Source organism: Pseudomonas fluorescens NCIMB 11764 (assembly GCF_000293885.2).
In the GTDB taxonomy this organism is placed as follows: domain Bacteria; phylum Pseudomonadota; class Gammaproteobacteria; order Pseudomonadales; family Pseudomonadaceae; genus Aquipseudomonas; species Aquipseudomonas fluorescens_B.
Window position 1 is genome coordinate 689,694 of record NZ_CP010945.1, and the last position, 114,497, is coordinate 804,190.

106 protein-coding genes, 1 other RNA gene and 2 pseudogenes (2 of these 109 cut by a window edge) are annotated in these 114,497 nt (G+C 59.8%); 41 read left to right on the forward strand and 68 right to left on the reverse strand.

All coding sequences use genetic code 11. The features are described from left to right. Both B723_RS03210 and B723_RS03215 read right to left on the reverse strand, forming a co-directional pair. On the reverse strand, positions 1-428 hold the start of the coding sequence (locus B723_RS03210) for a LysR family transcriptional regulator (protein ID WP_017341319.1). The gene continues 436 nt to the left of window position 1, outside the view; the window shows 428 of its 864 coding nt (coding positions 1-428); its start codon is at positions 426-428; the stop codon falls past the left edge of the window. 16 nt (positions 429-444) lie between these two features. Next, positions 445-2,730: a heavy metal translocating P-type ATPase gene (locus B723_RS03215; RefSeq protein ID WP_017341320.1), complete on the reverse strand. Its 2,286-nt coding sequence runs from the start codon at positions 2,728-2,730 to the stop codon at positions 445-447. Between the two features lie 84 nt (positions 2,731-2,814). On the opposite strand from B723_RS03215, the gene cadR reads away from it, so the two are divergent. Continuing rightward, on the forward strand, positions 2,815-3,264 hold the full coding sequence (gene cadR / locus B723_RS03220; protein ID WP_017341321.1) for a Cd(II)/Pb(II)-responsive transcriptional regulator: 450 nt from the start codon (positions 2,815-2,817) through the stop codon (positions 3,262-3,264). A gap of 69 nt (positions 3,265-3,333) precedes the next feature. On the opposite strand, the gene B723_RS03225 is transcribed toward cadR, so the two are convergent. The 3 genes from B723_RS03225 to B723_RS03235 form a co-directional block, all read right to left on the reverse strand. Continuing rightward, the gene (locus tag B723_RS03225; RefSeq protein WP_017341322.1) at positions 3,334-4,305 is read right to left on the reverse strand and encodes a thymidylate synthase; all 972 of its coding nucleotides are present in this window, start codon (positions 4,303-4,305) and stop codon (positions 3,334-3,336) included. 48 nt (positions 4,306-4,353) lie between these two features. After that, entirely contained in the window at positions 4,354-5,166 is an 813-nt protein-coding gene (lgt, locus tag B723_RS03230) for a prolipoprotein diacylglyceryl transferase (protein ID WP_017341323.1), read from the reverse strand. An 83-nt stretch (positions 5,167-5,249) separates the two neighbouring features. Next, positions 5,250-6,032: a sulfite exporter TauE/SafE family protein gene (locus B723_RS03235; protein ID WP_017341324.1), complete on the reverse strand. Its 783-nt coding sequence runs from the start codon at positions 6,030-6,032 to the stop codon at positions 5,250-5,252. A 132-nt stretch (positions 6,033-6,164) separates the two neighbouring features. On the opposite strand from B723_RS03235, the gene B723_RS03240 reads away from it, so the two are divergent. Then, complete coding sequence (locus B723_RS03240) at positions 6,165-6,911, forward strand: NRDE family protein (protein ID WP_017341325.1); 747 nt, start codon at positions 6,165-6,167, stop codon at positions 6,909-6,911. A gap of 140 nt (positions 6,912-7,051) precedes the next feature. Here B723_RS03240 and ptsP read toward each other — a convergent pair whose 3' ends face one another. Both ptsP and B723_RS03250 read right to left on the reverse strand, forming a co-directional pair. After that, positions 7,052-9,331 (reverse strand): phosphoenolpyruvate--protein phosphotransferase, encoded by a 2,280-nt coding sequence (gene ptsP / locus B723_RS03245; RefSeq protein ID WP_017341326.1) that lies wholly within the window; start codon positions 9,329-9,331, stop codon positions 7,052-7,054. Between the two features lie 22 nt (positions 9,332-9,353). Continuing rightward, positions 9,354-9,833, reverse strand: a complete 480-nt coding sequence (locus tag B723_RS03250) for an RNA pyrophosphohydrolase (protein ID WP_007897732.1) — start codon at positions 9,831-9,833, stop codon at positions 9,354-9,356. Between the two features lie 143 nt (positions 9,834-9,976). Between B723_RS03250 and B723_RS03255 the strand changes: the two genes are divergently transcribed. Beyond that, positions 9,977-10,633 carry an HAD family hydrolase gene (locus B723_RS03255; RefSeq protein ID WP_017341327.1) on the forward strand — a complete coding sequence of 219 codons (657 nt, stop codon included), beginning with the start codon at positions 9,977-9,979 and terminating at the stop codon, positions 10,631-10,633. A gap of 48 nt (positions 10,634-10,681) precedes the next feature. Here the strand turns inward: B723_RS03255 and B723_RS03260 are convergent, their stop codons facing one another. Together B723_RS03260 and ilvA are read right to left on the reverse strand one after the other, a co-directional pair. Next, positions 10,682-11,107, reverse strand: a complete 426-nt coding sequence (locus tag B723_RS03260; protein ID WP_017341328.1) for a DUF2269 domain-containing protein — start codon at positions 11,105-11,107, stop codon at positions 10,682-10,684. A 39-nt stretch (positions 11,108-11,146) separates the two neighbouring features. Continuing rightward, a complete protein-coding gene (gene ilvA / locus B723_RS03265) occupies positions 11,147-12,661 on the reverse strand; it encodes a threonine ammonia-lyase, biosynthetic (RefSeq protein WP_017341329.1) in 1,515 nt (504 codons plus the stop codon). Positions 12,662-13,002: 341 nt separating this feature from the next. Here ilvA and rpiA point away from each other — a divergent pair, with 341 nt between their 5' ends. Continuing rightward, on the forward strand, positions 13,003-13,677 hold the full coding sequence (gene rpiA, locus B723_RS03270; RefSeq protein ID WP_017341330.1) for a ribose-5-phosphate isomerase RpiA: 675 nt from the start codon (positions 13,003-13,005) through the stop codon (positions 13,675-13,677). Between the two features lie 128 nt (positions 13,678-13,805). Here rpiA and B723_RS03275 read toward each other — a convergent pair whose 3' ends face one another. The 4 genes from B723_RS03275 to B723_RS03290 all read right to left on the reverse strand — a co-directional run bounded on the left by B723_RS03275 (position 13,806) and on the right by B723_RS03290 (position 18,116). Further along, on the reverse strand, positions 13,806-14,723 hold the full coding sequence (locus B723_RS03275) for an SdiA-regulated domain-containing protein (RefSeq protein ID WP_017341331.1): 918 nt from the start codon (positions 14,721-14,723) through the stop codon (positions 13,806-13,808). 116 nt (positions 14,724-14,839) lie between these two features. After that, positions 14,840-15,769, reverse strand: coding sequence for an SdiA-regulated domain-containing protein (locus B723_RS03280; RefSeq protein WP_017341332.1), 930 nt, complete (start codon positions 15,767-15,769; stop codon positions 14,840-14,842). A 249-nt stretch (positions 15,770-16,018) separates the two neighbouring features. After that, positions 16,019-16,684 carry a fumarylacetoacetate hydrolase family protein gene (locus B723_RS03285; protein ID WP_017341333.1) on the reverse strand — a complete coding sequence of 222 codons (666 nt, stop codon included), beginning with the start codon at positions 16,682-16,684 and terminating at the stop codon, positions 16,019-16,021. 37 nt (positions 16,685-16,721) lie between these two features. Continuing rightward, complete coding sequence (locus B723_RS03290) at positions 16,722-18,116, reverse strand: FAD-binding oxidoreductase (RefSeq protein WP_031319170.1); 1,395 nt, start codon at positions 18,114-18,116, stop codon at positions 16,722-16,724. Positions 18,117-18,320: 204 nt separating this feature from the next. On the opposite strand from B723_RS03290, the gene serA reads away from it, so the two are divergent. Next, on the forward strand, positions 18,321-19,550 hold the full coding sequence (gene serA / locus B723_RS03295) for a phosphoglycerate dehydrogenase (RefSeq protein WP_017341335.1): 1,230 nt from the start codon (positions 18,321-18,323) through the stop codon (positions 19,548-19,550). Between the two features lie 273 nt (positions 19,551-19,823). Here the strand turns inward: serA and B723_RS03300 are convergent, their stop codons facing one another. Both B723_RS03300 and B723_RS03305 read right to left on the reverse strand, forming a co-directional pair. Further along, entirely contained in the window at positions 19,824-20,096 is a 273-nt protein-coding gene (locus tag B723_RS03300) for a hypothetical protein (protein WP_017341337.1), read from the reverse strand. Beyond that, positions 20,096-21,868 (reverse strand): S-type pyocin domain-containing protein, encoded by a 1,773-nt coding sequence (locus tag B723_RS03305; RefSeq protein WP_017341338.1) that lies wholly within the window; start codon positions 21,866-21,868, stop codon positions 20,096-20,098. Before B723_RS03305 ends, B723_RS03300 begins: the two co-directional genes overlap by 1 nt. Before the next feature lie 244 nt (positions 21,869-22,112). Here B723_RS03305 and B723_RS03310 point away from each other — a divergent pair. After that, positions 22,113-22,268: pseudogene (locus tag B723_RS03310) on the forward strand (phosphoglycerate dehydrogenase); the annotation flags it as partial. A 63-nt stretch (positions 22,269-22,331) separates the two neighbouring features. On the opposite strand, the gene B723_RS03315 reads toward B723_RS03310, so the two are convergent. Further along, on the reverse strand, positions 22,332-22,757 hold the full coding sequence (locus B723_RS03315; protein ID WP_017341341.1) for a DUF4399 domain-containing protein: 426 nt from the start codon (positions 22,755-22,757) through the stop codon (positions 22,332-22,334). A 136-nt stretch (positions 22,758-22,893) separates the two neighbouring features. Between B723_RS03315 and B723_RS03320 the strand changes: the two genes are divergently transcribed. Beyond that, positions 22,894-23,478, forward strand: coding sequence for a transporter substrate-binding domain-containing protein (locus B723_RS03320; protein WP_017341342.1), 585 nt, complete (start codon positions 22,894-22,896; stop codon positions 23,476-23,478). Between the two features lie 134 nt (positions 23,479-23,612). On the opposite strand, the gene B723_RS03325 is transcribed toward B723_RS03320, so the two are convergent. Together B723_RS03325 and B723_RS03330 are read right to left on the reverse strand one after the other, a co-directional pair. Further along, positions 23,613-24,098, reverse strand: coding sequence for a DUF523 domain-containing protein (locus tag B723_RS03325; protein ID WP_017341343.1), 486 nt, complete (start codon positions 24,096-24,098; stop codon positions 23,613-23,615). Between the two features lie 2 nt (positions 24,099-24,100). Beyond that, entirely contained in the window at positions 24,101-24,733 is a 633-nt protein-coding gene (locus tag B723_RS03330; RefSeq protein WP_017341344.1) for a 2OG-Fe(II) oxygenase, read from the reverse strand. Between the two features lie 108 nt (positions 24,734-24,841). Here B723_RS03330 and B723_RS03335 point away from each other — a divergent pair, with 108 nt between their 5' ends. Then, positions 24,842-25,594: a DUF2059 domain-containing protein gene (locus tag B723_RS03335; protein WP_017341345.1), complete on the forward strand. Its 753-nt coding sequence runs from the start codon at positions 24,842-24,844 to the stop codon at positions 25,592-25,594. Positions 25,595-25,694: 100 nt separating this feature from the next. On the opposite strand, the gene B723_RS03340 is transcribed toward B723_RS03335, so the two are convergent. Next, a complete protein-coding gene (locus B723_RS03340) occupies positions 25,695-26,642 on the reverse strand; it encodes an alpha/beta hydrolase (RefSeq protein WP_017341346.1) in 948 nt (315 codons plus the stop codon). A 97-nt stretch (positions 26,643-26,739) separates the two neighbouring features. Between B723_RS03340 and B723_RS03345 the strand changes: the two genes are divergently transcribed. Together B723_RS03345 and B723_RS03350 are read left to right on the forward strand one after the other, a co-directional pair. After that, a complete protein-coding gene (locus tag B723_RS03345) occupies positions 26,740-27,321 on the forward strand; it encodes a DUF6436 domain-containing protein (RefSeq protein ID WP_017341347.1) in 582 nt (193 codons plus the stop codon). Positions 27,322-27,435: 114 nt separating this feature from the next. Continuing rightward, positions 27,436-29,847 carry a penicillin acylase family protein gene (locus B723_RS03350; RefSeq protein WP_017341348.1) on the forward strand — a complete coding sequence of 804 codons (2,412 nt, stop codon included), beginning with the start codon at positions 27,436-27,438 and terminating at the stop codon, positions 29,845-29,847. A gap of 115 nt (positions 29,848-29,962) precedes the next feature. Here B723_RS03350 and B723_RS03355 read toward each other — a convergent pair whose 3' ends face one another. Beyond that, positions 29,963-30,928: a GlxA family transcriptional regulator gene (locus B723_RS03355; RefSeq protein WP_017341349.1), complete on the reverse strand. Its 966-nt coding sequence runs from the start codon at positions 30,926-30,928 to the stop codon at positions 29,963-29,965. Positions 30,929-31,267: 339 nt separating this feature from the next. On the opposite strand from B723_RS03355, the gene B723_RS03360 reads away from it, so the two are divergent. After that, positions 31,268-31,909 carry an HD domain-containing protein gene (locus B723_RS03360; RefSeq protein ID WP_017341350.1) on the forward strand — a complete coding sequence of 214 codons (642 nt, stop codon included), beginning with the start codon at positions 31,268-31,270 and terminating at the stop codon, positions 31,907-31,909. 81 nt (positions 31,910-31,990) lie between these two features. Here the strand turns inward: B723_RS03360 and B723_RS03365 are convergent, their stop codons facing one another. The 8 genes from B723_RS03365 to B723_RS31855 all read right to left on the reverse strand — a co-directional run bounded on the left by B723_RS03365 (position 31,991) and on the right by B723_RS31855 (position 40,781). Beyond that, positions 31,991-32,884, reverse strand: a complete 894-nt coding sequence (locus B723_RS03365) for an ABC transporter permease subunit (RefSeq protein WP_052909675.1) — start codon at positions 32,882-32,884, stop codon at positions 31,991-31,993. After that, the gene (locus tag B723_RS03370; protein ID WP_017341352.1) at positions 32,881-33,801 is read right to left on the reverse strand and encodes an ABC transporter permease subunit; all 921 of its coding nucleotides are present in this window, start codon (positions 33,799-33,801) and stop codon (positions 32,881-32,883) included. The genes B723_RS03365 and B723_RS03370 overlap by 4 nt, the downstream gene beginning before the upstream one ends. Next, positions 33,798-34,940 (reverse strand): ABC transporter ATP-binding protein, encoded by a 1,143-nt coding sequence (locus B723_RS03375; RefSeq protein ID WP_017341353.1) that lies wholly within the window; start codon positions 34,938-34,940, stop codon positions 33,798-33,800. Before B723_RS03375 ends, B723_RS03370 begins: the two co-directional genes overlap by 4 nt. Positions 34,941-35,013: 73 nt before the next feature. Further along, the gene (locus tag B723_RS03380; protein ID WP_031319171.1) at positions 35,014-36,111 is read right to left on the reverse strand and encodes a polyamine ABC transporter substrate-binding protein; all 1,098 of its coding nucleotides are present in this window, start codon (positions 36,109-36,111) and stop codon (positions 35,014-35,016) included. Positions 36,112-36,299: 188 nt separating this feature from the next. Beyond that, positions 36,300-37,412 carry a polyamine ABC transporter substrate-binding protein gene (locus tag B723_RS03385; protein WP_017341355.1) on the reverse strand — a complete coding sequence of 371 codons (1,113 nt, stop codon included), beginning with the start codon at positions 37,410-37,412 and terminating at the stop codon, positions 36,300-36,302. Positions 37,413-37,582: 170 nt separating this feature from the next. After that, positions 37,583-38,947: an aspartate aminotransferase family protein gene (locus tag B723_RS03390; protein ID WP_017341356.1), complete on the reverse strand. Its 1,365-nt coding sequence runs from the start codon at positions 38,945-38,947 to the stop codon at positions 37,583-37,585. A gap of 58 nt (positions 38,948-39,005) precedes the next feature. Continuing rightward, positions 39,006-40,364 carry a glutamine synthetase family protein gene (locus B723_RS03395; RefSeq protein WP_017341357.1) on the reverse strand — a complete coding sequence of 453 codons (1,359 nt, stop codon included), beginning with the start codon at positions 40,362-40,364 and terminating at the stop codon, positions 39,006-39,008. A gap of 30 nt (positions 40,365-40,394) precedes the next feature. Continuing rightward, a complete protein-coding gene (locus B723_RS31855; RefSeq protein ID WP_238588304.1) occupies positions 40,395-40,781 on the reverse strand; it encodes a gamma-glutamyl-gamma-aminobutyrate hydrolase family protein in 387 nt (128 codons plus the stop codon). A 278-nt stretch (positions 40,782-41,059) separates the two neighbouring features. Here B723_RS31855 and B723_RS03400 point away from each other — a divergent pair, with 278 nt between their 5' ends. Together B723_RS03400 and B723_RS03405 are read left to right on the forward strand one after the other, a co-directional pair. Beyond that, on the forward strand, positions 41,060-42,436 hold the full coding sequence (locus B723_RS03400) for a glutamine synthetase family protein (protein WP_017341358.1): 1,377 nt from the start codon (positions 41,060-41,062) through the stop codon (positions 42,434-42,436). A gap of 263 nt (positions 42,437-42,699) precedes the next feature. Beyond that, positions 42,700-43,338: a TetR/AcrR family transcriptional regulator gene (locus B723_RS03405; protein WP_017341359.1), complete on the forward strand. Its 639-nt coding sequence runs from the start codon at positions 42,700-42,702 to the stop codon at positions 43,336-43,338. A gap of 187 nt (positions 43,339-43,525) precedes the next feature. Here the strand turns inward: B723_RS03405 and B723_RS03410 are convergent, their stop codons facing one another. The 9 genes from B723_RS03410 to B723_RS03450 all read right to left on the reverse strand — a co-directional run bounded on the left by B723_RS03410 (position 43,526) and on the right by B723_RS03450 (position 52,420). After that, positions 43,526-43,741, reverse strand: a complete 216-nt coding sequence (locus tag B723_RS03410; protein WP_003229256.1) for a TOBE domain-containing protein — start codon at positions 43,739-43,741, stop codon at positions 43,526-43,528. 33 nt (positions 43,742-43,774) lie between these two features. Next, positions 43,775-44,581 carry an aliphatic sulfonates ABC transporter ATP-binding protein gene (gene ssuB / locus B723_RS03415; protein ID WP_017341360.1) on the reverse strand — a complete coding sequence of 269 codons (807 nt, stop codon included), beginning with the start codon at positions 44,579-44,581 and terminating at the stop codon, positions 43,775-43,777. Further along, positions 44,578-45,360: an aliphatic sulfonate ABC transporter permease SsuC gene (gene ssuC / locus B723_RS03420; RefSeq protein WP_017341361.1), complete on the reverse strand. Its 783-nt coding sequence runs from the start codon at positions 45,358-45,360 to the stop codon at positions 44,578-44,580. Before ssuC ends, ssuB begins: the two co-directional genes overlap by 4 nt. Before the next feature lie 8 nt (positions 45,361-45,368). After that, entirely contained in the window at positions 45,369-46,517 is a 1,149-nt protein-coding gene (ssuD, locus tag B723_RS03425) for an FMNH2-dependent alkanesulfonate monooxygenase (RefSeq protein WP_017341362.1), read from the reverse strand. 25 nt (positions 46,518-46,542) lie between these two features. Continuing rightward, positions 46,543-47,508, reverse strand: a complete 966-nt coding sequence (locus B723_RS03430; RefSeq protein WP_017341363.1) for a sulfonate ABC transporter substrate-binding protein — start codon at positions 47,506-47,508, stop codon at positions 46,543-46,545. Between the two features lie 102 nt (positions 47,509-47,610). Next, positions 47,611-48,204: an NADPH-dependent FMN reductase gene (ssuE, locus tag B723_RS03435; RefSeq protein ID WP_017341364.1), complete on the reverse strand. Its 594-nt coding sequence runs from the start codon at positions 48,202-48,204 to the stop codon at positions 47,611-47,613. A 216-nt stretch (positions 48,205-48,420) separates the two neighbouring features. Next, positions 48,421-49,059 carry a peroxiredoxin gene (locus tag B723_RS03440; RefSeq protein ID WP_017341365.1) on the reverse strand — a complete coding sequence of 213 codons (639 nt, stop codon included), beginning with the start codon at positions 49,057-49,059 and terminating at the stop codon, positions 48,421-48,423. 293 nt (positions 49,060-49,352) lie between these two features. Further along, positions 49,353-50,720 (reverse strand): OprD family porin, encoded by a 1,368-nt coding sequence (locus B723_RS03445; protein WP_017341366.1) that lies wholly within the window; start codon positions 50,718-50,720, stop codon positions 49,353-49,355. A 374-nt stretch (positions 50,721-51,094) separates the two neighbouring features. Next, positions 51,095-52,420: an OprD family outer membrane porin gene (locus tag B723_RS03450; RefSeq protein ID WP_017341367.1), complete on the reverse strand. Its 1,326-nt coding sequence runs from the start codon at positions 52,418-52,420 to the stop codon at positions 51,095-51,097. 413 nt (positions 52,421-52,833) lie between these two features. Between B723_RS03450 and tauA the strand changes: the two are divergent. Continuing rightward, positions 52,834-53,085: pseudogene (tauA, locus tag B723_RS03455) on the forward strand (taurine ABC transporter substrate-binding protein); the annotation flags it as partial. 154 nt (positions 53,086-53,239) lie between these two features. On the opposite strand, the gene argA reads toward tauA, so the two are convergent. Then, positions 53,240-54,538 carry an amino-acid N-acetyltransferase gene (argA, locus tag B723_RS03460; RefSeq protein WP_017341369.1) on the reverse strand — a complete coding sequence of 433 codons (1,299 nt, stop codon included), beginning with the start codon at positions 54,536-54,538 and terminating at the stop codon, positions 53,240-53,242. A gap of 182 nt (positions 54,539-54,720) precedes the next feature. Next, positions 54,721-55,884 carry an acetylornithine deacetylase gene (gene argE, locus B723_RS03465; protein WP_017341370.1) on the reverse strand — a complete coding sequence of 388 codons (1,164 nt, stop codon included), beginning with the start codon at positions 55,882-55,884 and terminating at the stop codon, positions 54,721-54,723. A gap of 156 nt (positions 55,885-56,040) precedes the next feature. Between argE and B723_RS03470 the strand changes: the two genes are divergently transcribed. Next, on the forward strand, positions 56,041-57,408 hold the full coding sequence (locus B723_RS03470) for an inorganic triphosphatase (RefSeq protein WP_017341371.1): 1,368 nt from the start codon (positions 56,041-56,043) through the stop codon (positions 57,406-57,408). A 113-nt stretch (positions 57,409-57,521) separates the two neighbouring features. On the opposite strand, the gene B723_RS03475 is transcribed toward B723_RS03470, so the two are convergent. Continuing rightward, positions 57,522-57,992 (reverse strand): Lrp/AsnC family transcriptional regulator, encoded by a 471-nt coding sequence (locus B723_RS03475; protein WP_017341372.1) that lies wholly within the window; start codon positions 57,990-57,992, stop codon positions 57,522-57,524. A 126-nt stretch (positions 57,993-58,118) separates the two neighbouring features. On the opposite strand from B723_RS03475, the gene B723_RS03480 reads away from it, so the two are divergent. The 5 genes from B723_RS03480 (at position 58,119) to B723_RS03500 (ending at position 62,205) form a co-directional block, all read left to right on the forward strand. Further along, on the forward strand, positions 58,119-58,457 hold the full coding sequence (locus tag B723_RS03480; protein WP_017341373.1) for a hypothetical protein: 339 nt from the start codon (positions 58,119-58,121) through the stop codon (positions 58,455-58,457). A 90-nt stretch (positions 58,458-58,547) separates the two neighbouring features. Then, positions 58,548-60,332, forward strand: a complete 1,785-nt coding sequence (locus B723_RS03485) for a GspE/PulE family protein (protein ID WP_017341374.1) — start codon at positions 58,548-58,550, stop codon at positions 60,330-60,332. A gap of 108 nt (positions 60,333-60,440) precedes the next feature. Beyond that, complete coding sequence (locus B723_RS03490; protein ID WP_008150402.1) at positions 60,441-61,361, forward strand: SPFH domain-containing protein; 921 nt, start codon at positions 60,441-60,443, stop codon at positions 61,359-61,361. Between the two features lie 8 nt (positions 61,362-61,369). Then, positions 61,370-61,819, forward strand: coding sequence for an NfeD family protein (locus B723_RS03495; protein ID WP_017341375.1), 450 nt, complete (start codon positions 61,370-61,372; stop codon positions 61,817-61,819). Between the two features lie 68 nt (positions 61,820-61,887). Then, positions 61,888-62,205 carry a DUF2388 domain-containing protein gene (locus B723_RS03500; protein ID WP_017341376.1) on the forward strand — a complete coding sequence of 106 codons (318 nt, stop codon included), beginning with the start codon at positions 61,888-61,890 and terminating at the stop codon, positions 62,203-62,205. Between the two features lie 78 nt (positions 62,206-62,283). Here B723_RS03500 and gcvP read toward each other — a convergent pair whose 3' ends face one another. The 10 genes from gcvP to B723_RS03550 form a co-directional block, all read right to left on the reverse strand. Beyond that, on the reverse strand, positions 62,284-65,157 hold the full coding sequence (gene gcvP, locus B723_RS03505; protein ID WP_017341377.1) for an aminomethyl-transferring glycine dehydrogenase: 2,874 nt from the start codon (positions 65,155-65,157) through the stop codon (positions 62,284-62,286). 226 nt (positions 65,158-65,383) lie between these two features. Next, positions 65,384-65,767 carry a glycine cleavage system protein GcvH gene (gcvH, locus tag B723_RS03510; RefSeq protein WP_017341378.1) on the reverse strand — a complete coding sequence of 128 codons (384 nt, stop codon included), beginning with the start codon at positions 65,765-65,767 and terminating at the stop codon, positions 65,384-65,386. A 50-nt stretch (positions 65,768-65,817) separates the two neighbouring features. Further along, positions 65,818-66,900, reverse strand: coding sequence for a glycine cleavage system aminomethyltransferase GcvT (gcvT, locus tag B723_RS03515; protein WP_017341379.1), 1,083 nt, complete (start codon positions 66,898-66,900; stop codon positions 65,818-65,820). Positions 66,901-67,056: 156 nt separating this feature from the next. Next, entirely contained in the window at positions 67,057-68,673 is a 1,617-nt protein-coding gene (locus B723_RS03520) for an ABC transporter permease (protein ID WP_017341380.1), read from the reverse strand. Between the two features lie 140 nt (positions 68,674-68,813). After that, positions 68,814-69,818: an extracellular solute-binding protein gene (locus B723_RS03525; RefSeq protein ID WP_017341381.1), complete on the reverse strand. Its 1,005-nt coding sequence runs from the start codon at positions 69,816-69,818 to the stop codon at positions 68,814-68,816. 176 nt (positions 69,819-69,994) lie between these two features. Next, positions 69,995-71,212 carry a 2-octaprenyl-3-methyl-6-methoxy-1,4-benzoquinol hydroxylase gene (locus B723_RS03530; RefSeq protein WP_193393011.1) on the reverse strand — a complete coding sequence of 406 codons (1,218 nt, stop codon included), beginning with the start codon at positions 71,210-71,212 and terminating at the stop codon, positions 69,995-69,997. Between the two features lie 9 nt (positions 71,213-71,221). After that, entirely contained in the window at positions 71,222-71,707 is a 486-nt protein-coding gene (locus tag B723_RS03535) for a DUF4442 domain-containing protein (RefSeq protein WP_017341383.1), read from the reverse strand. Next, a complete protein-coding gene (ubiH, locus tag B723_RS03540) occupies positions 71,700-72,887 on the reverse strand; it encodes a 2-octaprenyl-6-methoxyphenyl hydroxylase (protein WP_017341384.1) in 1,188 nt (395 codons plus the stop codon). Before ubiH ends, B723_RS03535 begins: the two co-directional genes overlap by 8 nt. Continuing rightward, positions 72,884-74,218 (reverse strand): Xaa-Pro aminopeptidase, encoded by a 1,335-nt coding sequence (gene pepP, locus B723_RS03545; RefSeq protein ID WP_017341385.1) that lies wholly within the window; start codon positions 74,216-74,218, stop codon positions 72,884-72,886. The genes ubiH and pepP overlap by 4 nt, the downstream gene beginning before the upstream one ends. A gap of 27 nt (positions 74,219-74,245) precedes the next feature. Beyond that, positions 74,246-74,806, reverse strand: coding sequence for a YecA family protein (locus B723_RS03550; RefSeq protein ID WP_017341386.1), 561 nt, complete (start codon positions 74,804-74,806; stop codon positions 74,246-74,248). A 127-nt stretch (positions 74,807-74,933) separates the two neighbouring features. Between B723_RS03550 and B723_RS03555 the strand changes: the two genes are divergently transcribed. The 4 genes from B723_RS03555 to B723_RS03565 all read left to right on the forward strand — a co-directional run bounded on the left by B723_RS03555 (position 74,934) and on the right by B723_RS03565 (position 76,357). Next, positions 74,934-75,143, forward strand: coding sequence for a TIGR02449 family protein (locus tag B723_RS03555; protein WP_007942437.1), 210 nt, complete (start codon positions 74,934-74,936; stop codon positions 75,141-75,143). Further along, positions 75,140-75,457: a cell division protein ZapA gene (locus B723_RS03560; protein ID WP_017341388.1), complete on the forward strand. Its 318-nt coding sequence runs from the start codon at positions 75,140-75,142 to the stop codon at positions 75,455-75,457. Before B723_RS03555 ends, B723_RS03560 begins: the two co-directional genes overlap by 4 nt. A gap of 30 nt (positions 75,458-75,487) precedes the next feature. Continuing rightward, positions 75,488-75,666: non-coding RNA, 6S RNA (ssrS, locus tag B723_RS31865), on the forward strand. Between the two features lie 85 nt (positions 75,667-75,751). After that, complete coding sequence (locus B723_RS03565) at positions 75,752-76,357, forward strand: 5-formyltetrahydrofolate cyclo-ligase (RefSeq protein ID WP_017341389.1); 606 nt, start codon at positions 75,752-75,754, stop codon at positions 76,355-76,357. A gap of 34 nt (positions 76,358-76,391) precedes the next feature. On the opposite strand, the gene B723_RS33420 is transcribed toward B723_RS03565, so the two are convergent. Next, positions 76,392-76,544: a hypothetical protein gene (locus tag B723_RS33420; RefSeq protein ID WP_017341390.1), complete on the reverse strand. Its 153-nt coding sequence runs from the start codon at positions 76,542-76,544 to the stop codon at positions 76,392-76,394. Between the two features lie 201 nt (positions 76,545-76,745). Between B723_RS33420 and B723_RS03570 the strand changes: the two genes are divergently transcribed. The 4 genes from B723_RS03570 (at position 76,746) to B723_RS03585 (ending at position 82,131) form a co-directional block, all read left to right on the forward strand. Further along, a complete protein-coding gene (locus tag B723_RS03570) occupies positions 76,746-77,195 on the forward strand; it encodes an EVE domain-containing protein (protein WP_017341391.1) in 450 nt (149 codons plus the stop codon). Positions 77,196-77,327: 132 nt separating this feature from the next. Beyond that, positions 77,328-78,293, forward strand: a complete 966-nt coding sequence (locus tag B723_RS03575) for an HlyD family secretion protein (protein ID WP_017341392.1) — start codon at positions 77,328-77,330, stop codon at positions 78,291-78,293. Further along, positions 78,290-81,013: a ribosome-associated ATPase/putative transporter RbbA gene (gene rbbA, locus B723_RS03580; RefSeq protein ID WP_017341393.1), complete on the forward strand. Its 2,724-nt coding sequence runs from the start codon at positions 78,290-78,292 to the stop codon at positions 81,011-81,013. The genes B723_RS03575 and rbbA overlap by 4 nt, the downstream gene beginning before the upstream one ends. Next, positions 81,013-82,131 carry an ABC transporter permease gene (locus tag B723_RS03585; protein ID WP_017341394.1) on the forward strand — a complete coding sequence of 373 codons (1,119 nt, stop codon included), beginning with the start codon at positions 81,013-81,015 and terminating at the stop codon, positions 82,129-82,131. Before rbbA ends, B723_RS03585 begins: the two co-directional genes overlap by 1 nt. A gap of 61 nt (positions 82,132-82,192) precedes the next feature. Here B723_RS03585 and B723_RS03590 read toward each other — a convergent pair whose 3' ends face one another. After that, positions 82,193-82,600 (reverse strand): flagellar basal body-associated protein FliL, encoded by a 408-nt coding sequence (locus B723_RS03590; protein ID WP_031319172.1) that lies wholly within the window; start codon positions 82,598-82,600, stop codon positions 82,193-82,195. Positions 82,601-82,750: 150 nt separating this feature from the next. Here B723_RS03590 and B723_RS03595 point away from each other — a divergent pair, with 150 nt between their 5' ends. Continuing rightward, positions 82,751-83,728, forward strand: a complete 978-nt coding sequence (locus tag B723_RS03595) for an NADPH:quinone oxidoreductase family protein (RefSeq protein ID WP_017341396.1) — start codon at positions 82,751-82,753, stop codon at positions 83,726-83,728. A gap of 96 nt (positions 83,729-83,824) precedes the next feature. Here the strand turns inward: B723_RS03595 and B723_RS03600 are convergent, their stop codons facing one another. Further along, positions 83,825-84,439, reverse strand: a complete 615-nt coding sequence (locus tag B723_RS03600) for an energy transducer TonB (RefSeq protein WP_031319173.1) — start codon at positions 84,437-84,439, stop codon at positions 83,825-83,827. A 329-nt stretch (positions 84,440-84,768) separates the two neighbouring features. On the opposite strand from B723_RS03600, the gene glpT reads away from it, so the two are divergent. After that, a complete protein-coding gene (glpT, locus tag B723_RS03605) occupies positions 84,769-86,118 on the forward strand; it encodes a glycerol-3-phosphate transporter (protein ID WP_017341398.1) in 1,350 nt (449 codons plus the stop codon). Here glpT and B723_RS03610 read toward each other — a convergent pair. The 7 genes from B723_RS03610 to B723_RS03640 form a co-directional block, all read right to left on the reverse strand. Beyond that, positions 86,094-86,762 carry a gamma-glutamylcyclotransferase gene (locus B723_RS03610; RefSeq protein ID WP_017341399.1) on the reverse strand — a complete coding sequence of 223 codons (669 nt, stop codon included), beginning with the start codon at positions 86,760-86,762 and terminating at the stop codon, positions 86,094-86,096. The two genes, glpT and B723_RS03610, sit on opposite strands and share 25 nt — an antisense overlap. Before the next feature lie 219 nt (positions 86,763-86,981). Then, positions 86,982-87,950: a CDP-6-deoxy-delta-3,4-glucoseen reductase gene (locus B723_RS03615; protein ID WP_017341400.1), complete on the reverse strand. Its 969-nt coding sequence runs from the start codon at positions 87,948-87,950 to the stop codon at positions 86,982-86,984. Further along, positions 87,950-89,416 (reverse strand): 4-hydroxy-3-polyprenylbenzoate decarboxylase, encoded by a 1,467-nt coding sequence (gene ubiD / locus B723_RS03620; protein ID WP_017341401.1) that lies wholly within the window; start codon positions 89,414-89,416, stop codon positions 87,950-87,952. The genes B723_RS03615 and ubiD overlap by 1 nt, the downstream gene beginning before the upstream one ends. Before the next feature lie 61 nt (positions 89,417-89,477). Next, a complete protein-coding gene (locus tag B723_RS03625) occupies positions 89,478-91,433 on the reverse strand; it encodes an acyltransferase family protein (RefSeq protein WP_017341402.1) in 1,956 nt (651 codons plus the stop codon). 142 nt (positions 91,434-91,575) lie between these two features. Next, on the reverse strand, positions 91,576-92,835 hold the full coding sequence (rho, locus tag B723_RS03630; protein ID WP_007942421.1) for a transcription termination factor Rho: 1,260 nt from the start codon (positions 92,833-92,835) through the stop codon (positions 91,576-91,578). Positions 92,836-93,084: 249 nt separating this feature from the next. Next, entirely contained in the window at positions 93,085-93,414 is a 330-nt protein-coding gene (trxA, locus tag B723_RS03635) for a thioredoxin TrxA (protein WP_003206727.1), read from the reverse strand. Between the two features lie 120 nt (positions 93,415-93,534). Further along, complete coding sequence (locus B723_RS03640; RefSeq protein ID WP_017341403.1) at positions 93,535-94,242, reverse strand: FadR/GntR family transcriptional regulator; 708 nt, start codon at positions 94,240-94,242, stop codon at positions 93,535-93,537. A 255-nt stretch (positions 94,243-94,497) separates the two neighbouring features. Here B723_RS03640 and B723_RS03645 point away from each other — a divergent pair, with 255 nt between their 5' ends. From B723_RS03645 to ppx, 5 genes are all read left to right on the forward strand, one after another. After that, positions 94,498-95,283, forward strand: a complete 786-nt coding sequence (locus tag B723_RS03645) for a transporter substrate-binding domain-containing protein (RefSeq protein WP_017341404.1) — start codon at positions 94,498-94,500, stop codon at positions 95,281-95,283. 21 nt (positions 95,284-95,304) lie between these two features. Then, positions 95,305-95,973, forward strand: coding sequence for an amino acid ABC transporter permease (locus B723_RS03650; RefSeq protein ID WP_017341405.1), 669 nt, complete (start codon positions 95,305-95,307; stop codon positions 95,971-95,973). Continuing rightward, the gene (locus B723_RS03655; protein WP_017341406.1) at positions 95,970-96,620 is read left to right on the forward strand and encodes an amino acid ABC transporter permease; all 651 of its coding nucleotides are present in this window, start codon (positions 95,970-95,972) and stop codon (positions 96,618-96,620) included. The genes B723_RS03650 and B723_RS03655 overlap by 4 nt, the downstream gene beginning before the upstream one ends. Beyond that, on the forward strand, positions 96,607-97,344 hold the full coding sequence (locus tag B723_RS03660) for an amino acid ABC transporter ATP-binding protein (RefSeq protein WP_017341407.1): 738 nt from the start codon (positions 96,607-96,609) through the stop codon (positions 97,342-97,344). The genes B723_RS03655 and B723_RS03660 overlap by 14 nt, the downstream gene beginning before the upstream one ends. Positions 97,345-97,508: 164 nt before the next feature. Next, entirely contained in the window at positions 97,509-99,011 is a 1,503-nt protein-coding gene (gene ppx / locus B723_RS03665) for an exopolyphosphatase (protein ID WP_017341408.1), read from the forward strand. A 180-nt stretch (positions 99,012-99,191) separates the two neighbouring features. On the opposite strand, the gene ppk1 is transcribed toward ppx, so the two are convergent. Next, the gene (ppk1, locus tag B723_RS03670; RefSeq protein WP_017341409.1) at positions 99,192-101,414 is read right to left on the reverse strand and encodes a polyphosphate kinase 1; all 2,223 of its coding nucleotides are present in this window, start codon (positions 101,412-101,414) and stop codon (positions 99,192-99,194) included. Between the two features lie 18 nt (positions 101,415-101,432). Then, entirely contained in the window at positions 101,433-102,446 is a 1,014-nt protein-coding gene (gene hemB, locus B723_RS03675) for a porphobilinogen synthase (protein WP_017341410.1), read from the reverse strand. Positions 102,447-102,654: 208 nt separating this feature from the next. Here hemB and B723_RS03680 point away from each other — a divergent pair, with 208 nt between their 5' ends. Further along, positions 102,655-103,287, forward strand: coding sequence for a DedA family protein (locus B723_RS03680; protein WP_017341411.1), 633 nt, complete (start codon positions 102,655-102,657; stop codon positions 103,285-103,287). On the opposite strand, the gene B723_RS03685 is transcribed toward B723_RS03680, so the two are convergent. After that, positions 103,268-104,503 carry a sterol desaturase family protein gene (locus B723_RS03685; RefSeq protein WP_017341412.1) on the reverse strand — a complete coding sequence of 412 codons (1,236 nt, stop codon included), beginning with the start codon at positions 104,501-104,503 and terminating at the stop codon, positions 103,268-103,270. The two genes, B723_RS03680 and B723_RS03685, sit on opposite strands and share 20 nt — an antisense overlap. A gap of 115 nt (positions 104,504-104,618) precedes the next feature. On the opposite strand from B723_RS03685, the gene elbB reads away from it, so the two are divergent. Beyond that, positions 104,619-105,287, forward strand: a complete 669-nt coding sequence (elbB, locus tag B723_RS03690) for an isoprenoid biosynthesis glyoxalase ElbB (protein WP_017341413.1) — start codon at positions 104,619-104,621, stop codon at positions 105,285-105,287. Between the two features lie 108 nt (positions 105,288-105,395). On the opposite strand, the gene B723_RS03695 is transcribed toward elbB, so the two are convergent. After that, on the reverse strand, positions 105,396-105,851 hold the full coding sequence (locus B723_RS03695) for a YaiI/YqxD family protein (RefSeq protein WP_017341414.1): 456 nt from the start codon (positions 105,849-105,851) through the stop codon (positions 105,396-105,398). A gap of 105 nt (positions 105,852-105,956) precedes the next feature. Next, a complete protein-coding gene (locus B723_RS03700; protein ID WP_017341415.1) occupies positions 105,957-107,855 on the reverse strand; it encodes an FTR1 family protein in 1,899 nt (632 codons plus the stop codon). Positions 107,856-108,168: 313 nt separating this feature from the next. Between B723_RS03700 and B723_RS03705 the strand changes: the two genes are divergently transcribed. Genes B723_RS03705 through B723_RS03720 form a run of 4 tightly spaced genes read left to right on the forward strand, consistent with a single transcriptional unit; the run spans position 108,169 to position 111,321 of the window. Beyond that, positions 108,169-109,566, forward strand: coding sequence for a COG3014 family protein (locus B723_RS03705; protein WP_017341416.1), 1,398 nt, complete (start codon positions 108,169-108,171; stop codon positions 109,564-109,566). Between the two features lie 15 nt (positions 109,567-109,581). Further along, positions 109,582-109,953: a YcfL family protein gene (locus B723_RS03710; protein WP_017341417.1), complete on the forward strand. Its 372-nt coding sequence runs from the start codon at positions 109,582-109,584 to the stop codon at positions 109,951-109,953. Positions 109,954-109,986: 33 nt separating this feature from the next. Then, positions 109,987-110,574: a penicillin-binding protein activator LpoB gene (gene lpoB, locus B723_RS03715; RefSeq protein ID WP_017341418.1), complete on the forward strand. Its 588-nt coding sequence runs from the start codon at positions 109,987-109,989 to the stop codon at positions 110,572-110,574. 3 nt (positions 110,575-110,577) lie between these two features. Continuing rightward, on the forward strand, positions 110,578-111,321 hold the full coding sequence (locus B723_RS03720) for a hypothetical protein (protein WP_017341419.1): 744 nt from the start codon (positions 110,578-110,580) through the stop codon (positions 111,319-111,321). A 172-nt stretch (positions 111,322-111,493) separates the two neighbouring features. On the opposite strand, the gene rhtB is transcribed toward B723_RS03720, so the two are convergent. The 3 genes from rhtB to B723_RS03735 form a co-directional block, all read right to left on the reverse strand. Next, entirely contained in the window at positions 111,494-112,126 is a 633-nt protein-coding gene (rhtB, locus tag B723_RS03725) for a homoserine/homoserine lactone efflux protein (protein WP_017341420.1), read from the reverse strand. Between the two features lie 143 nt (positions 112,127-112,269). Next, a complete protein-coding gene (locus tag B723_RS03730; RefSeq protein ID WP_017341421.1) occupies positions 112,270-112,851 on the reverse strand; it encodes a mechanosensitive ion channel family protein in 582 nt (193 codons plus the stop codon). Then, on the reverse strand, positions 112,851-114,497 hold the 3' portion of the coding sequence (locus tag B723_RS03735) for an ATP-binding cassette domain-containing protein (RefSeq protein WP_017341422.1). 264 nt of this gene lie beyond the right edge of the window; 1,647 of the gene's 1,911 nt are visible here — the last part of the coding sequence; the start codon falls outside the window, past its right edge; it ends in the stop codon at positions 112,851-112,853. The genes B723_RS03730 and B723_RS03735 overlap by 1 nt, the downstream gene beginning before the upstream one ends.

Sequence of the window (114,497 nt, forward strand, 5' to 3'; positions counted from 1 at the left end):
GAGGACGCGGCGACATCGACCCGGTAATCCTCCAAGGCTTCCAGCACCTGCTGCGAATTGCCGATTTCCACCGACACTTCCACTTGCGGCAAGCGCTCGCGAAAGGTCTTCACCAGATCGAGAATGTAATACGGAGCGGTGGCGGCGATGCGCAACGTGCCCTGGACCTGGCCGCTGTTGCGCAGGAAAAACTCGATGTCGGCTTCCTGCTGCAATAGCGCCTTGACCATCGGCAGCAACCGCGCACCTTCATCGCTGACGCTGAGGCGGCGGCCGCCACGGTAAAACAGCTCGACCGAGTACTGGCTTTCCAGATTGCGGATCTGCGTGGTGACCGTGGGCTGGCTCAGGCCGAGCTTTTTCGCCGCCAGGGTAATGCTGCCCAGGCGGGCCACCATGTAAAACGCCTTCAGCTCGGCACTCAGCACACCCGCTCCTCATCGATTATTTGCGCAACAGACGCAAACCGTTGAACACCACCAACAGGCTCACGCCCATGTCGGCGAACACCGCCATCCACATGGTGGCGATCCCGGCGAAGGTTACCCCAAGAAAGATAGCCTTGATGACCAAAGCGAGGGCGATGTTCTGTTTGAGGATGCTCGACGTCTGCCGCGACAAACGTATGAACGTGGGAATCTTGCGCAGATCGTCGTCCATCAGGGCGACATCGGCGGTTTCGATGGCAGTATCGGTGCCGGCCGCGGCCATCGCAAAACCGATTTCCGCCCGGGCCAGTGCCGGAGCATCATTGATGCCGTCGCCGACCATGCCAACGTTATGACCCTGTGCATAAAGGGCTTCGATGGCTTGCAGTTTGTCGGTCGGCAGCAGATCACCCCTGGCCTCGTCGATGCCGACTTGCGCAGCAATCGCCTGGGCGGTGTGGACGTTGTCGCCGGTGAGCATCAGGGTCTTGATGCCCAGATCGTGCAGCTGCTGGATCGCCTCGCGGCTGGATTCCTTGACCGTATCGGCCACGGCGAACAGCGCCAGCGGACCGGAGTTGTCGAGCAACAGCACCACGGACTTGCCCTGCTTCTCCAGTGCAAACAGCTTTTCTTCCAGCTCTGGCGAGCACAGGTTCAGCTCTTCCACCAGGCGGTGGTTGCCCAAGTGGTAAGTCTTCCCGTCGATCTCACCGCGTACCCCGCGACCGCCCAGTGCTTCGAAGTTATGCACAACGAGCGGCGCAGAGGTTTTATCCACTGCGGCGTTAGCAATCGCCAACGACACCGGGTGGTCCGAGCGTCCGGCCAACGCCGCTGCAATTGCCGGCGCCGAGGCATCGGCCGTGGGATCAAGCGACAGGTAATCCGTCTGAACCGGCTTGCCGTGGGTGATCGTGCCGGTCTTGTCCAGCGCCAGATAGTCGAGTTTGTAGCCACCCTCCAGGTACACGCCGCCCTTGACCAGAATCCCTTTGCGCGCCGCCGCCGCGAGGCCGCTGACGATGGTCACCGGGGTGGAAATCACCAGTGCGCAGGGGCATGCGACCACCAGCAATACCAGCGCGCGGTAGATCCAGTCGAACCAGACTGCGCCCATGAACAGCGGCGGAATCACTGCCACCGCGAGGGCAAAGATGAACACGGCGGGGGTGTAGATTTTCGAAAACTGGTCAACGAAGCGTTGGGTCGGTGCTCGTGCGCCTTGCGCCTGTTCCACGGCGTGGATGATCCGGGCCAGGGTCGAATGGTTTGCGGCGGCGGTTACGGAAAACTCCAGAGATCCCGCCTGGTTGATAGTGCCGGCGAACACCTTGTCGCCAATGGTTTTCTCAACCGGCAGGCTTTCCCCGGTGATCGGCGCCTGATTGATGGTCGAACTGCCCGATATGACTTCGCCGTCCAGACCAATCCGCTCACCGGGCCGCACCCGCACCCGGGCGCCCGGCTCGATGGATTTCACGTCTTGCAAGATCCAGCTGCCATCGGCCTGCAACACCGTGGCCTGTTCCGGGGTCATCTGCATCAAGCCGCTGATGGCGTTACGCGCGCGGTCCAGGGACTTGGCCTCGATCAACTCGGCCACGGTGAACAGGAACATCACCATCGCCGCTTCCGGCCACTGTCCGATCAGGATCGCGCCGGTCACCGCGATGCTCATCAATGCATTGATGTTCAGGTTGAGATTTTTCAGCGCGATCCAGCCCTTCTTGTAGGTGCTGAGACCGGCGCTGAGGATCGAGATCAACGCGATAACCGCCACGACCCAATTGGGCGCCGCGCTGGTGAAGTGAATCACTTCGGCGGCGAGCGCGGTCACGCCGGACAACGCCAATGGCCACCACGGCTTTTTCTCGGGCGCTGGAACTGGCGCTTCGACGCCCTGCTCCAGCGGCTCGGCCTGCATGCCGAGGGACTTGATTGCGTCGATGATCGGCGCGGTGCTCGGCAGGTCGTGGGTCACGCCCAGCACGCGGTTGATCAGGTTGAATTCGAGCTGCTGCACACCCGCGAGCTTGCCGAGTTTGTTCTGGATCAGCGTCTGCTCGGTCGGACAGTCCATCGCGTCGATGCGGAAACTGCTCAACCGCGCGTTGGCAGTTGAGTTTTCACTGAGCTTGATCAGCGACGGCGCCGCCGCTTTGGAAGAACAGCAGGAATCCCCGTGACCGCCATGGTCATGCTTCTGCACAGGCTGCAGCTTGTGGCTGTGATCGTGATCGTGATCGTGATCGTGATCGTGATCAGCCTCGGGTTTGTGGGTGTGAAGGGAATCGCTCATTGGTTGCGTCCATGAAGGTGCCTGTTGCCAAGTAAAGACCCTGTAGCCACTATAGGGTCAAGCACCCATTTGGAGATTGCCGTCATGAAGATCGGAGAACTGGCGAAACTCACCGACTGCGCCGTAGAAACCATCCGCTACTACGAGCGCGAAAACCTGCTGCCGGAGCCGGCCCGCAGTGACGGCAACTACCGCGTCTACACCCAGGCCCATGCCGAGCGCCTGACTTTCATCCGCAACTGCCGCACCCTCGACATGACGCTGGAGGAGATTCGCAGCCTGCTGGCCTTGCGCGACAGCCCGCAGGATCAATGTGAGAGCGTGAATGCGCTGATCGACGAACATATTCATCACGTCAAAGCACGGATCGACGGGCTGCTGGCGTTACAGGCGCAACTGCTCGACCTGCGCCAACGCTGTGGCGAAGGGCCGGATATTGATCAGTGCGGGATTTTGCAGCGGCTGGAAGTGAGTGGCGGTGTGGTGGCGACGGAGGTTGAACAGTCGCATGTGGGCCGAAGCCACGGCCACTAAGCACACCCCAAAACCCAATGTGGGAGCTAGCTGCCTGCTAGCTCCCACAGGGGTATGGCGTGCAGATTGTCAGACCGCCATCGGCGCGGTCATTGGGGCGTGATGCTCGTAACCCTCGAGCGAAAAATCACTCGGCTCGATCAACTCCAGCCATTCCGGCTGATAAACACCCGTCTTGGCGAAATCCGGCACACGATCACTGATCACCAGTTTCGGCATCGGGAACGGCTCGCGCTTGAGCTGTTCGTTCAGCATGTCCAGATGGTTTTCGTAGACGTGCGCATCACCGATGAAATAGGTGAACCAGCGCGGCGTGTAGCCGGTCAGGCGACCGATCAGGCTCAGCAGCGCGGCACCTTCGGTGAGGTTGAACGGCGTGCCCAGGCCCAGGTCGTTGGAGCGGATGTAGAGCGTCAGGGAGATTTCCCTGGTCTCGACATTCGGGTGGAACTGGTACAGCAAGTGGCACGGCGGCAGAGCCATTTCATCGAGTTGCGCAACGTTCCAGCCGTGGAACAGGATGCGGCGGCTGCCGGGGTCCTTGATGATGGTGTCGACGCACTGACGGATCTGGTCGATCGCCTTGTACAGCACCACGTAGGCCTGACCGTCTTCTTCACCTTCGGCAATCTGACGATAGCCCTGGCTCAGGGTCTGCTCGATAGCAGCCTTATTGCTGACCGGGATCTGCTTGTACGCCGGCCATTTGCGCCATTGCACGCCGTAGATCTCGCCGAGGTCGTCCTCACCCTGACGGAACGGGTTGGCCAGCCACTGCGCGTTTTCGTTGGCGTTCTGGTCCCAGACCTTGCAGCCCAACGCGCGAAATTCCGCAGCGTTGTTCACCCCACGCAGGAAGCCGCACATCTCGCCGATGGCCGATTTGAAGGCCATCTTGCGCGTGGTGATCGCCGGGAACCCTTCCTGCAGGTCATAACGCAGCATCGCGCCGGGAAAACTGATGGTGTTCACGCCAGTGCGGTTGGCTTGTTTGGTGCCGTTCTTGATGACGTGGGCGACCAGTTCGAGATATTGCTTCATGAGTTACCTGTGTCCTTGAAACCGGAGCCGTCGCTCCGGTATTCGAATTTATACGGCTGCCGCTGGAGTCGCCGGGGCGCGGTGATACGCCAGCCAGATCAGGAACAGACCGCCGACGATCATCGGCACGCAGAGCACCTGGCCCATGGTCAGCCAGTTCCAGGCCAGATAGCCCAGTTGCGCGTCCGGCACGCGGACGAATTCGACGATGAAGCGGAAAATGCCATAGAACAGCGCGAACATCCCGGACACCGCCATGGTCGGCCGCGGTTTACGCGAGAACAGCCACAGGATCAGGAACAGCGCCACGCCTTCCAGCGCGAACTGATACAGCTGCGACGGGTGACGCGGCAACTGCGCCGGGTCGCTGAACGGCGGGAAGATCATCGCCCACGGCACGTCGGTCGCCTTGCCCCACAATTCGGCATTGATGAAGTTGCCGATACGCCCGGCGCCCAGGCCGATCGGCACCATTGGCGCGACGAAGTCCATCAGTTGGAAGAACGACTTGTTGTTCTTTTTACCGAACCACAACGCCGCCAGCATCACGCCGATGAAACCGCCGTGGAACGACATGCCGCCCTTCCACACTTCGAAAATCAGCGTCGGGTTGGCCAGATAAGCACTCAGATCGTAGAACAGCACATAGCCCAGGCGACCGCCGACGATCACACCCATCGACATCCAGAAGACCATGTCGGAGAGTTTCTCCTTGGTCCAGGTCGGGTCGAAACGGTTGAGCCGGCGCGACGCCAGCAGCCACGCACCGCCGATGCCGATCAGGTACATCAGGCCGTACCAGTGGATTTTCAGCGGACCGATGGCCAGGGCCACCGGGTCGATCTGCGGGTAAGGCAGCATTGCGACTCCTCGTTAGAGTTGAAACCTTCAAAATTCCCGGGCGACGCTGCCACCTCAGGATTAAGCCAGGATTGTGCGGTGCGTCAGATCAGGAAACTCCAACCTACGCAGAACAGCAAAGCGGCGAACAGTCTTTTCAGCAACTTCGGCGACAGCCTGTGGGCCAATCGCGCACCGAGGCGGGCGAAAACCATGCTGGTCAGGGCGATCCCCAGCAGCGCCGGCAAATAAATAAAACCGAGACTATGGGCCGGCAGCAACGGATCGTGCCAGCCCAGAATCATGAAACTTAATGCACTGGCCAGCGCAATGGGCAGGCCGCACGCCGATGACGTCGCCACCGCTTGTTGCATCGGCACACTGCGCCAGGTCAGGAACGGCACGGTCAGCGAACCGCCGCCAATCCCGAAAATCGCCGAGGCCCAGCCAATCACGGTGCCGGCCAGGGTCAGACCGACTTTTCCCGGCACCGTTCGGCTCGCCTTGGGTTTGACGTCCAGCATAAGCTGCACGGCGATGATCAGGGCAAACACGCCGATGATTTTCTGCAGGTTGGGCCCGGAGATCGCTTCGGCGGTCAGCGCTCCGAAACCGGCACCCAGCAGAATGCCGACGGTCATCCAGGCAAAGATCGGCCAACGCACGGCACCGCGGCGATGGTGTTCGCGCACCGCGTTGACCGAGGTGAAAATGATCGTCGCCAGGGAGGTGCCGACCGCCAGGTGAGTCAGGATCGACGCATCGAAGCCCTGCAGGGTGAAACTGAACACCAGCACCGGAACGATGATGATCCCACCGCCCACGCCAAACAGCCCGGCGAGCACTCCGGCACAGGCGCCGAGCGCCAGATAGAGCAGAAATTCCATGCTGTTTCCCCACCCAACCCCAAAACCGGAGCGGCATGGTAACGGATGCATGGCCTTGGGCTCCACTGGATGGCGATGGATACCAGCACCATGACTGCGTAGAGTGGGCAAAAAACACACAAGGACCACCTTATGTGCCTGATTGTCTTTGCCTGGCGCCCGGGTCATGCCCAGCCGCTGATCGTGGCGGCCAACCGCGACGAATTCTATGCCCGGCCCAGCCTGCCCCTGGCGCAATGGCCCGAAGCACCGCAGGTCCACGCCGGTCGCGACCTGGAAGCCGGTGGCACCTGGCTTGGTGTCGGCGCTAACGGGCGCTTCGCCGCCCTGACCAATATCCGCGACCCTCATCAACCGCCCGCTCGGAAATCCCGGGGTGAGCTCGTCGCGCAATTTCTCAATGGCGAAATGCCGATTGATGATTACTTGGCCGACGTTGTCAGACGTTCGCTGGAATATGCCGGATTTAACCTGCTTATCGGCAACGCCAACGAGCTGTGGCATTACAACGCACAGGGAACTGAGGCAGTGATGCTGCAGCCGGGCGTTTACGGTTTATCGAATGCGGGACTGGATACGCCGTGGCCGAAGTTGCTCAAGGCGCGGGCAGCGTTGGAGATGGTTCTGGATAATCCGCAGCCTGAGGCGTTGTTGGCGTTGCTGAGTGATGCGCAGGTGGCGCCGTTTGCGGAGCTGCCCGACACCGGGGTGGGTTTGGCGACCGAGACGCTGTTATCGAGTGTGTTTATTGCCAGCCAGAGTTACGGGACGCGGGCGAGTACGGCGTTGATTGTTCATGCCGACGGGACGCGGCATCTGGTTGAACGGAGTTTCGGGCCGTATGGCGGGCATTTGGGGGAAGTTGAGGTCAGGATTTGACAATAAATTGTGGCGAGGGAGCTTGCTCCCGCTCGACTGCGTAGCAGTCGCAAAATGGCAGATGAAGTTTTCCGAAAGAAAACATTGGCCAGATTGGGAGCGCTTCGCACTCCAGCGGGGGAGCAAGGGTCCTCAGTATTTCAGAGCGGTTTGATCGCCGCCGGATTGATCATCCGCGCCAATCCGAGGTTCTTCAGCGCCAACTGCAGCGAACTGTGGATCACTTGCGGGTTGTCGATGGTCATCAGCTCCGCGAGCAGTTCCTTGGCCTTGCTCAGGTTGATCTGACGCAGCATCCACTTCACTTTCGGCAGGTTGGTGGCGTTCATCGACAGGCTGTCAAAGCCCATCGCCATCAACAACACCGCCGCCGCCGGATCACCGGCCATTTCACCGCAGATGCTCACCGGCTTGCCTTCGGCATGGGCGTCACGCACCACGCTTTGAAGGGCTTGCAGCACCGCCGGGTGCAGGTAGTCGTAGAGGTCGGCTACCCGCGGGTTGTTTCGGTCCACCGCCAGCAGGTACTGGGTCAGGTCGTTGGAGCCGACCGACAGGAAATCCACTTGCCGTGCCAGTTCCTTGGTCTGATACACCGCCGCCGGGATCTCGATCATCACGCCGATCGGCGGCATAGGTACGTCGCAGCCTTCATCGCGGACTTCACCCCAGGCCCGGTGAATCAGGTGCAGGGCTTCTTCGAGTTCATGGGTGCCGGAGATCATCGGCAACAGAATCCGCAGGTTGTTCAGGCCTTCGCTGGCCTTGAGCATCGCGCGGGTCTGCACCAGGAAGATTTCCGGGTGGTCGAGGGTGACGCGAATGCCGCGCCAGCCGAGGAACGGGTTGTCTTCCTTGATCGGGAAGTAAGAAAGCGATTTGTCACCGCCGATGTCCAGGCTGCGCATGGTCACCGGTTGCGGATGGAACGCGGCGAGTTGCTCGCGGTAGATCGCCAACTGCTCCTTTTCGCTCGGGAACCGCTGGTTGATCATGAACGGCACTTCGGTGCGGTATAGACCGACACCCTCGGCGCCGCGCTTCTGCGCCCGTGCCACGTCCGCCAGCAGGCCGGTGTTGACCCACAGCGGCATGCGGTGGCCATCGACGGTCACGCACGGCAAGTCGCGCAATGCATCCAGCCCGAGGGCCAGTTGTTTTTCTTCCTCGACCACTTCGGCGAACTGCTTTCGCAGTACTTCGCTGGGGTTGGTGTAGACCTCACCGTGATAGCCGTCGACGATCATCTGAATGCCGTCGACCTTGGAATACGGCAGGTCGACCAGGCCCATCACCGTCGGGATGCCCATGGCACGCGCGAGGATTGCCACGTGGGAGTTGCCGGAGCCAAGTACCGACACCAGGCCCGCCAGCTTGCCTTCCGGCACCTCGCCGAGCATCGCCGGCGTCAGCTCTTCGCTGATCAGAATGGTGTTGTCGGGGTAGACCAGGGTCTGCTGGCGCTCTTCCTGCAAGTAGGCAAGCAAGCGGCGGCCGAGGTCCTTGACGTCCGAGGCGCGTTCACGCAGGTAGGCGTCGTCCATCAATTCGAAACGATTGACATGATCGGTGACCACCTGGCGCAGCGCGCCCTGGGCCCACTGACCGGTCTTGATCACAGTGGTCACTTCGTTGCCCAGCGCGGCGTCGTCGAGCATCATCAGATACACGTCGAACAAGGCCCGCTCTTCGGGGCGCAGCTGCGTGGCCAATTTGGCCGACAACGCACGCATGTCGGCGCGCACGCCTTCGATGGCGGTCTTGAACAGCCCGAGTTCAGCTTCGATGTCGACGATGGTCTTGTCCGGCACCACATCCAGATCGGCCGGCGGCAACATGACCACCGCCGTACCGACCGCCGCACCCGGCGAGCCCGGCACACCGACGAACTTGGCTTCCTGAATCCCTTTGCCCTGACGGCCCAGCCCCCGAATCGAACCGGTGGCCTCGGCGTGGGCGATAACGCCGGCGAGCTGCGCGCTCATGGTCACGAGGAAGGCTTCTTCACCCTCATCGAACTGGCGGCGTTCTTTTTGCTGAATGACCAACACGCCGACGACGCGGCGGTGGTGAATGATCGGCGCCCCGAGGAATGAGGCATAGCGCTCTTCACCGGTCTCGGCGAAGTAGCGGTAGCGCGGGTGATCCGCGGCGTTTTCGAGGTTAAGGGGTTCTTCACGCGTGCCGACCAGGCCGACCAGACCTTCGTTGGGTGCCATGCTGACTTTGCCGATCGAGCGCTTGTTCAAGCCCTCGGTCGCCATCAGCACGAAGCGGTTGGTCTCGGGGTCAAGCAGGTAGACCGAGCAGACCTGGCTGCCCATGGCCTCTTTGACGCGCAACACAATAATCCCCAACGCCGCCTTGAGATCCTTGGCGGAGTTAACTTCCTGGACGATCTTGCGCAGCGTATTGAGCATGGCTCGGGGTCGAACTCCGTCGTCAGTCGCGCGCTAAAAGGCGCGGGGCAAGCTCTTTGAGAGCGCGTCGATACACCTCGCGCTTGAATGTCACCACCTGGCCCAACGGATACCAATAGCTGACCCAGCGCCAGCCATCGAATTCCGGTTTACCGGTCAAATCCATCCGCACCCGCTGCTCGTTGGAGATCAGGCGCAGGAGAAACCATTTCTGTTTCTGGCCGATGCACAGCGGTTGGCTGTGGGTACGGACCAGACGTTGCGGCAAACGATAGCGCAACCAGCCCCGGGTGCAGGCGAGAATTTCAACATCTTCACGCTCCAGACCCACTTCTTCGTTCAACTCGCGGTACAAGGCGTCTTCCGGCGTCTCCTGGGGGTTGATACCACCCTGTGGAAACTGCCAGGCATCTTGATTGATACGGCGAGCCCATAGCACCTGTCCGGCATCATTCGTGAGAATGATCCCGACATTGGGGCGGAAACCATCGGGGTCGATCACGGCAACAACCTCGCAAACGCATGTCGCCGCATTGTTCCACAAAGGTTGTGAAGGCAGCAACGAGCCGGCTTAGCTTATGTGCACTCTTGTGAAAAGTCCGTATTCTGGACACCTTTCTACAGACTTTTCAGCGAGTAACTGCAATGCGGCTGGCTTTATTCGACTTGGACAACACCCTTCTGGGCGGCGACAGTGACCACGCCTGGGGCGATTACCTGTGCGAACGCGGCTTCCTCGACGCCGTTGCCTACAAGGCACGCAACGATGAGTTCTATCAGGATTACCTGGCCGGCAAGCTGGATAACGACGCCTACCTGAACTTTTGCCTGGAAGTCCTTGGCCGCACCGAAATGGCCACGCTGGATCAATGGCACCTCGATTACATGCGCGACTGCATCGAGCCGATTGTGTTGCCCAAGGCGATCGATCTACTGGCCCAGCATCGTGAAGCGGGTGACAAGCTGGTGATCATCACCGCGACCAACCGCTTTGTAACCGGTCCGATTGCCGAGCGTTTGGGCGTTGAAACCCTGATCGCCACCGAATGTGAAATGGTCGATGGCCGTTATACAGGGCGCAGCACCGACATCCCGTGCTTCCGTGAAGGCAAAGTGACGCGGCTGAGTCGCTGGCTGGAAGAAACCGGGCATTCGCTGGAAGACAGTTACTTCTATAGCGACTCGATGAACGACTTGTCATTGCTGGAGCAGGTGGCGAATCCGGTGGCGGTTGATCCGGATCCGAACTTGCGAGCCGAGGCCGAGAAGCGTGGCTGGCCGGTGATCAGTCTGCGCGACTGAAATCGCCATCGCGGGCTTGCCCGCGATGGGGGTCGACTCGCCCAAGCCTTAAACCGGCTTCGCGCCCATCAATCCCGCAATCGCGACAAAACAAACAAAGCTGAACAGTGCCAGTGCAAAGGTGAACCTGCCGTTGCCTCCCGGCGCAGTGCGCAGCCTGTTCAGCCGCACCAGCAACCAGAACCAGCCCAACGCCGCCACGGTGTAGAGCACGCTGGACCCCAGCAACCACGTCTGCCCCAGCGGCCAGCCCACCAGGTGCACCATCCACCAGCCGGTAAACGGCATGCTCAGCAACGCCACGCCCATCAGTAGCCAGACGAACACTCGTGGCCGCTGGAGCGTGCGCGCCGCAGCAGTCGTATCGCCATTACGCCGCGTTCGCCAAACCCATATCCCCAGGCCCAGTGCACAGCCCAACAATATTGCCGTCGCCGCGGTGTGGGCCATTTTCAGGGCAGTTAACGTTTCCATTGTTCGATTTCCTTATGACCTGCCCATCAGCGTAGCCCCTCAGCCAAGAAACAGCTGATAGGCCGGGTTGTCGCTCTCGTCCCAGTACGGGTAGCCGATTTCTTCCAGCGCCGCCGGCACCAGATGACGTTCCTCGTGAGGCACTTGCAGGCCCGCGACCACACGACCATCCGCCGCGCCGTGGTTGCGGTAATGGAACATCGAAATGTTCCAGCGCCCGCCCAGCTTGCTGAGGAAGTTGAACAGCGCGCCCGGCCGCTCCGGAAATTCAAAACGCAGCACCACTTCATCGACCACCTGCGCCGCGCGGCCGCCAACCATGTGCCGGATGTGCAACTTGGCCAGTTCGTTGTCGGTCAGGTCCAGCACCGGAAAACCCTGCTCGGTCAGGCTGGCGAGCAACGCACTGCGCGGGTCGTTTTCCGGGTGCGTCTGCACGCCAACGAAGATGTGCGCTTCGCTGCCGGTGTTGTAGCGGTAGTTGAATTCGGTGATCTGGCGCTTGCCGATGGCTTCGCAGAACGCCTTGAAGCTGCCCGGCTTCTCGGGAATGGTCACGGCGATAATGGCCTCGCGGCCCTCACCCAGCTCGGCGCGTTCGGCGACGTGACGCAAGCGGTCGAAGTTGACGTTGGCGCCGGAGTCGATGGCCACGAAGGTGTGACCTGTGACGGCGCGCTGCTCGACGTACTTCTTGATCCCGGCCACGCCCAAAGCGCCGGCAGGTTCAGTGATCGAGCGGGTATCGTCGTAGATATCCTTGATGGCCGCGCAGATCTCGTCGGTGCTGACCGTGATCACTTCATCGACATAGTCTTTGCAGATATCGAAGGTGTGCTGACCGATCTGAGCGACCGCGACGCCATCGGCGAAGATGCCCACGGTCGGCAGCACCACGCGCTCGCCGGCGGCCATGGCCGCTTGCAGGCAATTGGAATCGTCCGGCTCGACGCCGATGATTTTGATTTCCGGGCGCAGGTATTTCACGTACGCCGCGATACCGGCGATCAGCCCGCCGCCGCCCACCGGAACGAAGATCGCGTCCAGACGCCCAGGGTGCTGGCGCAGAATCTCCATGGCCACCGTGCCCTGCCCGGCAATGGTGTGGGGATCGTCGTACGGGTGAATGTAGACGTAGCCTTTTTCGTCGACCAGTTTCAGCGAGTAGGCCAGGGCTTCCGGAAACGAATCCCCGTGCAGCACGACTTTGCCGCCTCGGGAACGCACACCTTCGACTTTGATCTCGGGAGTGGTTTTCGGCATGACGATGGTGGCTTTCACGCCCAGCACTTTCGCCGCCAGGGCCAGGCCCTGCGCGTGATTGCCCGCCGAAGCGGTCACTACGCCGCGAGCGCGCTCTTCATCGCTCAGCTGCGTGAGCTTGTTGTAGGCCCCGCGAATCTTGAACGAGAACACCGGCTGCAAGTCTTCACGCTTGAGCAAAATACTGTTGCCCAGCCGCTCGGAGAGCTGGCGGGCAGTCTGCAATGGGGTTTCTACGGCAACGTCATAAACGCGCGAGGTGAGGATCTTTTTGACGTACTGTTCGAGCATCGGAAAGCATCACTGAGCGGGTTGGGCAGGGCCATGGAGTCTAACCCGGCTTTCGGCCGGGCGACCACACTAAACCGGTGGTTTTAAGGCCAGGCACATACCTTGTGGCGAGGGAGCTTGCTCCCGCTCGGCTGCGCAGCAGTCGCAAACCCTGCTGGCGCGGTATGCCGGAAGGCATGCGAGAGGACCGCTTCGCGCTCCAGCGGGAGCAAGCTCCCTCGCCACAAGACTCTGCTCGCTCAGACATACCGTCGCACCCGCCAATCGGGCAATGACCTTCCCCGCCCCGAAGCCTATAATGCCCGCCTTTCGTTTCCCCTCTTCGGCACCTCGGAGCCCGCATGACCCAGGATCAACTCAAACAGGCAGTGGCCCAGGCCGCCGTCGACTTCATCCTCCCGAAACTCGACGACAAGAGCATCGTCGGGGTCGGCACCGGCTCCACTGCCAACTGCTTCATCGATGCTTTGGCCCAGCATAAAGGTGCATTCGACGGCGCCGTCGCCAGCTCCGAAGCCACCGCCGCGCGCCTCAAGGGCCATGGCATTCCGGTGTATGAGCTGAACACCGTCAGCGACCTGGAGTTCTACGTGGACGGCGCCGATGAAAGCGACGAGCACCTGAACCTGATCAAGGGCGGCGGCGCGGCCCTGACCCGCGAGAAGATCGTCGCGGCGGTGGCCAAGACCTTCATCTGCATCGCCGACGCCAGCAAACTGGTGCCGGTGCTCGGCGCGTTCCCGCTGCCGGTGGAAGTGATCCCGATGGCCCGCAGCCATGTGGCTCGCGAGCTCGTGAAGCTCGGCGGCGACCCGGTTTACCGTGAAGGCGTGTTGACCGACAACGGCAACATCATTCTGGATGTGTTCAACATGCAGATCACCAACCCGGTGGAGCTGGAGTCGCAGATCAATGCGATCGTCGGCGTGGTGACCAATGGGTTGTTCGCGGCGCGTCCGGCGGATTTGCTGTTGCTGGGCACCAGCGAAGGCGTGAAAACCCTCCGCGCCCAATAATCAGACACGCAGATAAACCCTGTGGGAGCGAGCCTGCTCGCGATAGCGGTCTTTCAGTCAACATCTCTATCGACTGACACGACCTCATCGCGAGCAGGCTCGCTCCCACATTGGTTTTGGGGTGTTGGTTAGTTTTGCGTTGGTTTTTTGAAGACGTAGAACAGGTTCGGCTCGCTCACCAGGTACATCGTGCCGTCGTCATCCATGGCGATCCCTTCCGCTTGCGGCACCGTCTTCTGCAACCCCTGACGCCCCTTGTTCAATGACATGGTGCTCAGTGGTCGCCCGTCCACGTCCAGCTCCAGAATCAGTCGCGACTCGTCGGACAGCGCCAGCAAATGGCCGCTGCGTTCGTCGTATTGCAGACTCGACAGGTCTCGGACAAACATCCCGGCATCGCGCTTGGGGTTGTTGACCACGTGCACCGCGTAAGATTTTTCCGGGTTGTAATGCGGGAAACCCTGCACTTCATAGATCAGCATCGGGTCGCGCTCCTTGGCGACAAACAGGCGTTTGCCCACCGAATCGTAGGCCAGGCCTTCGAAGCCCTTGTTGCCGCTCATGTGCACGCCCAAGGTCATTTGCTCGGCTTCCGCTGCGTCGAGGAACGTGGTGTCCTTTTCCAGATGAATCTTGATCAGCCGTTGCTGGCGCTCGTCAGTGATCACATACGTGTCGGCGCTGATGAACTCCACTGCCTCCGGATCACCGAAGCCGACCAGCGAGATACGCCGAATGATCCGGCCTTCCAGCGACAGCTCGATCAGTTCGGAGTTTTTGTTGGTGACGGTGAACAGGCTTTTGCGCACCGGATCAAAGGTCAGCGCCGACACATCGTCGTCCAGGCCTTCGATGACCCGACCCTCGACCGCGACCTGATAGTGACCCAGGCCGATGGACTGTTCGCTCTCAGCCTGCCAAAGCGTGTGCAGATTGAACCAGGTGCGCTCGAACAGCCGCAGGTACTGGCCGATCGCAACCAGCACGATCAGCGCAATTACCAGCACAATCAGCATCAGGGGTTTGGGACGGGCAAGTCGGCGCATTCAGGCAAGCTCGGAATCAGGACGGGTGGATGAAATACCACGGCAGTCTGAATTGAAGCTTAATGGCCATTAGCCTGGGCCTACAACTGAGCGTCGCGTTTCCTACAAAAATCGAATCAGTGCTGCTTTTCGAATCGATAGAACAGGTTAGGCTCGCTCACCATGTACAGCGTGCCATTGTCATCCATGGTCACGCCTTCGGCGCGAGGAATGGTCTTCTTCAGACCATTGAAGCCCCCCAGCAAGGTCATGAAACTGACCTGCTCGCCCTTCTCGTCCAGCTCCAGCAGCAAGTGGGAGTCAGCGGACAGCACCAGCGTGTGCCGGGTGCGCGGGTCAATGGCCAGGGCCGAGAGGTTGCGGATGTCCAGTTCGTCACTGGCAAGCTTCTGCTTGTCGCCGGTGAGTGTCTGACCGTCGGCGCTTTTCCAGGTGAACAGTGCCGGTGGCCGTTCCTCACCCAGCAGCATTTGTTGATTGCGTGCATCCCAGACCATCGCTTCGAAGGCTTTGTTCTGGTCTTTCGACGGACCGAGGTCGTACTTCGGGAAGTTGGCGATGTTCAACTCACGGGTATCGACGTCGACTTTGACGATGGTCAGCAAGTGCTCACGCTCATCGACGATGGCCAGCAGGCCGTTGCCCATGACCGTCACGGCTTCCGGATTGCTCCAGCCCACCAGCGGCATCTTGCGCAACACATCGCCTTGCAAAGTCAGCTCGACCAGGAACGGGTTTTTGCCCATCACCGAGAACAGGGTTTTGGTTTGAGGGTTGTAGGCCAGGTCGGACGCTTCGTCCTTTTCCATCCCCGGCAATGGCTTGGCATCGATTACCGCGCGGTATTCCGGGAGCCAGATACTTTCCTGGCGTTCGGTTTGGCTTTCGAAACGCTCCAGCACCCAGAGCACACCGCGGTCATCCCAATGCATCGCAAACGCAAGGCCATACGCGGCGGCCACGGCCAGCAACAGCCAGTAATACCAGCGCATGAAAAAGCGCGGGCGCCGGGCAGTTTTAAGCGTGGGCAGCGATTGGATGGCCATCAAGGGATGCGTTCCAGAAATTCAGGCTAAGGGTAATAGCACAATTGGGACCGGCTCAGACGCCGGATTCCGCGGAATTATCCAGACAAGATGTGAAAAAAACGGCAAATGGCGGGATTGCCCTTTTTCGGCCGACCACAAAAACCAATGCGGGAGCGAGCCTGCTCGCGATGAGGCCGTGTCAGTCGACAAAGATGTTGAATGACAGACCGCCATCGCGAGCAGGCTCGCTCCCACAGGGTGTTGCGGTTAGCGGACGCTGCTTGTGAAGCTGCTGGCGCCCGGCAATTCGATAACCAGCTCATCACCGACATTCAGCGGACCCACGCCAACCGGCGTGCCAGTCAGGATCACATCACCGGCCTGCAGCGAGAAGCAGCCGGCCATGTGCTGGATCATCGGCACGATCGGGTTGAGCATCGCGCTGCTGTTGCCATCCTGGCGGACTTCGCCGTTGATGGTCAGGCGAATGCCGATGTCAGTCAGGTCGGCAAAGGTGCTGCCGGACACGAACGGGGCAATCACTGCGGCACCGTCGAAAGACTTGGCGATTTCCCATGGCAGGCCCTTGGATTTCAGCTCGGCCTGCTTGTCGCGCAGGGTCAGGTCCAGCGCCGGGGCGAAACCTGAAATGGCATCCAGCACTTCTTCACGGCTTGGCTTCGTCGACAAAGGCTTGCCGATCAACACCGCGATTTCCGCTTCGTAATGCACCGAGCCACGCTCGGTTGGAATGGTAAAACCACCTTCCAGCGGCACCACGCAACTGCCCGGCTTGATGAACAGCAGCGGCTCTGTAGGCACCGGGTTGTCCAGTTCCTTGGCGTGTTCGGCGTAGTTGCGGCCGATGCACACCACTTTACCCAATGGAAAGTGGATACGCGTTCCATCGACATACTGGTGCTGATAGCTCATTGACCGACTCCTGGTTCGTAGCTCTTAAGTTCGAAAGTCAAACAGCGAAAATCTTGCCCGGGTTCATGATGCCGTTCGGGTCGAACACCGCTTTGACGGCTTTCATGTACTCGATCTCAACCGGCGAGCGGCTATAGGTCAAGTAATCACGCTTGGTCATGCCCACGCCGTGTTCGGCGGAAATCGAACCGTTGTACTTCTCGACGGTTTCGAATACCCACTTGTTGACGGTGGCGCACTTGGCGAAGAACTCGTCCTTGCTCAGGTTATCGGGCTTGAGGATGTTCAGGTGCAGGTTGCCATCGCCAATGTGACCGAACCAGACGATTTCGAAATCCGGGTAGTGTTCGCCGACGATCGCATCAATTTCCTTCAGGAACGCCGGGACTTTCGACACAGTGACCGAAATGTCGTTCTTGTACGGCGTCCAGTGGGAGATGGTTTCAGAGATGTATTCGCGCAGCTTCCACAGGTTCTGCAACTGGGTTTCACTTTGGCTCATCACGCCGTCCAGCACCCAGCCCTGCTCGACGCAGTGCTCGAAGGTTTCCAGGGCGTGGTTGGCCACTTCTTCGGTGGTCGCTTCGAATTCCAGCAGTGCATAGAACGGGCAATCGGTTTCGAACGGTGCTGGCACATCGCCGCGCCCCATGACTTTGGCCAGGGCCTTGTCGGAGAAGAACTCGAAGGCCGTCAGGTCGAGCTTGCTCTGGAAGGCGTGCAACACCGGCATGATCGAGTCGAAATCGGCGGTGCCGAGCACCATCGCAGTGAGGTTTTTCGGCGCACGGTCCAGACGCATGGTCGCTTCGACCACAAAACCGAGGGTGCCTTCCGCGCCAATGAACAGCTGACGCAGGTCGTAGCCGGTGGCGTTCTTGATCAGATCGCGGTTCAGTTCCAGCACATCGCCCTTGCCGGTGACGACTTTCATGCCGGCCACCCAGTTACGGGTCATGCCGTAGCGAATGACCTTGATCCCGCCGGCATTGGTGCCGATATTGCCGCCAATCTGGCTCGAACCTGCGGAAGCGAAATCCACTGGATAGTACAGGCCTTTGTCTTCGGCGACGTTCTGCAGGTGCTCGGTGACCACACCCGGCTGGCATACAGCGGTGCGGTCGGTCAGGTTCACGTCGAGAATCTGGTTCATGTAGTCGAACGACACAACCACTTCGCCATTGGCGGCCACCGCAGCGGCGGACAGCCCGGTACGTCCGCCGGACGGCACCAGCGCCACCTTGTGCTTATTGGCCCAAAGGACGATGGCCTGGACCTGTTCGGTGGTCTTGGGAAACACAATGGCGGTCGGGGCCGGGGCGAAGTGTTTGGTCCAATCCTTGCCGTAAGCATTCAGGGAGTCGGCATCGGTCAGCACCTTGCCAGGCTCAACCAAGGTCTTCAGCTCATCAATCAGGGCAGGATTGGTCATCGACGGAACTCTCGAACAATTCATGGTCATCCTGAGAACGCTTCACGTCGCAGGAATGAGTGTTTAGCGGGGTGCATATGCTAGCATACCGACCCCGCAGGATAGTGCCCAACGGCTATTCTGCGGCGACGGCTTTCCTGCCGTCCGGGTCAGCGTCTGCTGGCTATTTCCTGCCATTTTTCTCCGGGATACAGGTTTACGCAGATGAGCAAGACTTCTCTCGATAAGAGCAAGATCAAGTTCCTTCTTCTCGAAGGCGTCCACCAATCGGCTGTCGACGTTCTCAAGTCGGCGGGCTACACCAGCATCGAGTACCTCACCGGTTCTCTGCCGGAAGCTCAGCTGAAGGAAAAGATCGCTGATGCTCACTTCATCGGCATTCGCTCCCGCACTCAACTGACCGAAGAGATCTTCGATCACGCGAAGAAGCTCGTGGCTGTAGGGTGTTTCTGCATCGGCACCAACCAGGTTGACCTGAACGCGGCCCGCGAACGCGGTATCGCGGTGTTCAACGCTCCGTACTCCAACACTCGCTCCGTTGCCGAGCTGGTGCTGGCCGAAGCGATCCTGTTGCTGCGCGGCATCCCTGAGAAGAACGCTTCCTGCCACCGTGGCGGCTGGATCAAGAGCGCGGCCAACTCCTTCGAAATCCGTGGCAAGAAGCTCGGCATCGTCGGCTACGGCTCGATCGGTACGCAACTGTCGGTCCTGGCTGAAGGCCTGGGCATGCAGGTGTACTTCTACGACACCGTGACCAAGCTGCCACTGGGCAACGCGACCCAGGTCGGCAACCTGCACGAGCTGTTGGGCATGTCCGACATCGTCACCCTGCACGTTCCGGAAACCGCTGCGACCCAGTGGATGATCGGCGAGAAGGAAATCCGCTCCATCAAGAAGGGCGGCATCCTGATCAACGCCGCGCGCGGCACCGTGGTCGAGCTGCAAGCCCTGGCGGACGCGATCAAGGACAAGCACCTGATCGGCGCGGCCATCGACGTATTCCCGGTGGAGCCACGCTCCAACGACGAAGAGTTCGAAAGCCCGCTGCGTGGCCTGGACAACGTGATCCTGACCCCGCACATCGGTGGTTCCACCGCTGAGGCGCAAGCCAACATCGGTCTGGAAGTGGCAGAAAAACTGGTCAAGTACAGCGACAACGGTACTTCGGTATCGTCGGTGAACTTCCCGGAAGTGGCCCTGCCGGCTCACCCTGGCAAGCACCGTCTGCTGCACATCCACGAGAACATCCCGGGTGTGATGAGCGAGATCAACAAGGTCTTCGCCGAAAACGGCATCAACATCTCCGGTCAGTTCCTGCAGACCAACGAGAAAGTCGGCTACGTGGTCATCGACGTCGACGCCGAGTACTCGGACCTGGCGCAAGAGAAGCTGCAGCACATCAACGGCACCATTCGTTGCCGCGTGTTGTTCTGATCGCGACTGCAGGGGCGAGCTCTGCTCGCAAAAAAACGTGCGGACTCCGTGGGCACCCAGACTGCCCACGTCATTACTGGCGTCCAGCGTTGTAAAAGGGAGCCCCTCGGCCTAGTGCCGAGGGGCTCCCTTTTTGTTAATTGTCTAACCCTCAAACAATCGTAAACCTATCTCTAGACTAGGCAGAATCTAGTCACCAGCATCAGGAAGCCGGACGTTTCCAAACAATATAGTTGCTAATCGCGCCCTAAAGGTGACAGACGCTTAGCAAAATCAATCAAAAGTATATTTTCCCTCTACCATGAATATCGGTTCTCTCCAGTTAGGCCCCCTCACAATTCCGCCTCCACTAAACTCTACAAAACCAGCATCACGCATATGTCTCACGAGATTCAACAGCCCCATGTTGTCTCCCACATGCGCCCACCCAGCCACATTGTAAAGTCTGTCCAGTTGAGGAAGAGATATACCTAACTCATTTTTTGTGAAAAATAGAATCACCTCTTCAGGTTTTTCGTTATGCATAATTTCGTCTATGACGCTCATTACTTCATCCCTCCCAGTTGCCTGTACTCTCTTTCCCTTTGTTTTTTATCCGCCTCTAAAGCATCAGGCGTGTAGAGCAATTCAGAAGCATCCTTGAGTTTGTAATCCTCCAGGGTCGCCGCATGGGTGTTATTCCAAGTAGCACCTTCATCATTCGGATTTACACCGTCAGCCACCCCTAATGTTCTGAAACGTTCAAGCTCTCTTAGCTCATGAGTATAGAAACGTTTGTCGATGGCTGTGACTACTAGTTTACCTTGGAGAATTTTTTCCAAGCGTTCAATCATGATGGGATTGGCATCCGAAGGGTCGAAGCGACCTGTATGCAATTTGACAAGGTCAATACCCGCTTTCGTCACGGTAGCATTGGTCCAATCCAGATCCAGGATTGGGCCGCCAGCTTTGGCGGGATTGAACAATCGACCGCTGTATTTTCCTCGTGTGGTAGCCCCCTCATAAGGACTATTGAAAACAACGTAAATCGGCGGCAAGCCACTGTTGATCGGGAAACAATAAATACAATCCCTGAAATCCGGTAACTGGAATGCAGGAAATGTTTCGGGCTGCACGAGTAGTGGCAACAGCTCAACACCAGTGTAACGCGGTACTTCCATGGGCCTGGCAGGTGAAGTTGTCGAACTGTTATCCCAGTGGATAATGGGAAAACTGAGGGTGATGGGCGGTGTGTCGGCGGAGGTGAAACTGTAGCTGTTAGTCTTCTGGTCGAACTCCAGCGCCCGAACTGGCACCGCTGGTGAAATGCTTCCTCCCAACGGTGTTGCAACGAGTGTGTATTGACCAAGGTCACCATAAATTCGATAGGGAAGATCAATGGTTCCTTCGACAGTGGCGATTTCATTCAGGTTGGCCGGTGCATCTGGCAAGACCGCACTACCCGATAGTTTGAGAACCGTTTGAGGATAACGCTCGCCGTTACCCAGAGCAGGTGAATAGAGCAAAGTGCCGATCCCGATCGCCGTCGCTCGACTGAGAAGTGCTTCTCCCAAACCTGTCAACAACAGAGTGCCTTTACGGATTGCTGCCTCAAAAGTCCAACCTTCCGCGTTTTGGAGCGTAGCGGCACCTGCCACAGTTACCACCTGGGCGGCTTGACTAAAGGTTAACCTGAAGCTGTAGGTATTTTCACCTCTAGCCAAGGCAGAATGGATCGCAGCATCTAAAGCTGGAGAAGCGTCCTCTAAAATGGAAACAGCCTCGACAAGGATTCGTTTAACGTAGGCGGCTGTCAGGGATCTCAGAAAATTCTCGTAATAGCCTCGGCGTTCCTCCTCGTTTTCTGCCGTATCCACACTAGCCGCGAATGCCTCGGCATTTTCCGCACTGTCCAATGACAACAAATCTACGCCAGCAAATATATTCGCCTCATACCAACTCCTATTCATATTAATTTGTTGTAGAAGTTCGACAATAATCTCTTTCTTTTTTAAGGCGCTTTCCAAATCACTGAATAGATGAGTGTCATTAGCTGGACTTAAGCGCCTCTCTATTTCACTTCGCACACCCCCTGAGCTATTCGAAAAAACGCTTCCTATCTGATCTTGCACCGAATGCCCTATGGCTACCAACTTTGAGTATGCGTCGCGCTCCCTATCGATAGTTTCAATAGGGTACGCCACAGTGACTGCCGGGAGAGTTCCGTCCCAACTGAGAGCACTGTCTAAACCTGAAATATATCCTGGGCATTTCTTGTGTTCGTTGAGCAAATCGCTCGACGATTTCAAAGACGGAGGAAAAGCGATAGTTTTTGGCATGCAGCATCCCTTGCAACAATTTTAATTCCATTTGACAGAAGCATCTAAGTTATCCCGCAACAACGACACCATATCAACAGTAAAATATTTACTGCATATGCCGTGATTAAAGACTGGGTAAACTCAATACAAATTACTATCCATAGTTAAATTTCCCACATCAAAAAACTCTATTTCAGGCAGAAATTCTTGGTGCATTCTGTAGAAATTGATGGTCTGTTACCCAAATTTTACTCAGCAGCAATATGCACAAAACGGCATCAACATCTCCGGTCAGTTCCTGCAGACCAATGAGAAAGTCGGCTACGTGGTCATCGACGTCGACGCCGAGTACTCGGACCTGGCGCAAGAGAAGCTGCAGCACATCAACGGCACCATTCGTTGCCGCGTGTTGTTCTGACAGCAATTTGAGCGACAAAAAAAGGAGACCTTCGGGTCTCCTTTTTCATGGCCGCTACTATCGTTACTTGACGTTGACGGTGATCTTCTCGGAAACGATCGGCGGATCGAAGGCCATGTGGCTCATGTCGCCCAACTCGAGCTGCAAGGTGTGCTTGCCCGGTGTCAGCGTCAGCTCGGTTTCTGTCTGCGCCTTGCCGAAATGAACGTGATTGGCATCTGTCGGGATGACGGCCCCTGCTGCAACGATTTCCTTGGCATCGACCAGCAAATGGTGGTGGCCCGTATTCTTGGTGAGATCGCCCGCTGGCGCCAACGCCACGTTCTTAACAGCGAACTTGATTTTGAACGTTTGCGGGACAGTCCCACCATCTTTAGGAGAAACGATGGACACTTCAGCACCCTTGGGTGCCGGCGTAGCCGCACTGGCCAGCACCGAAACGCCCATCAGCAGACCGGTCAGCGCAGCACGTGACATAAAGGTTTTCATTCTCTTCTCCAGTTTTTTCATAAAATCCGCGTGACCATGACAACTTCACGGCCATTCGTTGTCGAAGGCTCTCGACAACCATAGCAAAGCGAGCCTGAATCAGCGCATCGCGATAAATGTATTCAAAGGAGTGACCATGCGCTTTCTGCCTGGCCTGATCTGCCTGCTACCCATTCTGAGCCCTTTGGCTCATGCCGAACTGATTGATGATGTAAACGACCGCGGCGAATTGCGCATTGCCCTTGAGGCTAATACACCGCCCTTCAATTTCAAGGACGACGGCCAACTCAGTGGCTTCGAAGTCGAGTTGGGCCATCTGCTGGCCAACGAGCTGGATGTACGGGCCGACTTTGTCGTCACCGACTCCAGCGATCTGTTGTCCGGCGTCGAAAGCGGCAAGTACGACATCGCCATCAACCACATAGCAGTGACCCCGGAACTCAAGGATCGTTTCGACTTCAGCGAACCTTACATTCAGGCCGATGCGCAGTTGATCGCTCAGAAAGAAGAGCCTCGCTCCATCCTGCTGGTGCAATCGCTGACGGACGAAAAACCGAAAGCCAGCCCTCCTGTCGAGCTGGCAATTCCGTTTCAGAAGGGTAACCCGGCGTTCCACGCCAGCCTGGAGAATGCATTGCAGCGGATCAAGGCGGATGGGCGGATGGCGGCGCTGGAGCAGAAATGGTTTGGGGCGGATGCGAGTGTGGCGCCCAAACCCTGATCTCAGGCTGATGAACAACCCTGTGGGAACGAGCCTGCTCGCGATGAGGGCATAACACTCAACATCTTCATTGATTGTCAGACCGCTATCGCCGGCAAGCCGGTCTCGATCCCACAGTGGTTTTGTGTTGATCGCTAGCTGAGTGCTGCCAGGACCGAAGCCGCTTGCGGCAACTCCAGTTCGCTGAACACTTGCACACCATGGCGCTTGAGCAACGCAGCAGTGACGCCTTCACCACTGACCTTCACGCCGCTGAACGTGCCGTCATAGGTCAGCAAATTCCCGCAAGACGGGCTGTTGGCCTTGAGCACGGCGATGCGGATGCCGTGTTTTTCTACCAGTTCCAGCGCCTGATAAGCGCCAGAAAGAAACTGCGCACTGACATCCTCGTCTTCGGTGGTGATCACCGAAGCCTGGCCATCAAGCACCTCCCCACCCTGCCCGCCCGGAATCTCTGCCGCCGCCCGTGGCGTCGGCAACCCGCCGGCGACCTCAGGGCACAACGGCACGACGCGACCTTCGTCGAGCCACTGTTGAAGCTGATCGAACGGCCCGCTGGCCCCGCCGTCATAACGCACGCGGTGGCCGAGCAGGCAGCGACTTACCAGGATTTTCTGCATGATCAGAACGGCTCGTTGCCACGGCGCCGGAACCAGCCGGTCAATGACAGGCGATCGCGGGTCGCGGGCAGGACTTCGTGGGGCACCTCGCCCGACAGGAACACCACCAGGCATCCGCCGGTAGGCACCACATCGTATTCGACGTCTTCCTTGAGGTACATGCGCAACTGACCGCCGTGCTCTGGCAACCAGGCGTCGTTGAGGTAGACCACCGCCGAGACCATGCGTCGGTCGTCATCGCGGAAGCGGTCGACATGCTTGAGGTAGAAAGCACCGGGCGGGTACATCGCAAAATGGCTTTCGAAATCTTCAAGGCCCAGATACAAGCCTCGATTCATGGTCTCGCGCAGGCTGTCCATCAACTGCAGGTAGCTGTCGCATGCCAACGCCTGACCGGGCTCGATCCACTGGATCTTGTCGCCGCGAATCCCCTCGCGAATCTCCGATGTCGGCCCGCGGCCCACGGCGGCAGGGGCCAGTTCACCCTCGGCGGCACGTTTACGGCACTCAGCGGCCAACGCCCGGGTCAGATCCGGAGGAAGGAAAATATTCTGCTGCGACCAGCCGTGTTCAGCCAGGTCATCGACGATACGTAACAGCAGCGGGTGATCAGAGGATATTTGCATGGCGCGCATAGTATTCCTGTGCCCGAAAATCCGACAGAGCCGCGCAGCGGCTTGATACGAATTCTCGACAAGTCCGTATGCCGCACGGAGAATAGTCGCCTGCTGACAGGAGTCCCTATGCGCCGTTTGCTTTTCTCACTGCTGATGTTCTGCGTTTTGCCCGCCTGGGCAGACGGCCACGACCAGTTGTACAAGGTCGCCGGCTGGCCAGAACAACGCGCGCATTTCAACGATGCTCTCTCAGCCGCTCAGCAGCGTTACCAGAACAGCCTGCCGCCCGCCGTGTTTCAAGCGCTGGTGAATAACAGCAATCAGCGCTTTGCCCCGCAGGCCGTGGACCAGCGCGCCGAAGCGCAATTGCGCAAAACCCTTGCTGATCCGAAGCCGGCACTGACCTTCTTCCAGTCGCCGCTGGGCAAGAAAATCGTGGCCGCCGAACTGCTGGCGACCCGTCGTGATCAGTTGGCGAAGAACGCCAAGGGCCTGCCGAAGATTCAGGCCAGCGACAACCGCATGCTGATCATCGGTCACCTCGCCCAGGCCTTGCCCGCGCGCGAGGCCGGCGCGGAAGTCAGCCTGGCGATTGCCGGCGTCGCGGCCGACAGCTTGAGTTCGATGATCCCCGGCCTGCTCGGCGGCGGTCAGGCGCAAGGCCTGTTGAACGGTCAGCGTCAGCGCTTGATGGAGCAGATCGGCAGCGACCTGAACAACACGTTGCTGTATGTCTATCGCGACCTGTCGGATGACGAGCTGGAGGAGTTCGCCACGTTTGCCGAGTCGGCTGAAGGCAAGGCGTATTACCAGGCGGCGTTGGCGGCGATTCGGGCGGGGTTGGCGGTGGGGCAGAATCCTTCGAGCCTCAACCAGTAATCTTCGGCATCAGATAGGCTCGCACACATTAGACCGGTTTTCCCAAGCAACTCGGTCAACTGTGGGAGCGAGCCTGCTCGCGATGAGGCCCGAACAAACGCTAAAGATTCCGGCCTTTGATCCGCTTCGTCAAAAACCCGAAATACTCCCCCCGCAACGCCAAGGTCTCATTCGCCAAATGATGCCGAGCCTGCGGCAACATCAGCACCTGCGGCCGATCGAACTTGGTTTTCAACACTTCAAGGTTGTGCTTCCAATCCACCGTCATGTCCGCCTGCCCCTGCACGATCAGCGGCTGGCGCATGCTGCCGGGTGCGGCCTCGATGCGCTTGATCCAGCGCGCCAGCGCGCCGACCCACGCTGTTGGCAGGCGCAGCGGCTGCAACGGGTCGGCTTGCAGGAATGGCAGGAAATCCGGGTCGTTGGAGTTCTCGCTGAAGCGCCGGGCGATGGCTTTGACGAAAGGTTTGAGCAGGTAATAACTGAGCTGTGACCACCCCCAGGCCCGCGGCCTCACCAGCGGCGACAACAGAATCACCTGACCCTGTGCCGGGCTGTTCGCACCTTCATTCAACACATGATCGATCACGATGGCGCCACCGGTACTCTGCCCGCACAGGTGCCACGGTTGCGGCAGATCGAGGGATTGCGCCTCGGCAAACAGCCCTTGCAGAGTGTCCTGATACTCGGCGAAATCCTTGATGCTCGCCCGTTCGCCGCTGGACAGACCGTGCCCCGGCAAGTCGCAGGCAATCACCGCAAACCCCTGATCCAGGGCCCATTCGATCACATGCCGGTAAAGCCCGGTGTGATCGTAGAAACCGTGAAACACAAACAACGTGGCCTTCGCCCGCTCCGGCCACCAGAGCTGGCTGACCAGCTCATAACCGTCCACCTCGAAACGCCCCAGGCCCCTGCGCAACTGACGCCCTGGAAAATCCACGCCGTAGAACCGCTGGTACGCCAGCGCCTCCACGGACAGCGGCTGCCACTCGGCCAGAGGGCGCAGGCCGGCACGCAGATGATCAGGGTCGAAAGTGGCGGACATGGGCGATTCCAGAGCACGAAGCAGACTTTATAAGCCTGCGATATTCATCTGTCGCGGCAAGCATGGCAAGCTGGGCGACCTTCGAGGATCGACACCCATGCGCTTGCCCTACCGCACCCCACTGCTTGCCAGCCTGATCGCCCTCGTGTGTGCCGGTGTGTTGTGGTCGGCTTACGACTGGTTTCAGGGACGCTATCTGCGCGCGTTCAGCGAGCACACCGCGGTATTTTCCGGCGACCCGTTGCGCCTGCCCGACACCCTCGCCGGCCCCGGCGCCATCCGCCTCGTGCATTTCTGGGACCCGGCCTGCCCGTGCAACGTCGGCAATCAGCAACACCTGAGCGAACTGGTCGAGCAGTACGCTGCGCAGGGCGTCGAGTTCTATGCGGTACAAAAGCCCGGCAGCCACGGCCAGTTGCCCAGCACCTTGAGCAGCCTGAAAACCATCACCGTCCTCCCAGGCTCGGAACAGATCCCGGCCAGCCCGGCCGTGGCGATCTGGGATCGCAGCGGCAAGCTCGCCTACTTCGGCCCTTACAGCGAAGGCCTGACCTGCAATTCGAGCAACAGCTTTATCGAACCGATCCTGCAAGCGTTGAACGCCGGCCGCGCGGTGAATGCCACGCACACCCTGGCAGTCGGGTGTTACTGCCCGTGGCCAGTCGATACAACAAAGTAGCGACAGGTCAGGCAACAAGAATCCCTCCTACGGGTGATGGGCCGATTCGGCAGGCCATGTTAAACAGTGATGCCAGGGAATTGCTGCCACTCATAACAAGAACAAGGAATCACCATGAAACGCCTCCTGACTGCGCTCGTCCTGCTGATTGTCGTGCTCGCCGCAGGCGCCGGCTGGTACGTCTACAGCAAGCAGCCGACACGCCAGGGCATGGTTGAGTTGCAACACCTGCAAGGCTCCGTCACCGTCCGTTACGACGAGCGCGGCATCCCGCACATCCGCGCCGAAAACGAGACCGACCTGTACCGCGCCCTCGGCTATGTGCACGCCCAGGACAGGCTGTTCCAGATGGAAATCCTGCGTCGCCTCGCCCGCGGTGAACTGGCCGAAGTGCTGGGCCCGAAACTGCTCGACACCGACAAACTGATGCGCAGCCTGCGGATTCGCGAACGCGCCGAAACCTACCTCGCCAATCTGGACAAACAGTCCCCGTCTTTCATTGCCATGCAGGCCTATCTGGATGGCATCAACCAGTATCAGGACGGTCATGCAAAACCCGCCGAGTTCGATGCGCTGGGCATATCAAAACGCCCGTTCACCGCGCAGGACACCATCAGCATCGCCGGATACATGGCCTACAGTTTTGCCGCGGCGTTTCGTACTGAACCGTTGCTGACGTACGTGCGCGATCAGTTGGGCGCCGAGTACCTGAACGTTTTCGATCTCGATTGGCAGCCCAAAGGCGTGCTGGCGAAAAACCCCGGCGGCGCCATGCCACCCCTCGCCAGCGCCGACTGGAAAGACCTCAACGCCCTCGCCCGCCTGAGCGAGCAGGCGCTGGCAGACAACGGCTTGCCACAGTTCGAGGGCAGCAACGCCTGGGTGGTCTCCGGCAACCACACCAAAAGCGGCAAGCCGCTGCTGGCGGGTGACCCGCATATCCGCTTTTCCGCGCCGTCGGTGTGGTACGAAGCACAACTCTCGGCACCGGGCTTCGAACTCTACGGTCACTATCAGGCGTTGATGCCGTTCGCCTCGCTGGGGATGAACCGCGACTTCGGCTGGAGCATCACCATGTTCCAGAACGACGACCTCGACCTGATCGCCGAGAAGGTCAACCCGGATAACCCCAATCAGGTCTGGTATCGCGGCAAGTGGGTGGACATGGTCACCAGCGAGCAGCAGATCGCGGTCAAGGGCCAGGCGCCCGTGACATTGGTGCTGCGCCAGTCGCCCCATGGGCCGATCGTCAACGATGCGCTGGGCAACAGCGTCGGCAAAACGCCAATTGCCATGTGGTGGGGCTTTCTCGAAAGCCAGAATCCGATTCTCGAAGGTTTTTATCAGCTCAACCGCGCCGACACCCTGGCCAAGGCGCGCAGTGCCGCCGCCAAGGTCCAGGCACCCGGCCTGAACATCGTTTGGGCCAATGCCAAGGGCGACATCGGCTGGTGGGCAGCGGCGCAATTGCCGAAACGGCCCGCCGGTGTTCGGCCCTGGTTCATCCTTGACGGCAGCAGCGCCGAATCGGACAAGGACGGCTTCTACCCCTTCAGCGCCAACCCCCAGGAAGAGAACCCGGCACGGGGCTACATCGTCTCGGCCAACTTCCAGCCCGTGTCGCCGACCGGCATGGAGATTCCCGGTTACTACAACCTCGCCGATCGAGGTCAGCAGCTCAATCGCCAGCTCGGCGACAAAACCGTCAAGTGGGATCTGGAGACCAGCCAGAAGTTGCAATTGGGCACCACCACTGCTTACGGCCCGCGCTTGCTCGCGCCATTGTTGCCGGTGTTGCGTGAAGTGGTGAGCGACTCCGCCGAACTCAAACTGGTGGAGCAACTGGCTCAGTGGAAAGGTGATTACCCGCTGGATTCAACCAGCGCCACGCTGTTCAACCAGCTCCTGTTCAACCTCGCCGACGCATCGATGCACGATGAACTGGGCAACGACTTTTTCGAAACGCTGCTTTCGACGCGGGTGATCGACGCTGCGCTGCCTCGTCTGGCGGCGAACGCTGATTCGCCGTGGTGGGACAACCGCAACACCCTCGGCAAGGAAACGCGCGCCGATACGGTCAGGGTGGCGTGGCAAGCGAGCATTGCTCACCTCAAGACCACCCTGGGTGCGGATTTCGCGCAATGGCAGTGGGGCAAGGCGCATACGCTGACCCATGGTCATCCACTGGGGCAGCAGAAGCCGCTGGACCGGATTTTCAATGTCGGGCCGTTCGCGGCGCCCGGTACCCATGAAGTGCCAAACAACCTCTCGGCCAAAATCGGGCCGGCGCCATGGCCGGTCACGTATGGACCATCGACCCGGCGCCTGATCGATTTCGCCGACCCGGCGCACAGCCTGACCGTGAACCCGGTGGGCCAGAGTGGTGTGCCGTTTGACCGGCATTACGAGGATCAGGCGGAGGCGTATGTCGAAGGGATGTACTTCCAGGCGCATCTCAATGATGAGGAAGTGACGGCCAATACACGGAGCACGTTGAAGCTATTGCCGGCGCGGGCTGCGCAGTAGATTCGTATTGGCTGGACTGGCCTCATCGCTAGCAGGCTAGCTGCCAGCACGCAGATCCAGTGTGGGAGCTAGCCTGCTAGCGATGAGGCCGGCAAGAGCGACGCATATTCATGGCTCAAACCATTGCCGAAAAATTCAACCTGAACTGCTGCGGTGTCACGCCCAACCGGCGATTGAACACACTGCGCATGTGCTGGGCATCACGAAATCCGCACTGGTAGGCAACGGTCTTCAGCGGCGCCGATGTGCTTTCCAGCATCACCCGCGCGGCATCCACCCTCGCCCGTTCGACAAATTCCGCCGGGGTGACTTTCGCCTCTTTGGCAAACACCCGGGAAAAGTTGCGCGCGCTCATGTTGGCCGCGTTGGCCAGGTCGGCAATGGTCAGATCGCCGGTCAGGTTGGCCAGTACGTAATGCTGAACCATCGCCACCGCCGACGTCGGTTCGGCGTGGGGTGTCAGGAATGGGCTGAACTGTGACTGTCCGCCCGAACGCTGGGTGAACACCACCAGCCGCTTGGCCACATTCAGTGCAACTTCCGGCCCGTGATCCCGGGCCAGCAGGTACAACGACAGATCTATTCCCGCGGTGACGCCGGCCGAGGTGTACAACTCACCGTCCTGCACGTACAGGCGATCAGCCTCGACCTGAGTCGAAGGACACAACGCAGCGAGCGCCGCGGCATCGCCCCAATGAGTCGTCACCGTTCGCCCCTCGAGCAACCCGGCGCGGGCGAGCATGAACGCGCCGTTGCAGATCGAGCCGAAACGTTGCGCCAGTGCGCTGGCATCCCGCAGCCAGGCATCGAAGGCTGCGCCGAAATCCATGAAGGGCAACTGCGGTCCTCCGGCCACCAGCAACAAGTCGTACGCCTCCAGCGCCTCGCTGAAATGCCGATGGGCGTTCAGCGACAAACCGTTGGAACACGGCATCATCCCGCGCTCGACGCCAATCACCTCCAGCCGATAGTGATCCTCCGGCGCCAGGAAACGATTGGCCTCGGAAAACACATCCATGGGACCGGTGACGTCCAGGGACTGGACGCCAGCGAAGACCACGATGGCAACGGTTTTACTCATGGTTCAAAACGCCTCTAAGGATCACGTATGCCTGTGGCGAGGGAGCTTGCTCCCGCTCGACTGCGCAGCCGTCGCAAAACCATCGGATGCGGTGTGCCTGACGGAATTCGGTTGCAGTTATTGGGGTCGATTCGCGGCCCGGCGGGAGCAAGCTCCCTCGCCACAAATAGCTTCCACGCTGCGACTCACCGTAGCCAATCCACGCCCAACAAGCGAGGCTGGCGCGATATGCATGCTCATTGGCAAGGATCGCAGCCATGGATCGATTGTCCGGTCTTGGCGGCCGGAACAGACTTGTCCCATCAGCGCCGCCACGGCGTTCGCCACGAGGACACCACCATGAGCAGCACCATCGCCGGTATCAAAATCCCTGACAGCGCGTTGGCCCGAGCCACCACGGAATACATTCGCGACGTCGAATCCGACCTGCTTTACCACCACTCGCGCCGGGTGTTTCTGTTCGGCGCGCTCAGCGGTGAACGCAAGCAACTGGCCTACAACCCCGAGCTGTTGTACGTCGGCGCCATGTTCCATGACCTGGGTCTGGTGGAAGGCCATCGCACGGACGACGAACGCTTCGAAGTCGATAGCGCCAACGCCGCCAAAGCGTTCCTCCAACCTTACGGACTGAGCGATGACGACCTCGAGCAAGTGTGGTTGTCGATCGCCCTGCACACCACACCGGGCGTGCCACAACATCTGCGTCCAAACGTGGCGCTGGTAACCGCGGGTGTTGAAATGGACGTGCTGGGTATCGACTATGCGGCGTTCCCCACCGTGCAGCGCGAAGCGGTGGTGCACGCGCATCCGCGGGGTGAAGGGTTCAAGGAGTGCATTCTTTGTGCGTTCGCCAACGGCTTCAAACACAAGCCGGATACCACGTTCGGTACGGTGAATGCGGACGTGCTGGTGGACAGCGAACCGGGCTTCAAGCCGATGAACTTCGTCGAGATCATCCGCAAATCGCCTTGGGTTTCCTGAACTAAAAAATCAAAAGATCGCAGCGTGCGGCAGCTTCTACATGGGAATGTAGGAGCTGCCGCAGGCTGCGATCTTTTGCTGTTAAGCCGCTTCCGGCGCCTGTTGTGCGCGACGCACGTCCGGTTGCTTCCAGGAGTCGGCGGCGCTTTCTTCGATGGCCTGCTGAATCGCACGCTTGCGGGCTTCTTCGGCGCGACGGCTGAAGAACCAGACCAGGAAGGTCATCAGCGACACCGCCAGCAGAATCAGGCTGGCCACGGCGTTGATTTCAGGCTTCACACCCAGACGCACCGCCGAGAACACTTCCATCGGCAAGGTCGTCGACCCCGGCCCCGACACGAAGCTCGCCAGCACCAGGTCATCCAGCGACAGCGCAAACGACATCATGCCGCCCGCACCCAACGAAGGCGCGATCATCGGGATGGTAATCAGAAAGAACACCTTCCACGGCCGCGCGCCAAGGTCCATGGCCGCCTCTTCGATGGACAGGTCCAGCTCACGCAAGCGCGCCGACACCACCACCGCCACATACGCCGCACAGAACGTCGTGTGGGCGATCCAGATGGTGACGATGCCGCGTTCCTGTGGCCAACCGATCATCTGCGCCATGGCCACGAACAGCAGCAACAGCGACAGACCGGTGATCACTTCCGGCATGACCAACGGCGCGGTGACCAGGCCGCCGAACAGCGTGCGGCCCTTGAAGTGGGTGATACGGGTCAGGACGAACGCCGCCAGTGTACCCAGCGCCACCGCCGCAATCGCCGTGTAGCAGGCGATTTCCAGCGAGCGCACCACCGAGCCCATCAGTTGGGTGTTGTCCATCAACCCGACGTACCACTTGATCGACCAGCCGCCCCACACCGTCACCAGTTTCGAGGCGTTGAACGAGTAGATCACCAGGATCAGCATCGGCGCGTAGATGAACAGCAAACCGGCTATCAGCATGAAACTCGAGAAACGGAAGCGCTTCATTCCTTGCCCTCCATTTCTTTGGCCTGGCTACGGTTGAACAGGATGATCGGCACAATCAGGATCAGCAGCATCACCACCGCCAGGGCAGAGGCCACCGGCCAGTCACGGTTGTTGAAGAATTCTTGCCACAGCACTTTACCGATCATCAGGGTTTCCGGACCACCGAGAAGTTCCGGGATCACGAACTCACCCACCACCGGAATGAACACCAGCATGCAACCGGCGACGATGCCGTTCTTGGACAGCGGAATGGTGATCTTCCAGAAGCTGTTGAACGTACTTGAGCCGAGGTCGGACGCCGCTTCCAGCAGACTGCTGTCGTGCTTCACCAGGTTGGCGTAGAGCGGCAGGATCATGAACGGCAGGTACGAATAAACCACGCCGATATACACGGCCAGGTTGGTGTTGAGAATCTGCAGCGGCTCGTCGATCCAGCCCATGGTCATCAGGAAACCGTTGAGCAGGCCGTTGTTGCTGAGGATGCCCATCCACGCATAAACGCGGATCAGGATCGCGGTCCAGGTCGGCATCATGATCAGCAGCACCAGCACCGTTTGCATCTCTTTACGGGCACTGGCAATGGCGTAGGCCATCGGATAACCGATCAGCAGGCAGAGGATGGTGCTGATCAGCGCCATCTTCAACGAACCGAGGTAGGCAGCGATGTACAATTCGTCGCCGGCCAGCATCGCGTAGTTGCCGAGGTTGAGTAGCACCTGCAGCTTCTGGTCAACGAAGTTGTAGATCTCGGTGTACGGCGGAATGGCCACGTCGGCTTCTGCAAAGCTGATCTTCAGGACAATGAAGAACGGCAGCATGAAGAACAGGAACAGCCAGATGAACGGAACCCCGATGACCAGCTGACGGCCACCGGGAATTATTCGATTGAGGCGGCGTTTGAATTTGCGCATGTTCATGAGCGAAGTACCACGCCGCTGTCGTCTTCCCAATACACGTAAACCTGGTCACCCCAGGTCGGGCGCTGACCGCGGCGCTCGGCGTTGGCGACAAACGACTGGACGATCTTGCCGCTCGGCAGTTCGACGTAGAACACCGAATGCCCGCCGAGGTAGGCGATGTCATGCACCTTGCCGCTGGACCAGTTGTATTCGCAGGTCGGCATGGTCGGGGTCACCAGCAGTTTCTCCGGACGGATCGCGTAGGTCACCGACTTGTCCTGCACCGAGGTGCTGATGCCGTGCCCCACGTAAATCTGCCGGTCCAGGTCCTTGCAGGTGATGATGGCGTGACCTTCGGCGTCATCGATCACTTCACCGTCGAAGATGTTGACGTTGCCGATGAACTCGCAGACCAGACGGCTGGTCGGGGTTTCGTAGATGTCGATCGGGCTGCCGATCTGGGCGATCCAGCCCAGGTGCATGATCGCGATGCGCTCGGCCATGGTCATGGCCTCTTCCTGGTCGTGGGTCACCATGACGCAGGTTACGCCGACGCGCTCGATGATCTCGACCAGTTCCAGCTGCATTTGCGAGCGCAGTTTCTTGTCCAGCGCACCCATCGGTTCGTCGAGCAGCAGCAACTTCGGTCGCTTGGCCAGCGAACGCGCCAGGGCCACACGCTGACGCTGGCCACCGGACAACTGATGCGGTTTGCGCTTGGCGTACTGCGTCATCTGAACCAGCTTGAGCATGTCCGCCACGCGAGCATCAACTTCAGCCGCCGGCAGCTTGTCCTGCTTGAGGCCGAAGGCGATGTTCTGCGCCACGGTCATGTGCGGGAACAAGGCGTAGGACTGGAACATCATGTTGATCGGCCGCTCGTACGGCGGCATGTCGGTGATGTCTACGCCATCGAGGAAAATGCGCCCCTCCGTGGGCCGCTCGAAACCTGCGAGCATGCGCAGCAACGTAGATTTGCCCGATCCCGAACCGCCGAGCAGGGCGAAAATCTCGCCTTTCTTGATTTCCAGGGACACGTCGTCCACGGCAATCGTCTCGTCGAACTTCTTCGTGACCCGGTCGATTTTGACCAGCACCTGTTTAGGTGACTGGTCGCCCTCGAGGGCTTTCTTATAGGCGCCGGAGGCAACTGCCATTTACGAAACTCCCAGAAAAAAAGAGTGCAGTTCGCTCAAGGTGAGCCAACCTTGGATAGTTTGAGCCTTGAAGCTATTTGCCCGACTTGACCTTGGTCCAGCTGCGGGTCATCAAACGTTGAATGTTTGGTGGCAGCTCGATCGACACGTAAGTCTTGTCGAGGACTGCCTGCGGTGGATAAACCGCTTCGTCGGTGCGAATGGACTGTTCCATCAGTGTGTCCGACCCCGGGTTAGGGTTGGCGTAGCCGACGTAATCACTGACCTGGGCGATCACCTCAGGTTTCAGCAAATAGTTGATGAACGCATGCGCCTCTTTGACGTTGGCCGAGTCTTTTGGAATCGCCAGCATGTCGAACCACAGCGCACCGCCTTCCTTCGGAATCGAGTAGGCGATGTTCACGCCTTTCTTCGCTTCCGCCGCGCGGTTGCGGGCCTGGAACATGTCGCCGGAGAAACCGATGGCGATACAGATGTCGCCGTTGGCCAGGTCCGCGATGTATTTGGAGGAGTGGAAGTAGGTCACGTAAGGCCGCACGGCCAGCAACTTGGCTTCCGCCTTCTTGTAATCTTCGGGGTTGGTGCTGTTGGCATTGAGGCCCATGTAATTGAGGACGGTGGGCATCATTTCATCGGCGGAGTCGAGGAACGCCACGCCGCAACTGTGCAGCTTCTTGATGTTCTCCGGCTCGAATACCGCCGCCCAGGAATCGATCTTGTCGACGCCCAGTACAGCCTTGATCTTGTCGACGTTGTAACCGATGCCGTTGGTGCCCCACAGGTACGGCACGGCGTACAGGTTGCCCGGATCGTTCTGCTCCAGACGCTTGAGCAACACAGGGTCGAGGTTCGAGTAGTTCGGCAACTTCGACTTGTCGAGTTTCTGGAACGCACCGGCCTTGATCTGCTTGCCAAGGAAGTGATTGGACGGCACGACCACGTCATAACCCGTACGCCCGGCGAGCAACTTGCCTTCCAGAGTTTCGTTGGAGTCGAACACGTCATACACCGGCTTGATGCCGGTCTCTTTCTGGAAATCGGCCAGGGTGGTCTCGCCGATGTAATCCGACCAGTTATAAATATGCACAGTGCCGGCGGCCTGGGCGCTGACAGCGAATGTCAGCCCGGCGCCGACCAGCAGGGCATTGCGCAGCAAAGAAGAAATAGGCAAGTGGAGGTCCTCTAAAATTAGTTGGGCCCAAGTTGCCCCGCGTTACATGACAGTCGTAGCTGCCCAGCAACAAAACCGGCGCGCAACTTACCCTCGAAAAACCGTTCCAGCAAAACTTTCTGTCATTTAATTACACCTGCTGCCGTCACCGCGCAGGCGACGACAACAGGTTGTTACCTCAAACCGGCTTATTTACCCGATTTGATCTTGGTCCAGCTGCGAGTCAGGATCCGCTGGGTCGCGGCCGGCAAGTCGGCGATCGCGTACAGCTTGGCCAGCACGTCCGCTGGCGGGTAGATGCCTGGATCATCGGTGATTTCTTTTTCGACCAATGGGGTGGCGGCCGCGTTACCGTTCGGGAAACGCACGGCGTTGGTGATTTCGGCCATGACTTCCGGCTTCTGCAGGAAGGTCATGAACTTGTAGGCGCCTTCGACGTTTTCGGCATCTTTAGGGATGGCGACCATGTCATAGAAACTGCCGGCACCTTCTTTCGGAATGTTGTAGCTGACTTTCACCTTGTCACCGGCTTCAGCCGCGCGGGACTTGGCCTGGTAGATGTCACCCGAATAACCCACGGCTACGCAGATGTTGCCGTTGGCCAGGTCAGAGATGTACTTGGACGAGTGGAAGTAGCCCACCGAAGGACGAATCTTCAGGAACAGTGCTTCGGCTTCGGCCAGTTGTTTTTTGTCCTGGCTGTCGGTTGGATAGCCCAGGTAGTGCAACGCCACCGGAATCATTTCGGTTGGCGAATCGAGGAAACTGATCCCGCACGATTTCAACTTCGCGGCGTTTTCAGGTTTGAACAGCAGGTCCCAGGAATTGGTTGGCGCATCGGCACCCAGCGCAGCCTTGACCTTCTCGGCGTTGAAGCCGATACCGATCGAACCCCACATGTACGGGAAGGCGTGCTCGTTGCCCGGGTCGCTCACCGATACCGCTTTGAGCAGGTCAGTGTTCAGGTTCTTCCAGTTAGGCAGCTTGGACTTGTCCAGCTTCTGGTAAACGCCGGCCTTGATCTGCTTGGCCAGGAAGTTGTTCGACGGTACGACGATGTCGTAGCCGGACTTGCCTGCCAGCAACTTGGCTTCCAGGGTTTCGTTACTGTCGAATACGTCGTAAACGACTTTGATGCCCGACTCGGCTTCGAACTTCTTGATGGTGTCCGGAGCGATGTAGTCGGACCAGTTATAGACGTGCAACACCTTGTCGTCCGCCTGAACCGCACCCGCCATTATGCCCATCAGGGACATGGCGAGGAGTGTCTTGCCAGCAAGCTTTTTTCCTAATGCCTTCATGCGTAATGCTCCAAATTTTTTCTTTTTTGAACCACTTTGTTCAGCGGCCGAAACCGGACAACTGGAACCGCGGCTAGTCTGGCAAGATCCGAGGCGGTCTTTCAAGGAAAGGCCACCCTTTGGAACTGCTCTGAGCGAAAGTTTCATGACTCCCGCTCAGAGCCTAGCACTTAGCCCTGCAACGCACTCAGCGTCAGGTCCAGGCACTTGCGGGCCTTGGTTACCAGTTCATCGATTTCAGCCTTGGTAATCACCAGTGGCGGAGCAATGATCATGGTGTCCCCCACGGCACGCATGATCAGGCCGTTGTCGAAGCAGAACGTACGGCAGATCATGCCGACGCCCTTGCCTTCGTAACGTTTGCGCGTGGCCTTGTCCTGAACCAGTTCGATGGCCCCCAACAGACCGACCCCTCGCACTTCCCCCACCAACGGGTGATCGTTCAATTCCCGTAGACGCTTTTGCAAATAGGGTGCCGTTTCGGCATGAACGTGCTCGATAATTTTTTCTTCGCGCAGGATGCGGATGTTTTCCAGTGCTACCGCGGCCGCTACCGGGTGACCGGAGTAGGTGAAGCCGTGGTTGAAGTCCCCGCCTTCGTTGAGCACCGCCACCACTTCGTCACGCACGATCAGGCCACCCATCGGGATGTAACCGGATGTCAGGCCTTTGGCGATGGTCATCATGTCGGGCTTGAGGTCGTAGAAATCGGTACCGAACCACTCACCGGTGCGGCCGAAACCACAGATCACTTCGTCCGCCACGAACAGGATGTCGTACTTGGCGAGGATTTCCTTGATGCGCGGCCAGTAAGTGTCTGGCGGAATGATCACGCCGCCGGCACCCTGGATCGGCTCGGCAATAAAGGCACCGACGTTGTCCACGCCGATTTCCAGAATCTTCTCTTCCAGCTGGTTGGCCGCCCACACACCGAACTCTTCCGGTGTCATGTCGCCGCCTTCACCGAACCAGTACGGCTGGGCGATGTGGACGATGCCCGGGATCGGCAAGTCGCCCTGTTCGTGCATGTAGGTCATGCCACCCAGGCTCGCGCCGGCCACGGTGGAACCGTGATAACCGTTCTTGCGGCTGATGATGACTTTCTTCTTCGGCTGACCCTTGATCGCCCAATAGTGGCGAACCATGCGCAGCATGGTGTCGTTGCCTTCGGAACCGGAACCGGTGAAGAACACGTGGTTCATGCCTTCAGGTGCGATGTCGGCGATGGCCTTGGCCAGCTCCAACACCGGCGGGTGAGCGGTCTGGAAGAATAGGTTGTAGTAAGGCAGCTCGCGCATTTGCTTGCTGGCGGCATCCGCCAGTTCATCGCGACCGTAGCCGATCGCTACGCACCACAGGCCGGCCATGCCGTCGAGGATCTTGTTGCCTTCGCTGTCCCACAGGTAAACGCCCTTGGCGTTGGTGATGATCCGCGGGCCTTTCTCTTTCAGCTGCTTGAAATCGCTGAACGGGGCCAGGTGGTGATCGTTGCTCAGGGTTTGCCATTCACGGGTTTGCGGGTTGTTGCTGGTCATGCGAATTCTCCTAAGATTCCAGTGAAGGGCGCCGCCAAGTGCAGCGGCGCCCGGCGCATCAGACGGCGAAGAGCAGGAATTCCCGCTCCCACGAACTGATCACGCGCTTGAAGTTTTCATGCTCGGCCCGCTTGACCGCGACGTAGCCAGTGATGAATTTCTTGCCCAGGTATTTCTCGATGGTCGCGCTGTTTTCCATGCGTTCCAGCGCGTCTTCGATGGTCAGTGGCAGGCGCAGGTTGCGGCGTTCATAGCCACGTCCTACCACCGGCGCACTCGGGTTCAGGCCTTCGACCATGCCGATGTAACCGCAGAGCAGGCTCGCGGCAATCGCCAGGTACGGGTTGGCGTCGGCGCCCGGCAGGCGGTTTTCCACCCGACGGTTTTGTGGCCCGGCATCCGGAACCCGCAGGCCCACGGTGCGGTTCTCTTCGCCCCACTCCACGTTCACCGGTGCCGAGGTGTCCGGCAGGAAGCGGCGGAACGAGTTCACGTTGGGCGCGAACAGCGGCAACAGCTCGGGGATCAGTTTCTGCAGGCCACCGATGTGGTGCAGGAACAGTTGGCTCATGGTCCCGTCTTCATTGGAGAAGACGTTCTTGCCGGTTTCGATGTCGATGATGCTCTGGTGCAAGTGCATCGCGCTGCCCGGTTCGCCGGTCATGGGCTTGGCCATGAACGTGGCCGCCACATCGTGCTTGAGCGCCGCTTCGCGCATGGTGCGCTTGAAGATCAGGATCTGGTCGGCCAGGGACAGGGCATCGCCGTGACGGAAGTTGATTTCCATCTGCGCCGTGCCGTCCTCGTGGATCAGCGTGTCGAGGTCCAGTTCCTGCAGTTCGCACCAGTCGTAGACGTCTTCGAACAGCGGATCGAATTCGTTTGCCGCTTCAATCGAGAACGACTGACGACCGATTTCCGGGCGACCGGAACGGCCAATCGGCGGTTGCAACGGATAGTCCGGGTCGTCGCTGCGCTTGGTCAGGTAGAACTCCATCTCCGGCGCCACGATCGGCTGCCAGCCTTTGTCGGCATAGAGTTTCAACACTTTCTTGAGCACGTTGCGCGGCGACAGCTCGATCGGGTTGCCTTGCTTGTCGTAGGTGTCGTGAATCACCTGGGCGGTCGGCTCGATGGACCAAGGCACCAGGTAAACCGCGTTCTGATCGGGCCGGCAGATCATGTCGATGTCCGCCGGGTCGAGCAGTTCGTAATAGATGTCGTCTTCGACATAGTCGCCGGTCACGGTCTGCAACAGAACGCTCTCGGGCAGGCGCATGCCTTTTTCAGCAATGAACTTGTTGGTCGGCGAAATCTTGCCCCGGGTGATCCCGGTCAAGTCGGCGATCATGCATTCGACTTCTGTGATCTTGTGGTCTTTCAACCAATCGGTGAGCTGGTCGAGGTTGTTACTCATAAATGCCTCTTAGGCTGAGTTTCCTGACTCTTATAAGTCAGGCGTTGTTTGACGCGTGGGCGTCGCTTGGTACAGATTGCCATTGCAATTGCCGCGCACAACCACCCACTCGGGTAATGGCAGGGTGAGCAAGAGAGGATCAGGGCGTGCAGAATCATGAGCAGCGGCCGACACGTTGCACGGGCTGCCAAGGTAAAACGGTTCTATATTGGAAGGACAAGCCGTAAAGAGAATGTCGTGCGGACCGTCCAGAATATCGGACGGAGCCAGCCGGTTCGCCGGGGAAAGAGAAGTCGACGACACGCCTTGGGCAACACGGGCCCTGGCGTGGACGTAACGATCGCCACTGATGTGATAAGCATGCAGACCGATCTGCCTGGAGCAGATGGTGACGCCGATTAACGGCAGGCGAGACATGAAGCACCCCGGTATTATTGCTGTTATGGGTTTGAATCGAGCTTAGCCTTGTTCATTTTTTTACACAACACCCCCGTAAAAAATACAACACGGCCCGCTCAAACCCGCGGCCGGTAAAGCGCTCAAAGGCATAAAAACGCCCCAAAGTGCCTCAAAAAAGCCTCATGGGCGCTTTTTTAGGGCAAAAAAGGCCTCGCTTGACTTCGGCATGCCGTTCGGGTTGACTGAAACCCGAAGAGATCAATGATTGATATTTTTAACAACAAAGGTGTTGCATCATGTCGGTACCCCCGCGTGCCGTTCAGCTTAACGAAGCGAACGCGTTCCTTAAGGAACATCCTGAGGTTCTGTACGTTGACCTTCTGATTGCGGATATGAATGGTGTGGTGCGCGGCAAGCGCATTGAACGCACCAGTCTCCACAAGGTTTACGAGAAAGGCATCAACCTGCCGGCCTCTCTATTTGCTCTGGATATCAATGGCTCGACGGTGGAAAGCACCGGCCTGGGCCTGGACATCGGCGATGCTGACCGAATCTGCTATCCAATCCCTGACACCCTGTGCAATGAGCCCTGGCAGAAGCGCCCGACCGCGCAACTGTTGATGACCATGCACGAACTCGAAGGTGACCCTTTCTTCGCCGATCCTCGCGAAGTCCTGCGTCAGGTCGTGACCAAGTTCGACGAGATGGGCCTGACCATCTGCGCCGCCTTTGAGCTTGAGTTCTACCTGATCGACCAGGAAAACGTGAACGGTCGTCCGCAACCTCCACGTTCGCCCATTTCCGGCAAACGCCCGCATTCGACTCAGGTGTACCTGATCGACGACCTCGACGAATACGTCGACTGCCTCCAGGACATTCTGGAAGGTGCGAAAGAGCAAGGCATCCCTGCCGACGCGATCGTCAAGGAGAGTGCCCCGGCGCAGTTCGAAGTGAACCTGCACCACGTGGCCGACCCGATCAAGGCCTGCGACTACGCGGTCCTGCTCAAGCGACTGATCAAGAACATCGCCTACGACCATGAGATGGACACCACCTTCATGGCCAAGCCTTACCCGGGCCAGGCGGGCAACGGTCTGCATGTACACATTTCGATTCTTGATAAAGATGGCAAAAACATTTTTGCCAGCGAGGATCCCGAGCAGAACGCCGCACTGCGTCACGCGATCGGCGGTGTGCTCGAGACCCTGCCGGCGCAGATGGCTTTCCTCTGCCCGAACGTCAACTCCTACCGTCGTTTCGGCGCACAGTTCTACGTGCCGAATTCGCCGTGCTGGGGCCTGGACAACCGCACCGTAGCGATCCGCGTGCCGACCGGTTCTTCCGATGCCGTGCGCATCGAGCACCGTGTAGCCGGTGCCGACGCCAACCCGTATCTGTTGATGGCTTCGGTCCTGGCAGGCGTGCACCACGGCCTGACCAACAAGATCGAGCCGGGCGCACCCGTGGAAGGCAACTCCTACGAGCAGAACGAGCAAAGCCTGCCGAACAACCTGCGCGATGCGTTGCGCGAGCTGGACGACAGCGAAGTCATGGCCAAGTACATCGATCCGAAGTACATCGATATCTTCGTGGCCTGCAAGGAAAGTGAGCTGGAGGAGTTCGAACACTCCATCTCCGACCTTGAGTACAACTGGTATCTGCATACCGTTTAAGCGGTTGCAGTAAAAACAACGCCGCCGGCTATTGAAGCCTGCGGCGTTTTTTTATGGCCAACATCAAACCTGTGGCGAGGGAGCTTGCTCCCGCTGGGTTGCGAAGCGGCCCCAAAACAGTCAATGAGGTGTGTCTGACAGAACCGTATCGCTGTTACAGGGAGTCCTTCGGCCTCCAACGGGAGCAAGCTCCCTCGCCACAGGGGATATGGAACATCTGCCCGCTCTGCGTACAATGCCCGCTGCCCCGCAGGAGGACTCCAATGACGCGCACCGCCACCATTCGCAAACCCCGCGCCCGCAGCCAGGCCCGGATCGATTCGATACTCGATGCCGCCCGCACGCTGCTGGCTGCCGAAGGTGTGGCCAGCCTGTCGATCTACAGTGTCGCCGAACGCGCGGAGATCCCGCCCTCCTCCGTCTACCACTTTTTCGCCAGTGTCCCGGCCCTGCTCGAAGCGCTGACCGCCGACGTCCACGCCGCTTTCCGCGCCTGCCTGCAAGCGCCCATCGACCACGGCGCCCTCGACGGCTGGCGCGACCTGTCGCGGCTGGTGGAACAACGGATGCTCGCGATCTACGACGAGGACGCCGCCGCCCGCCAGTTGATCCTCGCCCAGCATGGCCTGACCGAAGTCACCCAGGCTGACCGTCAGCACGACATCGAATTGGGCGACCTGATGCACAAGCTGTTCGATCATCACTTCGAACTGCCGACGCTGCCGACAGACGTTGATGTGTTTGCGCTGGCCATGGAATTGGGGGATCGGGTGTATGCACGCTCGGTGCAACAGCATGGGCAGATTACGCCGCGCATGGCCGAGGAAGGGATGCGGGTGTTTGATGCGTATCTGGGGTTGTATTTGCCGCCGTATCTGCCGAAGCGCGCCGTTTCAGCCTGATCTCTATGGCGGCTGCGACGGCCTCATCGCGAGCAGGCTCGCACAGCGAATACAGCATTTGTGGACCACAACAATCCCTGTGGGAGCGAGCCTGCCCGCGATGGCAGCACCGCCGAACTCACTGATTCTCATCCATGAAAAACCCCGAAGGGCTCACACCCTCCGGGGTGGCTCGACATGCACACGATCACAACTTGGCGATCGACACCTCGGTGGATTTCACAAACGCAATCACTTCGCTCCCGACCACCAATTCCAGCTCCTTGACCGAACGGGTGGTGATCACCGAAGTGACAATGCCGGAAGCGGTCTGCACGTCGATTTCCGACAGCACGTCACCCAGGACGATTTCCTTGATCGAGCCTTTGAACTGGTTACGAACGTTGATGGCCTTGATAGTCATGATGTTGATTCCTGTCGTTGGATGAGGCTTGAGTTATTGAGCCCAACGCAATTGCGTAGGCAAGGGTGAAACAGGTTCAGGTTCCGGCGGTTCGCCGGGCAGTGCGAGGACGCGATTGAGGACTTCGGTTTCCAGCGCCGCCAGCCGATGCGAACCCCGAACCCGAGGCCGCGGCAGCTCCACGTGCAGGTCGAGACCGACTTCGCCCTCTTCGATCAGGATCACCCGATCGGCAATCGCCACCGCTTCGCTGACATCGTGGGTCACCAGCAACACGGTAAAACCGTGCTTCTGCCAGAGCCGTTCGATCAGCTGCTGCATTTCAATTCGGGTCAGGGCATCCAGTGCACCCAGCGGTTCGTCGAGCAACAGCAACCGCGGTTGATGGATCAGCGCGCGGGCCAGGGCCACACGTTGCTTCTGGCCACCGGACAGCGCCGCGGGCCAGTCATTGGCGCGATCTGCCAGGCCGACTGACTCCAGCGCTTCCAAGGCTTGCGGACGCCAGTGGCCCTTGAGCCCGAGGCCGACGTTGTCGATGACCTTTTTCCATGGCAGCAAACGCGCTTCCTGGAACATCAGCCGAGTGTCTTCCCTCGCATCGCCCAGCGGTGCGGAACCGGCGCGCAATTCACCACCCGTGGGTTTGTCGAGACCGGCGAGCAACCGCAGCAAGGTACTTTTGCCACAACCGCTGCGCCCCACCACGGCGACGAACTGGCCGGCCGGAATGTGCAGATCGATCTCACGCAGTACCTGCCGCGAGCCGAAGGTTTTTTGCAGCCTGCGCACCACCAGCGGAATACCGCGCAGCAGGCGTGGAGGTTGTTGAGCGGTCATGCTGCACCTCCCTTGGCAACCTGATACGCCGGATGCCAGCGCAGCCAGACGCGCTCAAGTCCACGGGCTGCGAGGTCGGCGAGTTTGCCGAGCACCGCATACATCAGGATCGCCAGCACCACCACGTCGGTCTGCAAAAACTCCCGGGCATTCATCGCCAGGTAACCGATGCCCGCACTCGCGGAAATGGTTTCAGCGACGATCAAGGTCAGCCACATGAAGCCCAGCGCAAAACGCACGCCGACCAGAATCGAAGGCAATGCACCCGGCAGGATCACCTGACGGAACAGCCTGAAACCGGACAAGCCATAGCTGCGTGCCATCTCCACCAGCGCCGGATCGACGTTGCGAATGCCGTGATAGGTGTTGAGGTAGATCGGGAACAACGTGCCCAGCGCCACCAGAAAAATCTTCGCCGACTCATCGATGCCGAACCACAGGATCACCAGTGGAATCAGCGCCAGGTGTGGCACGTTGCGGATCATCTGCACCGAACTGTCGAGCAGGCGTTCGCCCCACTTCGACAGACCGGTGATGAAGCCCAGCGCCAGTCCGATGCTGCCGCCAAGGGTGAAGCCCAGCGCCGCACGCCAGCCGCTGATCGCCAGGTGCGTCCAGATTTCGCCGCTGCGTACCAGGCTCACGCCGGCCTCAATCACCGCGATCGGCGCCGGCAGGATCCGTGTCGACAACCAGCCCGCCGACACTGACAACTGCCACACCGCCAACAGCAAAACCGGCAACACCCAGGGCGCAAGGTTGTGGATGATTTTCTTCATGGCGCGCCTCAGCTCCGGGGCGCGGCTTTGGGAAGAATGTCGTTGGCGACCATCTCGCCGAACGGACTGACGTAACCGGCGCTTTTCGGCAGCTCGGGGCGCTCGATATCGAGATGCGGGAACAGCAATTCCGCGACGCGGTAGGACTCTTCGAGGTGCGGATAGCCGGAAAAAATGAAGGTGTCGATGCCCAGGTCCGCGTATTCCTTCACGCGTGCGGCCACGGTCGGACCGTCGCCGACCAACGCGGTGCCAGCACCGCCACGCACCAGACCGACGCCCGCCCACAGGTTGGGGCTGACTTCCAGGTTGTCGCGGCTGCCGCCATGCAATGCCGCCATGCGTTGCTGGCCGACGGAATCGAAGCGCGCCAGTGAAGCCTGGGCACGGGCGATCGTGTCGTCGTCCAGATGCGAGATCAGTCGGTCCGCCGCTTGCCAGGCTTCGGCATTGGTTTCACGAACGATCACATGCAGGCGAATCCCGAAGCGCACCGTGCGGCCAAGCTTCGCGGCTTTAGCGCGAACCTGTTCGATTTTCTCGGCAACAGCGGCCGGTGGCTCGCCCCAGGTCAGGACCATTTCCACTTGCTCTGCCGCGAGGTCCTGCGCCGCTTCCGAAGAGCCGCCGAAGTACAGCGGCGGACGCGGTTGCTGGATCGGCGGATAGAGCAACTTGGCGCCCTTCACGCTGATGTGCTGACCGTCGTAATCAACGGTTTCACCTTCCAGTACACGACGCCAGATGCGGGTGAATTCCACCGAGGCTTGATAGCGTTCTTCGTGCGTCAGGAACAAACCGTCGCCGGCCAGTTCTTCCGGATCGCCACCCGTCACCAGGTTGAACAACGCACGACCGCCGGACAGGCGATCCAGTGTCGCGGCCTGACGCGCGGCCACCGTCGGGGAAATGATCCCGGGGCGTAGTGCGACAAGGAATTTCAGACGCTGGGTCACCGGGATCAGCGACGCCGCCACCAGCCACGAGTCTTCGCACGAGCGGCCGGTGGGAATCAGCACCCCGCCGAAGCCCAGGCGATCCGCCGCTTGCGCAACTTGTTGCAGGTAACCGTGATCGACGGCGCGAGCGCCCTCGGCGGTGCCAAGGTAATGGCCGTCGCCGTGGGTAGGCAGGAACCAGAAGATATTGAGGCTCATGGAGTGGTCTCCTTGGGGAATCGAATTACTGCGCGTTGGCGACGGCCGCCGGTGGCGTCCAGATCACGTCTTTGATGCTCAGCGGCTTCGGAATCAGCTTGAGCTGATAGAAGCTGTCGGCAATTTTCTGTTGGGCGGCGACCACTTCAGGAGTCAGGAACAGGGCGCCGTAGCCCTGGCGTTTCACCGAGGTCAGGGTGATGTCCGCCGGCAGGCCAAGCAGTGGCGAAACCTGTTGGGTCACGTCTTCCGGGTTGGCCTTGGACCACTCGCCGACGGCGCGCACTTCTTCCACGAGGGTCTTGATGACCTCAGGATTTTTCTGTGCGTAGGGTTTGGTCGCCAGGTAGAACTGATGGTTGTCGACGATGCCTTGGCCATCGCGCAGGGTGCGCGCTTGCAGCTGTTGTTCGGCGGCGGCCTGGTACGGGTCCCAGATCACCCAGGCGTCGACGCTGCCACGTTCGAACGCGGCTCGGGCATCGGCCGGGGGCAGGAAGACGGTCTGGATGTCGGTGTATTTGAGGCCGGCGTCTTCCAGCGCGCGAACCAGCAGGTAGTGAACGTTGGAGCCTTTGTTCAGGACGACTTTCTTGCCCTTGAGGTCCTTCACCGATTTGATTGGCGAGTCTTTCGGCACCAGGATCGCTTCGCTGTGGGGCGCTGGCGGTTCGTAGGCGACGTAGAGCAGATCGGCACCCGCCGCTTGAGCGAATACCGGAGGCGTTTCGCCGGTGACACCGAAGTCGATGGAGCCGACATTCAGCCCCTCAAGCAGCTGCGGGCCGCCGGGGAATTCAGTCCATTGCACATCCACGCCTTGGGCGGCGAGGCGTTTTTCCAGCGTGCCTTTGGCTTTGAGCAGCACCAGCGTGCCGTACTTCTGATAACCGATCCGAAGGGTCTCGGCTTGAGCTTGAGTAATGGCGCCGAAGGACACAGCCGCAGCAAACAGAGCGACCAGACCACGACGCAAAATGACAGTGCGCATAGCGCTCTCCTTTTTGCAGTTGGGTTTTGGCTGCACCTGCTTGGCCGTTGACGGCTGAGTAAGGTGAGTACTTCAGAATTCAGGTGTGGCTTGAGTGCAGGCTTAAATGCTCCAGCGAGCACTCAACAGACGTTCATTCAACAGGTTCGGATCGAGCGGCTTCGGCCGTCGCGCCATGGCGCTGAAAAACAGCTCCAGGGATTCGTTCAAACGTTCTTCCAGCTCTGGCGCCAGTTGCGCTTGTGCGCTGCCTTCACCGTAAGCGATCTGGCTGTCCGCAGCGAAAATCCCGTGGAGCATTTCCTGGGCCTTCAACGCCGACAACACCGGTTTGAGTGCGTAATCCACCGCCAGCATGTGGGCGATGCTGCCGCCGGTAGCCATCGGCAAAACCACTTTGTGGGCCAGGGCGCGTTCGGGCAGCAGGTCCAGTACGGTTTTCAGTGCGCCGGAGAACGATGCCTTGTACACCGGCGTCGCGATCAGCAGGCCGTCGGCGTTTTCAATCTGTTGCAGCAGGTCGATCACCTTCGGGCTGTCGAAACGTGCGTGCAGCAAGTCTTCGGCCGGGAAGTCCCGCACCTGGTAACTCACCACCTCCACACCCTGTTCCTGCAACCAGCGTTGGGAGCGCTCCAGCAGCACCCCGGAACGGGAGCGTTGACTCGGACTGCCACCCAGTGAGACGACCAGCATTCAGACGATTCCTTGAACGGTGTTGGCGATTCGCCGTGTGCGATCTCGCTTCGATGAAGAGACCTTAACAGGCGAGTCATATATCTTTAAATCATATTTATTCATTTGGTTATTCGATACAGAGATATACGGCGCCGTGTTTTCCAGGCATAAAAAGGCCGTCGAAACGGCCTGAAATGCCTGTTCTTCGGATAACTTGAACCATGTGCTGAAGGTTTACTTGTTCGGTTGCGGCGTCAGACGCAGGTACGGCTTCACCGCGCGATAGCCCTTGGGAAAGCGTTTCTTGATTTCATCCGGGTCCTGCAGCGACGGCACGATCACCACTTCTTCACCGTCCTTCCAGTTGGCCGGGGTGGCCACCTTGTAGTTGTCGGTGAGTTGCAGCGAGTCGATCACCCGCAGGATTTCATGGAAGTTACGGCCGGTGCTGGCCGGGTAGGTGATGGTCAGCCGAACCTTTTTGTTCGGGTCGATCACGAACAGCGAACGCACGGTCAAAGTGTCGTTGGCGTTCGGGTGAATCAGGTCGTACAGGTCCGACACCTTGCGGTCAGCGTCGGCCAGGATCGGGAAGTTGACGGTCGTGTTCTGGGTTTCGTTGATGTCCTCGATCCACTTGTGGTGCGAGTCCACCGGGTCCACGGACAGCGCAATGGCCTTGACCCCGCGCTTGGCGAATTCATCCTTGAGCTTGGCGGTGAAGCCCAGCTCCGTGGTGCACACTGGGGTGAAGTCTGCCGGGTGGGAGAACAGCACGCCCCAACTATCGCCCAGCCATTCATGGAAACGGATGGTGCCGACGCTGGAATCCTGCTCGAAATCGGGGGCGATGTCGCCGAGTCTGATGCTCATGGTGGGCTCCTGATGAGTGTGATGTAGAACTCAACTGTAGCTCGTGTTGGGGATCATACAAAAAGAATATATATCTCGATTATTAGACCGAAAATGAATATTAAATAACTGTTCACTGGACCCGCCAATCCATCGCGACGACTATCGTTTCCAAGGTTCGAGAAGGCCTTGAGTTGCTGCAAAAGAGGGAAATCAGGGCGGGATTACGGGGGTGACCCCGCTCTGGAAACGCAAAAGCCCCGCCCGGCGTGATGCCGGGCGGGGCTTTTTTTTCAGCGGTTACGCGAGCGCTATTACAACAGCGGGATCGAGTAGCTGACGATCAGGCGGTTTTCGTCCTGGTCGCGTTGACCTGGGATGTCGTTGCGCCAGGTAGCGTTTTTCCACATCAGGCCCAGGTTTTTCAACGGGCCTTCCGGTACGACGTAACCAATGGTCAGGTCGCGTTCCCACTCGGAGCGGCCAGTAGCGTTGACGTTGACTTGGCGGGCGCCTACTTTACCGGAGGTGTCGATGTTATCGCCACGCAGGTAAACCACACCGGCGGTCAGGCCAGGAACGCCAACCTTGGCGAAGTCGTACGAGTAGCGAGCTTGCCATGTACGTTCACCGGCACGGGCGAACTTGGCGATCTGCATGTCAGTGGTGATGTAAGCCGACGAACCGTCACCTTGGTTAAGCCAAGGGAAGTCGCTGTTACCGTTGCTGACCTGGTAGCCACCACCGAAGGTATGACCTGAAACGGAGTACAGGAACAAGCCGCTGTACAGGTTGTTGTCAACCTTGCCTTTGGTGATGCCAGTGCCGTAGTCACCGGTGGTGTAGTAGGCAGAGTCATGGCCATTAGCGCCATCATCACGGCTGTTGAAGTAACGGAAGTCAGACTTCAACACACCCGGACCGATTGCCCAGTTGTGAACCAGACCCAGGAAGTGCTGCTTGTAGAAATCTTCCAGGTTGCCGTAGTAGTACTGGGCAGTCAGGTCTTTGGTGATTTTGTAGTCACCGCCACCATAGATGAACTTGTTGCTGTCCCGACCGGCTGCGGTGTGAGCGTTGGCACCCGCAATCGACAACTCTTCGTTGTTGCTGGAGTTACGGCCCTTGGCGTGCTCGATCTGACCACCAACCAGTGTCAGGTCCTTGATGTCGTTCGTAGTGATCTGACCACCCTGGAAGGTTTGCGGCAGCATGCGACCGTCGTTGGTCACGATAACCGGCAGTTTTGGCTGCAGGGTGCCCAGCTTCAGTTCGGTCTGGGAGATCTTGGCTTTGGCAGTCAGGCCCAGGCTGGAGAAGTTATCAACCGCTTCGCCGTTGGATTTGCTTGGGAAAACAGTGCCGCCGTACGAAGTTGCCGTGGCGCCGTTGGTACCGCCGCCGGAATCCAGACGCACGCCCAGCAGGCCGATCGCGTCGATACCAAAGCCGACGGTGCCTTGGGTGTAGCCGGAGGTGTAGCGCAGATCGAAGCCTTGGCCCCACTCTTCTTGCTTGTTCTGAGCCTTGGCAGCTTTGGTATCGCCGTCACGGTTATCGGTATTGATGTAGAAGTTACGCAGCCCCAATGTAGCCTTGCTGTCTTCGATGAAACCGGCGGCGCCTGCCTGCTGCGCCAAAACCCCTACGGCCACAGCCAGGGCCAAAGTGGACTTGTTCATTGTTTCGCTCCTCTCGTTTCTAATTTTTTCGGTCCTGAGTCGAATGCTCTGGATCCTGAAATGCGCGTGTGCCGCTGTCCGCGATCCGCACGCCACTCAACCGAAGGCTCTAAGTCAACGGTCTGACTGCGGAAAATGGGCCGGCATGGTAAACGGAAAAAACTCAATTCATTCTTTTTTAATGCCGTACGGGAATAAAAGACGGCATTTTGATCGCCAAGGGACACTAGTATCGGCCCCGACGGGATTCACTTTAGGGATTTATCTTAAAAGCTAAAAAGAATATTAAATTACTGATCAATACCTAATTCGAATATTAAAAAGAACGCAAAAAAAAGCCCCGCCGACCGGCGAGGCTCTCTTCGCGAAGCTTGTTACATGAAGCTGTAGGTGTAGTTGAAGATCAGACGGGTCTGGTCTTGGGCGGTGATGTTGTCGCCGCGATAGGTACCGTGACGCAGTGTTGTGCCAAATCCTTTAAGCGCACCTGTTTGAATTACGTAATCCACACGCAGGTCGCGCTCCCACTCGGTCAGGTCTTTACCCACACCATTGGACGCTTTGATGTTCTCGCCACGCAGATAGACGGCCGACGCCTTCAGGCCCGGAACCCCCAGAGAGGCGAAGTCATAAGTGTACTGACCGAAGGTGGTGTTTTCGCCTGCACGGACGAAACCGTTGATCATCGAGTCAGTGAACAGATAGAAGCTGGCGCCCGCCGCCCCTTCGTTGCGACCATTGCCATCGACCACGCTGCCCTGGTTCAGATATACGAAACCGCCGTCGTCGCTGACACGCTGGTGACCGACCAGGAAAGCACTGCCACCCAAGGTGTAAGTGAACATGGCGCTCCAGGTCGTGTTATCAACCTCGCCTGGGGTCTTGGCGTAGCCGTTGTTGTTGTTGAAGCGATAACCCGCATCACCATTCTTGCCGTCGGAGCTGCTGTCGAAGTAGCGCAGGTCGGTCTTGAAAGACTGGTTGTTGCTGATCGGGAAGACGTGCACGAGGCCGAAGAAGTTTTGCTTGTAATAATCTTCCAGGTTCGCGTGGTAGTACTGCAGCGTCAGGTCCTTGGTAACCTTCCAGTCAGCACCGGCGTAACGGAACTGGTTGCTTTCTTCGGTACCGCCAGCCACTGCCAGGCCGGTGGTGTTCGAGGATGCGCGACCCGCTGCATGCTCAAGTTGACCGACGTTGAACGTGAAGTTGTCGATCTCCTTCGAGGTGATGGTGCCACCCTCGAAAGTCTGTGGAAGCAGACGGCTGTCGTTCGCGACCAGGATCGGCATGTTGGGTTGCAGCGCGCCACCCAAGTGGGCCTCGGTTTTCGAGAATCGCGCTTTGACGTTACCCGCTACGCGGCTCCATGGGTCGGATGCCGAGCCGTCGCTGTCGCTTGGGAAAAAGTTGCTGTTGTCCGGGTGATGACCACGACCACCGTCCAGATGGATGCCCACCAGCGCCTGGGCGTCAAAACCAAACCCAACTAAGCCTTGAGTGAAACCGGACAGGTAATCGAACTTGAAGCCTTGAGCGGTTTCGCGCTGATCGTTGGCAGTCCCTTCGCGGGTATCAGCGTTGTAATACATCGTCCGAGAACTGACGGAAGCCTTGCTGTCTTCGATGAAACCGGCGGCGCCTGCCTGCTGCGCCAAAACCCCTACGGCCACGGCCAAGGCCAAGGTGGACTTGTTCATTGTTAAGCTCCTCTCGTTTCTAATTCTTGTAGTCCTGGTCCTGAGTTCAAACGCTCGGGATCCTAGGATTGGCGATTAGCGCCAGACCGTGACCTACAAGTCAATCGTAACTATCTGTGTCTACGACCATGGTCTAATCCCCGTCAATTCGGTCCATGCGGGTTTATGACGTCGCCATAAACCTAAAAAGAAGTCTGTGCTTCTTTTTCATACCCTTTGGGAATGAGCTCGCTGAAAAAACCCTTCCAAAGCTAATTCCCAAAAGGTATTTAATTTTATTTTTTTAGATGAATTGGGTTTAAAAACCCGTTTTCAATCTCATCGAAAGCAACGCCATGACGGCCAAGCGCGCACTATCCAGATCAATTGTTACAGTTTGTGTATCGGTGTTATTTCTTTGAGTGCTCCAAACCAGCTGGACCGCTGATTCGGTACCGGTGCAGAAAATCGCCAAACTGACCGGTGCCAATACCGCCGATGTGCCGGAACTGCTGGCCGGTTCGGCTTTCCCGGACGCGAAGGCACAGGAGACCACCGCGCTGCTGGACAGCGGCACGGCGAAGGCCATGGGTGAGACGGCGAAGTTCTTGAAGGAACAAGGGAAGGTTGAGACGGTGCTGCCAGATTACTCGCCGTATATCAGCGCGAAATTCGTCACCGAGTAACACACAAACCCTGTGGCGAGGGAGCTTGCTCCCGCTGGGCTGCGCAGCAGCCCCAAAACAGGCAAACGCGTTATGTCTGACTTATCGCGTTGCCGGGTTTGGGTGCCCTTCGGCCCCCAGCGGGAGCAAGCTCCCTCGCCACAAAAGCCTGCGGTTACAGGGCTTTTTCGAAGATCTTCGAATTACGCTGATAGTTGTACAGCGACGCCCGCGCCGACGGCAGGCGCTCGACGCTGCTCGGCACGAAGCCACGCTCACGGAACCAGTGGGCGGTCCGGGTGGTGAGGACGAACAGCGTCTTCAACCCCTGAGCCCGAGCGCGGGTTTCGATCCGCTCCAACAGCTCATCCCCACGGCCACCATGCCGGTACTCCGGGTTCACCGCCAGGCACGCCAGCTCCCCCGCATCCGAATCGGCAATCTGATACAGCGCCGCACACGCGATGATCATGCCTTCGCGCTCGACCACACTGAACTGCTCGATTTCGCGCTCCAGCACTTCGCGCGAACGACGCACCAGAATCCCCTGCTCTTCCAGCGGGCTGATCAGGTCCAGCAGACCGCCAACGTCTTCAATCGCGGCTTCACGCACGACTTCGAATTGTTCCTGCGCCACCAGCGTACCACCACCGTCACGGGTGAACAGTTCGGTCAACAGTGCGCCGTCCTCGACGTAACTGACGATATGACTGCGCGCCACGCCGCCACGGCAAGCTTCAGCCGCAGCGTCCAGCAATTCGCCCTGATAGTTATTGCCCAGACGCTGCAAATGCGCCGGCACTTGCTGCGGACGCAGTTCACGCACCAGACGCCCGTTTTCATCGATCAAACCCAGGTCGGCACCGAACAGCAGCAGTTTATCGGCCCCCAGATCAATGGCCGCGCGGGTCGCCACGTCTTCACACGCGAGGTTGAAAATCTCACCGGTCGGCGAGTAACCCAACGGCGACAGCAACACGATGGAGCGCTCGTCCAGCAGGCGATTGATGCCTTTGCGGTCAACCCGGCGCACTTCGCCGGTGTGGTGATAGTCGACGCCTTCGAGCACACCGATCGGCCGTGCGGTCACCAAGTTGCCGCTGGCGACCCGCAGGCGCGAGCCCTGCATCGGCGACGAAGCCATGTCCATCGACAGCCGTGCTTCGATGGCAATGCGCAGCTGGCCGACGGCATCGATCACGCACTCGAGGGTCGCCGCATCGGTGATGCGCATCCCGTGGTGGTAATGCGGGGTCAGGCCACGCGCGGCCAGGCGGGTTTCGATCTGCGGGCGGGAGCCGTGAACCAGCACCAGTCGCACGCCGAGGCTGTGCAGCAGCACCAGGTCGTGGACGATATTGCCGAAGTTCGGGTGCTCCACCCCGTCGCCGGGCAGCATGACGACGAAGGTGCAATCGCGGTGGGCGTTGATGTAAGGCGAAGCGTGACGAAGCCAATTAACGTATTCGGGCATGAACCTGGGCCTGTAAATAAATAGCAGCCAAAAAATGGGCGAAACGGAAAACGCACAGCGGGCTGATGGTTATCGTCGGAACAGGCTTGGCGACACGCGCGCTCTCCTCATGAATACGGGTTGGGGCATTGGCAATTTATACCTGTAGGAGTTGCCGAAGGCTGCGCCTACAAGGGTCGCGCTCAAGCCATTGGCGCTTGAGCCGGTGTCAGGCAGTAATGTTCGATCAGTTGCCGTAATAGATGCACGGTAGGCTGCAAACGTGACATTTCGAGGTATTCCCCCGGTTGGTGCGCGCAGGCAATGTCGCCCGGGCCTAACACCACTGTTTCGCAGCCAAGACGCTGAAGATAAGGCGCTTCGGTGCCGAACGCCACTGCTTCGGCGCGATGACCCGTAAGCTTTTCCGCGACGCGCACCAATTCGGCGTCCTCGGCCTGCTCGAAGGGCGGCACTTCGGGGAACAGCGGCGCGTAATCGATCTTTACCTGATGCCGTTCGGCAACCGGGTTGAGTTTCTTCAGAATCTCCGCGCGCAGCATCTTGGGGTCCATGCCCGGCAGCGGACGCAGGTCGAATTCCAGCGAGCACTGGCCGCAGATGCGATTGGGGTTATCCCCGCCATGGATGCAGCCGAAGTTCATGGTCGGCACCGGTACGCCGAACTGCGGATTACGGTATTCGCGCTGCCACAACAGGCGCAGCCCGCGCAGTTCGCCGATGGCATCGTGCATGGCTTCGAGAGCGCTATGACCGAGGCGCGGGTCCGAGGAATGGCCGCTCTGACCGAGGATGTCGATGCGCTCCATCATGATGCCTTTGTGCATGCGGATCGGTTTCAGTCCGGTCGGCTCGCCGATCACCGCCGCCCGGCCCAACGGGCGTCCTGCTTGAGCCAAGGCACGGGCACCGGACATCGAGCTTTCTTCATCGCAAGTGGCGAGGATCAGCAACGGCTGTTTGAACGGCTGGTCGAGCAAGGGCTGGACGGCTTCGATGGCCAGGGCGAAAAAGCCTTTCATGTCGCAACTGCCCAGACCGACCCAGCGGCCATCGACTTCGGTCAGTTTCAGCGGATCGGTCTGCCATAGCGCGCCATCGAACGGCACAGTATCGCTATGTCCGGCAAGCACCAGACCACCGGGGCCGGAACCGAAACTGGCCAGCAGATTGAATTTGCCGGGGCTGACCTGCTGGATATCGCAGGCAAACCCCAGGTCGCCGAGCCACGTCGCCAGCAAATCGATCACTGGACGGTTGGATTGATCGAGGCTGGCCTGGGTACAACTGACCGACGGCGTGGCAATCAGCGCAGCGAACTGATCTTTCATGGACGGCAAAGGCATCGCTGACTCCAACTCGCGAATTGAAGTCCATCATAGAACCATCCGGCGACAGGAATAAACCGTCGCGGCACCTAGGAACGTTCACTCCTGTACACTGCACGACCTTGGCAGCCACACATTCCCCCGGCTGCGCTCCCGATCCTGGATTTTCCGGCCATGCAGAAAGAAACCGAAATCAAACTCCGCGTCAGCCGCGAAACCCTCGCCGCCCTGCGCGAGCACCCGCTCCTGAAAAAACGCAACAAAAGTGGCTGGGAACGCCGTGAACTGATGAACCAGTACTTCGACACGCCTGAGCGTGACCTGGCCCGCGCCAAGGTTGCCCTGCGCCTGCGCCGCGATGGCGAAGAAGTGATCCAGACCCTCAAGACCCGTGGCCAGAGCGTCGCCGGTTTGTCCGAGCGTAACGAATACGACTGGAACCTGCCCAAAGCCAAGCTCGACGTGAAAAAACTCGATGGCGAATGCTGGCCTGAAGAGCTGGCCGAGCTGGACAAGAAAACCCTCAAGCCGATTTTCACCACCGATTTCGTCCGCGAACGCGCCGAAATCGCCTGGGGCCGTGGCAAGACCAAAGTGGTGATCGAAGCCGCGCTGGACCTGGGCCACGTCGTTGTCGGCAAGCAGAAAGAAGAAATCTGCGAACTGGAGCTGGAGCTACGCGAAGGCGAACCGGCCGCACTGCTGGAACTGGCCGCCGAACTGGCCGCGACCCTGGCCCTGATGCCGTGTGACATCAGCAAGGCCGAACGCGGTTACCGCTTGTACGACGCCAACAGCTATTCGTTGAGCCTGCCGGCGCCGCAGATCAGCGCCGAAATGCCGCTGGACGACGCGTTCGCCGCGTTGAGCTGGCATTTGCTGAGCAGCAGCCAGCGTCTGGCCGAGCAATATCGCTTCAACGGCCACTGGCGTCTGTTGCAGGACTGGGTCGAAAACCTTGCCGAATTGCGCGCCCTGCTGAGCAGCCTGGGCCAGGCCGCCCCGCGTCAGTCGACACACGACCTGCGCCTCGCACTGGATGCGTTGCTCGAAGACTGGCGCCCTCTGGTACAGGCCGGTCAGGACGACGAAGACGTGCGTAAAGCCGCGCCGGAGCAGTTCCTCGAAGAACTCGAAGACCCGCGCTGGGGCCTGTTCTCGCTGAATACCTCGCGCTGGTTGCTGGCCCGCACCTGGGCCGCCGATCGCAATGTTCGCGGCAATCGCCAGGGCGCTGCGCAATTGGGTAGCTGGCTGCCGCGCTTGCTGGGTGAAGAAGCGACCTCCCTGCAGTTGCAGCGTTACCAGCAGCAGCCGGAAGATCTGGCCGAGCAACTGCCGCGCATCGAGCGCATCCAGGCCTGGTTGCACCATGCCCGCAACGTGCTGGAGATCCCGGAAATGGATCGACTGTACGGCGAGCTGAAGCAGCTTGCGCAACTGGCCAACGAACCGATCACCGATGAATCGCTGGATGCGCGCAAGCAGCAGGCGATCGCGGTTTATCAGAACCGTGCCTGGAAGATGTTGCTGCGCATGTAAGTCCTTGTGGCGAGGGAGCTTGCTCCCGCTGGACTGCGCAGCAGGCCCATTTTCGGGGCCGCTCCGCTGCCCAGCGGGAGCAAGCTCCCTCGCCACAAAAACCCTCTGTCGAATCAGCGCAACACCGGCAAGCTGGTGGTCGACTTGATTTCCGACAACGCCACAATCGAGTTCACCTCCTGAATTCCCGGCACCATCGACAGCTTCTCGAAGAAAAACCGCTCATACGCCTCGATGTCCGCCGTCACGATCCGCAACAAGAAATCCACTGACCCCATCAGCACATAACACTCCAGCACTTCGGAAAAGCCGCGAATCGCCTCGGTGAACTCCGTGAAGTTCGAACGCCCATGGGCGTTGAGTTTGACCTCGGCAAAAATCTGCGTGTTGAGCCCGATCTTCTTCCGGTCCAGCAGCGTCACCTGACCGCGAATGATCCCCTCCTCCTTCATCCGCTGAATCCGCCGCCAGCAGGGCGACTGCGAAAGCCCTACCTGCTCGGCGATCTGCGCGCTGGAGAGCGAAGCGTCCTCTTGCAGCAACGCGAGAATCTTGCGGTCGTAGCCATCCAGTTCGCTTTGCATAGAAAAACCTGTAATCAATGTTTTGTTGAATCACATGATTCGATAGATCGCCAATAAGACCCATCATAGATAAGAAATACCCGGCATCGAATGTAAAAATTCCTCCAGTGATTTTGGAGACCGATCATGCCGCATCTCGAAGCCGTGAACACCCCGCCTACCCGCGCCGATGTCTGGAACGCCAGCAATGCCCACTGCCGCGTCCACTATCAATTGCTCGCCGAGGCAGAACCGGATCTGTTGTGCCGTGCGCTCAACCTGTTCGCGTTGCAATGCCTGACACCGCAACAGGTCAACGTGCAGCGCACGGACGATTGGCTGTCGCTCGACATCGTCATGGATGGGCTGAGCTGGCACCGAGCGCAAGTGATTGCGGAAAAATTACGTAACCTGATCAGCGTCTGTTCGGTAGAACTGCAAGCGGCTGATTTTGCGCGGGTTGAAGCGACTCAGGCGACGGGCTGAAAAAACCCGATACGGCTTCGTCGGGTAGTGGCCCAACGGTCAGCGGGTCCACGACTATCCTTTGCGAACTGTTGTTCACGAGGAGCCCGCATGTCCGTTCAACTCGCCATTCAGGACCGCTGGCTGGATCTCAATGATTTGCTGCGCGAACTGGTCGCCCAGGGCTTTATCAGCCAGGATTCGGCCGAGCACGCGCTCAACGCTCGCCGCCGTCACGCCGCCAATGGCCAGCTGCACCCGCTGGAGTTCATCGCCAGCCAGCAGCTGGACGACCTCAGTCGTCCCGGCAAACACCTTGACCTGGAAAGCCTGACGCTGTGGTTGTCGCAGCAGGCCGGCCAGCCCTACTTGCGCATCGACCCGCTGAAAATCAACGTCGCGGCCATTACGCCGCTGATGTCCTACGCCTTCGCGCAGCGCCACAAGATTCTCGCGGTGTCCATTGATCGCGACGCCGTGACCGTGGCCAGCGCCCAGCCCTATGTCAAAGGCTGGGAAGCCGACCTGACCCACGTTCTGAAGCTGCCGATCAAGCGGGTGGTGGCCAACCCGGTCGACATCCAGCGTTTCAGCGTAGAGTTTTTCCGCCTGGCCAAATCGGTCAGTGGCGCGACCAACAACGATCAACAGACCAGCACCCTGGGCAACTTCGAGCAACTGCTCAACCTCGGCGCCAGCGACCAGGAGCCGGACGCCAACGACGCGCACATCGTCAATATCGTCGACTGGTTGTTCCAGTACGCCTTCCAGCAGCGCGCCAGCGATATCCACATCGAACCCCGTCGCGAGCAAGGCACGGTGCGCTTTCGCATCGACGGTGTGTTGCACAACGTCTATCAGTTCCCGCCACAGGTGACCATGGCCATCGTCAGTCGGCTCAAGAGCCTGGGACGGATGAATGTCGCGGAAAAACGCAAACCCCAGGACGGTCGGGTGAAAACCAAGACGCCGGACGGTGGCGAAGTCGAGTTGCGGCTGTCGACGTTGCCAACGGCGTTTGGCGAAAAAATGGTCATGCGGATCTTCGATCCCGAAGTGCTGCTCAAGGACTTCGATCAGTTGGGCTTTTCCACGGATGATCTGCGCCGCTGGCAGGACATGACGAGTCAGCCCAACGGCATCATTCTGGTGACCGGGCCGACCGGCTCGGGCAAGACCACCACGCTCTACACCACCTTGAAGAAACTGGCGACGCCGGAGGTCAACCTCTGCACCATCGAAGACCCGATCGAGATGGTCGAGCCGGCGTTCAACCAGATGCAGGTCCAGCACAACATCGAACTGACCTTTGCCGCCGGCGTGCGCGCGCTGATGCGGCAAGACCCCGACATCATCATGATCGGCGAGATCCGTGATCTCGAAACGGCTGAAATGGCGATCCAGGCCGCGCTCACCGGTCACCTGGTGCTCTCGACGCTGCACACCAACGACGCGCCCAGCGCCATCAGCCGACTGCTGGAGCTCGGCGTGCCGCATTACCTGATCAAGGCCACGGTGCTCGGCGTCATGGCGCAGCGACTGGTCCGAACGTTGTGCCCGCACTGCAAGGCACCGCTGACGCTGAGTGAAGAAGACTGGCAAACCCTGACCAAACCCTGGCAGGCACCGCTGCCCGGCAATGCCCAGCGCGCCGTCGGTTGCCTGGAATGCCGCGACACCGGCTACCGTGGCCGCGCCGGGGTCTACGAAATCATGCAACTGACGGATGGCCTCAAAGCACTGATCAACCCCGACACCGATCTGCTGGCGATCCGGCGTCAGGCGTTCAAGGAAGGCATGCGCAGTCTGCGGCTGTCGGGTGCGCAGAAGGTAGCTGCAGGGTTGACGACAATCGAGGAGGTGCTGCGGGTGACACCGCAGAGTGAGCAGAAATGAAACCTTTTATGTCTCCTGATGATGCAAAGACCGACAAACGATTCTTATCCCCGAGCCGCGCCGTTACACTCCTGCGATCGCAACTTCAATGATCAACAGGGAATCGTTATGCAGATCGGTAGCGTGCTTTTACTTTTTGTCGGCCTGGTGGTCGCCATTCTGTTCATGGGCTTCAAGGTTGTGCCGCAGGGTTATCAATGGACGGTCGAGCGATTCGGCCGTTACACCAACACCCTCAAACCGGGCTTGAACATCATCATTCCAGTGATGGATCGTATCGGTCGCAAGATCAACGTCATGGAAAGCGTGCTGGACATTCCGCCTCAAGAGGTCATCACTGCGGACAACGCCACGGTGCAGATCGACGCCGTGTGCTTCTTCCAGGTGGTCAATACCGCCCAGGCGGCCTACGAGGTGAACAACCTCGAACACGCCATCCGCAACCTGCTGCAAACCAACATCCGGACCGTGCTCGGCTCCATGGAGCTGGACGCGATGCTCAGCCAGCGTGACGGGATCAACGAGAAACTGCTGCGCACCGTCGATGAAGCCACGGCGCCATGGGGCATCAAGATCACCCGGATCGAGATCAAGGACATCAGCCCGCCAGCAGACCTGATGGCGGCGATGTCGGGGCAGATGAAAGCCGAGCGGATCAAGCGTGCGCAAATTCTCGAAGCCGAAGGCCTGCGTGCCGCAGCGATTCTGACGGCCGAGGGCAAGAAACAGGCGCAGATCCTCGAGGCGGAAGGCGGTCGTCAGGCCGCGTTCCTCGAAGCCGAAGCCCGTGAGCGTCAGGCCGAAGCCGAAGCCCAGGCGACCAAAGTGGTGTCCGAAGCCATCGCCGGCGGCAACGTGCAAGCGGTCAACTATTTTGTCGCGCAGAAGTACATCGATGCGCTGGGCAAACTGGCCTCGGCCAACAACAGCAAAGTCATCCTGATGCCGCTGGAAGCCAGTTCGATGATTGGCGCGGTCGGCGGCATCGGCGAAATCGTTAAGGCCACGTTCGATAACAAGAAAGCCTGAGGCACGTTATGTGGGCATTCCTGCAGCATTTATCGTTCTGGGACTGGCTGGCATTGGGTACCGTGCTGCTGATTCTCGAAGTGTTTGGCGCTGGCGGCTATCTGCTGTGGATCGGCATGGCGGCCGCCGCTGTTGGCGTACTGACATTCGTAGCACCGGACATGTCCTGGGAACTGCAGTTTCTGCTGTTCGGCCTGCTCTCGATCGCTACCGCCCTGTATTGGTGGCGACGCCAGCGCAGCGCGGTGCGCCAGAGTGACGAGCCGAACCTCAACCTGCGTGGCCAGGAACTGATCGGCAAAACCTTTGTGGTGCATGAGTCGATTGTCGACGGGCGCGGAAAAATCAAAGTGGCTGATAGCGTGTGGATGGCCCGTGGCCCGGATGCCGTCATCGGGAGCCGTGTTCGGGTGACCGGACAGCAAGGCGCCATTTTGCTGGTGGAACCGGCTCAATGACCGGTGATGGAACTCGGCTGGGTACTTGGCAATCAAACGCCGTAGTTAACCCAGTGGAGTCACCCATCATGCGTTTCAAACTTGCTGTCGCTACCATCGCCGTGTTGTCCCTTCCAGTCGGTTCGGCGATGGCCGACAGCTTTTGGCGTAACGTCATCTCGTCCGGTGCAACCACCGGTTCGACTTACCTGACGTTCAAGGATCACAAGCTGATCATTGCCGCACAGGACGATGCCGGCAGTTTTGTTGCCAGTGACGGCGGCATCCGCGGCCCGTACCTGGAAGCCGCGATGCAAAAGGTTCGCGCCGACAACCCTGGCCTGCAGGCCACGGACATGGAACTGGCGAATGCGATCCTGGCAAAGAATGCCGTAGCGTCGGAATAAGTTTTACTGACGAACAAAAATGCCGCTCACATGAGCGGCATTTTTTTTGCCTCACAGGGTTACGTGTCTTGTGGTATTTCAGCGGTAATCATCCACGGGCACGCACGCGCAAAACAGGTTCCGATCCCCGTAAACGTTATCCACCCGATTCACCACCGGCCAATACTTGTGCGCCTTGGTGTGCGCGTCCGGTGTCACCGCTTGTTCGATACTGTACGGCCGCTCCCAAACCCCGGTGATGTCGGCCAGTGTGTGCGGCGACCGTTTCAGCGGGTTGTCCTCGGCCGGCCAGTTGCCATTCTGCACCTCGGTGATTTCTGCGCGAATGCTCAGCATCGCCCCGATAAAGCGGTCGAGCTCAGCCTTCGATTCACTTTCGGTCGGCTCGACCATCAAGGTCCCCGGCACCGGAAACGACATGGTCGGCGCATGGAAGCCATAGTCCATCAGACGCTTGGCCACGTCCTCTTCGCTGATGCCGGTCAGAGCCTTGAGCGGCCGCAGGTCGAGAATGCATTCGTGAGCCACCCGCTCGTTGCGCCCGGTGTAGAGCACCGGGAATGCACCGGACAAATGTTGCGCCAGGTAATTCGCCGCGAGGATCGCCACTTCGCTGGCGTCTGCCAGTTGCGGCCCCATCATGGCGATGTACATCCAGCTGATCGGCAGAATGCTCGCGCTGCCCCAGGGCGCCGCGCTGACTGCGCCGTTCTGCGGCAACGGACCGTCAATTGCCACCACCGGGTGATTGGCCACGAACGGCGCCAGGTGTGCCCGCACACCAATCGGCCCCATGCCAGGCCCGCCACCGCCGTGGGGAATACAGAAGGTCTTGTGCAGGTTCATGTGGGAAACGTCGGCACCAATGTCCGCCGGCCGCGCCAACCCGACTTGCGCATTGAGGTTGGCGCCATCCATGTACACCTGGCCGCCATGGCTGTGGATAACTTCACAGATCTCACTGATGCCTTCCTCATACACGCCGTGGGTCGAAGGATACGTCGCCATCAGGCAAGCGAGTTTGTCTCCGGCAGCCGCCGCTTTTTCCTTCAGGTCATCGAGGTCGACGTTGCCCGCTTCATCGCACTCGACGATCACCACACGCATCCCGGCCATTTGCGCCGAGGCAGGATTGGTCCCGTGGGCCGAGGACGGAATCAGGCAGATGTCCCGCGCACCTTGATGACGACTTTCGTGGTATTTGCGGATCGCCAGCAACCCGGCGTATTCGCCTTGCGCGCCGGAATTGGGCTGCATGCAGATCGCGTCGAAACCAGTGATCGCGCAGAGCCAGCGCTCCAGCTCTTCGATCATCAGTGCATAACCGACCGCCTGCTCTTTTGGCACGAACGGATGGAGATTGGCGAACTGCGGCCAGGTGATCGGGATCATCTCGCTGGTGGCATTGAGTTTCATGGTGCAGGAGCCCAGCGGGATCATGGACTGGTTGAGGGCAAGGTCCTTGTTTTCGAGCTGCTTGAGGTAACGCAGCATTTCGGTTTCGCTGTGATGTGCGCTGAATACCGGGTGACGCAGGTAAGGCGAGGATCGCTGCAGTTCGCCAGGGATGCCGGAAGGAAGCGTTTCAGCGTCCAGTTCGTCTACGTTGATCCCATGATCGGCGCCAAGGAACACATCGAACAGTTTGGCAACGGTGGACTCGTCGGACGTTTCGTCGAGGCTCAGACCCAGCTGACCGCGTCCGAGAATGCGCAAATTGATTTGCGCGGCCTGGGCGCTTTCGATGATCGCCGTCTGAGTGCCGCCGACCTCCAGCGTAAGGGTGTCGAAAAAGTGCGTGTTGAGGCGGGATATGCCGTGGCGTTCCAGGCCCGCCGCGAGGATGCACGTCAATCGATGAACTCGCTGGGCAATACGTTTGAGCCCTTCCGGCCCGTGATAGACCGCATAGAAACTGGCGATATTGGCCAGCAGCACCTGGGCAGTGCAAATGTTCGAATTCGCCTTCTCCCGGCGAATGTGTTGCTCACGGGTTTGCAGGGCCATCCGTAATGCCGTGTTGCCGCGCGCGTCTTTCGAGACGCCGATAATCCGCCCGGGAATCGCCCGTTTGTATTCATCGCGACTGGCAAAAAACGCCGCGTGGGGCCCGCCGTAACCCATGGGCACACCAAACCGCTGGGACGAGCCGAACACCACGTCGGCACCCAACTCTCCCGGTGGCGTCAGCAACAACAGGCTCAGCAGATCGGTGGCGACGCAGGCCAGGGCTTGCTGGGCGTGCAGGTGATCGATCAACGGACGCAGGTCGCGAATCTCGCCGTGGGTGTCGGGATACTGCAGCAGCGCGCCGAATACCTGGTGCTGTTTCAAGTTATCCACAGTGTCGATGATCAGCTCGAAACCGAAACCTTCGGCACGGGTCTGCACCACGGAAATCGTCTGCGGATGACAATTTTCATCCACAAAAAACAGATTGCTCCTGGACTTGGCGACACGCTTGGCCAGGGCCATGGCTTCCGCCGCCGCCGTGGCTTCATCCAGCAGCGAGGCGTTGGCCAGCTCCAGGCCCGTCAGGTCGATGGTCAGTTGCTGGAAATTCAGCAAGGCTTCGAGTCGGCCTTGGGCAATTTCCGGTTGATACGGTGTGTAAGCGGTGTACCAACCGGGATTTTCCAGCACGTTGCGCAGGATGACCGCCGGCGTGATCGTGCCGTGGTAACCCATGCCGATCAGGCTGGTCCAGACCTGGTTCTGCTCGGCGTAACCGCGCAACTTGGCCAGCGCGGCTTCTTCGTCGAGGGCGGGCGGCAGGTCGAGCGCCCGGTTCAGGCGTATCCCCGGCGGCACCGTCTGCTCGATCAGCTCGACGCGGCTACCGACGCCGAGGCTGTCGAGCATCGCCTGCTGCTCGGCGGCATCGGGCCCGAGGTGGCGGCGAAGGAAGGCATTGGGGTCGCGTAACTGGCTCAAGGACGGCAACTGGGACATGACGGGCTCTCTCTGGACTGGCGCTCAGCGTCGATGCAACACGGTCAAACCAGCATAGCAGCCACTGCCTCGGAGCCCTTGAAGATCAAAAGATCGCAGCCTTCGGCAGCGCCTACAGAAATACGCATTCCAATGTAGGCGCTGCCGAAGGCTGCGATCTTTTGATCCAGACCTGCCAGGCAATAAAAAGCCCCGACGGATCGGGGCTTTGGGTGACGCTGTAGACTTACTCGCCGATGGCGGCCTTGTAGCCCGCGGCATCAAGCAGCTTGTCCAGATCGCCAGCGTTACTTGGCTTGAGCTTGAAGATCCAGGCACCGTACGGGTCGGAGTTGAGCAACTCGGGCGAGCCGCTCAGGTCTTCGTTGACCGCAATCACTTCACCGGCTATCGGGGAATAGATGTCGGAAGCGGCTTTGACCGACTCAACGACACCGGCTTGATCTTCAGCAGCGAAGACTTTTCCGACTTCGGTCAGCTCGACGAATACCACATCGCCCAAGGCTTCCTGAGCGTGATCGCTGATGCCCACGGTGACGGTGCCATCGGCTTCCAGACGGGCCCATTCGTGACTTTCGGCAAAACGCAGGTCGGCAGGGATATCGCTCATGTTCTGTGTCCTCAAGAAAATTGTCAGCGGTCTTTGCCCGCCAGAAAAGGTTAGATCAAGGTTTTGCCATGGCGTACGAAGGTCGGTTTGACCACTCGGACCGGGTACCATTTGCCACGGATTTCCACTTCAGCGCGGTCGGCAGTCGCCATCGGCACGCGCGCCAGTGCAATCGACTTGCTAAGCGTAGGAGAGAAACTACCACTGGTGATCTCCCCTTCGCCAACATTGGCGATGCGGACCACTTGATGAGCGCGCAAAACCCCGCGCTCCTCAAGGACCAGACCGACCAGTTTGTGTTGTACGCCGCCGGCGCGTTCGGCTTCCAGGGCAGCACGGCCGATGAACTGACGAGCGGCCGGCTCCCACGCAATGCTCCAGGCCATGTTCGAGGCCAGCGGCGAAACGTCTTGATGAATGTCCTGACCGTAGAGGTTCATGCCGGCTTCGACACGCAACGTATCCCGCGCCCCGAGCCCGATCGGCGAAATACCCGCGCCCACCAGATCGTTGAAGAAGCCCGGCGCCTGATCGGCCGGCAGAATGATTTCCAGCCCGTCTTCGCCGGTGTAACCGGTGCGCGCGATGAACCAGTCACCGTCAGGCTGACCTTCGAACGGCTTGAGTAGCTGGATCAGGTTGCCGCGAGACTGGGTGACCAGCTCAGAGATTTTGTGTCGGGCATGCGGGCCTTGTATGGCCAGCATCGCCAACTCCGAGCGCTCGATGAGCTGCACATCGAAACCGACAAGATGAGCCTGCATCCACGCCAGGTCCTGATCGCGGGTAGAGGCGTTGACCACCAGGCGATACCCGTCATCGAGGCGGTAGACGATCATGTCGTCGACGATACCGCCGCGCTCATTGAGCATGGTGCTGTACAAGGCACGGCCGGGGCTGTGCAGGCGCTCGACGTCATTGGCCAGCAAATGCTGAAGCCAGGCCTTGGCCTGAGCGCCGCTGACATCGATCACGGTCATGTGGGATACATCGAAAACCCCGCAGTCGCGGCGCACCTGATGGTGTTCCTCGACCTGCGAGCCGTAATGCAGAGGCATATCCCAACCGCCAAAATCGACCATCTTCGCGCCGAGGGCGAGATGAAGGTCATACAGAGGCGTACGCTGTCCCATGGGTTTCTCCTTCCGGGCGTGGCGAGGGTGCGGGCCAGTGCTGCACGGGGTGAAAGCCTTGAATTAGAAGGCTTTCAGCCGATTTCAGCGACCGGGTCTGTAGGACGGACCGCACCGAATGCCGCGCATTGTAGCCTCAAGGTGTAGGACTGACACCTAGGTGTTTCGATGCGCCGAACGTCGAATCAATCCGATGACCGGTAATAACCCGACCAGAACCAGCGTCAACGCCGGCAACGACGCCCTCGCCCACTCGCCTTCGCTGGTCATTTCAAAGATGCGCACAGCCAGCGTGTCCCAGCCAAACGGGCGCATCAGCAAGGTCGCGGGCATTTCCTTGAGCACATCAACGAACACCAGCAGCGCAGCACTCAATGTGCCGGGCAGCAATAACGGCAGATACACTTTGAAAAACAGTCGTGGCCCACTGACCCCAAGGCTACGTGCCGCTTCGGGCAAAGATGGCCGTATTCGCGCCAAACTGCTTTCCAGCGGCCCATAGGCCACCGCAATGAAACGCACCAGATAGGCCAGCAACAAGGCCGACAGACTGCCCAGCAGCAAAGGTTTTCCGGCTCCGCCCAACCATCCCGACAGCGGAATCACCAGCTCGCGATCCAGATAACTGAAGGCCAGCATGATCGACACCGCCAGCACCGAACCCGGCAACGCATAGCCGAGGTTGGCCAGGCTGACACCGGAGCGAATCGCCCGGGTCGGCGCCAGGCGCCGGGCAAAGGCCAGCACCAGCGCAACGCTGACAGTGATCAACGCCGCCATGCCGCCCAGATACAGCGTATGAACAATGAGCCCGGCGTACCGCTCATCCAGGTCGAAGCGCCCGCGCTGCCAGAACCACACCACCAGTTGCAGCACCGGAATGACGAACGCGCAGGCAAACACCAGCCCACACCAACTCATCGCCGCCAACGCCTTGAAACCGCGCAGGTGATACAACGCCTTGACCCGCGGCCGCTCGTTGCTCGCCCGATTGGCACCCCGGGCACGGCGCTCGCCGTACAGCACGAGCATCACCACCAACAGCAACAGACTGGCCAATTGCGTGGCGGTGGAAAGGCTGAAAAAGCCATACCAGGTTTTGTAGATGGCGGTCGTGAAGGTGTCGAAATTGAACACCGACACGGCACCGAAATCCGCCAGGGTTTCCATCAGCGCCAACGCAACGCCAGCACCAATGGCCGGCCGCGCCATCGGCAGGGCGACTCGCCAGAACGCTTGCCACGGCGATTGCCCCAGGACTCGCGCCGCTTCCATCAAGCCTTTGCCCTGCGCGAGGAACGCGGTGCGTGCCAACAGGTAAACGTAGGGATAAAAGACCAGCACCAGAACGAGGATGACACCGCCCGTGGAACGCACTCGCGGCAAACGCAGGCCGGTGCCGAACCATTCGCGCATCAGGGTTTGTACGGGACCGGAGAAATCCAGCAGGCCGACGAAAACGAAAGCCAGCACGTAGGCGGGAATGGCGAACGGCAGCATCAACGCCCAATCCAGCCACTTTCTGCCGGGAAACTCACAAAGGCTGGTGAGCCAGGCAAGACTGACGCCCAACAGCGTGACACCGACACCGACGCCGAACACCAGGGTCAGCGTGTTGCCCAGCAGCCGCGGCATCTGGGTGTCCCAGAGGTGCGACCAGATTTGATGATCGATGGCTTGCCAGGACAGCAACAAAACGCTGAGGGGCAGCAGGACCAGCGCAGCGATGGCGAAGACCAGGGGATACCAGCGGCGTTGGGCGGGGTGGGCCAAGGAGGTCTCTCGCAGGGAAATCGTGAAGTGTAGGGAAAACGCAAAAAGATCGCAGCCTTCGGCAGCTCCTACATTGGGATGGTGTACACCCGGTAGGAGCTGCCGAAGACTGCGATCTTTTGCTCTTTAAAGCCGCAGACTCAGTTCCAGCCAGCTCGATCCATCAAGCGAATCGCTTCGGCCTGACGTTTGCCGGCGACTTCCACAGGCAACGTATCGGCGACGAACTTGCCCCAGGCGGCGACTTCCGCGGACGGCGGTACCGCAGGATTGGCCGGGAATTCCTGGTTCACGTCGGCAAAGATCTTCTGCGCCTCAGGCGTGGTCATCCACTCCACCAGGGCCTTGGCGGCTTCCGGATGCGGCGCGTACTTGGTCAGGCCGATGCCGGACAGGTTCACATGCACGCCACGATCACCCTGATTCGGCCAGAACAGCTTCACCGCCAGATCGGGCTTCTGCTTGTGCAGACGGCCGTAGTAGTAGGTGTTGACGATGCCAACGTCGCATTGGCCGGCGTTGATTGCTTCCAACACCGCGACATCATCGGAGAATACGTCGGTGGACAGGTTGTTGACCCAGCCCTTGAGGATCTTTTCGGTTTTCTCGGCACCATGCACTTCGATCATGGTGGCAGTCAGGGACTGATTGTAGACCTTCTTCGCCGTACGCAGGCACAGGCGACCTTCCCAGTTCTTGTCGGCCAGACCTTCGTAAGTGCTCAACTCGCCCGGCTTCACCCGCTCCGTGGAGTAAGCGATGGTCCGCGCCCGCAGGCTCAGGCCGGTCCAGGCATGAGAAGCCGCGCGGTATTGCAGCGGAATGTTGGCGTCGATGGTTTTCGAGGTGAACGGTTGCAGGATGCCCATCTGCTCCGCTTGCCACAGGTTGCCGGCGTCGACGGTCAGCAGCAGGTCGGCGGTGGCATTCTCGCCCTCGGCCTTGATGCGCTGCATCAGCGGCGCTTCCTTGTCGGTGATGAACTTCACCTGCACACCGGTTTTCGCGGTGTAGGCATCGAACACCGGTTTGATCAGCTCGTCGATACGCGAGGAGTAAACCACCACCTCGTCAGCGGCCTGGGTGGCAGTGCTGCCGATCAGGGTCAGGGCGAGTGCGGTCAGTAGACGCTTCGGTGCCAACATGTGAGCGATCTCTCGATTGGAAAAGTAAGACCAAATGATAAGGACTCACATTTAGGTTCTCAATCGATCAGTTGGCGGAGAAGTTACCAGATGTTGCATGGCATGAGACATGGGATCGTTTTACCGGCCCCTTCGCGGGCAAGCCCGCGATGAGGCCATCAGCCGCAGTGAAAATCTCAAGCCTTGGCAAGTGCCGGCAAATCCCCGATCAACCCCAGCGCCTCACGCACAAACAACGCCTTGGCCTCCGGCATCTGGTCAATCATCTTCAACCCGGCATTACGCAGCCAGCGCACCGGCAACGGATCTGCCTGGAACAACCGCTCGAAGCCTTCCATCGCCGCCATCAACGCCAGATTGTGCGGCATGCGCCGACGCTCGTAGCGGCTCAGCACTTTCACGTCGGCCAACCGTTCGCCACGCTCTGCCGCTTGCAGCAGCACTTCGGCGAGCACGGCGGCATCGAGGAAACCGAGGTTCACGCCCTGCCCGGCCAACGGGTGAATGGTGTGCGCCGCATCGCCGATCAGCGCCAGGCCTTCAGCCACGTAGCGCTTTGCATGGCGCTGGCGCAGCGGCACGCACAGCCGTGGATCGGCGCTTAGAACCGAACCCAAACGGCCCTCAAAGGCTTGCTCCAACTCGCGACAGAAACCTTCATCATCCAGCGCCATCAAGCGTTCGGCCTCACTCGGCGTGGTCGACCAGACGATCGAACACCAATCCTGCCGACCGTCCCGCTCCAGAGGCAGAAACGCCAATGGACCATGATCGGTGAACCGTTGCCAGGCCGTCATCTGGTGGGGTTGTGAGCTGCGCACGCTGGTGACGATTGCGTGGTGCAGATAATCCCACTCGCGCGTGGCCACGCCGGTCAGGCGCCGCACCGCCGAGTTGGCACCGTCCGCCGCGATCACCAACGGCGCACGCAAGGTGCGGCCATCGGCCAGGGTCAGCAGCCAGTCGTCACCGGAGCGGCGCATTTGTTCCAGACGCGCATTGGCCAGCATCCCCAGGTCGCAGTCGTGCAAGCGGTCGAGCAAGGCGTCCTGAACCACGCGGTTCTCGACGATATGCCCGAGCACCTCGGCGTGAACGCTGGAGGCCGAGAAGTGGATTTGCCCGGTGCCGCTGCCGTCCCAGACGTGCATGTCGGTGTAAGGACTGCTGCGCCGGCTGGCGATGCCATCCCAGACCCCCAGCCGTTCGAGAATCCGCTGGCTGGCGGCCGACAAGGCGCTCACTCGCGGTTCGAACGGCGCCTGCCCGTCGAAGGGTTTGACGCTCATCGGGCTGCCGTCCAGCAGCAGGACTTCCAGCCCGCTGTCCTGCAACGCCAGCGCCAGGGCGCTGCCGACCATTCCGGCCCCGACAATCAGCAGATCTGCGCGCATTTCCATGCTTTAAGCCTGTCTCGCTTGCGGCTTGAGCCGCACGTAAAGGGTTTTCCGGACACGGGCCACCAGGGTGCCGGCGCCGTCGTGGATATCGACCTGCAATTGCGGCAGGTATTTTTCGCCGTTCGCCGTTTGTTGGCGGATCTCGTCGAGCAAGGTTTCGTCGATCCTGAAACTGGCGAACACCGGACCTTTGCCCGGCGAGATGAAATCGATGTCCGCCGCTTTGTCCCAGACGATGAACCGACGGCCGAGGTTTTCCATCAACATCAACATATAGAACGGATCGACCATCGAATACAGGCTGCCACCGAACTGAGTGCCGACGTTATTGCGGTTGTACCAGCCCAACCCCATGGACACCTTGATGTCCCGGAAGTCATCGCTGATGTGCCGCACGCGGACCCCGGCGCCAAGGTACGGCGGGTAGAACGTCATGAACCAGCGCAACAATCGTGCTTTGCCGAACCGGCTCGTCAACCACTCAAGCATCGGGACGCGTACCCAGGCCCATGGCCTGCCGGGCGAACCAACGCTTGGCCGGTGGCAGCAGATCGAGACCGAGCAGGCCGATGTTTCGGCCCAGCGAGACCAGCGGTTGAGTACTGCCGAACAACCGCGTGACCTGATCGGAAAATCCCACGGTCAGGTTTTGATCCAGACGCTGACGCTCGCGGTAAGCCTGCAAGGTCGCAAAGTCGCCGGGGGCTTTCTCGCTCGCGAGCAGCGCATCCGCCAACGCCTGCGCATCTCGCAGGGACAGGTTGAAACCCTGGCCGGCAATCGGGTGCAGGCTGTGAGCGGCGTTGCCGAGAATCGCCAGATGCGGACGCACCTGCTCTTCGGCTTCAATCAGTGTCAGCGGGTAAAGATGCCGCGCGCCGACCTGTTTCAAGGTGCCGAGGCGATAACCGAACACGCCCTGCAATTCGCTGAGGAAACTGCGTTCATCCAGGGCGGCCAGCCGTTGCGCGTCCATGCCCAGACGGGTCCAGACCAGGGCACAGCGGTTTTCCGGCAGCGGCAACAACGCCATCGGGCCATCGTCGGTGAAACGTTCGAAGGCCATGCCGTTGTGCGCTTCGCTCGGGGTGATGTTGGCGATCAGCGCACTCTGGTTGTACGGGCGTTGTTTGATACCAATCCCCAGTTGCTCGCGCAGGCCGGAACGGCCGCCATCCGCCAGCACCGCGAGGTCGCATTCCAGGGTGGTTTCATCATTGAGGGTCAGGCGATAGCCATCGGTCAGCGGCTCCATGCGCGTGACTTCCGCCGGGCAGCGCCAGGTGACCACGTCCTTGTCCAGACCTTGCCAGAGGCATTGGCCGAGCCAGGCGTTTTCCACCACATAGCCCAGCGCTGGCACGCCCTCTTCCATCGCCGACAATCGCGCGGTGGAGAAACAACCACGGTCGGAGACGTGGATCTGCTTGATCGGCTCCGCGCGGCGGGAGATTTCCTGCCACGCGCCCAACCGTTGATAAATCTGCTTGGCGCCGTAGGACAACGCCGAGGACCGGGCATCATAGCTCGGTTGGTAGGTGTGGCCGGGGGCAAACGGCTCGATCAGCACGATCTTCCAGCCGCGAGCCTTGGCCCCGGCCTGCAGCGCCAATGCCAGGCTCGCGCCGACCAGGCCGCCACCAATGATTGCAAGATTGATTCGACTCATGCCGCTTTTGTCCGCGCTTCAGCCATCAAGGCCTCGATCTCGGCGACCGTTTTCGGTACGCCGCTGGTCAGGATTTCACAGCCGGTTTTGGTGACCACGACGTCGTCCTCGATGCGCACGCCAATGCCGCGCCATTTCTTCGCTACGTTCTGGTTGTCCGGGGCAATGTAGATCCCCGGCTCCACGGTCAGCGCCATGCCGACTTCCAGCACGCGCCATTCGCCGCCGACCTTGTACTCGCCGACGTCATGCACATCCATGCCCAGCCAGTGGCCGGCGCGATGCATGTAAAACGCTTTATAGGCTTCGCTGGCGATCAACTCGTCGACGTCGCCCTGCAACAAACCCAGTTTCACCAGCCCGGCAGTGATGACTTTAACCGTGGCTTCGTGCGCCTGGTTCCAGTGTTTGTTCGGGGCGATTTCGGCAAATGCCGCTTCCTGGGAAGCCAGCACCAACTCGTAGATCGCCTTCTGTTCCGCGGAATACTTGCCGTTGACCGGCCAGGTGCGCGTAATGTCGCTGGCGTAGCAGTCGATCTCGCAACCGGCGTCGATCAGCACCAGATCGCCGTCCTTGAGCACCGCGTCGTTCTGCTGGTAATGCAGGATGCAGCTGTTGCGCCCGGCCGCGACGATCGAACCATAGGCCGGCATCTTCGCCCCGCCCTTGCGGAACTCGTAATCGAGCTCGGCTTCCAGACTGAACTCATGCAACCCGGCCCGGCAGGCCTGCATCGCACGGATATGCGCCTGAGCGGAAATCCGCGCGGCTTCGCGCATCACCTTCACTTCTGCCGCCGATTTATACAGACGCATGTCGTGCAGCAGATGATCCAGGGCAACGAATTCGTTCGGCGGCTGGGCGCCGAGGTGCGCCTTGGAGCGGATCACGTTGATCCAGTCCATCAGGTGCCGATCGAATTCCGGATTGCTGCCCATGGCCGAATACACCCGGTCGCGGCCTTCGATCAGGCCCGGGAGGATGTCGTCGATGTCGGTAATGGGGAAAGCATCATCAGCACCGAAGTCACGGATCGCGCCTTCCTGACCGGCGCGCAGGCCGTCCCAGAGTTCTCGCTCGACGTTGCGTTCACGGCAGAACAGCAGGTATTCGCCATGCTCACGACCCGGCATCAGCACGATAACGGCTTGCGGCTCGGGGAAACCGCTGAGGTACTGGAAGTCACTGTCCTGGCGGTAAACGTGCTCGACATCGCGATTGCGGATGGCAACCGCGGCGGCGGGCAAAATGGCGATGCTGTTGGGTTCCATCTGCGCCATCAAGGCCTTGCGGCGACGGCTGTATTCCGATTTCGGGATATGAATCATGGGCAGATGGCTTTTCCTGGCTCGCGATTAATGCAACGACGGTTTGGCGGCAGCCGGCGCGTCCGGCTTTTTGGTTTCGGAGAACAGCAGCAGCGGTGCGACGCGCAGGTACTCCATGACTTCCATGTAGTCGCTTTCGCCGTCGTCGGACTCTTCCAGCGCGTCTTGCACCTGGGCGATGGCCGCCAGATCCTGCAACACTTCGGTGGCCTCGGTGCTCAGCATGCTGCTGTCACGGCAGTTCAGGCCGAAACCGCTGAGGAAGCCCTGGCACCATTGGCCCAGTGCCGCGGCACGATCAGCCAGCGGCTCGTCATCGGTCGGCAGCAGCAGAACGACGGTCACGTCGTCGCCGGTGAGCTCGCCCTTGACCATCTCTTGCAGGCCGATCAAGGCATTGCGAACGTTGTCTTGCGGCTCGCCTTCTAGCAGCTCGGCGGCATCGACCAGCCAGCCTTCGGCATCGAAACCGGCACCGGCGCAGCTGCGGCCGAGCAGCAGGCCATGCAGTTCGGCAGGCGAGACGTTATGACCGCTGGAAGTCAGCAGGGTGGCGAAGGCTTTGTACGGGGAATTCTGAATGGGCATGGGCAGCTAGGCGCCAGACGGCGCTATGTCTAGAATGAAGGCCTTGTATCCTACATCGACAGACTCGCCAAGACTATTAAAGGCTGTCCGCCAGCTACCACCCATCAGATGAATCTCAGTGGACAAAATGGAAGACACCGACCTGCAAGCGCTGATGGCCAGACTCGAACTGCTAATTAGCCGAGTCGAGCAACTTAAGAGTCAAAACGGACTCCTACTAGCTCAGGAAAAGACCTGGCGCGAGGAACGCGCGCACCTCATTGAAAAAAACGAAATCGCGCGGCGTAAGGTCGAATCGATGATTTCGCGCCTCAAGGCCCTGGAGCAAGACTCATGAGTTCAAGCAATAGCGTTACCGTGCAGATCCTCGACAAAGAATACTCGATCATCTGCCCCCAGGAAGAGCGCAGCAATCTGGTGAGCGCTGCCCGTTACCTGGACGGCAAGATGCGTGAAATCCGCAGCAGCGGCAAAGTCATCGGCGCCGATCGCATCGCCGTGATGGCGGCGCTGAACATCACGCACGACCTTCTGCATAAGCAAGAAAGTCCGGATGTACAGGTCAGCGGCTCGACCCGTGAGCAGGTTCGCGACCTGCTGGATCGCGTCGATCTGGTGCTTGCCACCGATCCGGACGTCACCAAGGGCTGATTCGCCGGACCGCTTGGGTTATACTCGCAACACTCCCTGGGGTGCTTGCCAGTTGACCACGTCCCTGAGCCGATTCGCACTACCCTGGAGGCTGCACGTTGGGCTGGTGTGCATGTCCGCTAGACGGAAAGCCTTAAAGCCTACTGCATCTTCCACCTTGAACTTTCGGGTTCAAGGGCTAAGTCAGCAGCGGTTCATCCGGGGAGCCTGATTCCAGTCCGATGCCGGTTCAATACCGGCATCGGCTTTTTTACGGGTACGCTTTGTGTACCCGCACTGCCGAAGCCAGAATCCATGACCGAACCTGCGCTGCTGCCCCGCCCGCAACTTCGACGCATGCTGCGCAAGGCCCGCCGCGCACTGACACCCAGTCAACAGCGCCAGGCCGCTCGCGGGCTGTACAAGCAATTGTCCCAGCAGCCGTTGTTTCGGCGCGCAAAACATATCTCCCTGTACCTGCCCACCGACGGTGAAATCGACCCGCGTCTGTTGCTGCGCGCCGCGCAACGTCGAGGCAAGGCGACTTATTTGCCGGTGCTCAGCGCTTGGCCGCGAACCAAAATGGTGTTCCAGCGAATTCGCCCCGGCGAAAAACTCAAGCCCAACCGTTTTCGCATTCTCGAACCCCGGCACAACCTCGCCCGGCAACGCAAAGTCTGGGCCCTCGACCTGGTGCTGTTGCCGTTGGTGGGATTCGACGATGTCGGCGGGCGACTCGGCATGGGTGGCGGTTTTTACGATCGAAGCCTGGCGTACCTGGCGCGACGGAAAAACTGGCGCAAGCCGACGCTGTTAGGGCTGGCCCATGAATGTCAGAAGGTCGAACGATTGGCTCAAGCGAGCTGGGATGTGCCGCTGCAAGGAACGGTGACGGACAAGGCCTGGTATTACGCAGGCTAGACGCCACTGGAATCAGCGGCGTCGAAAAGCAGGTTCAGCGTTTGAAGGCCGACGGCTGTTGTTGCTGCGCGATTTCAACCGGCGCATCGGTCTTGTTGTTCCACAGGCTTTGGGCATAGCCCGTGGTCACGACGCCAAGGCCGAACAAAATAACCAATATCCATAGTAAATCCGGTTTGCGTTTCATCGATTGCCCCCCAAAGGCACATCAACACGATGACAGCAGCGGTTTCCGTTGTAGGTGTAGGCCGTGCAGCAGCGTCAAGCTTAGAAGGCCGGCATTTTGCGACAACGTGAACCGACACGCAAACGCTGGCGTCAACCGACTGTCGGTTTGTCATAAAATTGCCCGACAACTTGCCCACCCGATTCGCAAGGAGCAAAAACCATGGCCTATTGGCTGATGAAATCCGAGCCCGACGAACTCTCGATCAAAGGTCTGGAGAAGCTTGGCAAAGCGCGCTGGGACGGGGTTCGCAACTACCAGGCGCGGAATTTTCTGAGGGCCATGGCTGTCGGCGACGAGTTCTTTTTCTACCATTCCAGCTGCCCTGAGCCCGGGATTGCCGGGATCGGCAAGATTGTCGAAGCGGCCTATCCGGACCCGACCGCACTGGAGCCCGAGAGTCATTACTACGACCCGAAGGCCACCGCCGAGAAAAACGCCTGGAGTGCGATCGATGTGGCCCACGTCGAAACGTTCACGAACGTCCTGAAACTCGACTACCTGAAACAGCAAACTGCGCTGGCCGAGATGCCCCTGGTGCAGAAAGGTTCGCGGCTGTCAGTGATGCCAGTAACCGCCGAGCAATGGGCGGCGGTCCTCGATTTACGTTAAATAAGGCAGAACCACCCGGTCATTCTCTTTTCCCCGCCCAATAGGGTTAGGCTTGACCCTCAGTTGACTGGCATCAAATCGCCTTGGCGTTTGATCAGCCAGACTAGGACGTAACATACGCAGGATGCTCGCATGTCTACGCACAGCCGCTCTTCGATTTTTTTTGCCGGTTCTTTAATGGTTCTGCTCCTGGCCGCCGGCGGTTTTGGCTACTGGAAGTCGATGCATGACCGTCTGCCCGAAGGCCTGTATGTCGGCAACGGCCGCCTCGAAGCCACCGAAGTGCAGATCGCCAGCAAAACACCGGGGCGACTGGCCGAGGTGCTCGTCGACGAAGGCGACAAAGTCACCAAGGGCCAACTGCTGGCCCGGATGGACACTCGCACCCTTGAAGCCCAACGCCGCCAGGCAGAAGCAGAAGTGTTGCGCACCCGGGAAAACCTCGCCGCCGCACAAGCCAACGTGCAATTGCGCCTGAGCGAACAACTGCTCGCTCAACAGGAACTCAATCGCTCCCAGACGCTGTTCAAGCATGGTTTCGTCAGCGGTCAGATCATCGATCAACAGCAGGCGCGTATCGGCACTGGCAATGCCGCCGTCGCCGCCGCTCGCGCGCAAGAGTCCGCGGTGGGTGCGGCGATTGGCGCCGCTCAGGCACAAGTCGCACAGTTGACCAGCGAAATCGATGACAGCAGTTTGCGAGCCCCGATCGATGGGGTGATCCAGCTGCGCATGGCCGAGCCCGGCGAAGTGTTGGGCGCCGGCGGGCGCGTATTGCTGCTGATCGACCCAAACGATCAATACATGAACCTCTACCTCCCGGCCTCCGTAACCGGGCGCTTGGCAGTTGGCGACGAAGCGCGGATTTTGCTCGATGCCCTGCCTGATCACCCATTGCCGGCAAAAATCAGCTTTGTGGCAGCCAAGTCGCAATTCACCCCTAAAGAAGTCGAGACTCGCGACGAGCGGCAAAAACTGGTATTCCGCGTCAAGTTACGCCTGACTGATCCCAGCGCCCTGCCCCAGGCCAAACCCGGCATGCCCGGTGCCGGCTATGTGCGCACCGCCCCTGTTGGCTGGCCGGCCAATCTGCAATGACCGAACTGGCGGTTCATGCGACCGGCATCAATCATCGCTACGGCAAACAACAGGCGCTGAGTGATATCGCGTTCAGCCTGCCCGCCGGGACCCGTTGCGGCCTGATCGGCCCCGATGGCGCCGGCAAATCGAGCCTGCTGGGGCTGATCGCCGGGGTGAAAACGCTGCAGCAAGGACAATTGGAGGTGCTCGGCGGCTCGATCCAGGATCGTCGCCATCGCAACACCCTCTATGCGCGCATCGCCTTCATGCCCCAAGGCTTGGGCGGCAACCTTTATCCAGAGCTGTCGATCAGCGAGAACATCCACTTTTTCGCTACCCTGTTTGGCCTGTCAAAAGCCGAATGCGATCAGCGCATGCGCAATCTGTTACTGGCTACCGACCTTCTGCGTTTTGCCGATCGCCCCGCCGGCAAACTATCCGGCGGCATGAAGCAGAAGCTGGGCCTGTGTTGTGCGTTGATCCATGAGCCGGACCTGCTGATCCTCGACGAACCGACCACCGGCGTCGACCCCTTGTCCCGTCGACGTTTCTGGGAGTTGGTAGACGATGTGCGGCGTCAGCGGCCGCAACTGACACTGCTGGTCGCCACCGCGTACATGGAAGAGGCCGAGCAGTTTGAACATTGCCTGATGCTCGACGGCGGTAAGCTGATTGCCACGGGCTTGAGCAAGGAATTGGCGGCAGTCACCTCGAGCGGCAAACTCGACGAAGCCTTCACCCACTATCAGGGCGACAGTACCCACGACAATCAGCCCCTGGTAATTCCGCCTCGAACCGGCACCACCTCCGACATCGCGATCGAAGCCCACGATCTGACCCTGCGTTTCGGCGACTTCACGGCTGTAGACAACGTCAGCTTTGCCATCGGTCGCGGCGAAATTTTCGGCTTCCTCGGCTCCAATGGCTGCGGCAAGACCACCACCATGAAAGTCCTCACCGGGCTGATGCCCGCCAGTGAAGGCAGTGCCACGCTGCTGGGCAACCCGGTGAATGCCAAGGACCTGGCCACCCGCAAACGGGTCGGGTTCATGTCCCAGAGTTTTTCGCTGTATGGCGAACTCAGCGTGCGGCAGAACCTGGATTTGCACGCACGGCTGTTCGATCTGCCAAAAACCGACAGCGCACAACGCATTGACGAACTGATCCAGCGCTTCAATCTGGGCAGTGTTTGCGATCAACAGTCCGGGGCGTTGCCTTTGGGCTTGCGCCAACGGCTGTCACTGGCGGTGGCGGTGCTGCATCGTCCGGAAGTAATGATCCTCGACGAACCGACTTCCGGCGTCGATCCGGCGGCACGGGACGACTTTTGGCGACTGCTGATCGAGCTGTCGCGCGAGCAAGGCGTGACGATTTTCCTCTCCACTCATTTCATGAACGAAGCCCAGCGTTGCGATCGCATCTCGCTGATGCACGCTGGCAAAGTGCTTGCCTGCGATACGCCAACAGCGCTTCAACAGCAGTACAAGGGCGAGACGCTGGAAGCTGCATTCGTCACGTGCCTGGAACAGGCCCAGGACACCCCCGAGCCTTCAAAACCTTCAGAGCCTGCGAATGCGCTCGCCATGCCGGCGCTGCCAACCAAGGATCGCGGTTTCAGCCCAGGACGCCTGTGGGCGGTGGCGAGTCGTGAAGGCAAGGAACTGCTGCGCGACAAAGTGCGGATGGCCTTCGCCCTGCTGGGCGCCATTTTCATGATGGTGATTTTCGGCTACGGCATTTCTCTGGACGTAGAGCAACTCGCCTTCGCCGTCTATGACCAGGATCAGACGCCACAAAGCCGCGCCTACCTGGAAGCCTTTCGCGGCTCTCGGTACTTCGACGAGCAGCCCCCCATCCGCGATGCCAAAGAGCTGCATCGCCGCCTGCAGCGCTCGGAAATCAAACTGGCGCTAGAGATTCCACCCGGTTTTGGCCGGGATCTGTACGCCGGGCGCCAACCGGCTGTGGCAGCCTGGCTCGATGGCGGCATGCCGTTTCGCGCCGAGACCAGCCGTAACTACGTCGAGGCGGTGCACCAGGCCAATATCGAACAACTGGCCGAACAGAGCAGCCCCGCGCGGAACCGGCCAGCCGCCGCCCGACTGGAAACCCGCTTCCGCTACAACCAGGACGTGGTCAGCGTCAACGCCATCGGCCCCGGGGTCATGGCGCTGATCCTGGCGTTCATCCCCGCCATGCTGACGGCGCTGGGCATCGTGCGCGAGAAGGAACTGGGGTCAATCACCAACTTCTATGCCACGCCGCTGACCCGGCTCGAATTTCTGCTGGGCAAACAGGCACCGTATCTGGCTGTCAGCCTGATCAACCTCGCGGTACTGGTCGCGATGAACCGATGGCTGTTCGGGGTGCCGTTCAAGGGCAGCTTCCTGACGCTGACCTTCGGCGGGCTTCTTTATGTGCTGGCGACAACCAGCATGGGCCTGTTGATCTCGGCATTCACCCGAACCCAGATCGCCGCCATTCTCGGCACCATGATCATCACCAGCCTGCCGACCATCCAGTTTTCCGGACTGATCGTGCCGCGCTCATCCCTCGAAGGCGCGGCGGCAGTAATGGGGATGCTGTTTCCAGCCGGTTACTTCCTCGACATCGCCGTCGGCACGTTTACCAAAGCGCTGGACCTGCGACAGTTATGGCCGCAATGCCTCGCATTGTTCGGGTTCTTCCTCGCATTCACCGGGCTCAGCCTGGTCATGCTGAAAAAGCAGGAGGTCTGATGCATAAGCTCGCGCACATCCTGCGCCTGGGTCTCAAGGAACTCACCAGCCTGCGGCATGACAGCGTCCTGCTCCTGTTCCTCTTTTACGCCTTTACGGTTGCGATCTACATGCCGGCGGCGGGCTCGGTGATCGGCGTGCATAACGCCAGCGTGGCCATCGTCGACGAAGATCACAGCCTGCTGTCGCGACAACTGACCCAGGCGCTGCAACCTCCGGAATTCCAACGCCCGGTCCCGCTGCCATATGAGCAACTGGACCAGGTCATGGACAGTGGCCAGTACACCTTTGTCATCAATGTACCGGCGAGTTTTCAGACGGATCTGCTGGCCGGTCGTCAACCCGCCGTGCAAGTCAACGTCGACGCCACCGCCATGAGTCAGGCGTTCATGGGCGCGGGCTACATAGGACGAATTTTCCAGCGCGAATTGTTGAATTACAGCGGCCAGAGCGATGTGGCGAGTAAAGCACCGGCGCTGCTGACCACTCGCGCGATGTTCAACACCAATCTGGAAGGCGGCTGGTTTCTGGCGGTGATCCAGATCGTCAACAACATCACCATCCTTGCCATCATCTTGACCGGCACCGCACTGCTGCGTGAACGCGAACACGGCACCCTCGACCATTTACTGGTGCTGCCGCTGACGGCACTTGAAATCATGCTGGCGAAAATCTGGAGCAACATGCTGGTGGTGGTGCTGTGCACCTGGCTGTCGCTGGAGGTCATTGTCAAAGGCGCGCTGGGCGTGCCGCTGGCCGGCTCCCTGAGCCTGTTTCTGCTGGTGACTGCGGTTTACCTGTTCGCCAGCACGGCACTGGGGATTTTTCTCGCGACCCTGGCTCGTTCAACGCCCCAATTCGGTCTGCTGGCGATTCCAGTGATCATCCCGATGTTGCTGCTGTCCGGTGGCAGCACGCCGCTGGACAGCATGCCGCAATGGCTGCAGTGGGTGATGCAGGGCTCGCCGTCGACGCATTTTGTCAGCCTGAGCGCCGCGATATTGTTTCGCGACGCCGGCATCACTGTCGTCTGGCCCGATTTGCTGGCGCTCACGGCCATCGGCCTGCTGTTTTTCGCGATTGCGCTGATGCGGTTTCGCAAGAGCCTGGCGTCCTGAGAGACCGTGTCGCCCCTATCGCGAGATGGCTCGCGAAGAGGCTTACCCGGATGGCAAGGACTTACTGAATGATGAGGTTGTTGAACAACAAATCCTCAACCACCGGCTTGCCGGTTTCATCGTTCATGATCTGCTGGGTCTGCTTCAACGCTTCCTGACGCAGCTTTTCCTTGGCCTCGACGTTGTTCATCGCCTCGGTCGTCTGCTGGGCAAACAGCGCCACCAGTTGATTACGAATCAGCGGCTCGTTGGCTTTCACCAGCTGGGTCGCTTCATCGCCCGTCACCCGCAGTGCCACATCAGCCTTGTAGACCTTGAGCTTCGGGGTGCCGTCCAGCCCATAGTTACCCACGAACGGCGGGCTCAGGGTGATGTAGTTAACCTTTGGGGCTGCACCTTCTTTGGCTTCTTCAGCCACTGCTGCCACAGGCAGAGACAGGGCCAGCAACAACATGATCCACGCTTTCACAATTCGCTCCTTATCCGGTTTGCGGCCTAGCATAACGACCCGCCACGCAAGCACAAGCTTATGGCTGACTATCAGGGCGGGGCATGCTCGTTGACCCGTCGACTCACACACCTACACTTATCGGCCATCACTCCCAAAGGAATAGCCCTGATGAAAGCCGTGCTGTGCAAAGCCTTCGGCCCTGCCGAATCGCTGGTGCTGGAAGAGGTCGCCAGCCCTGTCGCGAAGAAGAATGAAATCCTGCTGGAGGTTCACGCCGCCGGGGTGAATTTCCCGGACACGCTGATCATCGAGGGCAAATACCAGTTCAAACCGCCCTTCCCGTTTTCCCCGGGTGGCGAAGCGGCCGGCGTGGTCAGCGCAGTGGGCGAGAAAGTCAGCCACCTGAAAGTCGGTGACCGGGTCATGGCGCTGACCGGCTGGGGCAGTTTCGCCGAGCAGGTCGCGGTACCAGGCTACAACGTGCTGCCGATCCCGACCTCCATGGACTTCAACACCGCCGCTGCTTTCAGCATGACGTACGGCACCTCGATGCACGCACTCAAGCAACGCGGCAACCTGCAACCGGGTGAAACCCTGCTGGTGCTCGGTGCGTCCGGCGGTGTCGGCCTGGCCGCCGTGGAAATCGGCAAAGCCATGGGCGCCCGCGTGATCGCCGCCGCCAGCAGCGCCGAAAAACTAGCGGTGGCCAAGGCTGCGGGCGCCGATGAACTGATCAACTACAGCGAAACCAGCCTCAAGGACGAAATCAAACGCCTGACCGACGGCCAGGGCGCCGACGTGATCTACGACCCGGTCGGTGGCGACCTGTTCGACCAGGCCATCCGCGCCATCGCCTGGAACGGCCGGTTATTGGTGGTCGGCTTCGCCAGCGGGCGCATTCCGGAATTTCCTGTGAACCTCGCACTGCTCAAGGGCGCTGCGGTGGTTGGCGTATTCTGGGGTTCGTTTGCTCAACGTCAGCCGCAGGACAACGCGGCGAACTTCCAGCAATTGTTTGGCTGGTTCGCCGAAGGCAAGCTGAAGCCGCTGGTGTCGCAGGTGTATCCGCTGAGCAATGCGGCGCAAGCGATCAATGATCTTGGCCAGCGCAAGGCGGTCGGGAAAGTGGTGGTGCAGGTTCGCTGAATCGTAGCAGGATGCAAAAAGGCCAGAACAACTGATGAGGTTGCTCTGGCCTTTTCGATACATGACTGGATAACAGACAGCGCTCCAGGTTTTCAATCAAAGCAACTCGCGAATTTCCTCCGGTAGAAAACGCACATACCGTGACGCCTGATGCGTATTACAACGCCGAACAATCGAAGGCACGCTCTTGTTGAGTTTAGCGATGAGCTCCAGACGTCTCGCCTCCGGCAATTGCGTAGGGGCAAGAGAGTGGGTCAGGTAACTGCGCGTCCAGCTGAACACCGGCATGTCCACCCACGAGTAGTCTGCAAGCCGCAGTGCTGCCTTGGCGACCTCACCACAACTCAACTTTTTCAACTCCTCGTTGGCATGAATCGGCATCTTGTCGTCCAGCCTGAACACCATCGGCGCGACCACCTGGATTTGCGCGGGTCGCTCGATGGAAACCTCCCAGGGCTTGTATCGCCATTGGCTCACCGCCGTTCGGGAGGCTTCGACAAGGTCGGGATGAGCGTCCTTTGAAGCCTCTACCAGGCTGACCGATCCGTCGGCATGAACGGTAAAGCTGACATTCAGCGCGCCGGTTATACCGCTTCGAGAAAGCGCCACCGGGTAAACCGGCTTGGGATTGTTCTCCGGAATCAGGAACACCTCGCCAGCCCTGACTTCGATGGACAAAACCAACAAAAGCACACACAAAAACCACCGCATAACTCCCACTCCTTCGCGACTGAAAAGCCAGATCTGGCAACCGCAGAAAGGTTAAGGCTCGATGATTTTTTACATAACGCCATGGCTTCCCCTTTAGACGCAGGACGTTTCCCAAAGCCCCGCCCTACTCCGGACAAAAGCACGTCATCAAGGATCGCCAGGTAACAATTCCCACAGCGCCCTTCATTTATACCTGAGCGACATGTTCGTAAAAGAACATGCGATCTCCAACATTTCCGCTGTTTCGTCGATGCGAACCAGTGCTATTTTCGGTAACGAAACTGTAACATTCGCATCCGCAGTCAAAACAAGAAAACTGGAGCTCTTGAATGTTTGCTTTCTTTCGTCCTGCCGCACATCAGGCTCCATTGCCTGAAGAAAAAATAGACAGCGCCTACCGACGTCATCGCTGGCAGATCTTCGCCGGCATCTTCATCGGCTACGCGGGTTACTACCTGCTGCGCAAAAACTTCTCCCTGGCCATGCCCTATCTGATCGAGGAGGGTTACACCCGCGGTGAGCTGGGCCTGGCGTTGTCGGCCATTGCTATCGCCTACGGCTTGTCCAAGTTCCTGATGGGCATTGTCTCCGACCGTTCCAACCCGCGTTTCTTCCTGCCATTCGGCTTGCTGGTTTCGGCCGGTGTGATGTTCATTTTCGGTTTCGCGCCCTGGGCCACGTCCAGCGTGACCATCATGTTCATCCTGCTGTTTATCAATGGCTGGGCGCAGGGCATGGGTTGGCCGCCGAGTGGACGGACCATGGTGCACTGGTGGTCGCAGAAGGAACGCGGTGGCGTGGTGTCGTTGTGGAACGTGGCGCATAACGTGGGCGGTGGTCTGATTGGTCCGCTGTTCCTGCTGGGTATGGGCCTGTTCAATGACTGGCACGCGGCGTTTTACGTGCCGGCTGCAGTGGCCATGGCCGTCGCGGTGTTTGCTTTCGCCACCATGCGCGACACGCCGCAATCGGTCGGCCTGCCACCGATCGAGAAGTACAAGAACGATTACCCGGAAGGCTACGACGCCAGTCACGAAGAAGAATTCAGCGCCAAGGAAATCTTCGTCAAATACGTGCTGCGCAACAAAATGCTCTGGTACATCGCAATGGCCAACGTCTTTGTCTACCTGCTGCGCTACGGCGTGCTGGACTGGGCACCGACCTACCTCAAGGAAGCCAAGGGCTTCAGCGTGGACAAAACCTCGTGGGCGTATTTCCTCTACGAGTGGGCAGGTATTCCCGGGACACTGTTGTGCGGCTGGATGTCGGACAAGATCTTCCGTGGCAACCGTGGCCTGACCGGCATGGTGTTCATGGCGCTGGTGACCGTGGCGACACTGGTGTATTGGCTCAACCCGGCCGGCAACCCGACGGTCGACATGATTGCGCTGATCTCGATCGGTTTCCTGATCTACGGTCCGGTGATGCTGATCGGCTTGCAAGCGCTGGAACTGGCACCGAAGAAGGCCGCTGGTACGGCTGCGGGCTTCACCGGTCTGTTCGGTTACCTGGGCGGCTCGGTCGCGGCCAGTGCAGCCATGGGCTACACCGTGGACCATTTCGGCTGGGACGGCGGTTTCGTCTTGCTGATCGGTGCGTGCCTGCTGGCGATGGCGTTCCTTGCGCCAACGTTGTGGCACAAGCAGATCGCCAGTCAGACCCGCGAAGCCATCGCCTGATCGCTTTTTGATTTGCAGCGCTTGAGCCGCGCCTCCAGATTCCGGTCTGGCATGGCGTGGCTACGCAGGGCGTTGGCGGTCTGCTCGACATAATCGCGAGTGGTGCCGTAACGCCCGCAAGCGTTTTCGAACACGTGGCTCAGTACGTGATCCGGCAAGTTGCCGGCGTAGCTGGGCAGGTGTCGCTCTAACACGAATCCCAATGCCTGAACCTGGCTTCCGTCTTCGAGACGGCAGTTGAGCCAGTGTGGGCGATAGGACGGGAATGGCATTTCGCGTTGCCATAATGCATACAGCGAAGCTTCGAGTTGCTCTTCAGGCAAACGATAAGCGAAGCCGCTGCAAGAGCCGCCGCGATCCAGGCCAAACACCAGCCCTGGCACTTCCGGCGTGCCGCGATGTTCGTGGGACCACAGATACAAACCGCGATGATAGCCATGCACCCGACCGCGAACGCGTTCAACTGCCGCGCATTCAGGGCGCCAGATCAGCGAGCCATAAGCGAACAGCCAGACCGGCCCACCCTTGTGGCGCGCCATGGTCGACTGCATCGAACTGAGCAATTGTTCGTGTGTAAGCTGCGGCCCCAGATCGAGCCGCGGAGGATAAGCCAGATTCATGAAAGCAGATTCAATGGCGCTCATGGCGAATAGCGTTCAGCTCCCCGCGGGTGATGATTACTTAATAGAACGCACCGCTGTAACAATAAGGCACATATGTTTTAAGGCAATTTAAGTGCCATGGCACAGTTTTAGATAATTGCCTGAATGACATATAACCTACCGGCATTTATATAAATTTATAAATACCGATCGGCTATATATGAAGTTATAACGATTGAACGCGCGGATCAATATCGCGATTCAAGCGCGCGGCGCGTACGCAAACACATCCGCACGCATCTGATGAGCATCCATCCCCGCTTCCACCAGCGCATCCAGCGTGCCGTAGACCATTGCCGGAGAACCGCTGGCGTAGACATGCAGCGCTTTCAAATCCGGGAAATCCTCACACACCGCCTCATGCAGCATCCCGCAGCGCCCCGGCCAGCCACATTGATCGCTGACGACTTTATGCAGGAACAGATTGGGCAGTTTCAGCCATTCATCCCAATGTTCGATCTCATAAAAGTCTTCGGGACGACGCACCCCCCAATACAGATGCACCGGATGCTTGAAGCCCGAAGCCCGGCAATGTTCGATCAGGCTGTGGATCTGGCCCATGCCCGTACCCGCAGCGATCAACACCAACGGCCCATCCGGCAATTCCGCCAGGTGGGTATCACCGAACGGCATTTCGATCCGCACCATCGGATTGCGTTGCAGCTGTTCGATCAGGCTCAGCGCACTGCTTTCGCGCGCCAGTACATGGATTTCCAGATCGCGCCCGCTGTGGGGCGCCGAGGCCAGGGAGAAAGCGGACTTCTCGCCGCTTTCGCGCTCGATCATCAAATACTGACCGGCGTGATAACGCGGCGGCTTGCCCGCCGGTGCGCGCAGGCGCACGCGCCAGGTGTCGCCGCCGACGTCCCTGCACTCAATGACCTGACATGACAAGCTGCGCACCGGCAATTCTCCCTGCGCAAGCACGCCATCCCACAGCACGATGCAGTCTTCCAGCGGCTCTGCTATGCAAGTGTAGAACTCGCCATGGTCGCGCACATCGCCGGCCTGTTCGACCCGTCCTTCCACCAGCAGCGCGGCGCACACGTGGCAATTGCCGTTGCGGCAGCTTTGAGGGCATTCATAGCCCAGACGGCGTGCGCCATCGAGAATCCGCTCGCCGGGCAGAATCTCAAGCACCGCTCCGGAGGGCTGCAAGGTTACACGCATCAATCTATTCCTAACTGATTCCAGATGGCATCGATCCGCTGGGTCACGGCATCATCCTTGACGATCACCCGGCCCCACTCGCGCGTGGTTTCGCCCGGCCATTTATGCGTGGCATCGAGTCCCATTTTCGACCCCAGGCCGGAGACCGGCGAGGCGAAATCGAGGTAGTCGATCGGCGTGTTGTCGATCATCACCGTGTCGCGCTTGGGGTCCATGCGCGTGGTGATGGCCCAGATCACGTCGTTCCAGTCCCGTGCGTTGATATCGTCATCGGTGACAATAACGAACTTGGTGTACATGAACTGTCGCAAAAACGACCAGACACCGAGCATTACCCGCTTGGCATGGCCGGGATACGACTTCTTCATGGTCACGATGGCCATGCGGTACGAGCAACCTTCCGGCGGCAGGTAGAAATCGGTGATCTCCGGGAACTGCTTCTGCAGGATCGGCACGAACACTTCGTTCAGCGCCACGCCGAGGATCGCCGGTTCATCCGGCGGACGACCGGTGTAGGTGCTGTGGTAGATCGGTTTGATCCGATGGGTAATGCGCTCGACGGTGAACACCGGGAAGCTGTCGACTTCGTTGTAGTAGCCGGTGTGATCGCCGTAGGGACCTTCGTCGGCCATTTCGCCGGGATGAATCACACCTTCGAGGATGATTTCGGCGGTGGCCGGCACTTGCAGGTCGTTGCCGCGGCACTTCACCAGTTCGGTGCGGTTGCCGCGCAGCAGGCCGGCAAAGGCGTATTCAGAGAGGCTGTCCGGCACCGGCGTTACGGCGCCGAGAATGGTCGCCGGGTCGGCGCCAAGCGCTACAGACACCGGGAACGGCTGGCCCGGATGCTTCTCGCACCACTCGCGGTAATCCAGCGCGCCGCCACGGTGACTCAGCCAACGCATGATGACCTTGTTACGGCCGATCACTTGCTGACGGTAGATGCCGAGGTTCTGGCGGTCCTTGTTCGGACCCTTGGTGACGGTCAGGCCCCAAGTGATCAGCGGGGCGACGTCGCCGGGCCAGCAGGTCTGTACCGGCAGCATCGCGAGATCGACGTCTTCGCCTTCGATGACCACTTCCTGGCACACCGCGTCTTTGACGACCTTGGGCGCCATGGCGATGATCTTGCGGAAGATCGGCAGCTTGGACCAAGCGTCTTTCAGGCCTTTCGGTGGCTCGGGCTCCTTGAGGAACGCCAGAAGCTTGCCGATCTCGCGCAGTTCGCTCACCGCTTCGGCGCCCATGCCCATGGCCACCCGCTCGGGGGTGCCGAACAGGTTGCCCAGAACCGGGATGTCGTAGCCGGTGGGGTTCTCGAACAACAGCGCCGGGCCTTTGGCCCGTAGCGTGCGGTCGCAGACTTCCGTCATCTCCAGCACTGGAGAGACGGGAATCTGGATGCGTTTCAACTCTCCGCGCTGCTCAAGTTGCTGCACGAAATCCCGAAGGTCCTTGAATTTCATTGAAGATGCCACCCCGAAAATAGGCGTACATCCTACCTGCTCTGGCGTTAAAACAGCACGATCAATTGTGATTTGCACCCAGCAGCATCGGCGTAAACAGCGGACTCAGCCGGGCGCTGCCAGTGTCCGAGAGATGATCCTCATCCTTGTACTTCGAATGCCCATTGACCTCGATGCCGCAGACGTTGTCCGCACACATCAGTGGCGTTGGGTCAATGACGTGCACGCCGGGGTCGGCGGCGCTCATCGAATCGAACAAGCCGCCGAGAAAATGCTGGCGAGCCAGGTGCTCATCGAGCGGGCGCCCCAGTCCGTCGGCCGAACGCCCGATCCGGGCAAGACTCGTCAGCCGGCTGATGGCGCCCTTGCGCTGCAGCGGCACTTCCTTGAACAGCCAGACTTGCGCGCCCGTAGCCCTGATCGCCGCCACCCGCGCTTCGATCGCCGAAGCCATGCGCGCCTCAGCCTGAGCCGTATTGTCGCGGGAGTTAAGCAAGACCTTTTTGTCGCCGTCTTCACGACCGTAAACGTAAAGACTCCAGTTGGATGCCAGCACCACGTCCTTGATCTGCAGGCGACGAACCTGCTCCATGGTCTGTTCGTTGAAGTCCTTGCAGCGCTGGCGCGGGTCATCGCTGAGGACCGGCGGACAGGCGCTCATGCTGTAAAGCCACACCGGGCGACCCTCGCGCCTGGCGCCACTTTCAATGGCCGGCATCAACGCCGCGGCATGGCTATCGCCCCATACCAGTCGGGTGGCCGGGACCTCCTGATTGCCACCGAGCAGACAGGCCTTGTCGAACGTCTTGTCCTTGGTCACCAGCATGCATTTCATCTGCCCGGCGCGCCATTCCCTGGCCTGCGCATATTCCAGCGCTTTGCCGCTCAGACGCTGGGGGAAACCCTCCTGCGAACGCACGACGGAGCCCGTCACAGCGAGGACAGCCATCGCCATCAAGCCGCCGACCAGCACGGGCTTGCGTCCGGCCAGCAGGCGTTTATCACGGAACGGCAGCTCGACGAAGCGCCAGCTCAACCAGGCCAGGCCCAGCGCCAGCAGTATCCAGCCTGCAGCCTCCCAGGGCTGAATACCGTCGATCGAAATGGCATTGGCATAGACGTAGACCGGCCAATGCCACAGATAGAAGGAATAGGAGAGCAAACCGATCCAGACGAACACGCGAGCACTCAACAGCTGGCCGGCCCAGGTCGAACCCTGCCCGCCCGACCAGATCAGCGCGGTGGCACCGAGTACCGGCAACAACGCTGCCCAGCCTGGAAACACCGTCCCCCGGTCAAACGTGAACACCGCCAGTAGAACAGCCGCCAACCCGGCAGCACCCACAGACTGAGCGAGCCAGGGTCGAACAGCGTGTTTGCGCGCAGGCAGGACCGCGAGCATCGCGCCGCATAACAACTCCCAGGCACGCGTTGGCAGCGAAAAGAAAGTGAAGTCGGGTTTACGATCGATATATGCGATGTTCAGCCCGAAGGAGATCAACAGCACAGCAAACAGCATCCAGCGCCAATGGCGAACATGGCGCATCAACAACACCATCAACAGCGGAAAGAAGATGTAGTACTGCTCCTCAACGGCCAGGGACCAGGTATGAAGCAACGGCTTCAAATCCGACGCCGGCTGGAAGTAACCATCTTCGCGCATGAACAGAATGTTTGAAATGAACAGCGCCTGATAACGCACCGTCCTCCCCAGCTCGGAGAAGTCCTTGGCGGTCAGCAATAACCAGCCCAGTGCCAGTGTGACCAACAGCACCACGCTCAGCGCCGGAATGATGCGTCGTGCACGGCGCGCCCAGAAATCGACGAAGCTGAAACGCTGCGCACTGATCTCACGGAACAGGATGCTGGTAATCAGGAACCCGGAAATGACAAAGAAAACATCAACGCCAACGAAGCCACCGCTGAACGTGCTGAAACCGAAGTGAAAGAGCACGACCGGAATAACGGCCAGAGCCCGCAAGCCGTCAATGTCACGGCGACTGCCAAATGTATGCATAACGTCCCTTGTCGTATCCGATACAAAACCGATTCGAAAGGGACATCGCGGCGAGGTGAAAGTTATCAATCAAGACACAAATCTCATGCACAAAAAAAAAGCGCCCTGTTCGGGGCGCTCCTTTTTTGCAGCGGACTGCGTGTTACTTGCGTTTCATCGACAGGAAGAACTCGTCGTTGGTCTTGGTCGTTTTCAGCTTGTCGACCAGGAACTCGATGGCGGCGATTTCGTCCATCGGGTGCAGCAGCTTGCGCAGGATCCACATGCGCTGCAACTCGTCGTCGGCGGTCAGCAACTCTTCGCGGCGGGTGCCGGAACGGTTGATGTTGATGGCCGGGAAGACGCGTTTTTCAGCGATACGACGATCCAGCGGCAGTTCCATGTTGCCCGTGCCTTTGAATTCTTCGTAGATCACTTCGTCCATCTTCGAACCGGTTTCAACCAGTGCGGTGGCGATGATGGTCAGCGAACCGCCTTCTTCGATGTTCCGCGCAGCGCCGAAGAAACGTTTCGGTTTCTCCAGGGCATGGGCATCGACACCACCGGTGAGCACTTTGCCGGAGCTCGGGATCACGGTGTTGTAGGCGCGAGCCAGACGGGTGATGGAGTCGAGCAGGATCACCACGTCTTTCTTGTGTTCGACCAGGCGCTTGGCCTTCTCGATCACCATTTCGGCAACCTGCACGTGGCGGGTCGGCGGCTCGTCGAACGTCGAGGCAACCACTTCGCCGCGCACGGTGCGCTGCATTTCGGTCACTTCTTCCGGACGTTCGTCGATCAGCAACACGATCAGGTGAACTTCAGGGTTGTTACGTGCGATGTTCGCCGCGATGTTCTGCAGCATGATCGTTTTACCGGCTTTCGGCGGCGCAACGATCAGACCGCGCTGGCCTTTGCCGATCGGGGCGCACAGGTCGATGACACGACCGGTCAAGTCTTCGGTGGAACCGTTGCCGGCTTCCATCTTCATGCGCACGGTCGGGAACAGCGGGGTCAGGTTCTCGAAGAGAATCTTGTTTTTCGCGTTCTCGGGACGATCGTAGTTGATCGTGTCGACCTTGAGCAGCGCGAAATAACGCTCGCCTTCCTTCGGAGGGCGGATCTTGCCAACGATGGTGTCACCGGTGCGCAAGTTGAAGCGGCGGATCTGGCTCGGCGAGACGTAGATATCGTCCGGGCCGGCGAGATAGGAAGCGTCAGCGGAGCGCAGGAAGCCGAAGCCGTCCTGGAGAATCTCCAGCACGCCATCACCGGAGATTTCCTCGCCGCTTTTAGCGTGCTTTTTGAGCAGGGAGAAAATCACGTCCTGCTTGCGCGAACGGGCCATATTTTCTATGCCCATCTGTTCGGCCAATTCGAGCAGTTCGGTAATCGGCTTTTGCTTGAGTTCAGTCAGATTCATATAGGAATGACGTAATCATTTATGGAGGGGGGGAAATTAAGCTTTTGGCTTAATGAGGCCGCGCCGCAGAGAAGGCGACAGGATCGCGTACTTATTCGAAAAGGAGTGCGTCGGCGACGGCTAGCAGGGGGCAATGGAGAAACCAGTGCGGGGCCGAATGTACCACCTGAGTTTCGGAGCGTCTAGCCCTCAATAACGAAAAAGCCCCGCAATATGCGGGGCCTTTTTTCGGACACTTTACAGCGACGCTTAGATGTTGGCGTCGAGGAAAGCCGCCAGTTGCGACTTCGACAGTGCGCCGACCTTGGTCGCTTCAACGTTGCCGTTCTTGAACAGCATCAGGGTCGGGATGCCACGCACGCCATGCTTGGCCGGGGTTTCCTGGTTTTCGTCGATGTTCAGTTTGGCAACGGTCAGCTTGCCTTTGTAGGTTTCAGCAATCTCGTCCAGAACAGGAGCGATCATTTTGCAAGGGCCGCACCATTCAGCCCAGTAGTCGACCAGTACAGCGCCTTCGGCCTTGAGTACGTCGGCCTCGAAGCTAGCGTCGCTAACGTGTTTGATAAGATCGCTGCTCATGGAAGTCTCCAGGTTGTAAGCAAAAAAACGTGGCCCATCATAGCCGCCCTTCCTTCGTTCAGGAAGGTGCAGATGATTGAGTCTCGCTATGGTGGTGCATGAGTTTGGGTATAGCTCAAGTCAGGACGTGGCGGGAGCGACGAAGGCAATCCCGGTGCGCAGGGCGGCGTTGCGCACATGTTCGTGCATGGCCTTCTGCGCCGCGCCGGACGAGCGCCGGGCCAGCGCGCGGAGGATTTTACGATGCTCCTGCCAGGTTTCCATGGCTCGCTCTGCCCGGATGAACGGTAGCTTCTGGCTCTCCAGAAAGATGTCGGCGCTGGCGCTGAGAATGCTCAGCATCGCCTGATTGCCGCTGGCCAGCAGGATGCGCCGGTGGAATTCGAAGTCCAGGCGTGCCGCCGCCTCAAAATCGCCCACCTTCAATTCATTGCGCATCGCAGCGACGTTGTCCTCCAAAGCATCGAGCTCATCGGTGCTCAACGTCACGGCAGCCAGCCCGGCGGCAAAACCTTCAAGGGCATAGCGCAACTGGAAGATGTCCAGCGGCGAAGCCTGGGCCGCGAACGGCCAGCCCGGCGTCGCATCGAATCGCGGCAATTCCACCGGTGCCTGCACGAACACGCCCTTGCCCGGCTGAATGCTGATCACACCCAACGCACTCAATGACGACAACGCCTCGCGCAACGACGCCCGACTCACCCCCAACTGCACCGCCAGGTCACGTTGCGAGGGCAAGGCATCCCCCGGCCCGAATCCTTGCTCGGCGATCAATTTGCGGATGGCTTGCAGCGCCACTTCAGGTACGGCTCGGGAGATCGAGTTCATGGTTTTCAGACGAACCAGGCGAATGAGCGGCTAGTTTTAAAGCTATTCGCGGCGCCCGGCAAGTCGTGCCCCACCGGGGTTCGGCGATGACCAACGATGCGCTATCGGAGTGCGAAACGCGGCGCGACTGTTCAGACCAGTAAGACCGTACAACGCCAGCAAAACCGTGGCTTCGCACCGCTAAACCCCAATGTTGGCATGGCCCGTGCTCTGTCGATCCGCAGAAATCATTCCTCGCCGATCCGGAGATTTGCCATGACCCTGCGTTACAGCGCCCTCCTCGCTTCCCTGTTTGCCAGCCTGATGCTGAGCCAGATGCCCGCCCACGCCGACGGCCTGGACGAGGTGGTCAAGCGCGGCGTCCTCAAGGTGGCCGTGCCTCAGGACTTCCCGCCGTTCGGCTCGGTCGGTCCGGACATGAAACCCCGCGGCCTCGATATCGACACCGCGAAACTGCTGGCCGACCAGCTCCAGGTCAAACTTGAGCTGACGCCGGTCAACAGCACCAACCGCATCCCGTTCCTCACCACCGGTAAAGTCGACCTGGTGATTTCCAGCCTCGGCAAGAACCCCGAGCGCGAGAAAGTCATCGATTTTTCCAGCGCCTATGCGCCGTTCTACCTCGCTGTGTTCGGTCCGCCGGACGCCGACATCAAAAGCCTGGACGACCTCAAGGGCAAAACCGTCAGCGTCACCCGTGGCGCCATCGAAGACATCGAGCTGACCAAGGTTGCCCCCGAAGGCGTGACCATCAAGCGCTTCGAGGACAACAACTCGACCATCGCCGCCTACCTCGCCGGCCAGGTCGACCTGATCGCCAGCGGCAACGTGGTGATGGTGGCGATCAGCGAGAAAAACCCGAAACGCGTGCCGGCACTGAAAGTGAAGCTCAAGGATTCGCCGGTCTACGTGGGTGTGAACAAGAACGAGCCGGCGTTGCTGGGCAAGGTCAACCAGATCCTCGCCACTGCCAAGACCGACGGCGCGCTGGAAAAGAATTCACAGACCTGGCTCAAAGAGCCGCTGCCGGCCGATCTCTGATCGTCGCTCGGGAGACTCGATATGTCTTATCAGTTCGACTTCATACCGGTGGTGCAAAACACCGACCTGCTGTTGCGCGGTGCGCTGTTCACCCTTGAACTGACGGCCATCGGCGCGGTGCTCGGCGTGGGCCTGGGCATCGTCGGGGCGCTGGTGCGTGCCTGGAACATCCGCCCGTTCTCGGCGATTTTCGGGGTCTACGTCGAGTTGATCCGCAACACGCCGTTTCTGGTGCAGCTGTTTTTCATCTTCTTCGGTTTGCCATCGCTGGGCGTGCAGATTTCCGAATGGCAGGCCGCGGTGCTGGCCATGGTGGTCAACCTCGGGGCTTATTCCACCGAGATCATCCGCGCTGGCATTCAAGCGATTCCCCGTGGGCAACTGGAAGCCGCTGCAGCGTTGGCGATGACCCGGCTCGAAGCCTTCCGCCACGTGATCCTGCTGCCAGCGCTGGGCAAAGTGTGGCCGGCGCTGAGCAGCCAGATCATCATCGTCATGCTCGGCTCGGCTGTCTGCTCGCAGATCGCCACCGAAGAACTGAGTTTTGCCGCCAACTTCATTCAGTCGCGCAACTTCCGCGCCTTTGAAACCTATGCCCTGACCACATTGCTTTACCTGTGCATGGCGCTGCTGATCCGTCAGTTACTGAACTGGATCGGCCGTCGCTACATAGCAAGGAGCGGCCAATGAGCGATTTCACCTTCTGGGACATCGTGCGCAACCTGCTCACAGGCCTGCAATGGACGCTGGCGCTGTCGCTGGTGGCGTTTATCGGCGGCGGGTTGATCGGCTTGCTGATCATGGTCATGCGCATCTCAAAGAAAGCCCTGCCGCGCAGTTTCGCCCGCACCTACATCGAGCTGTTTCAGGGCACGCCGCTGTTGATGCAGCTGTTTCTGGTGTTCTTCGGTGTGGCATTGGCCGGCCTGGAGATTTCGCCGTGGATGGCAGCGGCGATAGCCCTGACACTGTTCACCAGCGCTTACCTGGCGGAGATCTGGCGCGGTTGCGTCGAGTCGATCCCCCACGGTCAGTGGGAAGCCTCGTCAAGCCTGGCACTCAACCCGCTGGAGCAACTGCGCTACGTGATCCTGCCACAAGCCTTGCGCATCGCCGTGGCGCCGACCGTGGGTTTCTCGGTGCAAGTGGTCAAAGGCACCGCCGTGACCTCGATCATCGGCTTCACCGAGCTGACCAAGACCGGCGGCATGCTCGCCAACGCAACCTTCGAACCGTTCATGGTCTACGGCCTCGTGGCCCTCGGTTACTTCCTGCTCTGCTACCCCTTGTCCCTCAGTGCGCGCTACCTGGAAAGGAGACTGCATGCCTCTGCTTAGAATTTCCGCCCTGCATAAATATTACGGCGACCACCATGTGCTCAAAGGCATCGACCTGAGCGTCGAGGAAGGCCAGGTGGTGGCGATCATCGGCCGCAGCGGCTCGGGCAAATCGACGTTGCTGCGCACGTTGAATGGCCTGGAGTCGATCAACGACGGGGTCATCGAAGTCGATGGCGAATACCTCGATGCCGCCCGCGCCGACCTGCGCAGCCTGCGGCAGAAAGTCGGGATGGTGTTTCAGCAGTTCAACCTGTTCCCGCACCTGACCGTGGGCGAAAACGTGATGCTCGCGCCCCAGGTGGTACAGAAAGTGCCCAAGGCCAGAGCGGCGGAGTTGGCGCGGGAGATGCTGGAACGGGTCGGGCTCGGCGAGAAGTTTGATGCCTTCCCGGATCGGCTGTCCGGCGGGCAACAACAGCGCGTGGCGATTGCCCGTGCGCTGGCGATGTCGCCCAAGGTGTTGCTGTGTGACGAGATCACCTCGGCGCTGGACCCGGAATTGGTCAATGAGGTGCTGAGCGTGGTTCGGCAATTGGCCAAAGAGGGTATGACGCTGATCATGGTCACCCATGAAATGCGCTTTGCCCGGGAGGTTGGGGATAAGTTGGTGTTCATGCATCTGGGGAAGGTGCATGAGGTCGGGGATCCGAAGATTCTGTTCGCGAATCCGCAGACGGCGGAGCTGGCGAATTTCATTGGTACTGTGGAAGCGACAGCCTGAAAGCTCTTTAAGGTCTGTGATGGCCTCATCGCGGGCTTGCCCGCGATTGACCGCGCTGCGGTCATCTACAGGGTTGCGCAGGATCAAGGGTTTGAACACTGCGCGTTGGCGTCAGCGTTTGATCGTGGCACGATGTCTGGGTTATCGACCGAGACCCCCTGACCATGCCGCAATCCCAAGCCAAGAATCTGTCCCTGATCGCCGCAATCGACCTGGGCTCCAACAGCTTTCACATGGTCGTGGCCAAGGCCCAGAACGGCGAAATCCGTATTCTCGAGCGTCTCGGGGAGAAGGTCCAGCTGGCCGCGGGCATCGACGAAGAGCGCCAGCTCAGTGAAGAATCCATGCAGCGCGGGCTCGATTGCCTCAAGCGCTTCGCCCAACTGATCAACGGTATGCCCCAGGGCGCCGTGCGGATCGTCGGCACCAACGCCCTGCGTGAAGCCCGCAACCGCAACGAATTCATCCACCGCGCCGAAGAAATCCTCGGTCACCCGGTAGAAGTCATCTCCGGCCGCGAAGAAGCGCGCCTGATCTACCTCGGTGTGTCCCACACCCTCGCCGACACCCCGGGCAAGCGCCTGGTGGCCGACATCGGCGGCGGCAGTACTGAATTCATCATCGGCCAGCGCTTCGAACCGCTGCTGCGCGAAAGCCTGCAAATGGGTTGCGTCAGCTACACCCAGCGCTATTTCAAGGACGGCAAGATCACCCCGGCCCGCTACGCCCAGGCGTACACGGCGGCGCGGCTGGAGATCATGAGCATTGAACACGCCCTGCACCGCCTGACCTGGGATGAAGCCATCGGCTCCTCAGGCACCATCCGCGCCATCGGCCTGGCGCTGAAGGCCGGCGGTCATGGCTCGGGCGAGGTCAACGCCCAGGGCCTGGCCTGGCTCAAGCGCAAGCTGATCAAACTCGGCGACGTCGAGAAAATCGACTTCGAGGGCATCAAGCCTGACCGCCGGGCGATTTTCCCGGCCGGCCTGGCCATTCTCGAAGCAATCTTCGATGCCCTCGAACTCCAGCGCATGGACCACTGTGAAGGCGCCCTGCGCGAAGGCGTGCTCTATGACCTGCTGGGCCGTCATCATCATGAAGACGTCCGTGAGCGCACGCTCAGCTCGCTGATGGAGCGTTACCACGTCGATCTGGAGCAAGCGGCGCGGGTCGAACGCAAGGCGCTGCATGCCTTCGATCAGGTGGCCGAGGATTGGGACCTGGATGACGGCGTCTGGCGCGAGTTGCTGGGCTGGGCCGCCAAGGTCCATGAAGTGGGCCTGGACATCGCTCACTATCAGTATCACAAACACGGTTCGTACCTGATCGAGCACTCGGACCTTGCCGGGTTCTCCCGCGAAGACCAATTGATGCTCGCGCTATTGGTGCGCGGCCACCGCCGCAATATTCCCAAGGACCGGTTTGCCGATTTTGGCGACGATGGCATCAAGCTGATTCGCCTGTGCGTACTGCTGCGCTTTGCGATCCTGTTCCATCACATCCGCGGCACCCAGGAAATGCCTCAGGTGGTGTTGCACGCCAATGGCCACAGCCTGGATGTGCAGTTCCCGGAGAACTGGCTGGACGAAAACCAGCTGACCCAGGCCGACTTCGCCCTGGAAGCGGAGTGGCTGACGCGGGTCGGTTTCACCCTGAACGTCCGCTAAAAACCCGGAGCGAACACAATCCCTGTGGCGAGGGAGCTTGCTCCCGCTGGGGTGCGAAGCGCCCCCAAAAGAGGGACTGCTGCGCAGTCCAGCGGGAGCAAGCTCCCTCGCCACAGGCATCTCGCTACAAACAAAAATGGCGATCCGCAGGGATCGCCATTTTTTATGCAGCGTGCAGGGTCAACGCACAGCCAGAATCGGACTGCCCAACCGCTCCAGCAACGTGGCCTGCGCACTGCGCGGGTTCTGGTTGCCGGTTGGCGTGTTGCGGATGTAACGACCGTCCGCCTGCAGGCTCCAGCTGTGAGTATTGTCGGTCAGGTAAAGCTCCAGCTCTTTCTTGACCCGCATGATCAGCTTCTTGCCTTCCACCGGGAAGCAAGTCTCGACGCGCTTGTCGAGGTTGCGCTCCATCCAGTCGGCACTGGACAGGAACATCTGCTCGTCACCGCCATTCAAGAAGTAGAAGACTCGCGTGTGCTCCAGGAAGCGACCGATGATCGAGCGCACGTGGATGTTGTGCGAAACCCCGGCGATGCCCGGACGCAGGCAGCACATGCCACGCACCACCAGATCGATGCGCACGCCCGACTGGCTGGCCTTGTACAACGCACGGATGATCTTCGGATCGGTCAGCGAGTTGAACTTGGCGATGATGTGCGCCGGTTTGCCGTCGAGGGCGAACTGAGTCTCACGGGCAATCATGTCGAGCATGCCCTTCTTCAACGTGAACGGCGCGTGCAGCAGCTTCTTCATGCGCAGGGTCTTGCCCATGCCGATCAGCTGGCTGAACAGTTTGCCGACGTCTTCGCACAAGGCGTCATCGGAGGTCAGCAAGCTGTAGTCGGTGTACAAACGGGCGTTGGCGGCGTGGTAGTTACCCGTACCCAAGTGGGCGTAACGCACAATCTCGCCGGCCTCGCGACGCAGAATCAGCATCATCTTGGCGTGGGTCTTGAAGCCGACCACGCCGTAGATCACCACCGCACCGGCCGCCTGCAGACGGCTGGCCAGTTGCAGGTTGGACTCTTCGTCGAACCGCGCACGCAATTCGATCACCGCAGTGACTTCCTTGCCGTTACGCGCCGCATCCACCAGCGCATCAACGATTTCCGAGTTGGCGCCGGAGCGGTACAGCGTCTGACGGACCGCCAGTACATGCGGGTCCTTGGCAGCCTGGCGCAGCAAATCGACGACAGGCGTAAACGACTCGAACGGGTGCAGCAGCAAGATGTCCTGCTTGCTGATCACGCTGAAAATGTTCTCGCTGTTCTGCAGCAGTTTCGGGATCTGCGGCGTGAACGGCAGGTATTGCAGCTCGCGCTGACTGTCGAGGCCGGTGATGCTGAACAGACGGGTCAGGTTGACCGGGCCGTTGACCTGGTACAACTCGGTCTCGTGCAGGTTGAACTGCTTGAGCAAGTAATCGGACAGGTGTTTCGGGCAGGTATCGGCCACTTCCAGGCGTACCGCGTCACCGTAGCGACGGGAGAACAGTTCGCCGCGCAGGGCGCGGGCCAGGTCTTCCACGTCTTCGGTGTCGACGGCCAGGTCGGCGTTTCGGGTCAGGCGGAACTGGTAGCAGCCCTTGACCTTCATGCCCTGGAACAGGTCATCGGCGTGCGCGTGGATCATCGACGACAGGAATACATAGTTGTCGCCAGGGCCGCCGACTTCTTCCGGGACCTTGATGATGCGAGGCAACAGACGCGGCGCCGGGATGATCGCCAGACCGGAATCGCGACCGAAGGCGTCGATGCCTTCGAGCTCGACGATAAAGTTCAGGCTCTTGTTCACCAGCAACGGGAACGGGTGCGTCGGGTCGAGGCCGATCGGGGTGATGATCGGCGCGATCTCGTCGCGAAAATAACGGCGAACCCAGGTCTTGAGCTTGGTGGTCCAGTAACGGCGACGGATGAAGCGGACCTGATGTTTCTCCAGTTCCGGCAACAGAATGTCGTTGAGGATCGCGTACTGGCGGTCTACGTAGCCGTGCACCAGTTCGCTGATCCGGGCCAGGGCCTGGTGCGGTTGCAGACCATCGGCGCCGGCCTGTTCACGGGCGAAGGTGATCTGCTTCTTGAGGCCGGCCACACGAATTTCGAAGAACTCGTCCAGGTTGCTGGAGAAAATCAGCAGGAACTTCAGCCGCTCCAGCAACGGGTAGGACTCATCCAGCGCCTGTTCCAGCACGCGGATATTGAACTGCAGTTGCGAAAGCTCGCGATGGATGTACAGGCTGCTGTCATCCAGGCCTGGAACGACAATCGCTGGCGCCGCCGGCGCGGTTTCGACCACCACCGCGGGCGGAGCAGGCTCCAGCACCGGCGGGGTTTCGGCGATCTGCTCCACCACAGGTTGAGCCTCTTGTACTGCAACTTCAGTGAGTCCTTCGGTATTCATCGAATGTTCCTGGGAGGGCTATTTTTGCTCTCGTAACAGTTGAGCAGCACGAACGGCAAAGTAAGTCAGGATGCCATCAGCGCCTGCACGTTTAAAAGCGGTCAGGGATTCGAGGATAACCCCTTCGCTCAACCAGCCATTCTGGATCGCCGCCATGTGCATGGCGTATTCACCGCTGACCTGATAGACAAAGGTCGGCACTTTGAATTCTTCCTTGACCCGGTAAAGGATGTCCAGGTACGGCATGCCTGGCTTGACCATGACCATGTCCGCGCCTTCTGACAAGTCCGCCGCCACTTCGTGCAGGGCTTCGTTGCTGTTGGCCGGGTCCATCTGATAGGAGGCCTTGTTGGCCTTGCCCAGGTTCAGCGCCGACCCCACCGCATCGCGGAACGGGCCGTAATAGGCGCTGGCGTACTTCGCCGAATAGGCCATGATCCGCACGTTGACGTGATCGGCCAGTTCAAGGGCTTCGCGGATCGCCTGGATGCGACCGTCCATCATGTCCGACGGGGCCACCACCTGAGCGCCGGCTTCGGCGTGGGACAGGGCCTGCCTGACCAGCGCATCGACGGTGATGTCGTTCTGCACATAGCCTTCTTCGTCGAGGATGCCGTCCTGACCGTGGGTGGTGAACGGGTCCAGCGCGACGTCGGTGATCACGCCCAGTTCAGGGAACTGCGCACGCAGCGCGCGGGTGGCGCGCTGGGCAATGCCCTCGGGATTCCAGGCTTCGGCGGCGTCCAGCGACTTGAGTTCGGGCGGCGTGACCGGGAACAGCGCCACGGCCGGAATGCCCAGCTCGACCCACTTGGCCGCTTCTTCCAGCAACAGGTCGATGGTCAGGCGTTCAACGCCAGGCATCGAGGCCACCGCTTCACGACGGTTTTCACCCTCGAGCACGAACACCGGCAGGATCAGGTCGTCGACGGTCAGGACGTTTTCACGTACCAGTCGACGCGAAAAATCATCACGTCGGTTACGACGCAGACGGGTTCCAGGGAACAAACGGTTGGCGGGGGTAAAGCTCACGGCAGACTCCTGAGCCCGCGCTAACGGGCGAGCGTGACAGTTATAAGCGGCCATTATGACCAACGTATTACAGTTATGTGCACCCCTGTGACAGGTAGTCGCATTCCATTGTCCTTGTAGGAAATGTTCACGTCGAGACACATTTGGACACTTTCATGAATGTGCACGAAGGGTTAGGCTGCGCGTTCATTTCGCCAGCACCCAGACAATGCTCCAACAACTTCTGCATGACTTCGGCTACTTTGCCCTTTTTCTCGGCACGTTCTTCGAAGGCGAAACCATTCTGGTGCTCGCGGGCTTCCTCGCGTTCCGTGGATACATGGACATCAACCTGGTGGTGGTCGTGGCTTTTTTCGGCAGCTATGCCGGCGATCAGCTGTGGTACTTCCTGGGACGCAAGCACGGCCGCAAGCTGCTGGCGCGCAAGCCACGCTGGCAGTTGATGGGTGATCGGGCGCTGGAACACATCCGCAGGCATCCGGACATCTGGGTGCTGAGCTTCCGCTTTGTCTACGGTTTGCGCACGGTGATGCCGGTGGCGATCGGCCTGTCAGGCTATCCGCCAGGACGTTACTTGCTGCTGAACGGGATTGGTGCCGCGATCTGGGCAAGCGCCCTGGCCGCCGCCGCCTATCACTTCGGCGCGGTGCTCGAAGGCATGCTGGGCAGCGTCAAGAAGTACGAGCTATGGGTGCTCGGCGCCCTGCTGGTGCTGGGCGTCGTGCTGTGGTTGCGCCGACGCTTCAAGAACGCCCGTCTGGCGAAGCAGGTCTATGCCGACGAGCAGGCCTTGAAAGCCGAACAGGACAAGGCCGCCGAGGTCAAGACGCCAACCGAGTGATGCGGTTTCTGCAACAGTAGAGACCGATCCCGCTGAGCAGGCTGTAACTCAGCAGGCCGACCCAGCCCACCGCGCTGGCCGGCCACAGCCCCACCAGCGGCGCCAGCCACACCAGCGGCACATTCGATGCCAGGCGCAGCAGCTCCAGCTTCAACGCCCACGGGCGATTCTCCAGGGCCACGCCCAACGTAAACAAACCCAAGGCCACCGCACTCCAGCCGAGCACCAATGCGGAGGTCGGCAGATGCGGCTCGAAGTTCATCAAGTAGCTGCCCAGCGCGATGTAGACGCAGAACTGCAACAGGACGTAAACCTGCTGACGCCCATCCAGCGGTACTTCGAATTTGCGAAACTGACTCAGGTCCGGTTTGTTCATCGGGTACTTTTGCGCCACGTCCGCCGGCCGCCAACCGGTGCGCATGAACCAGATCCGCAGCTTGTCCCAGGTGCTTTCAGCCCGCCGCGCGTCCTCCCAGAGCTGCGCGTAAAACTGCACGTTTGCCCATAACGGATTCCAGCTCGCCAGTGGCGTGGTCACGCCGAAAATCACCGGCTCGTTGTCGTCTTCTTCCTGGAACGAGCCAAACAGACGGTCCCAAATAATGAACACCCCGCCGTAGTTGCGATCCATGTAGAGAGCGTTCTGTGCATGGTGGGCCCGATGATTGGAAGGTGTGACGAAGAACCACTCGAACCAGCCGAGCTTGGGAATGTGCCGCGTATGCACCCAGAATTGGTACAGCAGATTCAACGCGGCGACGCTGATGAACACCAGCAGCGGCACGCCGAGCACGGCCATCGGCAGGTAGAAAATCCAGCTCAGCAGAAACCCGGTACTGGTCTGGCGCAACGCTGTGGAGAGGTTGTAGTCCTCGCTCTGGTGATGCACCGAATGCGCTGCCCAGAGGATATTGCGTTCGTGACCCATGCGATGCAGCCAGTAGTAGCAGAAGTCATAGAGGACAAAGGCAAACACCCAGACCCAGACACTGTCGGCCGAGAGCTCGAACAGTGCCAGGTGCTTGAGGGCAAATGCGTACGTCACCAGCCCCACACCCTTGGTCAACAGGCCCGTCGTGGTGGACAGCACGCCGGTGCTGATGCTGTTGATCGCGTCGGCCACCCGATAATTGCTCACCCCGCGCCAGCGGTCGGCCAGCAGTTCGACGGCAATCAGCACAAAGAAGAACGGCACCGCATACAGAATGAAGTCCATGACGCGCCCTGATCGGAATCTTGAGGACAGATCCTATGTTTAGCCGCGAATTAACCCTATGGCAACGAGTGACAAATTAGTGGACATTTAACGCCATGAATCTGGAGAAAAACCCATGAGCAAAAAAATTGCAGTGATCCTTTCCGGCTGTGGCGTCTACGACGGCGCCGAGATCCACGAGAGTGTGATCACCCTCCTGCGCCTGGACCAGCGTGGCGCTCAGGTGCAGTGCTTTGCCCCCAACATCGCACAGCTGCATGTGATCAACCACCTGACTGGCGAAGAGATGCCCGAATCACGCAATGTGCTGGTGGAATCGGCGCGGATCGCCCGGGGCAACATCAAGGACCTCCGTGAGGCCGACGTCGAAGACTTCGACGCGCTGATCGTGCCCGGTGGTTTTGGCGCGGCGAAGAACCTGTCGAACTTCGCGATCGAAGGCGCCGGCTGCACCGTTCAACCGGAAGTCCTGGCGCTGGCTGAAGCGTTTGCCGAAGCGGGTAAACCGGTCGGGCTGATCTGCATCTCCCCGGCACTGGCCGCGAAGATCTATGGGCCGGGCGTGACCTGCACCATCGGCAACGATACCGACACTGCCGCTGCGATGAACAAGATGGGCGCGACCCACACGGACTGCGCGGTGACTGACATCGTTGAAGACAAGGCCCGCAAACTGGTGAGCACGCCGGCGTACATGCTGGCGCAATCGATCAGCGAAGCCGCGTCCGGCATCAACAAACTGGTCGACCGCGTCCTCGAACTGACCCACGAAAACGACGCCTGACGGATGGCATAAGGAGCTTTTGTGGCGAGGGAGCTTGCTCCCGCTCGTTTTGGGGCTGCTTCGCACCCCAGCGGGAGCAAGCTCCCTCGCCACAGGAACAGAGTCCGTTCAGGGCTTGCGCGTTAGCCGCGTAAGAATCCGGTCCAGCGCATTGGCAAACGCCTGCTTCTCCCGCTCGCCAAACGGTGCCGGCCCGCCGCTCATCTGCCCCTGTTCACGCAAGTCGGTGAACAGGTTGCGCACCGCCAGCCGATCACCCATGTTCTGCGCGTCGAACTCCTTGCCCCGCGGGTCCAGCGCTGCAACGCCTTTTTTCACTAGCCGGTCGGCCAGTGGCACGTCGCTGCAGATCACCAGCTCGCCGGGCACCGCGTGCTCCACCAGATAGTCGTCCGCCGCATCCGGGCCACTCGGCACCACAATCAGCTTCACCAGCGCCAACCCAGGCTTGATCTGCGGCTGCCCCGCCACCAGCACCACTTCGAACTGACGCTTGAGGGCGAACTTAACCACCAGATCCTTGGCCGCCCGAGGGCAGGCGTCGGCATCGATCCACACACGCATTGGGTTTGACCTCTCCAAAAAAATCGCGAGCAGGCTCGCTCCCACAGGTTATACGCCATCCTGTGGGAGCGAGCCTGCTCGCGATTGTGAGCGCAGCGAATGCTTTCAAGAAACAGACACCCGCCGCTTCTCCGCCATCCAGCTACGCCCATACAACACAATGATCGCAATGATCGCCACCGCCTGAGCACTCAGCGAATACGCATCAGCATGGATGCCCAGCCAGTCGAACTCAAAGAACGGCACCGGCCGCGTACCGAAGATCCCGGCTTCCTGCAATGCCTTCACACCGTGACCGGCAAACACCACCGACAGTGCGCACAGCAACCCGGCATTGATGCTGAAGAACAGCGACAGCGGCAGTTTCGCCGAGCCCCGCAGGATCACCCACGCCAGGCCCACCAGCAGCACCAGCGCCGTGGCACCGCCAGCCAATACCGCGTTATGCCCTGCTGGTCCCGCCTGCAACCACAAGGTCTCGTAGAACAGGATCACCTCAAACAACTCGCGATACACCGAGAAAAACGCCAGCGTCGCAAAGCCGAAACGCCCGCCGCCGCCCACCAGGCTGCTCTTGATGTAATCCTGCCAGGCCGCTGCGTGGCGACGGTCGTGCATCCACACGCCGAGCCAGAGCACCATAACCGCGGCGAACAACGCCGTCGCGCCTTCCAGCAATTCACGCTGCGAGCCGCTGACGTCGATCACAAACGCCGCCAGCGCCCATGTTGCCAGACCGGCCACCAGCGCCAGGCCCCAACCGACGTTGACACTGCGCACCGCCGATTGCTGGCCAGTGTTGCGCAGGAACGCAAGGATCGCCGCCAGCACCAGAATCGCTTCCAGACCTTCGCGCAACAGAATCAGCAGACCGGAAATGTAGCTCAGGGACCAGCTCAAACCATCACTGCCGAGCAGGCTGGCAGATTCTTTCAACCTGGCTTTGGCCGCGTCCAGACGTTTCTGGACCTCGGCCACCGACAAGCCGTCCTGCAACGACTGACGGTAAGCCATCAGGGATTTTTCAGTGTCTTTGCGCACATTGGCGTCGACATTGTCCAGGGAGCTTTCGACCAGCTCGAAACCTTCCAGGTACGCCGCCACCGACAGGTCATAGGCCTGATCGTGATCGCCGGCGCGATAGGCCGCGACGCTTTTGTCCAGTGTTGCAGCGGTGTAGTCGAGCAATTGCGCCGGGCCACGCTTGACCTGCGGCGGTTGCGAACGCTGGGCGCGGAAGGTCGCTGCCGCTTGCGGGCCTTCGGCGGCCAGCACTTCGGCCGGGGTCTGACGGGCGAGGTCGGCGATGTTGTAGGTTTTATCGGATGTTGCCGCGGCCGGATCAGCACTGAAACTGGCGATGTAGGTCGCCAGGTCCCAACGCTGACGGTCGTCCAGCTGATCGGCGAAGGCCGGCATGTCGGTGCCTTCCACGCCCATCCCCAAGGTGTTGTAGATCGCGTAGAGGCTCAATCGGTCCTGGCGCGCGACATCGCGCAGATTGGCCGGCGGCGGCGTCAGACCGACACCGGCCGGGCCATCGCCGGCACCGGCATCGCCATGGCAGACCGAACAATGCTGGGCGTACAGCGGCGCGCCCCGGGTCGGGTCCGGCGTAATGATCGGCGCCTGACTGACTTCATAAGCCACGGCCAGCTTCGCTCCCAGCTGCCGAGCCTGCCGGGCGACGTCTGCGCCGTCCTGACGAGCGGCGATGGCGCGGTGCAGCGTGCTGACGCCCTGCTCCAACCCAGCCTTTTCCGCTTTGTCCGGCATGGCGGCGATCAAGCCTTGCAACACCTTGGTAAATTCCAGTTGCTCGCGGTACTCGGATTCATTGATGACCTTGCCCGCTTGTACCGATTGCGGGTAGTCCGCACCGATGTAATCGAGCAAATGCAGCGCTTGCGGCGCGCCTTCCACGGTGTCGGCCAGCAGATGGGAACTGCACAAGGCAAACAGTGGCAACACCAGCCAGGCCAGGAAACGGGACGGGGCAGTCATGAATGAATCTCAATTGGAAATACGAAGTAACACATTGTTCACTTCGAATGACTTTCGCTCAAGCTTTGTTGTGTGAAACGCCGCATGAAGCCTCGATTTTCGTCGCTGCCCGATGATGGCACTTTCTATAAAAACGCAACTAAAAAGCCATTACGTAGCCACCATCCCTGTTTATAATGCCGCGCCTGTAATTGATCGACATGGCACTCAAGCTCCTCTGCTCATGAGGAATTGGCAGGACGCCCGTCTGCGCCGATAGGTCTCAACAGCCCGACCAGCAAGCACGGCTGCATACATTCAGGGAAGAAGTACTATGGCCTCCCGCGCCTTAACCTTGATCGCGCTCAGCGCTGTCACTTTGCTCTCCGGCTGTTCGGCATTCCGCAACTACGACTCGGAACTCGCACAAACCAACCAGCAGCTGGCTTCCGGCAATGTCGACGCCGCGCTGACCCTGCTGGAAAAGAACAACACCGGCGAAGACAAGGACCTGCTGTATTACTTCGAGAAAGGTGAACTGCTGCGCGCCAAGGGCGACTTGTCCGGCAGCCAGAACGCCTGGACCAGCGCCGATACGGTGGTCGGCCAGTGGGAGGACGCGGTCAAGCTGGATACCGGCAAGTACCTCGCTCAGTTCGGCAGCTTCCTGGTGAACGACAAGGTCCGTCGCTACGAAGGCTACGACTACGAAAAAGTCATGCTGACTACGCAAATGGCCCTGAACCTGCTGGCCGTGAATGACTTCGACGGCGCGCGCACTGCGATCAAGAAAACCCACGAACGTGAAGCGGTGATCGCCGACCTGCGCGACAAGGAATACCTCAAGAGCGAAGAGGAAGCCGAGAAAGAAGGCATCAAGACCGAATACAAGGACCTGCAGGGTTACCCGGTCGCCAGCCTCGATGCGCCGGAAGTGGTCGGCCTGAAAAACAGCTACCAGAGTGCGTTCAGCCATTACCTGGCCGGCTTCGTCTATGAAGCCCTGGGTGAAAAAGACCTGGCCGCGCCGGGTTATCGCAAAGCGGCCGAACTGCGCCCGAACACCCCACTGCTGGAACAGGCACTGAAAGACCTCGACAAGAAAAACGCCAAGGACGAGGACAGCGACATCCTGATCGTCGTGCAAAGCGGCCTGGCGCCAGCCCGGGATTCGATCCGCGTGCCCCTGCCTCTGCCGATCAGCGGCAATGTGGTGATCACCCCGCTGTCGTTCCCGATCATCAAGCCTGATACCTCCACCGCCACGCTCGCCCAGATCGGCGTGGACGGCCAGCAGCTCAACCTGACGCAACTCAACAGCATCACCGCCATGTCCCGCCGCGCGCTGCGTGACGACATGCCGGGCATCATCGTGCGCACCACCGTACGCGCCGTAACCAAAGGCATCGCGCAGAAGAAAATCAACGAAACCAACCCGCTCGCGGGCCTGGCGGTCGGTATCACTTCAGCCGTGCTCGAGGGTGCCGATACCCGTACGTGGCGCACCCTGCCGGACAACACCCAGGTGGTGCGCCTGCGCCTGAAGAAAGGCGAGCACCAGGTCACGCTGCCAAGTGCGGTCGGCGGTTCGGTGGTCAAGGTCACCGTCGATCAACGCTATCAGGTCATCAGCCTGCGTGCCGTGGGCAACCAGGTGTTTGCCAGCGGCCTGGCGGCTCACGTCGTCTCGAGCAGCACCCCGACGGCTGTGGCCAGCCTCAAACAACCTTAAGAACGGAGTCTTTACATGCGTTTCAAACTCATCGCTGTCGTCGCCCTGGCCTTGCTGGCCGGTTGCGCCACACCGCCGCCACCTGAGCCAGGCAGCGCCGCCAGCAAAGTCGTGGCCATGGGCAAGTTGAAGAACATTGTGGTGGGCGCCATGCGCGTCGCCCGGGAAAACGGCTTCATGACGGTCAATGTGCAGCTGAGCAACACCAGCTTCAACAACAAGACCTTCTACTACCGCTTTGCCTGGCTCGGCCCAGAAGGCTTCCCGATTGCCGAAGAAGAAACCTGGAAAAGCCAGATGATGTACGGCGAGCAGACCAGTTTCATCCAGGCCATCGCGCCCACCGCCAAAGCCGTGGATTTCCGCCTCGAAATCAAAACGCCTTAACACCCTATTCGATCAGTTTTAGAGAGCATTCCCATGTTTGCACGTTTTTCGTTCATCGCCGTTATCGCCCTGCTGGCCAGCGGTTGCGCCAATACCTCGCCTACCCTGGGCAGCAAAAACATCAGCTACGGCGACACCAAGGCCGTGGAAACCGTGACCAACGAGTTCGGCTCCACCGACCTGCAGATGATTGCCGAGTCCATGACCCGCTCCCTGGCACAGTCCGGCATTCTGCAAGGTCGTCCGGTGGTTCAGGTCTACGACGTGAAGAACAAGACCAGCGAATACATCGACACCCGTGAAATCACCACCAGCATCAAGACCCAGCTGATGAAGTCCGGCACCGCCCGTTTCGCCAGCGACAACACCGCGATGCAAAGCCAGGTTGACCAGCTGAAGCTGCAAAACCAGAGCGGCCTGTACAAGAAAGCCACTGTGGCCAAGACCGGCAACATGATCGCCGCCAAATACCGTCTTGAAGGTTCGATCAGCTCCATCGTCAAGCGCAGCAGCGACTACAAGGACGTCTTCTACAAATTCAGCCTGCAATTGATCGACGTTGAAAGCGGTCTGGCCGAGTGGATGGACGAGAAAGAGATCCGCAAGACCACGGAGCGTTAATCGATGCGCGCATGGATTGGCATGATGGCCCTGGCTTGTGCGTTCAGCGCGCAGGCGGCCCCGAAAGTCGCGGTAACGGACCTGGCGTATCAGGAGCGAGTGGAACAATACATCCACATCGTTTCGGCCCAGAGCAATCACCGCGAGAGTTACTACAGCGCCAGCGGTTCTTCGAGCTACAACGAAATCGAGGCCACCTACAGCTACATCGAGCAAGGTGAATTGCGTAAATTCACCGGCGACATCAAGGGCGAGATATTGCGCACCGGCATGTTTCAGCTGGTGCAAGGCACGCCGTATACCGCCTCGTCCAAGGGTGATGTCTATGACGTGATCAAACGGATCAAGGCCGGCAACTTCAAGGGTGCCGACTATGTGCTGTTCGGCACCGTGTCGGACATTGACTTCACGCGCGACGTGACCGAGCTGGCCAACACCGACAGCCATTCGGCCGTGTTGGGCCTGACCCTGGTGGCGGACTTCAGCCTGATCAACACCCGGACTTTTGAAATCACCTCGGCGTTCACAGCGATGGGCGAAGGTCAGGACACCAAACTGGTGAATGGCCGGGACATCAAGGTTTCGCTGAACCGCCCACGGGTGGTTCGTGACGTGTCCAAGGCGCTGGGTGAAGACGTGGCAGGGCAGTTGAGCCAACAACTCGGTGGCGGTGGTTACGAGCAGCCGGGGCAAGCCCCGTTGCGCAACAACTTGCCACGGGATACGGCGCCGGTGATTTTGCGCTGAATCCCGGCTGCCCCAGTGTGGCGAGGGAGCTTGCTCCCGCTGGGCTGCGAAGCGGTCCCAACCTCATGCAAGCGCTTCGCACTTGAGCGCGAGCAAGCTCGCTCGCCACAATGGGTTCGCGACAAACTAAAAAGGCGACCTCGTGAGGTCGCCTTTTTTGTGGTTGCGAGCTTTAAACCGCGGCTTTGCGCAGCGTCGCCATGAACGCCGCCGCGCCGATAAACAGCCCGGCAAAGGTGCGGTTCATGCGTTTTTGCTGCTTGGGCGTGCGCAACAAGCGCAGCACCTTGGACGCCAACCCGGTGTAACCGGCCATGACAATCAGATCCACACAGACCATGGTCACGCCGATGATCAGGTACTGAGCCAGCAGCGGCGCATGCGGGTCAATGAACTGCGGCAATACCGCGAGCATGAACACCAGGGCCTTGGGGTTGCTGATGTTGACCAGAAAACCGCGGAACACCAGCGCCATCGGCTTGCCGATCTGGCGCACGGCCGCGTCGTCACTCATGTCGCTCGGCAGCGCGCGCCATTGCTTGATCGCAAGATAAACCAGGTACGCCACGCCGAACCATTTGATCGCATAAAACGCAGTGGCCGATGCCGTGAGAATCGCGCCAACACCGGCACCGACAATCGCGATCTGCACCGCCAGGCCCAATTGCAGGCCCAGGGCATTCCAGTAACCGCGCCAGAAACCGTATTGCAGACCGCTGGACATCGACGCAATGGCGCCGGCACCGGGAGACAGGCTGATCACCCAGCAGGCGGCAAAAAACGCCAGCCATGTTTGAAGCTCCATCGCACACCTCGACTCAGACTCGTGACAGACGTCTAAGCTAATGCGGCTTGGGGCCGATGACTACCGATTTTTTTTGCAGGATAGTGCGGCTGCCGACCAGCGTCTTATGACTCGCGCAGGCGATGCGCCAGGCAGCGGACGCCTTACTTTTCGAAACCGCCGGACGAGAACACGTCCGTACCCCGCCAGCGTCGAACCGAGCGCTGGAAGAACAGGCTATTAGGCACCTGCACCATCGCGCTGCCGGTGCCGAGCTCTTCCGCTTCGATCAACGTGGTGTAGAGCAGATTGATCGCCACCACCCGGCCTTTGACGCCAGGCTTGTCAGTGGTGTCCACCAACTCGACCACGTCACCGATACGGAACGGCCCGACGGTAAAAATCAGGATCGCGCAGAGCAGATTGGAGAGCACGCTCCACATGGCGAAAAACGCCACTGCGGCCACCGCAACGAAACCGGACAACGCGGTCCAGAGCACTGTGGCCGACACGCCCAGGCGCTCCAGCACGAAAATCAGCGCGCTGCCCATGATCAGCCAGCGCAGACCGCCGCGCAGCGGCATCAAGAACTGCGGCGGAAAGGGGTAGCGCTCGCCCAATCGAGTCAGGCATTTAGCGACGACGCGCTGAGCGATATAACCGGCCAGCAGGATCAACAGAATTTGTACGACCAGCCAGATCGGCTCGACCCACATCGCCGGCAACGGTAGCTTGAAGGCTTCCATCAGGACAGCGCCTCCAGCTCCGCCTGCATGCTTTCGAGCAATTCCAGCGCTTCCATCCAGGCTTCTTCCAGCTCGGCTTCGCGCACCTTCAGCCTGGCTTGCTCAGCCAGCAGATCACGCAGGTCGTTCTTGCGTGCCGGTTCGTAAATGTCGCTGTCGCCGAGGCGGGTGTCGATCGTCGCCAGTTTCTCGTGCAGCTTGCCCAGCTCAGCTTCGAGCTTGTCAGCCTCGCGCTTGTGCGGCGCCAGTTGCTGACGCAATGCGGCGGCGGCCTGACGCTGGGCTTTCTTGTCAGTCTTGTCCGGATTGACTGGCGTATTGCTGACCGGGGCATTGCGCTGACGATAATCGACCAGCCAGCGGGCATAGTCTTCCAGGTCACCGTCAAACTCCTCGACCTTGCCGTCCGCCACCAGATAGAAATTGTCGGTGGTGCTTTTGAGCAAATGACGATCGTGGGAGACCACCAGCACTGCACCACTGAACTCCTGCAGGGCCATGGTCAGCGCCAGGCGCATTTCCAGGTCCAGGTGGTTGGTCGGTTCGTCGAGCAGCAGCAGGTTCGGTCGCTCCCAGGCGATCAACGCCAGGGCCAGGCGAGCTTTCTCGCCACCGGAGAAATTCAGCACCGGCTCGTCGATACGCGCACCGCGGAAGTCGAAGCCGCCGAGGAAGTCGCGCAGGGTCTGTTCGCGCTCCGTCGGCGCCAGGCGCTGCAAGTGCAGCAACGGGCTGGCCTTCGAGTCCAGGGAATCAAGCTGATGCTGGGCGAAGTAACCGACGACGGTGTTTTCGCCGCGGGTCAGTCGACCGGCCAGCGGCGAGAGTTCACCGGCGAGGTTTTTGATCAGGGTCGATTTACCGGCGCCGTTGGGGCCAAGCAAACCGATGCGCGCGCCAGGGGTCAATTGCAGCTTGACCTTCTCCAGCACGGCTTTGTCGCCGTAGCCCAGACGGGCATCGGACAGGTCGATCAGCGGGCTGGAAATCTTCGTTGACTCGCGGAAGACGAAGTCGAACGGCGAATCGACGTGAGCGGCGGACAACTCTTCCATCCGCTCCAGCGCCTTGATCCGGCTCTGGGCCTGGCGGGCCTTGGTCGCCTGGGCCTTGAAGCGGGCGATGTAGCTTTCCATGTGCGCACGTTGCGCTTGCTGCTTCTCGTAGGCCTGCTGTTGCTGGGCCAGACGCTCGGCGCGGGCACGCTCGAAAGCGCTGTAACCACCGCGATACAGGGTGATCTTGCGTTGATCGACGTGGGCCACGTGATCGACCACGGCGTCGAGGAAGTCCCGGTCGTGGGAAATCAGCAGCAAGGTACCGGGATAGCTTTTCAGCCATTCTTCGAGCCAGATGATGGCGTCGAGGTCCAAGTGGTTGGTCGGTTCGTCGAGCAGCAACAGGTCCGAGGGGCACATCAACGCCTGCGCCAGGTTCAGACGCATCCGCCAGCCACCAGAGAAATCTCCTACCTGGCGATCCATCTGCTCGTTGGTGAACCCCAGGCCGGCCAGCAGCTTGCGGGCGCGGGCATCGGCGGTGTAACCGTCGGCGCTGTCGAGTTCCGAGTGCAGGCGGGCCTGAGCGGCACCGTCATGGGCCGCTTCGGCGGCGGCGAGGTCACGTTGCACCTCGCGCAGGCGCAG

Bases quoted from the DNA above. Each gene is read 5' to 3' on its own strand.
- B723_RS03700 (WP_017341415.1), bottom strand. From the start codon at position 107,855: ATGACTGCCCCGTCCCGTTTCCTGGCCTGGCTGGTGTTGCCACTGTTT.
- B723_RS03730 (WP_017341421.1), bottom strand. From the start codon at position 112,851: ATGGAAGCCTTCAAGCTACCGTTGCCGGCGATGTGGGTCGAGCCGATC.
- lgt (WP_017341323.1), bottom strand. From the start codon at position 5,166: ATGCTGCCTTACCCGCAGATCGACCCGGTGGCCCTGGCCATCGGTCCG.
- B723_RS03655 (WP_017341406.1), top strand. From the start codon at position 95,970: ATGAGCGATTTCACCTTCTGGGACATCGTGCGCAACCTGCTCACAGGC.
- B723_RS03400 (WP_017341358.1), top strand. From the start codon at position 41,060: ATGTCGGTACCCCCGCGTGCCGTTCAGCTTAACGAAGCGAACGCGTTC.
- B723_RS03570 (WP_017341391.1), top strand. From the start codon at position 76,746: ATGGCCTATTGGCTGATGAAATCCGAGCCCGACGAACTCTCGATCAAA.
- B723_RS03280 (WP_017341332.1), bottom strand. From the start codon at position 15,769: ATGGCCATCCAATCGCTGCCCACGCTTAAAACTGCCCGGCGCCCGCGC.
- B723_RS03320 (WP_017341342.1), top strand. From the start codon at position 22,894: ATGCGCTTTCTGCCTGGCCTGATCTGCCTGCTACCCATTCTGAGCCCT.
- B723_RS03615 (WP_017341400.1), bottom strand. From the start codon at position 87,950: ATGCGTGTAACCTTGCAGCCCTCCGGAGCGGTGCTTGAGATTCTGCCC.
- ilvA (WP_017341329.1), bottom strand. From the start codon at position 12,661: ATGCTCGAACAGTACGTCAAAAAGATCCTCACCTCGCGCGTTTATGAC.
- trxA (WP_003206727.1), bottom strand. From the start codon at position 93,414: ATGAGCAGCGATCTTATCAAACACGTTAGCGACGCTAGCTTCGAGGCC.
- B723_RS03600 (WP_031319173.1), bottom strand. From the start codon at position 84,439: ATGCGGTGGTTTTTGTGTGTGCTTTTGTTGGTTTTGTCCATCGAAGTC.
- B723_RS03695 (WP_017341414.1), bottom strand. From the start codon at position 105,851: ATGCGTGTGTGGATCGATGCCGACGCCTGCCCTCGGGCGGCCAAGGAT.
- B723_RS03685 (WP_017341412.1), bottom strand. From the start codon at position 104,503: ATGGACTTCATTCTGTATGCGGTGCCGTTCTTCTTTGTGCTGATTGCC.
- B723_RS33420 (WP_017341390.1), bottom strand. From the start codon at position 76,544: ATGAAACGCAAACCGGATTTACTATGGATATTGGTTATTTTGTTCGGC.
- B723_RS03650 (WP_017341405.1), top strand. From the start codon at position 95,305: ATGTCTTATCAGTTCGACTTCATACCGGTGGTGCAAAACACCGACCTG.
- B723_RS03500 (WP_017341376.1), top strand. From the start codon at position 61,888: ATGCGTTTCAAACTTGCTGTCGCTACCATCGCCGTGTTGTCCCTTCCA.
- B723_RS03480 (WP_017341373.1), top strand. From the start codon at position 58,119: ATGCCGCATCTCGAAGCCGTGAACACCCCGCCTACCCGCGCCGATGTC.
- ptsP (WP_017341326.1), bottom strand. From the start codon at position 9,331: ATGCTCAATACGCTGCGCAAGATCGTCCAGGAAGTTAACTCCGCCAAG.
- B723_RS03335 (WP_017341345.1), top strand. From the start codon at position 24,842: ATGCGCCGTTTGCTTTTCTCACTGCTGATGTTCTGCGTTTTGCCCGCC.
- B723_RS03490 (WP_008150402.1), top strand. From the start codon at position 60,441: ATGCAGATCGGTAGCGTGCTTTTACTTTTTGTCGGCCTGGTGGTCGCC.
- B723_RS03595 (WP_017341396.1), top strand. From the start codon at position 82,751: ATGAAAGCCGTGCTGTGCAAAGCCTTCGGCCCTGCCGAATCGCTGGTG.
- B723_RS03255 (WP_017341327.1), top strand. From the start codon at position 9,977: ATGCGGCTGGCTTTATTCGACTTGGACAACACCCTTCTGGGCGGCGAC.
- ubiH (WP_017341384.1), bottom strand. From the start codon at position 72,887: ATGAGTCGAATCAATCTTGCAATCATTGGTGGCGGCCTGGTCGGCGCG.
- B723_RS03260 (WP_017341328.1), bottom strand. From the start codon at position 11,107: ATGGAAACGTTAACTGCCCTGAAAATGGCCCACACCGCGGCGACGGCA.
- cadR (WP_017341321.1), top strand. From the start codon at position 2,815: ATGAAGATCGGAGAACTGGCGAAACTCACCGACTGCGCCGTAGAAACC.
- B723_RS03355 (WP_017341349.1), bottom strand. From the start codon at position 30,928: ATGAGTAAAACCGTTGCCATCGTGGTCTTCGCTGGCGTCCAGTCCCTG.
- B723_RS03610 (WP_017341399.1), bottom strand. From the start codon at position 86,762: ATGAGCGCCATTGAATCTGCTTTCATGAATCTGGCTTATCCTCCGCGG.
- B723_RS03625 (WP_017341402.1), bottom strand. From the start codon at position 91,433: ATGCATACATTTGGCAGTCGCCGTGACATTGACGGCTTGCGGGCTCTG.
- B723_RS03440 (WP_017341365.1), bottom strand. From the start codon at position 49,059: ATGAGCATCAGACTCGGCGACATCGCCCCCGATTTCGAGCAGGATTCC.
- B723_RS03325 (WP_017341343.1), bottom strand. From the start codon at position 24,098: ATGCAGAAAATCCTGGTAAGTCGCTGCCTGCTCGGCCACCGCGTGCGT.
- B723_RS03390 (WP_017341356.1), bottom strand. From the start codon at position 38,947: ATGACCAGCAACAACCCGCAAACCCGTGAATGGCAAACCCTGAGCAAC.
- rhtB (WP_017341420.1), bottom strand. From the start codon at position 112,126: ATGGAGCTTCAAACATGGCTGGCGTTTTTTGCCGCCTGCTGGGTGATC.
- B723_RS03525 (WP_017341381.1), bottom strand. From the start codon at position 69,818: ATGTTGGCACCGAAGCGTCTACTGACCGCACTCGCCCTGACCCTGATC.
- ssuB (WP_017341360.1), bottom strand. From the start codon at position 44,581: ATGACCGCTCAACAACCTCCACGCCTGCTGCGCGGTATTCCGCTGGTG.
- B723_RS03645 (WP_017341404.1), top strand. From the start codon at position 94,498: ATGACCCTGCGTTACAGCGCCCTCCTCGCTTCCCTGTTTGCCAGCCTG.
- ppx (WP_017341408.1), top strand. From the start codon at position 97,509: ATGCCGCAATCCCAAGCCAAGAATCTGTCCCTGATCGCCGCAATCGAC.
- B723_RS03225 (WP_017341322.1), bottom strand. From the start codon at position 4,305: ATGAAGCAATATCTCGAACTGGTCGCCCACGTCATCAAGAACGGCACC.
- B723_RS03485 (WP_017341374.1), top strand. From the start codon at position 58,548: ATGTCCGTTCAACTCGCCATTCAGGACCGCTGGCTGGATCTCAATGAT.
- B723_RS03330 (WP_017341344.1), bottom strand. From the start codon at position 24,733: ATGCGCGCCATGCAAATATCCTCTGATCACCCGCTGCTGTTACGTATC.
- B723_RS03710 (WP_017341417.1), top strand. From the start codon at position 109,582: ATGCGTTTCAAACTCATCGCTGTCGTCGCCCTGGCCTTGCTGGCCGGT.
- B723_RS03705 (WP_017341416.1), top strand. From the start codon at position 108,169: ATGGCCTCCCGCGCCTTAACCTTGATCGCGCTCAGCGCTGTCACTTTG.
- pepP (WP_017341385.1), bottom strand. From the start codon at position 74,218: ATGATTCATATCCCGAAATCGGAATACAGCCGTCGCCGCAAGGCCTTG.
- elbB (WP_017341413.1), top strand. From the start codon at position 104,619: ATGAGCAAAAAAATTGCAGTGATCCTTTCCGGCTGTGGCGTCTACGAC.
- B723_RS03565 (WP_017341389.1), top strand. From the start codon at position 75,752: ATGACCGAACCTGCGCTGCTGCCCCGCCCGCAACTTCGACGCATGCTG.
- B723_RS03640 (WP_017341403.1), bottom strand. From the start codon at position 94,242: ATGAACTCGATCTCCCGAGCCGTACCTGAAGTGGCGCTGCAAGCCATC.
- B723_RS03495 (WP_017341375.1), top strand. From the start codon at position 61,370: ATGTGGGCATTCCTGCAGCATTTATCGTTCTGGGACTGGCTGGCATTG.
- B723_RS03430 (WP_017341363.1), bottom strand. From the start codon at position 47,508: ATGCGCACTGTCATTTTGCGTCGTGGTCTGGTCGCTCTGTTTGCTGCG.
- B723_RS03315 (WP_017341341.1), bottom strand. From the start codon at position 22,757: ATGAAAACCTTTATGTCACGTGCTGCGCTGACCGGTCTGCTGATGGGC.
- B723_RS03530 (WP_193393011.1), bottom strand. From the start codon at position 71,212: ATGCGCGCAGATCTGCTGATTGTCGGGGCCGGAATGGTCGGCAGCGCC.
- B723_RS03555 (WP_007942437.1), top strand. From the start codon at position 74,934: ATGGAAGACACCGACCTGCAAGCGCTGATGGCCAGACTCGAACTGCTA.
- ppk1 (WP_017341409.1), bottom strand. From the start codon at position 101,414: ATGAATACCGAAGGACTCACTGAAGTTGCAGTACAAGAGGCTCAACCT.
- B723_RS03235 (WP_017341324.1), bottom strand. From the start codon at position 6,032: ATGGAATTTCTGCTCTATCTGGCGCTCGGCGCCTGTGCCGGAGTGCTC.
- argE (WP_017341370.1), bottom strand. From the start codon at position 55,884: ATGCCTTTGCCGTCCATGAAAGATCAGTTCGCTGCGCTGATTGCCACG.
- B723_RS03290 (WP_031319170.1), bottom strand. From the start codon at position 18,116: ATGACCAATCCTGCCCTGATTGATGAGCTGAAGACCTTGGTTGAGCCT.
- B723_RS03285 (WP_017341333.1), bottom strand. From the start codon at position 16,684: ATGAGCTATCAGCACCAGTATGTCGATGGAACGCGTATCCACTTTCCA.
- B723_RS03680 (WP_017341411.1), top strand. From the start codon at position 102,655: ATGCTCCAACAACTTCTGCATGACTTCGGCTACTTTGCCCTTTTTCTC.
- ssuD (WP_017341362.1), bottom strand. From the start codon at position 46,517: ATGAGCCTCAATATCTTCTGGTTCCTGCCTACCCACGGCGACGGCCAT.
- B723_RS03410 (WP_003229256.1), bottom strand. From the start codon at position 43,741: ATGACTATCAAGGCCATCAACGTTCGTAACCAGTTCAAAGGCTCGATC.
- serA (WP_017341335.1), top strand. From the start codon at position 18,321: ATGAGCAAGACTTCTCTCGATAAGAGCAAGATCAAGTTCCTTCTTCTC.
- lpoB (WP_017341418.1), top strand. From the start codon at position 109,987: ATGTTTGCACGTTTTTCGTTCATCGCCGTTATCGCCCTGCTGGCCAGC.
- B723_RS03215 (WP_017341320.1), bottom strand. From the start codon at position 2,730: ATGAGCGATTCCCTTCACACCCACAAACCCGAGGCTGATCACGATCAC.
- ssuE (WP_017341364.1), bottom strand. From the start codon at position 48,204: ATGCTGGTCGTCTCACTGGGTGGCAGTCCGAGTCAACGCTCCCGTTCC.
- B723_RS03405 (WP_017341359.1), top strand. From the start codon at position 42,700: ATGACGCGCACCGCCACCATTCGCAAACCCCGCGCCCGCAGCCAGGCC.
- B723_RS03370 (WP_017341352.1), bottom strand. From the start codon at position 33,801: ATGAACATGCGCAAATTCAAACGCCGCCTCAATCGAATAATTCCCGGT.
- B723_RS03720 (WP_017341419.1), top strand. From the start codon at position 110,578: ATGCGCGCATGGATTGGCATGATGGCCCTGGCTTGTGCGTTCAGCGCG.
- B723_RS03300 (WP_017341337.1), bottom strand. From the start codon at position 20,096: ATGAGCGTCATAGACGAAATTATGCATAACGAAAAACCTGAAGAGGTG.
- B723_RS03305 (WP_017341338.1), bottom strand. From the start codon at position 21,868: ATGCCAAAAACTATCGCTTTTCCTCCGTCTTTGAAATCGTCGAGCGAT.
- B723_RS03395 (WP_017341357.1), bottom strand. From the start codon at position 40,364: ATGAGTAACAACCTCGACCAGCTCACCGATTGGTTGAAAGACCACAAG.
- gcvH (WP_017341378.1), bottom strand. From the start codon at position 65,767: ATGAGCGATATCCCTGCCGACCTGCGTTTTGCCGAAAGTCACGAATGG.
- ubiD (WP_017341401.1), bottom strand. From the start codon at position 89,416: ATGAAATTCAAGGACCTTCGGGATTTCGTGCAGCAACTTGAGCAGCGC.
- B723_RS03585 (WP_017341394.1), top strand. From the start codon at position 81,013: ATGCATAAGCTCGCGCACATCCTGCGCCTGGGTCTCAAGGAACTCACC.
- B723_RS03470 (WP_017341371.1), top strand. From the start codon at position 56,041: ATGCAGAAAGAAACCGAAATCAAACTCCGCGTCAGCCGCGAAACCCTC.
- B723_RS03275 (WP_017341331.1), bottom strand. From the start codon at position 14,723: ATGCGCCGACTTGCCCGTCCCAAACCCCTGATGCTGATTGTGCTGGTA.
- B723_RS31855 (WP_238588304.1), bottom strand. From the start codon at position 40,781: ATGTCTCGCCTGCCGTTAATCGGCGTCACCATCTGCTCCAGGCAGATC.
- argA (WP_017341369.1), bottom strand. From the start codon at position 54,538: ATGCCCGAATACGTTAATTGGCTTCGTCACGCTTCGCCTTACATCAAC.
- gcvT (WP_017341379.1), bottom strand. From the start codon at position 66,900: ATGGGACAGCGTACGCCTCTGTATGACCTTCATCTCGCCCTCGGCGCG.
- ssuC (WP_017341361.1), bottom strand. From the start codon at position 45,360: ATGAAGAAAATCATCCACAACCTTGCGCCCTGGGTGTTGCCGGTTTTG.
- B723_RS03575 (WP_017341392.1), top strand. From the start codon at position 77,328: ATGTCTACGCACAGCCGCTCTTCGATTTTTTTTGCCGGTTCTTTAATG.
- B723_RS03340 (WP_017341346.1), bottom strand. From the start codon at position 26,642: ATGTCCGCCACTTTCGACCCTGATCATCTGCGTGCCGGCCTGCGCCCT.
- B723_RS03360 (WP_017341350.1), top strand. From the start codon at position 31,268: ATGAGCAGCACCATCGCCGGTATCAAAATCCCTGACAGCGCGTTGGCC.
- B723_RS03240 (WP_017341325.1), top strand. From the start codon at position 6,165: ATGTGCCTGATTGTCTTTGCCTGGCGCCCGGGTCATGCCCAGCCGCTG.
- rho (WP_007942421.1), bottom strand. From the start codon at position 92,835: ATGAATCTGACTGAACTCAAGCAAAAGCCGATTACCGAACTGCTCGAA.
- B723_RS03375 (WP_017341353.1), bottom strand. From the start codon at position 34,940: ATGGCAGTTGCCTCCGGCGCCTATAAGAAAGCCCTCGAGGGCGACCAG.
- B723_RS03560 (WP_017341388.1), top strand. From the start codon at position 75,140: ATGAGTTCAAGCAATAGCGTTACCGTGCAGATCCTCGACAAAGAATAC.
- rbbA (WP_017341393.1), top strand. From the start codon at position 78,290: ATGACCGAACTGGCGGTTCATGCGACCGGCATCAATCATCGCTACGGC.
- B723_RS03445 (WP_017341366.1), bottom strand. From the start codon at position 50,720: ATGAACAAGTCCACTTTGGCCCTGGCTGTGGCCGTAGGGGTTTTGGCG.
- B723_RS03345 (WP_017341347.1), top strand. From the start codon at position 26,740: ATGCGCTTGCCCTACCGCACCCCACTGCTTGCCAGCCTGATCGCCCTC.
- glpT (WP_017341398.1), top strand. From the start codon at position 84,769: ATGTTTGCTTTCTTTCGTCCTGCCGCACATCAGGCTCCATTGCCTGAA.
- B723_RS03450 (WP_017341367.1), bottom strand. From the start codon at position 52,420: ATGAACAAGTCCACCTTGGCCTTGGCCGTGGCCGTAGGGGTTTTGGCG.
- gcvP (WP_017341377.1), bottom strand. From the start codon at position 65,157: ATGTCCCAGTTGCCGTCCTTGAGCCAGTTACGCGACCCCAATGCCTTC.
- rpiA (WP_017341330.1), top strand. From the start codon at position 13,003: ATGACCCAGGATCAACTCAAACAGGCAGTGGCCCAGGCCGCCGTCGAC.
- B723_RS03535 (WP_017341383.1), bottom strand. From the start codon at position 71,707: ATGCTTGAGTGGTTGACGAGCCGGTTCGGCAAAGCACGATTGTTGCGC.
- B723_RS03660 (WP_017341407.1), top strand. From the start codon at position 96,607: ATGCCTCTGCTTAGAATTTCCGCCCTGCATAAATATTACGGCGACCAC.
- B723_RS03385 (WP_017341355.1), bottom strand. From the start codon at position 37,412: ATGAAGGCATTAGGAAAAAAGCTTGCTGGCAAGACACTCCTCGCCATG.
- B723_RS03350 (WP_017341348.1), top strand. From the start codon at position 27,436: ATGAAACGCCTCCTGACTGCGCTCGTCCTGCTGATTGTCGTGCTCGCC.
- B723_RS03475 (WP_017341372.1), bottom strand. From the start codon at position 57,992: ATGCAAAGCGAACTGGATGGCTACGACCGCAAGATTCTCGCGTTGCTG.
- B723_RS03365 (WP_052909675.1), bottom strand. From the start codon at position 32,884: ATGAAGCGCTTCCGTTTCTCGAGTTTCATGCTGATAGCCGGTTTGCTG.
- B723_RS03550 (WP_017341386.1), bottom strand. From the start codon at position 74,806: ATGCCCATTCAGAATTCCCCGTACAAAGCCTTCGCCACCCTGCTGACT.